91 protein-coding genes, 5 tRNA genes and 4 pseudogenes (1 of these 100 cut by a window edge) are annotated in these 107,570 nt (G+C 68.9%); 59 read left to right on the forward strand and 41 right to left on the reverse strand.

The window, feature by feature from the left end:
• Together ctaD and coxB are read right to left on the reverse strand one after the other, a co-directional pair.
• Positions 1–23, reverse strand: the beginning of a protein-coding gene (gene ctaD, locus B5D37_RS09145) for a cytochrome c oxidase subunit I (protein WP_078758516.1). It extends 2,470 nt beyond the left edge of the window; 23 of the gene's 2,493 nt are visible here — the first part of the coding sequence; the start codon lies at positions 21–23; its stop codon lies off the left edge, out of view.
• Positions 24–34: 11 nt separating this feature from the next.
• Positions 35–760, reverse strand: coding sequence for a cytochrome c oxidase subunit II (gene coxB, locus B5D37_RS09150; RefSeq protein WP_078758431.1), 726 nt, complete (start codon positions 758–760; stop codon positions 35–37).
• A gap of 217 nt (positions 761–977) precedes the next feature.
• On the opposite strand from coxB, the gene B5D37_RS09155 reads away from it, so the two are divergent.
• A tRNA-Lys gene (locus B5D37_RS09155) sits at positions 978–1,053 on the forward strand.
• Between the two features lie 166 nt (positions 1,054–1,219).
• Positions 1,220–3,331, forward strand: coding sequence for a TonB-dependent receptor family protein (locus B5D37_RS09160; RefSeq protein ID WP_159447374.1), 2,112 nt, complete (start codon positions 1,220–1,222; stop codon positions 3,329–3,331).
• A gap of 15 nt (positions 3,332–3,346) precedes the next feature.
• On the opposite strand, the gene recQ is transcribed toward B5D37_RS09160, so the two are convergent.
• On the reverse strand, positions 3,347–5,161 hold the full coding sequence (gene recQ / locus B5D37_RS09165; RefSeq protein WP_078758433.1) for a DNA helicase RecQ: 1,815 nt from the start codon (positions 5,159–5,161) through the stop codon (positions 3,347–3,349).
• Positions 5,162–5,224: 63 nt separating this feature from the next.
• The gene (locus tag B5D37_RS09170; protein WP_078758434.1) at positions 5,225–5,806 is read right to left on the reverse strand and encodes a Dps family protein; all 582 of its coding nucleotides are present in this window, start codon (positions 5,804–5,806) and stop codon (positions 5,225–5,227) included.
• 94 nt (positions 5,807–5,900) lie between these two features.
• Here B5D37_RS09170 and hrpA point away from each other — a divergent pair, with 94 nt between their 5' ends.
• The gene (hrpA, locus tag B5D37_RS09175; RefSeq protein ID WP_078758435.1) at positions 5,901–9,899 is read left to right on the forward strand and encodes an ATP-dependent RNA helicase HrpA; all 3,999 of its coding nucleotides are present in this window, start codon (positions 5,901–5,903) and stop codon (positions 9,897–9,899) included.
• A gap of 39 nt (positions 9,900–9,938) precedes the next feature.
• On the opposite strand, the gene B5D37_RS09180 is transcribed toward hrpA, so the two are convergent.
• Positions 9,939–10,445, reverse strand: a complete 507-nt coding sequence (locus B5D37_RS09180) for a hypothetical protein (protein WP_078758436.1) — start codon at positions 10,443–10,445, stop codon at positions 9,939–9,941.
• Positions 10,446–10,515: 70 nt separating this feature from the next.
• On the opposite strand from B5D37_RS09180, the gene B5D37_RS09185 reads away from it, so the two are divergent.
• Positions 10,516–12,675 carry a RelA/SpoT family protein gene (locus B5D37_RS09185; protein WP_078758437.1) on the forward strand — a complete coding sequence of 720 codons (2,160 nt, stop codon included), beginning with the start codon at positions 10,516–10,518 and terminating at the stop codon, positions 12,673–12,675.
• Positions 12,675–14,138 carry a hypothetical protein gene (locus B5D37_RS09190; RefSeq protein ID WP_143814240.1) on the forward strand — a complete coding sequence of 488 codons (1,464 nt, stop codon included), beginning with the start codon at positions 12,675–12,677 and terminating at the stop codon, positions 14,136–14,138. Before B5D37_RS09185 ends, B5D37_RS09190 begins: the two co-directional genes overlap by 1 nt.
• Here the strand turns inward: B5D37_RS09190 and B5D37_RS09195 are convergent.
• On the reverse strand, positions 14,135–16,243 hold the full coding sequence (locus tag B5D37_RS09195) for a glycosyltransferase (protein ID WP_078758439.1): 2,109 nt from the start codon (positions 16,241–16,243) through the stop codon (positions 14,135–14,137). The genes B5D37_RS09190 and B5D37_RS09195 overlap by 4 nt on opposite strands.
• 134 nt (positions 16,244–16,377) lie before the next feature.
• Here B5D37_RS09195 and mrcB point away from each other — a divergent pair, with 134 nt between their 5' ends.
• The 4 genes from mrcB to tsaB are packed head-to-tail and all read left to right on the forward strand — an operon-like array spanning position 16,378 to position 22,135.
• Positions 16,378–18,780 (forward strand): penicillin-binding protein 1B, encoded by a 2,403-nt coding sequence (gene mrcB / locus B5D37_RS09200; protein WP_200809220.1) that lies wholly within the window; start codon positions 16,378–16,380, stop codon positions 18,778–18,780.
• Positions 18,777–19,328 (forward strand): tetratricopeptide repeat protein, encoded by a 552-nt coding sequence (locus B5D37_RS09205; RefSeq protein ID WP_078758441.1) that lies wholly within the window; start codon positions 18,777–18,779, stop codon positions 19,326–19,328. Before mrcB ends, B5D37_RS09205 begins: the two co-directional genes overlap by 4 nt.
• Position 19,329: 1 nt before the next feature.
• Positions 19,330–21,405, forward strand: coding sequence for a DNA repair helicase YoaA (yoaA, locus tag B5D37_RS09210; protein WP_078758442.1), 2,076 nt, complete (start codon positions 19,330–19,332; stop codon positions 21,403–21,405).
• Positions 21,406–21,439: 34 nt separating this feature from the next.
• The gene (gene tsaB / locus B5D37_RS09215) at positions 21,440–22,135 is read left to right on the forward strand and encodes a tRNA (adenosine(37)-N6)-threonylcarbamoyltransferase complex dimerization subunit type 1 TsaB (protein ID WP_078758517.1); all 696 of its coding nucleotides are present in this window, start codon (positions 21,440–21,442) and stop codon (positions 22,133–22,135) included.
• A gap of 3 nt (positions 22,136–22,138) precedes the next feature.
• On the opposite strand, the gene B5D37_RS09220 is transcribed toward tsaB, so the two are convergent.
• The gene (locus B5D37_RS09220) at positions 22,139–23,014 is read right to left on the reverse strand and encodes an energy transducer TonB (RefSeq protein WP_078758443.1); all 876 of its coding nucleotides are present in this window, start codon (positions 23,012–23,014) and stop codon (positions 22,139–22,141) included.
• Positions 23,011–23,967 (reverse strand): glutathione synthase, encoded by a 957-nt coding sequence (gene gshB, locus B5D37_RS09225; RefSeq protein ID WP_078758444.1) that lies wholly within the window; start codon positions 23,965–23,967, stop codon positions 23,011–23,013. Before gshB ends, B5D37_RS09220 begins: the two co-directional genes overlap by 4 nt.
• 194 nt (positions 23,968–24,161) lie before the next feature.
• Here gshB and pilG point away from each other — a divergent pair, with 194 nt between their 5' ends.
• The 7 genes and pseudogenes from pilG (at position 24,162) to B5D37_RS09260 (ending at position 36,321) form a co-directional block, all read left to right on the forward strand.
• Positions 24,162–24,560 carry a twitching motility response regulator PilG gene (gene pilG, locus B5D37_RS09230; protein WP_078758518.1) on the forward strand — a complete coding sequence of 133 codons (399 nt, stop codon included), beginning with the start codon at positions 24,162–24,164 and terminating at the stop codon, positions 24,558–24,560.
• A gap of 18 nt (positions 24,561–24,578) precedes the next feature.
• Entirely contained in the window at positions 24,579–24,944 is a 366-nt protein-coding gene (locus B5D37_RS09235; protein ID WP_078758445.1) for a response regulator transcription factor, read from the forward strand.
• 14 nt (positions 24,945–24,958) lie between these two features.
• A pseudogene (locus tag B5D37_RS09240) lies at positions 24,959–25,501 on the forward strand (chemotaxis protein CheW); the annotation flags it as partial.
• Positions 25,502–25,580: 79 nt separating this feature from the next.
• Entirely contained in the window at positions 25,581–27,602 is a 2,022-nt protein-coding gene (locus B5D37_RS09245) for a methyl-accepting chemotaxis protein (RefSeq protein ID WP_078758446.1), read from the forward strand.
• Between the two features lie 85 nt (positions 27,603–27,687).
• The gene (locus B5D37_RS09250; RefSeq protein ID WP_078758447.1) at positions 27,688–34,164 is read left to right on the forward strand and encodes an Hpt domain-containing protein; all 6,477 of its coding nucleotides are present in this window, start codon (positions 27,688–27,690) and stop codon (positions 34,162–34,164) included.
• Positions 34,154–35,779 carry a chemotaxis protein CheB gene (locus B5D37_RS09255; protein WP_078758448.1) on the forward strand — a complete coding sequence of 542 codons (1,626 nt, stop codon included), beginning with the start codon at positions 34,154–34,156 and terminating at the stop codon, positions 35,777–35,779. The genes B5D37_RS09250 and B5D37_RS09255 overlap by 11 nt, the downstream gene beginning before the upstream one ends.
• Positions 35,780–35,796: 17 nt before the next feature.
• Complete coding sequence (locus B5D37_RS09260; RefSeq protein ID WP_234987788.1) at positions 35,797–36,321, forward strand: chemotaxis protein CheW; 525 nt, start codon at positions 35,797–35,799, stop codon at positions 36,319–36,321.
• Between the two features lie 57 nt (positions 36,322–36,378).
• Here B5D37_RS09260 and B5D37_RS09265 read toward each other — a convergent pair whose 3' ends face one another.
• Both B5D37_RS09265 and bioA read right to left on the reverse strand, forming a co-directional pair.
• A complete protein-coding gene (locus B5D37_RS09265) occupies positions 36,379–37,110 on the reverse strand; it encodes a 16S rRNA (uracil(1498)-N(3))-methyltransferase (protein ID WP_078758449.1) in 732 nt (243 codons plus the stop codon).
• Positions 37,101–38,531 carry an adenosylmethionine--8-amino-7-oxononanoate transaminase gene (bioA, locus tag B5D37_RS09270; protein ID WP_078758450.1) on the reverse strand — a complete coding sequence of 477 codons (1,431 nt, stop codon included), beginning with the start codon at positions 38,529–38,531 and terminating at the stop codon, positions 37,101–37,103. The genes B5D37_RS09265 and bioA overlap by 10 nt, the downstream gene beginning before the upstream one ends.
• 59 nt (positions 38,532–38,590) lie before the next feature.
• On the opposite strand from bioA, the gene nudE reads away from it, so the two are divergent.
• The 9 genes from nudE to B5D37_RS09315 all read left to right on the forward strand — a co-directional run bounded on the left by nudE (position 38,591) and on the right by B5D37_RS09315 (position 47,424).
• A complete protein-coding gene (gene nudE, locus B5D37_RS09275) occupies positions 38,591–39,142 on the forward strand; it encodes an ADP compounds hydrolase NudE (RefSeq protein WP_078758451.1) in 552 nt (183 codons plus the stop codon).
• The gene (gene cysQ / locus B5D37_RS09280) at positions 39,139–39,942 is read left to right on the forward strand and encodes a 3'(2'),5'-bisphosphate nucleotidase CysQ (RefSeq protein ID WP_078758452.1); all 804 of its coding nucleotides are present in this window, start codon (positions 39,139–39,141) and stop codon (positions 39,940–39,942) included. Before nudE ends, cysQ begins: the two co-directional genes overlap by 4 nt.
• Positions 39,939–40,742, forward strand: coding sequence for a nucleoside triphosphate pyrophosphohydrolase (gene mazG / locus B5D37_RS09285; RefSeq protein WP_078758453.1), 804 nt, complete (start codon positions 39,939–39,941; stop codon positions 40,740–40,742). The genes cysQ and mazG overlap by 4 nt, the downstream gene beginning before the upstream one ends.
• Before the next feature lie 81 nt (positions 40,743–40,823).
• A complete protein-coding gene (locus B5D37_RS09290) occupies positions 40,824–41,534 on the forward strand; it encodes a response regulator transcription factor (RefSeq protein WP_078758454.1) in 711 nt (236 codons plus the stop codon).
• A 4-nt stretch (positions 41,535–41,538) separates the two neighbouring features.
• Positions 41,539–42,828, forward strand: a complete 1,290-nt coding sequence (locus B5D37_RS09295) for a sensor histidine kinase (protein ID WP_078758455.1) — start codon at positions 41,539–41,541, stop codon at positions 42,826–42,828.
• A 61-nt stretch (positions 42,829–42,889) separates the two neighbouring features.
• The gene (locus B5D37_RS09300; protein ID WP_078758456.1) at positions 42,890–44,398 is read left to right on the forward strand and encodes an efflux RND transporter periplasmic adaptor subunit; all 1,509 of its coding nucleotides are present in this window, start codon (positions 42,890–42,892) and stop codon (positions 44,396–44,398) included.
• A complete protein-coding gene (locus B5D37_RS09305; protein ID WP_078758457.1) occupies positions 44,395–45,105 on the forward strand; it encodes an ABC transporter ATP-binding protein in 711 nt (236 codons plus the stop codon). Before B5D37_RS09300 ends, B5D37_RS09305 begins: the two co-directional genes overlap by 4 nt.
• Positions 45,102–46,337: an ABC transporter permease gene (locus B5D37_RS09310; protein WP_078758458.1), complete on the forward strand. Its 1,236-nt coding sequence runs from the start codon at positions 45,102–45,104 to the stop codon at positions 46,335–46,337. Before B5D37_RS09305 ends, B5D37_RS09310 begins: the two co-directional genes overlap by 4 nt.
• A gap of 58 nt (positions 46,338–46,395) precedes the next feature.
• Entirely contained in the window at positions 46,396–47,424 is a 1,029-nt protein-coding gene (locus B5D37_RS09315; RefSeq protein WP_078758459.1) for an isoaspartyl peptidase/L-asparaginase family protein, read from the forward strand.
• Between the two features lie 12 nt (positions 47,425–47,436).
• Here B5D37_RS09315 and B5D37_RS09320 read toward each other — a convergent pair whose 3' ends face one another.
• Complete coding sequence (locus tag B5D37_RS09320) at positions 47,437–47,922, reverse strand: VOC family protein (protein ID WP_078758460.1); 486 nt, start codon at positions 47,920–47,922, stop codon at positions 47,437–47,439.
• 251 nt (positions 47,923–48,173) lie between these two features.
• Here B5D37_RS09320 and B5D37_RS09325 point away from each other — a divergent pair, with 251 nt between their 5' ends.
• The 5 genes from B5D37_RS09325 to B5D37_RS09345 all read left to right on the forward strand — a co-directional run bounded on the left by B5D37_RS09325 (position 48,174) and on the right by B5D37_RS09345 (position 51,640).
• Positions 48,174–48,554: a diacylglycerol kinase gene (locus B5D37_RS09325; protein WP_078758461.1), complete on the forward strand. Its 381-nt coding sequence runs from the start codon at positions 48,174–48,176 to the stop codon at positions 48,552–48,554.
• A 57-nt stretch (positions 48,555–48,611) separates the two neighbouring features.
• Positions 48,612–49,343: a TerC family protein gene (locus B5D37_RS09330; protein WP_078758462.1), complete on the forward strand. Its 732-nt coding sequence runs from the start codon at positions 48,612–48,614 to the stop codon at positions 49,341–49,343.
• 126 nt (positions 49,344–49,469) lie between these two features.
• Positions 49,470–50,348: a prolipoprotein diacylglyceryl transferase gene (gene lgt, locus B5D37_RS09335; protein WP_078758463.1), complete on the forward strand. Its 879-nt coding sequence runs from the start codon at positions 49,470–49,472 to the stop codon at positions 50,346–50,348.
• A 3-nt stretch (positions 50,349–50,351) separates the two neighbouring features.
• Positions 50,352–51,146 carry a thymidylate synthase gene (locus B5D37_RS09340; RefSeq protein WP_078758464.1) on the forward strand — a complete coding sequence of 265 codons (795 nt, stop codon included), beginning with the start codon at positions 50,352–50,354 and terminating at the stop codon, positions 51,144–51,146.
• Positions 51,147–51,151: 5 nt separating this feature from the next.
• Complete coding sequence (locus tag B5D37_RS09345; protein ID WP_078758521.1) at positions 51,152–51,640, forward strand: dihydrofolate reductase; 489 nt, start codon at positions 51,152–51,154, stop codon at positions 51,638–51,640.
• Here the strand turns inward: B5D37_RS09345 and B5D37_RS09350 are convergent.
• From B5D37_RS09350 to B5D37_RS09390, 9 genes and pseudogenes are all read right to left on the reverse strand, one after another.
• Positions 51,534–52,514 (reverse strand): annotated as a pseudogene (locus B5D37_RS09350) (symmetrical bis(5'-nucleosyl)-tetraphosphatase); the annotation flags it as partial. The gene B5D37_RS09345 and the pseudogene B5D37_RS09350 overlap by 107 nt on opposite strands.
• Positions 52,515–52,523: 9 nt before the next feature.
• Positions 52,524–52,907 (reverse strand): Co2+/Mg2+ efflux protein ApaG, encoded by a 384-nt coding sequence (gene apaG, locus B5D37_RS09355; protein ID WP_078758466.1) that lies wholly within the window; start codon positions 52,905–52,907, stop codon positions 52,524–52,526.
• Positions 52,908–52,983: 76 nt separating this feature from the next.
• Positions 52,984–53,805 (reverse strand): 16S rRNA (adenine(1518)-N(6)/adenine(1519)-N(6))-dimethyltransferase RsmA, encoded by an 822-nt coding sequence (gene rsmA, locus B5D37_RS09360; protein ID WP_078758467.1) that lies wholly within the window; start codon positions 53,803–53,805, stop codon positions 52,984–52,986.
• Positions 53,802–54,794, reverse strand: a complete 993-nt coding sequence (pdxA, locus tag B5D37_RS09365) for a 4-hydroxythreonine-4-phosphate dehydrogenase PdxA (RefSeq protein ID WP_078758468.1) — start codon at positions 54,792–54,794, stop codon at positions 53,802–53,804. The genes rsmA and pdxA overlap by 4 nt, the downstream gene beginning before the upstream one ends.
• A gap of 1 nt (position 54,795) precedes the next feature.
• The gene (locus tag B5D37_RS09370; RefSeq protein ID WP_078758469.1) at positions 54,796–56,130 is read right to left on the reverse strand and encodes a peptidylprolyl isomerase; all 1,335 of its coding nucleotides are present in this window, start codon (positions 56,128–56,130) and stop codon (positions 54,796–54,798) included.
• Entirely contained in the window at positions 56,127–58,463 is a 2,337-nt protein-coding gene (lptD, locus tag B5D37_RS09375; RefSeq protein ID WP_425478045.1) for an LPS assembly protein LptD, read from the reverse strand. The genes B5D37_RS09370 and lptD overlap by 4 nt, the downstream gene beginning before the upstream one ends.
• Before the next feature lie 88 nt (positions 58,464–58,551).
• Positions 58,552–59,514 (reverse strand): histone deacetylase family protein, encoded by a 963-nt coding sequence (locus B5D37_RS09380; RefSeq protein WP_078758471.1) that lies wholly within the window; start codon positions 59,512–59,514, stop codon positions 58,552–58,554.
• A gap of 18 nt (positions 59,515–59,532) precedes the next feature.
• Positions 59,533–60,087 (reverse strand): cob(I)yrinic acid a,c-diamide adenosyltransferase, encoded by a 555-nt coding sequence (locus tag B5D37_RS09385; protein ID WP_078758472.1) that lies wholly within the window; start codon positions 60,085–60,087, stop codon positions 59,533–59,535.
• Positions 60,088–60,096: 9 nt separating this feature from the next.
• The gene (locus B5D37_RS09390; RefSeq protein WP_078758473.1) at positions 60,097–60,672 is read right to left on the reverse strand and encodes a DUF6580 family putative transport protein; all 576 of its coding nucleotides are present in this window, start codon (positions 60,670–60,672) and stop codon (positions 60,097–60,099) included.
• A gap of 41 nt (positions 60,673–60,713) precedes the next feature.
• Here B5D37_RS09390 and ubiH point away from each other — a divergent pair, with 41 nt between their 5' ends.
• Both ubiH and B5D37_RS09400 read left to right on the forward strand, forming a co-directional pair.
• On the forward strand, positions 60,714–61,970 hold the full coding sequence (gene ubiH, locus B5D37_RS09395) for a 2-octaprenyl-6-methoxyphenyl hydroxylase (protein ID WP_078758474.1): 1,257 nt from the start codon (positions 60,714–60,716) through the stop codon (positions 61,968–61,970).
• 11 nt (positions 61,971–61,981) lie between these two features.
• Positions 61,982–63,172: an FAD-dependent oxidoreductase gene (locus B5D37_RS09400; RefSeq protein WP_078758475.1), complete on the forward strand. Its 1,191-nt coding sequence runs from the start codon at positions 61,982–61,984 to the stop codon at positions 63,170–63,172.
• A gap of 15 nt (positions 63,173–63,187) precedes the next feature.
• Here B5D37_RS09400 and rlmM read toward each other — a convergent pair whose 3' ends face one another.
• Genes rlmM through B5D37_RS09420 form a run of 4 tightly spaced genes read right to left on the reverse strand, consistent with a single transcriptional unit; the run spans position 63,188 to position 67,059 of the window.
• Positions 63,188–64,261, reverse strand: a complete 1,074-nt coding sequence (gene rlmM / locus B5D37_RS09405; RefSeq protein ID WP_143814242.1) for a 23S rRNA (cytidine(2498)-2'-O)-methyltransferase RlmM — start codon at positions 64,259–64,261, stop codon at positions 63,188–63,190.
• A 1-nt stretch (position 64,262) separates the two neighbouring features.
• The gene (locus tag B5D37_RS09410) at positions 64,263–64,838 is read right to left on the reverse strand and encodes a nucleoside deaminase (protein WP_078758477.1); all 576 of its coding nucleotides are present in this window, start codon (positions 64,836–64,838) and stop codon (positions 64,263–64,265) included.
• Positions 64,838–65,275 (reverse strand): hypothetical protein, encoded by a 438-nt coding sequence (locus B5D37_RS09415; protein ID WP_078758478.1) that lies wholly within the window; start codon positions 65,273–65,275, stop codon positions 64,838–64,840. Before B5D37_RS09415 ends, B5D37_RS09410 begins: the two co-directional genes overlap by 1 nt.
• Positions 65,276–65,304: 29 nt before the next feature.
• Positions 65,305–67,059 (reverse strand): glutamine--tRNA ligase/YqeY domain fusion protein, encoded by a 1,755-nt coding sequence (locus B5D37_RS09420; RefSeq protein ID WP_078758522.1) that lies wholly within the window; start codon positions 67,057–67,059, stop codon positions 65,305–65,307.
• 177 nt (positions 67,060–67,236) lie between these two features.
• Here B5D37_RS09420 and B5D37_RS09425 point away from each other — a divergent pair, with 177 nt between their 5' ends.
• Positions 67,237–67,515: a putative signal transducing protein gene (locus B5D37_RS09425; protein WP_078758479.1), complete on the forward strand. Its 279-nt coding sequence runs from the start codon at positions 67,237–67,239 to the stop codon at positions 67,513–67,515.
• 131 nt (positions 67,516–67,646) lie between these two features.
• Here B5D37_RS09425 and B5D37_RS09430 read toward each other — a convergent pair whose 3' ends face one another.
• From B5D37_RS09430 to ahpC, 3 genes are all read right to left on the reverse strand, one after another.
• Positions 67,647–68,564 (reverse strand): LysR substrate-binding domain-containing protein, encoded by a 918-nt coding sequence (locus tag B5D37_RS09430; RefSeq protein ID WP_078758480.1) that lies wholly within the window; start codon positions 68,562–68,564, stop codon positions 67,647–67,649.
• A gap of 76 nt (positions 68,565–68,640) precedes the next feature.
• Positions 68,641–70,224 carry an alkyl hydroperoxide reductase subunit F gene (ahpF, locus tag B5D37_RS09435; RefSeq protein WP_078758481.1) on the reverse strand — a complete coding sequence of 528 codons (1,584 nt, stop codon included), beginning with the start codon at positions 70,222–70,224 and terminating at the stop codon, positions 68,641–68,643.
• Positions 70,225–70,435: 211 nt separating this feature from the next.
• Complete coding sequence (ahpC, locus tag B5D37_RS09440) at positions 70,436–70,999, reverse strand: alkyl hydroperoxide reductase subunit C (RefSeq protein WP_078758482.1); 564 nt, start codon at positions 70,997–70,999, stop codon at positions 70,436–70,438.
• A 220-nt stretch (positions 71,000–71,219) separates the two neighbouring features.
• Here ahpC and B5D37_RS09445 point away from each other — a divergent pair, with 220 nt between their 5' ends.
• The 3 genes from B5D37_RS09445 (at position 71,220) to pip (ending at position 75,893) form a co-directional block, all read left to right on the forward strand.
• Positions 71,220–74,003, forward strand: coding sequence for a M1 family metallopeptidase (locus B5D37_RS09445; RefSeq protein WP_078758483.1), 2,784 nt, complete (start codon positions 71,220–71,222; stop codon positions 74,001–74,003).
• A 55-nt stretch (positions 74,004–74,058) separates the two neighbouring features.
• Positions 74,059–74,883 (forward strand): peptide chain release factor N(5)-glutamine methyltransferase, encoded by an 825-nt coding sequence (prmC, locus tag B5D37_RS09450; protein WP_078758523.1) that lies wholly within the window; start codon positions 74,059–74,061, stop codon positions 74,881–74,883.
• A gap of 68 nt (positions 74,884–74,951) precedes the next feature.
• Complete coding sequence (gene pip / locus B5D37_RS09455; RefSeq protein WP_078758484.1) at positions 74,952–75,893, forward strand: prolyl aminopeptidase; 942 nt, start codon at positions 74,952–74,954, stop codon at positions 75,891–75,893.
• A gap of 32 nt (positions 75,894–75,925) precedes the next feature.
• Here the strand turns inward: pip and B5D37_RS09460 are convergent, their stop codons facing one another.
• The 3 genes from B5D37_RS09460 to B5D37_RS09470 are packed head-to-tail and all read right to left on the reverse strand — an operon-like array spanning position 75,926 to position 78,056.
• Positions 75,926–76,486 (reverse strand): NUDIX hydrolase, encoded by a 561-nt coding sequence (locus B5D37_RS09460; RefSeq protein ID WP_078758485.1) that lies wholly within the window; start codon positions 76,484–76,486, stop codon positions 75,926–75,928.
• Positions 76,487–76,518: 32 nt separating this feature from the next.
• Positions 76,519–77,472 carry a 5'-3' exonuclease gene (locus tag B5D37_RS09465; RefSeq protein WP_078758486.1) on the reverse strand — a complete coding sequence of 318 codons (954 nt, stop codon included), beginning with the start codon at positions 77,470–77,472 and terminating at the stop codon, positions 76,519–76,521.
• Complete coding sequence (locus tag B5D37_RS09470) at positions 77,460–78,056, reverse strand: nitroreductase family protein (RefSeq protein WP_078758487.1); 597 nt, start codon at positions 78,054–78,056, stop codon at positions 77,460–77,462. The genes B5D37_RS09465 and B5D37_RS09470 overlap by 13 nt, the downstream gene beginning before the upstream one ends.
• A 108-nt stretch (positions 78,057–78,164) precedes the next feature.
• Between B5D37_RS09470 and B5D37_RS09475 the strand changes: the two genes are divergently transcribed.
• Together B5D37_RS09475 and B5D37_RS09480 are read left to right on the forward strand one after the other, a co-directional pair.
• On the forward strand, positions 78,165–80,579 hold the full coding sequence (locus B5D37_RS09475; protein WP_078758488.1) for a DUF1631 family protein: 2,415 nt from the start codon (positions 78,165–78,167) through the stop codon (positions 80,577–80,579).
• A gap of 64 nt (positions 80,580–80,643) precedes the next feature.
• Positions 80,644–81,738 (forward strand): NAD(P) transhydrogenase subunit alpha, encoded by a 1,095-nt coding sequence (locus B5D37_RS09480; RefSeq protein ID WP_078758489.1) that lies wholly within the window; start codon positions 80,644–80,646, stop codon positions 81,736–81,738.
• Here B5D37_RS09480 and B5D37_RS09485 read toward each other — a convergent pair.
• The 3 genes from B5D37_RS09485 to B5D37_RS09495 are packed head-to-tail and all read right to left on the reverse strand — an operon-like array spanning position 81,735 to position 83,184.
• Entirely contained in the window at positions 81,735–82,178 is a 444-nt protein-coding gene (locus B5D37_RS09485) for a DUF3106 domain-containing protein (protein WP_078758524.1), read from the reverse strand. The two genes, B5D37_RS09480 and B5D37_RS09485, sit on opposite strands and share 4 nt — an antisense overlap.
• The gene (locus tag B5D37_RS09490; RefSeq protein WP_078758490.1) at positions 82,178–82,588 is read right to left on the reverse strand and encodes a hypothetical protein; all 411 of its coding nucleotides are present in this window, start codon (positions 82,586–82,588) and stop codon (positions 82,178–82,180) included. The genes B5D37_RS09485 and B5D37_RS09490 overlap by 1 nt, the downstream gene beginning before the upstream one ends.
• Positions 82,585–83,184: an RNA polymerase sigma factor gene (locus B5D37_RS09495; RefSeq protein ID WP_078758491.1), complete on the reverse strand. Its 600-nt coding sequence runs from the start codon at positions 83,182–83,184 to the stop codon at positions 82,585–82,587. Before B5D37_RS09495 ends, B5D37_RS09490 begins: the two co-directional genes overlap by 4 nt.
• 153 nt (positions 83,185–83,337) lie before the next feature.
• On the opposite strand from B5D37_RS09495, the gene B5D37_RS09500 reads away from it, so the two are divergent.
• Together B5D37_RS09500 and B5D37_RS09505 are read left to right on the forward strand one after the other, a co-directional pair.
• The gene (locus B5D37_RS09500; protein WP_078758492.1) at positions 83,338–83,637 is read left to right on the forward strand and encodes an NAD(P) transhydrogenase subunit alpha part 2; all 300 of its coding nucleotides are present in this window, start codon (positions 83,338–83,340) and stop codon (positions 83,635–83,637) included.
• Positions 83,634–85,064, forward strand: coding sequence for an NAD(P)(+) transhydrogenase (Re/Si-specific) subunit beta (locus B5D37_RS09505; RefSeq protein ID WP_078758493.1), 1,431 nt, complete (start codon positions 83,634–83,636; stop codon positions 85,062–85,064). Before B5D37_RS09500 ends, B5D37_RS09505 begins: the two co-directional genes overlap by 4 nt.
• Before the next feature lie 2 nt (positions 85,065–85,066).
• Here the strand turns inward: B5D37_RS09505 and B5D37_RS09510 are convergent, their stop codons facing one another.
• The gene (locus tag B5D37_RS09510) at positions 85,067–85,489 is read right to left on the reverse strand and encodes a hypothetical protein (RefSeq protein WP_143814246.1); all 423 of its coding nucleotides are present in this window, start codon (positions 85,487–85,489) and stop codon (positions 85,067–85,069) included.
• Between the two features lie 113 nt (positions 85,490–85,602).
• Between B5D37_RS09510 and sufT the strand changes: the two genes are divergently transcribed.
• From sufT to B5D37_RS09525, 4 genes and pseudogenes are all read left to right on the forward strand, one after another.
• Positions 85,603–86,160 carry a putative Fe-S cluster assembly protein SufT gene (gene sufT / locus B5D37_RS09515; protein ID WP_078758495.1) on the forward strand — a complete coding sequence of 186 codons (558 nt, stop codon included), beginning with the start codon at positions 85,603–85,605 and terminating at the stop codon, positions 86,158–86,160.
• Between the two features lie 306 nt (positions 86,161–86,466).
• Positions 86,467–88,221 (forward strand): annotated as a pseudogene (locus B5D37_RS09520) (S8 family peptidase); the annotation flags it as partial.
• Positions 88,222–88,374: 153 nt separating this feature from the next.
• Positions 88,375–88,596: pseudogene (locus B5D37_RS15070) on the forward strand (proprotein convertase P-domain-containing protein); the annotation flags it as partial.
• Positions 88,597–88,755: 159 nt separating this feature from the next.
• Positions 88,756–90,738, forward strand: a complete 1,983-nt coding sequence (locus B5D37_RS09525) for a M20/M25/M40 family metallo-hydrolase (RefSeq protein ID WP_078758497.1) — start codon at positions 88,756–88,758, stop codon at positions 90,736–90,738.
• Between the two features lie 66 nt (positions 90,739–90,804).
• Here B5D37_RS09525 and B5D37_RS09530 read toward each other — a convergent pair whose 3' ends face one another.
• From B5D37_RS09530 to wrbA, 3 genes are all read right to left on the reverse strand, one after another.
• Positions 90,805–91,290: an asparaginase domain-containing protein gene (locus B5D37_RS09530; RefSeq protein ID WP_078758498.1), complete on the reverse strand. Its 486-nt coding sequence runs from the start codon at positions 91,288–91,290 to the stop codon at positions 90,805–90,807.
• A gap of 64 nt (positions 91,291–91,354) precedes the next feature.
• Positions 91,355–91,702, reverse strand: coding sequence for a DUF2069 domain-containing protein (locus B5D37_RS09535; RefSeq protein WP_078758499.1), 348 nt, complete (start codon positions 91,700–91,702; stop codon positions 91,355–91,357).
• Complete coding sequence (wrbA, locus tag B5D37_RS09540) at positions 91,699–92,289, reverse strand: NAD(P)H:quinone oxidoreductase (protein WP_078758500.1); 591 nt, start codon at positions 92,287–92,289, stop codon at positions 91,699–91,701. The genes B5D37_RS09535 and wrbA overlap by 4 nt, the downstream gene beginning before the upstream one ends.
• A gap of 103 nt (positions 92,290–92,392) precedes the next feature.
• On the opposite strand from wrbA, the gene B5D37_RS09545 reads away from it, so the two are divergent.
• From B5D37_RS09545 to B5D37_RS09555, 3 genes are read left to right on the forward strand one after another with little or no spacing between them, the layout of a single operon-like run.
• Complete coding sequence (locus B5D37_RS09545) at positions 92,393–93,658, forward strand: YihY family inner membrane protein (RefSeq protein ID WP_078758501.1); 1,266 nt, start codon at positions 92,393–92,395, stop codon at positions 93,656–93,658.
• Positions 93,659–94,297, forward strand: coding sequence for a TlpA family protein disulfide reductase (locus tag B5D37_RS09550; RefSeq protein WP_078758502.1), 639 nt, complete (start codon positions 93,659–93,661; stop codon positions 94,295–94,297).
• Positions 94,294–94,560, forward strand: a complete 267-nt coding sequence (locus B5D37_RS09555; protein ID WP_078758503.1) for an acylphosphatase — start codon at positions 94,294–94,296, stop codon at positions 94,558–94,560. Before B5D37_RS09550 ends, B5D37_RS09555 begins: the two co-directional genes overlap by 4 nt.
• A 12-nt stretch (positions 94,561–94,572) precedes the next feature.
• Here B5D37_RS09555 and ppk2 read toward each other — a convergent pair whose 3' ends face one another.
• From ppk2 to hemA, 4 genes are all read right to left on the reverse strand, one after another.
• Positions 94,573–95,352, reverse strand: coding sequence for a polyphosphate kinase 2 (ppk2, locus tag B5D37_RS09560; protein ID WP_078758504.1), 780 nt, complete (start codon positions 95,350–95,352; stop codon positions 94,573–94,575).
• The gene (locus tag B5D37_RS09565; protein ID WP_078758505.1) at positions 95,352–96,980 is read right to left on the reverse strand and encodes an O-linked N-acetylglucosamine transferase, SPINDLY family protein; all 1,629 of its coding nucleotides are present in this window, start codon (positions 96,978–96,980) and stop codon (positions 95,352–95,354) included. Before B5D37_RS09565 ends, ppk2 begins: the two co-directional genes overlap by 1 nt.
• 118 nt (positions 96,981–97,098) lie before the next feature.
• The gene (gene prfA, locus B5D37_RS09570) at positions 97,099–98,184 is read right to left on the reverse strand and encodes a peptide chain release factor 1 (RefSeq protein ID WP_078758506.1); all 1,086 of its coding nucleotides are present in this window, start codon (positions 98,182–98,184) and stop codon (positions 97,099–97,101) included.
• Complete coding sequence (gene hemA, locus B5D37_RS09575) at positions 98,162–99,481, reverse strand: glutamyl-tRNA reductase (protein WP_078758507.1); 1,320 nt, start codon at positions 99,479–99,481, stop codon at positions 98,162–98,164. The genes prfA and hemA overlap by 23 nt, the downstream gene beginning before the upstream one ends.
• A 99-nt stretch (positions 99,482–99,580) precedes the next feature.
• Between hemA and B5D37_RS09580 the strand changes: the two genes are divergently transcribed.
• The 12 genes from B5D37_RS09580 to B5D37_RS09635 all read left to right on the forward strand — a co-directional run.
• Positions 99,581–101,257, forward strand: coding sequence for a tetratricopeptide repeat protein (locus B5D37_RS09580; protein ID WP_078758508.1), 1,677 nt, complete (start codon positions 99,581–99,583; stop codon positions 101,255–101,257).
• Entirely contained in the window at positions 101,254–101,886 is a 633-nt protein-coding gene (gene lolB, locus B5D37_RS09585) for a lipoprotein insertase outer membrane protein LolB (RefSeq protein WP_078758509.1), read from the forward strand. The genes B5D37_RS09580 and lolB overlap by 4 nt, the downstream gene beginning before the upstream one ends.
• The gene (gene ispE / locus B5D37_RS09590; protein ID WP_078758510.1) at positions 101,877–102,773 is read left to right on the forward strand and encodes a 4-(cytidine 5'-diphospho)-2-C-methyl-D-erythritol kinase; all 897 of its coding nucleotides are present in this window, start codon (positions 101,877–101,879) and stop codon (positions 102,771–102,773) included. Before lolB ends, ispE begins: the two co-directional genes overlap by 10 nt.
• A tRNA-Gln gene (locus B5D37_RS09595) sits at positions 102,751–102,827 on the forward strand. The genes ispE and B5D37_RS09595 overlap by 23 nt, the downstream gene beginning before the upstream one ends.
• A 51-nt stretch (positions 102,828–102,878) precedes the next feature.
• Entirely contained in the window at positions 102,879–103,838 is a 960-nt protein-coding gene (locus tag B5D37_RS09600) for a ribose-phosphate diphosphokinase (RefSeq protein ID WP_078758511.1), read from the forward strand.
• 88 nt (positions 103,839–103,926) lie between these two features.
• Positions 103,927–104,574, forward strand: coding sequence for a 50S ribosomal protein L25/general stress protein Ctc (locus B5D37_RS09605; RefSeq protein ID WP_078758512.1), 648 nt, complete (start codon positions 103,927–103,929; stop codon positions 104,572–104,574).
• A gap of 62 nt (positions 104,575–104,636) precedes the next feature.
• On the forward strand, positions 104,637–105,218 hold the full coding sequence (gene pth, locus B5D37_RS09610) for an aminoacyl-tRNA hydrolase (RefSeq protein WP_078758525.1): 582 nt from the start codon (positions 104,637–104,639) through the stop codon (positions 105,216–105,218).
• A gap of 27 nt (positions 105,219–105,245) precedes the next feature.
• Complete coding sequence (ychF, locus tag B5D37_RS09615) at positions 105,246–106,337, forward strand: redox-regulated ATPase YchF (protein WP_078758513.1); 1,092 nt, start codon at positions 105,246–105,248, stop codon at positions 106,335–106,337.
• Between the two features lie 60 nt (positions 106,338–106,397).
• Positions 106,398–106,483: transfer RNA gene (locus B5D37_RS09620), tRNA-Tyr, on the forward strand.
• 91 nt (positions 106,484–106,574) lie between these two features.
• Positions 106,575–106,648: transfer RNA gene (locus tag B5D37_RS09625), tRNA-Gly, on the forward strand.
• Between the two features lie 35 nt (positions 106,649–106,683).
• Positions 106,684–106,759 (forward strand) — tRNA-Thr (locus tag B5D37_RS09630).
• A 65-nt stretch (positions 106,760–106,824) separates the two neighbouring features.
• On the forward strand, positions 106,825–107,570 hold a 746-nt coding region (locus tag B5D37_RS09635; protein ID WP_143814247.1), incomplete at its 3' end, for an elongation factor Tu.

Below are 107,570 nucleotides of genomic sequence, written 5' to 3' on the forward strand. Positions count from 1 at the left end.
GCCAGCGGCGTCGAATTGTCCATGCCGGTCGCGCTCATTGCGTGGGGCCAACCATTGCCGTCGGATCACCGCCTTCCTGCAACCACTGCTCGAACCTCGATGGCGGCAGGACCACGACGTCGAAGCTCATGTGGGTGTGTTCCAGGCCGCAGAATTCCGCGCACTGTCCCCGGATGGGACTCGTGGAGTCGGCGCGCAGGCGGATGTGGTTGGTTCGTCCCGGGATGGCGTCGATCTTGCCGCCCAGTCGTGGGATCCAGAAGCTGTGGATGACATCGGCGCTGGTGACCTGGAATTCGACTGTCTCGCCGAGGGGCAGCACCAGCAGGTCACGGGTACTGATCCGGGCGGCGCCGTCGTCGTCGAGGTAGTCGAAGGTCCAGAACCACTGGCGCCCCTCCACCGCGACCACCTGGCCCACCTGTTCGTCGAGCGCCATGACGTTGCGTCCGGTTGCCGTCCCGTGGATGAGTAGCGCGATCAGCACAGTCACCGGCAGCACCAGGCCGCCGAGGATGATCAGCCGGGTGCCGTGCACGAAGGGCGGCCGGTCCGGACGACGGCTCAGCACCCGCCACAACAGGCCCATGACCAGTGCCAGCACCAGCGTTGCGCCGATCGCCATCAGCCACCAGGTGCGTGCAATGGCATCGGCTGCCGGGCCCGCCGGGTCCAGCATGGATTGCACGCCGCTGCAGCCGCCGCACGCGGTTGCCGCCAGCAGGGCCGCCGCGTACTTCGCGGAGCGGATACCCGGCATCGAGTGGATCGGATGAACCCTCACGGGATGTCTGTACTCCCCTGCTTCCCTGGCCGTGGCGGCAGTCATGGATGCCACGCGAATGCGCATTCATCCACACAGGGCGGTAAAGCCCGGTGAACGTACCTGCTGGTTGCCAGCGTTGCGGTGATGGGCGCAGGCCGGCAACCGTGGCACAATTGCGGCCCCGTCGGCCCAGCCGGCGGCGTCGAAGACCGGGTCGTTAGCTCAGTTGGTAGAGCATCGGACTTTTAATCCGCTGGTCGATGGTTCGAATCCATCACGACCCACCATTCCGGCAGTCCCACCCGCGGGTTCGTGCCGGTCCTGGCGCGCCCAGGCTGTCCCGCCCCCCGCATCGATCACCTGTCGTCTCGATCGGCTCACCGCCGGGCTGTTAACGTGCGCGCCCCCGCCTGGCGTCCGCTCCGGATGCAGGCTGATTGGAGCCCCGATTCAATGACCCCAGCCCTCGTCCGACTCCTCCCCGCCACGTTGCTGCTGACAGCAGCGCCTCTGGCCGCACCGGCGCAGGTGCCTCCACCGGATGCGGAAACCCTGGATGCCGTGGAGGTCGTCGGCCAGCGGGTGCCGCTGTCCCGGTTCCCGGGTGCGGTGGACGTGGTGGAAGGGCAGGACCTGCGCCGCGGGCAACGCCAGGTCGGGCTGTCCGAGACGCTGGCGCGGGTCCCGGGTGTCACCGTGCTGGAGCGCGGCAACTTCGCCCAGGACCTGCAGATCCAGAGCCGCGGTTTCGGTGCGCGTTCGACCTTCGGCATCCGCGGCATCCGGCTGGTGGTCGATGGCATCCCGTCTTCCGCGCTGGACGGGCAGGGCCAGGCGGCGAACTTCCCGCTGGGTGCGCTGGACCGGATCGAGGTCCTGCGCGGTCCACTGGCGCTGCAGTACGGCAACGCCGCCGGTGGCGCGATCGTCGGCCACACCGATCTCGGCGCCCCCGACGGTGCATCGATCGAGGCCTGGGCCGGCAGCTTCGGCAGCCACCGGGCGGCTGTGCGCTGGGATAGCAGCACGGCGCCGGGCGACTGGCAGTGGCGCGTGCTTGGCAGCCATTTCGCCACCGATGGCGAGCGGCCGCACAGCGCTGCGGAGCGCAGCCAGTTGTCGGCGGTGGCGGAGTGGAAAGCCGGCGATTCAGGCCGGCTGAGGCTGGCCATGAACAGCCTGGTGCAGCCCTTCACCCAGGATCCGCTTGGTCTCACGCGTGGCCAGTGGGAAGCGCAGCCCCACGGCACCGCCGCCGAAGCGCTGGAGTTCAACACGCGCAAGCGCATCGACAACCACCAGTTCGGCCTGCGCTGGGACTCCAGCTATGCGCCAGGCCGGGAGTACTGGCTGGGCGCGCACGGGATCGAGCGCGAGATCGTGCAGTTCCTGTCCATCCCGGTGGGCGCTCAGATGCCGCCGAGCAGTTCCGGTGGCGTGATCGACTCCGGCCGGCGTTCCGCGGGTCTGGAGGCGGGCCATCGCTGGTCCTGGGCGCGCGGCTCGCTGGCGGCCGGCGTGGAGCTGGGCCGGCTGGAGGAGGCCCGGCGCGGCTTTGAGAACTTCATGGGCGACGAAGTGGGAGTGCGCGGACGCTTGCGCCGTGACGAGGACAACGCCATCGACGCGCGCGAAGGGTTCCTGCTGGGCGAATACCACCTCACGCCGGAGTGGACGGCGCTCGGCGGCGTGCGCCATTCCTGGCTGGATTTCTCATCCGACGACCACTACCAGGCGCCCGGCAATGGCGATGACAGCGGCAGCATCGACTACAGCGAGACCGCGGCATCGGTGGGCATCGCGCGTGCCTTCGGCAACGGCGAGGTTTTCGCCAGCGCCGGCAGGGGCTTCGAAACTCCGACGGTCACCGAACTGGCGTACCGGCCCGACGGCGTGGCGGGGCTCAACTTCGACCTGCGGCCGGCACGGACGGACTCCATTGAACTCGGTGCGCGCTGGCGCCTGCAGGACGCGCAACTCGGAGTGACCGCGTGGCGGGTGGATGGCGACGGTGAAATCGTCTCGGCCACCAGCAGTGGCGGGCGGTCGAGCTACGCGAATGCCGGCAGCACGCGGCGCGAGGGCCTGGAGGCCAGCGTCGACGGTCGCCTTGGTGACCGGTGGCATTACACCGTGGCGGCGAACCTGATCCGTGCCCGCTTCACCGAGAGCTTCAGCTACAGCGTGACCCGCAGTGGCGAGACCGACATCCGGACCATCGAAGCCGGCAACCGCATGCCGGGGATCCCCAGCGCCAATGCCTTCGCCGAGCTCGGCTGGCGCACGGACTCGCGGAGGTCGGGGCTGGCCCTGGAGGCACGGCTGAGTGATCGCATCCCGGTCAATGATGCCAACAGCGACTACGCACCGGGCCACGCGGTCTTCGCCCTGCGTGCGGACTGGCGGGCACAAAGCGGCGGGTGGCACGGTTTCGCCCGCGTCGACAACCTGTTCGACCGTGAATACGCCGGGTCGGTGATCGTCAACGATGGCAACGGGCGCTTCTTCGAGCCCGGGGCCGGTCGCAGCTTTACGCTCGGCCTCGGCTGGAACGCCCGCCGCTGAGGGGCCGCCGGCCCGTCAGGCGGCGCAGTCCAGCAACTGTTGCAGCACCGCCTCTCCGTAGCGTTCCAGCTTGCTTGCGCCAATGCCCGGGATCCGGGCGAGCTCGTCGAGGTCGTCGGGTGCCGCCTCGGCAATCGTGCGCAGCGTCGCGTCGTGGAAGATCACGTAGGCCGGCACGTTCTGCTCGCGCGCCGTGGTCGCGCGCCACTCGCGCAGGGCATTGAACCGTGCCAGCGGCTCCGGTCCCAGGTCCAGCATCGGTCCCGCCCCCGGGCTCCTGCTGCCGCGACGGGCGGTGGAGCGGGGCGCCTCCTTGCGGAACATGAGGGACCGCTCTCCACGCAGCACCGGGCCGGACAGCGCCGTGAGCTGCAAGGCGCCGTGGCGTTCATGGTCCGCCTCCAGCAGGCCCAGCGCGACCAGCTGGCGGAACACGCCGCTCCACTGGCGGGCATCGAGGTCTTCGCCGATGCCCCAGGTGCTGAGCTGGTCATGGCCGAAACGCTGGACCTTGTCGCTCTGCACGCCTCGCAACACGTCGATCACATGGCCCGCGCCGAAGCGCTGTCCGGTGCGGTACACGCATGACAGCGCCTTGCGCGCGGCATCGGTGCCATCCCATGTCTGCGGTGGTTCCAGGCAATTGTCGCAGTTGCCGCAGGCGCCGTCGTGCGCTTCGCCGAACCAGCCCAGCAGCGCCTGCCGTCGGCACTCGGTGGATTCGCAATACCCGAGCAGCGCATCGAGCTTGCGCAGCTCGACCTGCTTGCGCTCCTCGCCGGCCTCCGACTGGTTGATCAGCATGCGCAGGTTGACCACGTCGCCCAGGCCGTAGCTGAGCCACGCTTCGGCAGGCGCACCGTCGCGGCCGGCGCGACCGGTCTCCTGGTAGTAACCCTCCACCGACTTGGGCAGGTCGACATGGGCGACGAAGCGCACGTCCGGTTTGTCGATGCCCATGCCGAAGGCGATCGTCGCCACCATCACCACGCCGTCGGTCTGCAGGAAACGCCGCTGGTTGGCGGCGCGTATGCCCGCGTCGATGCCGGCGTGGTAGGGCAGCGCATTGATGCCCGCGGCCTGCAACTGCTCGGCGATCTTCTCCACGCGCTTGCGGGAGAAGGCATAGACGATCCCGCTCTCGCCGCGGTGCGCATGCAGGAAGTCGAGCAGGGCCCGTTGGCCGCTGCCGTCCTTTTGCACCACCCGGTAGCGGATATTGGGGCGATCGAAGGAACTCACGAACCGGCGCGCCTGCTCCAGCCCCAACCGCTCGGCGATCTCGCGCCGGGTCGGCTCGTCGGCGGTGGCGGTCAATGCGATGCGCGGCACCTCCGGCCAGCGTTCGTGGAGCACGGTCAGTTCCCGATACTCGCGCCGGAAGTCATGGCCCCACTGCGAGACGCAATGCGCCTCGTCGATGGCGAACAGGGAGATGGATGCGCGATCCAGCAGGTTGAGGCAGCGCGGCGTCAGCAAGCGCTCGGGCGCCACGTAGAGCAGGTCGAGGTTTCCATCGAGCAGGTCGCGCTCGACCGTCGCAGCTTCCGCGGCATCGAGCGTGGAGTTCAGGTAGGCCGCGCGTACCCCGACCTGGCGCAAGGCTTCGACCTGGTCCTGCATCAGGGCGATCAGGGGCGAGATGACAATGCCGCAGCCGTCGCGCAGCAGGGCCGGGAGCTGGTAACACAGCGACTTGCCGCCGCCGGTCGGCATCAGGACGAGCGCATCGTTGCCGCTGGCGACGCACTCGACGATCTCCGCCTGTTCCCCCCGGAACCCGGCGTGGCCGAAGGTGGTCTGGAGGAGCTCCTGCGCGGCATCTTTCATGCCGCGCAGGATATCAAGCGGGGCTCGTTGCCGTATCGGACAACTCCCGCTGGAGGGGCAGGATTACTGCAGCAGCGAGCGCAGCATCCAGGCGTATTTCTCGTGGGTCTGCAGGCGCTGGGTCAGCAGGTCCACGCTGGGGTCATCACCGGCATCGTCGGCGGTCCGCAGCACCTTGCGGGCCGAGCGGCACACCGCTTCGTTGCCGACTACCAACTGGCGCACCATCTCGCGCCAGTCGGGAGCTTCCGAGAGTCCGGGCTCTTCGGCGATGGACGACAGCCGGATGAACTCGGCATAGGAGCCCGGCGCGTTGAAGCCCAGTGCGCGGATGCGCTCCGCGATGTCGTCCAGCGCCGTCCACTGCTCGGTGTACTGCTCCTCGAACATCACGTGAAGGGCGTTGAACATCGAGCCGGTCACGTTCCAGTGGAAGTTGTGGGTCTTGAGGTACAGCGTGTAGGCGTCCGCCAGGAAAACCGACAGGCCGTCGGCGATCGTCTTGCGATCCTTGCCACCGATCCCGATATCGATCTGCGGCGCGCTGGAACCGGGGCCCGGCGACGCCGCGGCATGTACCTTTCCGGTGCTGCCCTTGGTGCTCTTTCCGGTCTTGGGTTTCACTGCCTTGCTGGTCTTCGCCATCTGGTCGCTCCCTTCATGGTCGATGCGGCGACAATAGTCGCGCGGGGTTTCAGTTTGAAATCGTTCTTTTCTTTCCACCTGATCAACGGATCCTATGGCTGCCAGCGCTAAGAAGGCGTCACGACGCCGCGCCGCGGTCCCTGCACCGCTGCAGGAGGCACGGCGGTCGATCGATGGCGGACTGAGCCGGGATCGCGGCCGCCTGCAGGGGTTGTGGGCACGCTGGCGCGACAAGCCCGATGACCAGGCACTGCAGCACAAGTTCGAGCAGGCAGTGGCGACATCGGTCGCGCGCCGCACCGAACGCGCCGGCCGCCTGCCAGCCGCCCCGGTCGACCCGTCGCTGCCTATCGCCGCCGAGGCCGAGACGATCGTCGAGCTCATCCGCAAGCACCCGGTGGTGGTGATCGCCGGCGAGACCGGCTCGGGCAAGACCACCCAGATCCCCAAGCTGTGCCTGGCGGCGGGACGCGGCGCGGCCGGCATGATCGGCTGCACCCAGCCCCGGCGCATCGCCGCCCGCGCGGTGGCCAAGCGCGTGGCCGAGGAGCTGCAGGTGCCGCTGGGTGGCGCGGTCGGCTACCAGGTGCGCTTCAGCGAAAGTACCGGGGAAGACACCGCGATCAAGTTCATGACCGACGGCATCCTGCTGGCGGAGATCCAGTCCGACCGCTGGCTGTCGCGGTACGACACGATCCTGATCGACGAGGCGCACGAGCGCAGCCTCAACATCGACTTCCTGCTGGGCTATCTGAAACAGCTGCTGACGCGCCGCCGCGACCTCAAGGTCATCGTCACCTCGGCCACCATCGATACCGCCCGCTTCGCCGAGCACTTCTCCGATGCGCCGGTGGTCCAGGTCGAGGGGCGCAGCTTCCCGGTCGAGGTGCGCTACCGGCCGCTTGAAGGCGAGGGCGAGCGCGAGGGAGAGCGCACGGTCAACGACGGCATCGTCGCCGCCTGCGATGAAATCACCCGTGAGGATCCACGTGGCGACGTGCTGGTGTTCCTGCCGGGCGAGCGCGAGATCCGCGACGCCCACCAGGCGCTGGAGCGCCGCAAGTACCGCCATACCGAGGTGCTGCCGCTGTACGCGCGCCTGTCGGTGCGCGACCAGGACCGCGTATTCAACCCGGGGCCGCAGCGGCGCATCGTGCTGGCCACCAATGTCGCCGAAACCTCGCTGACGGTGCCGCGGATCCGCTACGTGGTGGATCCCGGGCTGGCGCGGGTGAAGCGCTACAGCCCGCGCGGCAAGCTCGACCGCCTGCACATCGAACCCATCCGCCAGGCCAGCGCCAACCAGCGCAAGGGCCGCTGCGGGCGCGTGTCCGAGGGCACCTGCTACCGCCTCTACAGCGAGCAGGATTTCGAGTCGCGGCCGGAGTACACCGATCCGGAGATCCGTCGGGCGGCGCTGGCCGGCGTGATCCTGCGCATGCTCTCGCTCGGGCTGGGCGACATCGAACGCTTTCCGTTCCTGGAGCCGCCCGATCCCCGTGCCATCGCCGATGGCTGGCAACACCTGGCCGAGCTGGGCGCGATCGAGGGGGCAGGCGGGGATGCGCGGAGCCTCACCGCTACCGGCAAGTTGATGGCGCGCATGCCGATCGACGTCAAGCTGGCCCGCATGCTGGTGGCCGCCAACGCCCGCGGTTGCCTGCGCGAGATGCTGGCGATCGCCGCCTTCCTCGGCATCCAGGATCCGCGCGAGCGTCCACCGGACCAGCGCGCCGCGGCCGACAATGCCCACGCCCAGTTCGTCGACTACACCTCCGAGTTCGTCGGCATCCTGAAGTTGTGGGCGGCCTACCAGCAGGCACACGAGGATTCGACGCAGTCGCAACTGCGGCGCTGGTGCGAGAAGAACTTCCTGGGCTTCCTGCGCATGCGCGAATGGCGCGAGCTGCACCGCCAGCTCAAGCTGATGGCCGACGAGCTGGGCTGGCAGCAGGGGCCGGTACTGGACGAGCTCGATGCGGGTGCCTACGCCAACCTGCACCGGGCGCTGATCACCGGCCTGCCGGCACAGATCGGGCACCGGATCCCGCCGGCGGACGGCAAGGCGGGCAAGACCGGCAAGAAGCCGGGCGAGCGCAGGCCGCCGGCGGTCTACGACGGTCCGCGCGGGCGCAAATTCGGGCTGTTCCCCGGTTCCTGGCTGATCCGCAAGCCGCCGCCGTGGGTGCTGTCGGCCACCCTGCTCGACACCGAGAAGGTCTGGGCGATGACCAACGCATCGATCGAGCCGCAGTGGGCGATCGACGAGCTCGGACATCTGCTGGCGCGTCGCCACTTCGACCCGCGCTGGTCACGCTCGCAGGGGCGGGTGCTGGGCAGCGAGCAGGTCAGCCTGTTCGGCCTGGTGCTGGCGCCCAAGCGGCCGGTGCACTACGGCGGCCTGTATCCGGAGGAGAGCCGGGCGATCTTCGTGCGCGACGCGCTGGTCACCGGCGAGATCGACACCCGCAGCGTGTTCCTCAAGCGCAATCTCGCCACGCTGGAAAAAGCCCGCGAGGAGGAGGCCAAGCAGCGCCGCGCCGGCATCGTCGTGGACGAGGACTGGATGGCGCGCTGGTACCTGGACCGGCTGCCGCCGGAGGTCCACAACACGCAGGCGCTGGATGCATGGTTCGGCAAGCTGCCACCACCGGCAAAGGCGTCGCTGGAGTGGTCGCTGGAGGACCTGCTGGTCGGTGACGAGACCGACGCCGATCGCTTCCCGCCGGTGATCGAGCTGGGAGAGGCCAGGCTCGCAGTGAAGTATCGGTTCGATCCCGGTGCCCCGGACGATGGCATGACGGTCGCGGTGCCGTTGCACCTGCTCAACGCGCTCGACCCGGCCCGGCTCAGCTGGCTCGCCCCGGGTTTCGTGGCCGACAAGGCGGCCGCGCTGATCAAGTCGTTACCCAAGGCCCTGCGGCGGAACTTCGTCCCGGCGCCGGATTTCGCCAGGGCCTTCCAGGAGGCGTACCCCGGGCCGGAGGCGGATGCCTTCACCGGCACGCTCGCGCGCTTCCTGCACAAGGTCACCGGGACAGCCGTGGCACCCGCCGATTTCGACGAGGCCGCGCTGGAGCCTCATCTGCGTGCCAACCTTCGCCTGCACGACCGCGACGGCCGCACCATCCTGGCCGAATCCAGGGACCTGGACGATTTGCGCGAACGATTCGGCGAACGGGCCGCGCGCGCCTTTGCTTCGCGCGCGGCTGAAGGCATGGGACGCAGCGGACTGACCGAATTCCCTGAGCAGCCGGTCCCCGAGCAGGTGCCCGGCGCGGCCGGGGTGCCGGCCTACCCGGCATTGCACGACGATGGCGATAGCGTATCGCTGCAGGTCCATGCGGAACGCGATGCGGCCGCCCACCACCACCCGCGCGGCGTGCGCAGGCTGCTGTGGCTGGCGCTGGCCGACAAGCGGAAGCAGGCTCGCAAGCAGTTGCCGGTCTCGCCGAAGACGGCGCTGCTCTATGCGGCGATCGAAGCCGCCGCGCCGCGACAGGGCGAACGCGAAGGCGACCGGCTGCGTGCCGACATCGTCGATGGCGCGTTCTCGGCGCTGGTGCGCGACGGGCTCGGGGACATTCGTGATCGGCCCGCCTTCGATCATCGTCGCGACGAGGTGTCGCGCCGACTCTTCCCGGAGGCGATGGAGCGCCTGCAGCAGGCCGAGGCGATCCTGCAGGCGGTGTCGGAGGCACGTTCGCGGCTGGAGTCGCCGCTGATGGGCTGGGCCACCGCGAACCTGGACGACATGCGGGCACAACTGGCGGCGCTGACGCCGCCCGGTTTCCTGCGCGACGTGCCGGCGGCAGCGCTGCGCGAATATCCGCGCTACCTGAAGGCGCTGGCATTGCGGGGTGAGCGCGCGCTGCGCGACCCGGTGCGCGACCAGGCCCGCATGCTGGAGATCAAGCCATTCTCCGATGCCCTGGACGCGGCAGCAGCGCGCGGGGACGCGGACACGCCGGAATGGGCCGCCTTCCGCTGGGAGCTCGAGGAGCTGCGGGTCTCGATGTTCGCCCAGGAACTTGGCAGCAAGGGCGTGTCGCCGAAGAAGCTGGCGACGCGCCTGGCGCGCCTGCAGGGTTGAGCAGGGGCGGGGTGGGCTGGACCCGCCCTCGCCGTGTTGTTACTTGACGCGCTCGACCTTGGCGCGGGTGTTGTAGCCCTCGACCTTCAGGTACCAGGCGCTGCCGATCAGGCTGGGCGTGATGCGGACCTGCGGGCTCTCCATGCTCGCGCCCGGAAGTGTCGCGCCATCCACCTGGCGCCAGACCTGTCCGTTGTCCAGCGTATAGCGGCGGCCCTGCGCGAAGCCTTCGAACGAGCCCTGCAGCCGCGCGGAGATCGGTTCGTCCGAGCCGGAGCCAAACAGTCCGCGGCTCTCGGTGCGGACCTTGTCCTCGGCCTGCCGCGCCGCCTTGTCGGTCTCCGTCACCAGCGTGCGGTTGAGCCAGGCATTCAGGATTTCCAGTTCGCCCGCTTCCAGCTTGTCCAGCCCGGCGGCGCGGAACTGTTCGGCCGTCATCTGCTGTTCGATGCGGTTGCCGTCCTGCGCCATCGCCAGCGGAGCGAGCAGCAGCGTCGCAGCCAGGACAAGGGGGCGAAGCCGGAGTACACGGGAGCTGGAGTTCATGCGCTGTTCCTCGGGTCGGTTGCTCGCTAGTGTAGACACTCCCCATGTCACCGAAGTACCCACCGTCGCCATGAGTGCGCCGCAGCCTATCGATCCGGGCACCCTGCTGGGCCAGGCGCCGGCGACCTCGATCGCCGCACCGCTGCTGGCCCGCCTGCGGGAGGCTGCCACTACAGGTGACGTGGCCGCGGACGCGCGTGATGCACCCGGAGTGGTCCAGGCGATGTTGCGGGCGCTGGAACGGTTGGGGGCCGACGGCGACACCATTGCCGCCGCCGTACTGCACAGCTGGCCACGGTTGCATGCGGCGGTGGCGCAGGATCTCCAGGCGAGCCATCGCGGCATCATCGCGCTGGTCGACGGCCAGCAGGCGGCAGGACAGGTCTGGGCCCTGCACGAGGAGCAGGGCGGCAGCGGAGGCAGCGAAGGCCTGCGCAGGCTGCTGCTGGCGATCGTCCGCGACATGCGCGTGGTGCCGATCCTGCTGGCGCGCCAACTCGCGCGGATGCAGCAGGCGGCGGTACTGCCTGAAGACCAGCGTCGCCGGCTGGCCGCGCTCACCCGGGACATCCACGCGCCCCTGGCCAACCGGCTCGGCATCTGGCAACTCAAGTGGGAGCTGGAGGACCTCGCCTTCCGCTACCTGCAACCCGACACCTATCGCCAGATCGCGCGCCTGCTGGACGAGAAGCGCGCGGACCGCGAACGCTACATCGAGCAGGTCAAACAGGTGCTGCGCGAGGCGATGGCCGCGCAGGGCATCGATGCCGACATCGCGGGGCGACCCAAGCACATCTACAGCATCTGGAAGAAGATGCAGCGCAAGGGCGTGCCGATCGGGGAGCTCTACGATCTCCGCGCGGTGCGGTTGCTGGTCGACGACGTCGCCGCCTGCTATGGCGCGCTCGGCGTGGTGCATGCGGCTTGGGCGCCCATCCCCAGCGAATTCGACGACTACATCGCCCGCCCCAAGCGCAACGACTACCGCTCGCTGCACACGGCCGTGGTCGGCCCCGAGGGCAAGACGCTGGAGGTGCAGATCCGGACGGTGGAGATGCACCGGCAGGCCGAGCTCGGTGTGGCGGCACACTGGAAGTACAAGGAAGGCGGCAGCGGCGGCGATGCAGCGTTCGATCGAAAGATCGCCTGGATGCGCAAGCTGCTGGAGCCGGCCGGTGACGGCGCGGACGCCGACGACGCGGCACTGGCGGGCGAGCTCGATACCGAGCTGGTGGAGGACCGGGTCTACGTCCTGACCCCGAAGGGCGAAGTCATCGACCTGCCTGCCGGATCCACGCCGCTCGACTTCGCCTACCGCGTCCACACCGAGGTCGGCCACCGATGCCGCGGCGCCAAGGTCGACGGGCGCATCGTGCCGCTCGACCACCGCCTGTCGAGCGGGGACCGGGTCGAGATCATGACCGCCAAGACCGGCGAGCCTAGACGAGACTGGCTGGTGCAATCGAATGGCTTCCTCGCCAGCAGCCGCTCCCGGGAGAAGGTGCGCAACTGGTTCCACAAGCTCGACCGCGGCCGGAACGAAGCGGCCGGCAAGGACCTGCTCGACCGCGAGCTGCGGCGGCTCGGCCTGCTGGGTGCGGACCTGGCGCCGGCACGCGAGCGTTTCAGCCTGGCCACCGATGGCGACCTGCACGTGCTGGTGGGCCTCGGCGACCTGGGTCCGCACCAGGTTGGGCGGGTGCTGCTGGAGCACGAGCGGGCGGAGCGCGCACCGGCGGCGGTGGAGGCGCCGCGCGCGGCACCGCGGTCGAAACCACCGCGCAAGCAGGGCGACTTCACCGTCGAGGGCGTCGGCAACCTGCTGGTGCAACTGGCGCGCTGCTGCCAACCGGTTCCCGGCGAAGCGATCACCGGCTACCTCACCCGCGGCCGCGGCGTGACCGTGCACCGCGACGGCTGCAGGACCTTCCAGCGCCTGGCGGCGGCCCAGCCGCAGCGCGCACTGCCGGTCGAGTGGGGCCGGCCGGCGAAGGGTTACGAAGTAGACGTGGAGCTGATCGCCGTCGACCGCAAATGGCTGTTGAAAGAGATCACCAATGTCATTGCCCAGGCCAACGTGCAAACCACCGGCATCCATGGCGAAAGCGGGCAGGAGGGCGGTCGGGTCCGGCTGCGAATGCGGCTGCGGGTCTCGGATTTCGGGGAGCTGTCACAACTGCTGGGCAAGCTGGCGGCCCAGCCGGGTGTCGAGCGGGTGAGGCGCGCCTGATGCCGGTGGCGCTGCCTCGATGGCGCGTCGCGCTCGCGATCGCGCTGGGCGCGGGTGGGTTGGTGGGCCTGCTGCTCGCCCGGGAGCCGCTGTCGCACTGGCTGTGGCCCGACACCCGCCTGGAGCGATTGCAGTCGGAGGCCGAACAGGCGCTGCGGCGCGGGGAGCTCACCCGCGAGGATGGCCGTGGCGCGCGTGAACTGTATGCGGCCGCGCTGGCCCTCGATCCCGACCGGGCGGGTGCCCGGGAGGGGCTGGCTTCGGTCGGTCGGGCCGCGCTGGAGCAGGCACGCGTGGCCCTCGCGAACGGACGTGACGACGATGCCCGGAAGGCGCTGGCCCTCGCCCGCGAGCTGGCGGTGCCGCGCGCGGACGTCCAGGCGCTGGAGCGGGAACTGCGGCGGGGGCGGCCGGACAGCGCCCGCCTGGAAGCCTTGCTGGCGGGCGCGCACCGCGCGCGTATCGAAGGCCGGCTGGACGGCGCCCCGGATGCCGCTTTGCCACTCTATCTGCGGGTGCTGGAGGCCTATCCGAACCACACTCCTGCATTGGAAGGGCGCGAAGACACACTGTCGGACCTCCTGCAGAGCGCTTCGGGTCATCTGGAAGCCGGTCGCCTGGCCGAGGCCGAGGCACTGGTGCGGCGGGTCCGGGAAGTGGACGGTGGCCATGTCGACCTGCCACGCCTGTTGGCCGTGCTGGCCGATGCCACCGAGGACCGGCTGGGCCGTGCCGATGCGGACCTGTCCGAAGGACAATTGTCGCGGGCGCTGGAGGGGTACCAGGTGGTCGAGCGGGTCGACCCGCTCGACCTGCATGCCGCCCGAGGCCGGATCGAAGTGGCGAACGCCTACGCGGCGCGAAGCGAACGCTACGCCACCGACATGCGTTTCGTCCCGGCCAGGGCGGACCTGCTGGAGGCACAGGCGATCGCCCCGGATGCTCCGGCGGTGGTGGCGGCGCGCAGGCATCTCGCGGGGGCGCGCCTCGCCCAGGCGACCGGACAGCCCCGGGGGGCGCTGCGACTGGAGGGCATCATGGAGGCGGCGACCGCGGCCGAAGCCCGCGGAAACATCTTTGCTCCACCCGGCGCCAGCGCCTACGACCACTGGCGGCAGGCACGTGCGCTGGCGCCGGATGCATCGCCGGTCCGCACGTTCGCGGCCAGACTGCTGCCGCAGGCGCGGCAGTGCTTCGAAGACGCATTGCGCGACAACCGGCTGGCCAGTGCCGGCGAATGCCTGGATGCATATGGGCAACTTGAGGTCGATCCGAACACCGTGCGGGCGGCGCGGCGGCGCCTGGCGCAGCGCTGGATCGCCGTGGGTGACGAGCGGCTGGGTGCGGGCGAGCTGGCGGTCGCGCGGCGGGCGCTCGATACGGCCCGCGCGCTGGACCCGGCCGCCCCCGGACTCGACGCATTCGGCGAGCGCGTGGGCACCGCATCCCGGGCGGTCCGCTAGCTCCCGTCGAGCCCCATCAATACGCGCCGCACCACGTGGCGTCCCGCATCCAGCGAGAAGTGGCGGGCGACGTTCTCGCGGCCGTGTTCCGCCAGGCGTCGCCACAGGTCGTCGTCCGCGTGCAGCCGCAGGACCGCATCGGCGAAGTCGGTCGGATCGTCGGCCACCAGCACGTCGCGATCGTGCTGCAGGTGCATGCCTTCCACCGCGCAGGAGGTAGCCACGACCGGCTGGCCGTGGGCCATGCTCTGGTTCACCTTGCCCTTGACCCCTGCCCCGTAGCGCAAGGGTGCGACTGCGAGCCGGGTGCTGCGGAACAAGGTGGCGAGGTCGGGTACGTGCCCGTGCACCACCACGCCGTGGTGCTTCGACAACGCAAGGATTTCGGCGGGCGCATCCCCGCCGACGCAGTGGAAGCGCATCTCCGGCGCTTGCGCGACCACCAGCGGCCAGACGTGCTCCACGAACCACTGCACGGCATCGACATTCGGTGGATGGCGGAAGCCGCCGACGAACATTACGTCACGGCGGCCCTCGGGGCCGGGGCCGCTATCCGGGACGCGGTGGAGGTTGGACAGCACCTCGACCCGGGCGGCGGGGGCGTCGGTGGCGAGCAACTCGCGCTCGGTCGCGCTGACCACCAGGGTGGCGTCGCTGCGGCGGATGACATCCAGCTCCAGTTCCCGGGTCCGTGCCGCCGCCTTCGCCATGGCGGCATCGCCGGACACCCGGGCACCCCGTGCCTCGCGCAGGTAGTGCAGGTCGACGGTGTCGAACACCAGTCGTGCCCGGGGCGCGTGGCGCCGCAGCAGCGGCAGCATCTCGCGCATCACATAGTGCCGGCACACCACCACGCTGTCGAAGCGGTGGCCGTGCACCCGCAGCCAGGCCGGCATCGCGGGCATGTAGGGCGCGTGCCAGACCTCCACGCCGAGGTGCTGCAGCGCTTCGGTATGGGCGCCGTCGTGACGGCGATCGGCCGGTACGAACACCACGTGCGCGCCTTCTTCGATCAGCAGGCGCATCAGGTTGACCAGCCGCAGCGAGCCGGAGTCGCGGTCGGGCCTGGGCGTCAGCGCATCGACCAGCAGCACCGTCTTCGCATAGAGCCTGTCGGTCAATGAGGCCGCCGGTGCTGAATGCCCCGGATGGCCGGCCAGTGCCTGCGCCCATCGCGACTGGAAGTGCGCCTGGTTGCGGACCTGGTAGGCCTTCACGCCGCGCCGGGTGTCGGTGCCCGCGGTTGCACCTTCGACATGCACCACCCGCGAAGCCGGCTGGCACAGCACCTCCAGCCCGCGTGCGCGCACCCGCATTGCCAGGTCCGTGTCTTCGTAGAACGCGGGCGAATAGCTTTCGTCGAAGCCGCCCAGATCGACCAGCAGTGCGCGTGGCGCCGCCAGCGCCGCCCCCGAGCAGTAATCCACGCGTCGCACGAAACCGAAGGCCGGGTGCGCGGCAGCCTGCAAGCGCCCGAGCTTCTCCGCCGAACCGTCGCTGCGCACCACGCCGCCGGCTTCCTGCAGCCGTCCGTCCGGGTACAGCAGTTGTGCGCCCGCCAACCCGGTGCCGGGATGGTCGCCGAACGTGTCCAGCAGCGCCTCCAGCCACCCGGGTTGCGGCACGGTGTCGTTGTTGAGGAACACCACGTATTCGCCGTGGGCCAGCGCGAGGCCGTCGTTGCAGGCGGCGATGAACCCGCCGTTGGTATCGCGGCGGTGGTAGCGCAGGCCTTGCAGTGCCGGCAAGGCCTCGCCGGTTTCGTCGCCGCTGCCGTCATCTACGACGATCACCTCCACCGGCACCGCCGGCGGGTGCTCCGCGAGCGCGCGCAGGCAGGACAAGGTGTGGGCGAACTGGCCGTAGACCGGGATGACGATGCTGGCCTGCGGTGCCCTGGACGAAGGCAGTGCGAAGGGCTCGAACGGCGCCTGCGCCGGCATGTAGAGCGTCGTACGGTCGGTGCCGGGGACGCGCGCGAGGTGGCGCGACAACCGCTCCCAGCTCCCGCGCCAGCCGCGCGTGCGTAGGCTGCTCAACGCGCGACGCAGCAGGCCGGCGCCACGGTCGAGCAGGAACCGCAGGTCTGCCGGGGATATCGGCATGCTTCGATAGCTCCGGTGGGGGTGCCGGGTGGCACCGCTGAACTTGAACTGCCGCCCAATCCGACCGAAGGAGCGGACGCGGACGGCCTCTGCTGCTGCGTTAGACTCGGGTCCACGAGGGCCGAGCCCTGTCATTGTCCCATGCCGTGCCCCGAATCGACCACGACGACAACTTCAACGCCACCGAGGAAGGCAGTCCCCGCTGGCGTCGCCGCCTCGTCACCTGGACCTTGGCGCTCATCGGCCTCGCACTGGGTTTCCTGGTGCCGTACTCGCTCTACCTCAACCATGAGGTCGGCGCACGGTTCGACCAGTTGCGCTGGCAACTGCCGACCCGGGTCTACGGACGGCCGCTCGAGCTGGTACCGGGCCTGGCGATCGATGCCGACACGCTGAAGACCGAGCTCGACGCGGCCGGCTACCACGAGGGCAACGGCACCCGCTCCGGGACCTATGCCAGGGACGGGCGCAACTGGCTGATTTCCAGCCGGGGCTTCAACGACGTCGACGGCGCGGTGGCGCCGCGCCGGCTGGAGGTGGCGCTGTCTGGCGGGCGGGTCGGGCGTCTTCGCGACGCCGCCGCCGGCGAGGACATCCCGGCCGCGCGCCTGGACCCGGCCCGCATCGCCACCCTCTACGGCCAGAAGCAGGAAGAGCGCCGGCTGGTGCAGCTGGACGAGGTCCCGGAGTTGCTGGTGACCGGCCTGCAGGCGGTGGAGGATCGCGATTTCGCGCACCACCACGGCATCGACCTGTCCGGCATCATGCGCGCCGCCTGGGTGAACCTGCGCTCCGGCGAAAAACGCCAGGGCGCGAGTACCCTCACCCAGCAGCTGGCCCGAAGCGGCCTGCTCGGCATCGGGCGTGAACAGACCTATACCCGCAAATTCAACGAAGCCATCTATGCGCTGCTGATCGAAGCGCGCTACGACAAGCAGGTGATCCTGGAGGCCTATTTCAACCAGGTGTACCTCGGCCAGCGCGGGGCGCAGGCGATCCATGGCGTCGCCGCCGCATCGGAATTCTGGTTCGGCCGGGACCTCGCGGACCTCAGCACGGAGCAGATCGCGCTGCTGGTCGGCATCGTCCGCGGGCCTTCGGCGTACGACCCGCGCCGCCACCCGGAGCGGGCCACGGAGCGGCGGAACTTCGTGCTGGGCGAGATGCACGAGACCGGGCTGATCGACGATGCCGAGTACAAGCGTGCAGTCGCGGCACCGCTGGGGGTGACCAGCACGCCCGGCAGCGTCGCCGCCAACCGGTTCCCCGCCTATGTCGACCTGGTGCGTCGGCAGCTCGCCGCGGACTACCCGGCCGACGCGCTCGCCGGTGCCGGCCTGAGCGTCATGACCGGCATGGCGCCCTCGGCCCAGGCCTATGCCGAAAGCGCCGTCACCGGCACCCTTGGCGACCTCGCCTCGGATAAGCGCCCGGCGCTGGAAGCGGGCCTGGTCCTGACCGACGTTCACCGCGGCGAAGTCCTGGCGGTGGTGGGCAGCGGCACGCCCGATACCCCAGGCTTCAACCGGGCGATCGAGGCCCAGCGGCCGGTGGGCTCGCTGCTGAAGCCGTTCGTCTACCTGCTCGCGCTGGCCCAGCCGGGTGAGTGGTCGCTGGCGAGCTGGGTCGACGACTCGCCGGTGGAGATCGCCCTGCCCAATGGCAAGCGCTGGGCACCGGGGAACTCGGACGGACGCAGCCACGGCACGGTGCGGCTGATCGACGCGCTCGCCCGCTCGTACAACCAGGCCACGGTGCGGGTCGGCATGCAGGTGGATCCGCGCAGGATTGCCGACCTGCTGCGCACGCTGGCGGGCATCGAGGCACCCGCCAATCCTTCGCTGATCCTGGGCTCCCTTGACCAGAGCCCCTATGCGATGGCCCAGCTTTACCAGTTCCTGGCGTCCGGAGGCGAGATCCAGCCATTGCGTGCGGTCCGCGGCGTGCTGGACGTGGAGGGCCGGGCGCTGAACCGCTACGACACCCAGCCGGCGCCGGCGCAGGAAGGCGACGCGATCGCCGCCCGGCTGGTGACGATCGCCCTGCAGCAGGCGGTGACCGGCGGTACCGGACGCCAGCTCATTGCGGACGGCCTGGCTTCGCTGAACCCGGCGGGCAAGACCGGCACCAGCAACGACAGCCGCGACAGCTGGTTCGCCGGATACACCGGCGACCATCTCGCGGTGGTCTGGGTCGGCAACGACCAGAACGAACCCACCGGCCTGTACGGCTCCACCGGCGGCATGCGGGTATGGTCGCGGCTGTTCAAGCGGATGCCCTCGGCGCCGCTGGAAGTCGGGAGCGAAGGGCTGGACTGGCAGTGGGTGGTCGGCTCCAATTCGAGTGATGCGGGTTGCGCCGGTGCGCGCAGGTTCGCCTTCGTTTCAGGTTTCGCTCCGCCCTACGCCAGTTGCCAGCCGCCCGAGCCGGAGGTGGATCCCGCCGATGAAGGGCGCAGCTGGCTGGACTGGTTCCGTCGCGGTGGAGGCGATCAGCCGACGGAGCAACCCAGATCTACCGATGGAGGTGCCCAATGAACCCGCGCGTTCCGGCCATGCTGCTGCCGGCCGTGCTGCTCGCGGCTTGCGCATCGGCGCCGCAGACCACCACATCCATGGCGCCGGGTTTCGACCCTGTCGGCGCGGTGACGGCCATTCGCGCGGCTGGCCGGCCCAGCGGTTCGGAACTGGTGGTGACGCCGGTGGCGGACCCGGGGGTCGCCGACCTGCGGGAAGACGCGCGCACGCTCGAGCAGCAAGGCCGCTACGAAGAGGCTGCGCAGGCGCTGGATGCGGCGCTGGCCCTGCGTCCCGACGACGCCGGGCTGTTGCAGGAGCGCGCGGAAGCGGCCCTGCTGCTGGGCGATCTGGAGGCTGCAGAACAACTTGCACGCCGGCTGACGGTGTCCGGCACCGGTGCCGGCCCGCAATGCCGCCGCCACTGGGAGACGCTGGCCCAGGTGATGGAGGCGACGCGGCCGGCCGTCGTCGACCCGGTCGCGGGCACGGCGGCGACACCCGCCGAGGCCGTCGATGCGCGTGCCCGGCGCGATGCGTGCACCGTCTCCGCCCCCGTACGTTACTGAGATGGGCGAGGCGGGTACCCGGCTGGGCAATGCCAGCCGTGCGGCATTGGACGAGGGCGGGGACCTGGCGCGCAACATCGCCGCCTTCGCCCCGCGCGTGGCCCAGCAGGACCTGGCCGCGGCCGTGGCCGCCGCATTCGACAGCCGTGGCGTGCTGCTGGCCGAGGCCGGTACCGGCACCGGCAAGACCTTCGCCTACCTGGTTCCCGCGATCCTCTCGGGGCTCAAGACGATCGTCTCCACAGGCACGCGAGCGCTCCAGGACCAGCTCTACCACCGCGACCTGCCACGCGTGCGCGATGCGCTCGGCATCGGCCTGAAGACGGCCCTGCTCAAGGGGCGGGCGAACTACCTCTGCCACTACCGGCTGCAGCAGGCCAAGGGCGAGCCGCGCTTCCACAGCCGTGACATGGCCGCGCAGTTCCAGCGGATCGTGGCGTGGGCGGGGCGCACCCGCATGGGCGACCTGGCAGAGCTGGAGACGCTGCCGGACGATTCACCGCTGGTACCGATGGTCACATCGACCGCCGACAACTGCCTGGGCAGCGAGTGCCCGTTCTTCTCGGAGTGTTTCGTGGTGCAGGCGCGCCAACGGGCGCAGTCGGCGGACTTGGTGGTGGTCAACCACCACCTGTTGCTGGCCGACCTGGCGCTGAAGCAGGAAGGGTTCGGCGAGATCCTGCCTGGCGCGCAGGCCTTCGTGGTCGACGAGGCCCATCAGTTGCCGGAGCTGGCGGCCCAGTTCTTCGGCGAGGCGCTGAGTGCGCGGCCGCTGGTCGAGCTGGCGCGGGATGCCCTGGCGGAATGCCGCCAGGCGCCCGGTGCGCTGGCGGTGTTGCAGGAACCCTGTCGCCAGCTGGAGCAGGCGGTGCGCGGGCTGCGTGCCGCCATGGACGAACTGCCGGTGCGCGGCACCCGTCGCCGGGCGGCCGAGGATGACAATGCCGAGCAGGCGCTCGACGTATTGCTGGAGGCCCTGCGCCAGCTGCACGCGGCCCTGTTGCCGCTGCGCGAGGCCGCACCGGGATTCGATGGCTGTACCGCACGTGCGCGCGAGTTCGAGATGCGCCTGCTGCGCTGGCGCGACGAGGGCGCGGACGATGAGGCGGCCGGGGACGGCGCTGCCAGCCACGATGCCGATCTCGATGGGGATGCGGAGCCGGTAGAGGACGACGATCGGGGGCCGCTGGGTGACGACGATGCACCGAGCGTGCTCTGGTACGAACTGACCGCGCGTGGCTTCCGCCTCAGCCGGACACCGCTGGATGTCGCCGGACCGCTCGCCCGGCACCGCGCCCGATCGCAGGCGGCGTGGGTATTCACCTCCGCGACCCTGGCCATCGGGGGGCGATTCGAGCACTACGCGATCAAGCTCGGGCTGGCCGAACCGACCACGCTGCTGGCGCCCAGCCCCTTCGACTGGCCGCGCCAGGCGCTGTGCTACCAGCCGCCCGGACTGCCCGAGCCGGCGTCGCGCGACTACACCGCTTCGATCGTCGCTGCCATCGAGCCGGTACTGCGCGCTTCGGGTGGCCGCGCATTCGTGCTGTTCGCCTCGCATCGCGCGTTGCGCGAGGCCGCCGTCCTGCTGCGCGATGGCCCGTGGCCCCTGTTCGTACAGGGCGAGGCGCCACGTTCATTGTTGCTGGAACGCTTCCGAGCGTCCGGCAACGGGGTGTTGCTGGGGGCGGCCAGCTTTCGCGAGGGGGTTGACGTGGCAGGCAGTGCGCTGAGCGTGGTGGTCATCGACAAGCTGCCGTTCGCGGCCCCCGACGATCCGGTCTTCGAGGCCAGGCTCGAGGCGATCCGTCGCGGCGGCGGGAATCCCTTCCGAGACGAGCAGTTGCCGCAGGCGGTGATTGCGCTCAAACAGGGCGCCGGCCGGCTGATCCGCAGCGAGACCGATACCGGCGTGCTGGTGCTGTGCGACCCGCGCCTGACCTCCAAGAGCTACGGCAGGGTGTTCATCGACTCGCTCCCGCCACTGCCGCGCACGCGCAGCATCGAGGACGTCCAGGCCTTTTTCGAGCGAGAATCGGCGTCCTTGGTTCCGCAGGAAAGCAGCGTCCATGGATAGCCCGGGAGAGCGGCCGGTCGGGAATGGCGACAAGCTGAGGCTGCTGGCCTTCGAGCTGGCGACCGAAGCCTGTTCGGTGGCGTTGTGGGTCGACGGCGAGGTGATCGAGCGTTTCGAGGTGGCCCCGCGCAGGCATGCGGAGCTGGCCCTGCCGTGGGCCGGGGAACTGCTGGCCGAAGCCGGCATCGCGCGCGGCCAACTGGATGCCATCGCCGTCGGTCGCGGCCCCGGCGCCTTCACCGGGGTCAGGCTGGCGATCGCCATCGGGCAGGGCATTGCGCTGGCACTGGGCCGGCCGATCGTGCCGGTATCGACGCTGGCGGTACTGGCGATGCGCGCATCGGCGGGTGGGCGGGTCCTCGCGGCCATCGATGCCCGGATGGGAGAGGTTTACGCGGGAACTTTCGAACTCACCGGCACGGGCGCGCATGCACTGGGCGAGGAGACGGTGGGTGCCCCGGATGGACTGCAAATCCCCGAAGGGCAATGGAACGGGGTAGGGACCGGCTTTGCCGCCGTGGACGGCGCGTTGTGCAAGCGGCTCGCCGGGCAACTGTCGACGGTGGACGAGCAGGCCCTGCCACGTGCCGGTGACCTCGCGCGCCTGGCGGCCGCGGCTTATCGACAGGGTGCGGCGGTCGCCCCCGAAGCGGTGGAACCTGCCTACCTGCGCAACAACGTCGCCCTGACTTCGCGACAACAGCAGGAACTCCGCGACGCGCGTCGCTAGGCCTCAGCGGTCCAGCATGCTGCCGCCGGCCAGGAACGCCCAGGTCCGCGTCACGTGCAGGATGTCCGGGTCCTCTTCGGTCTGCGGCAGCGGCGGGTAAGGCTCGGCCAGTTGCGCGATGCGCAACGCCGAGGCATCCAGCAGCGGGATGCCGCTGGACTCGACGATCCGGGCATCCTCGACGCTGCCATCGCGGCGGATGGCGACGCTGATGACCACTTGCCCGGCCAGCTTCCGGCGCCGGGCTTCATCGGGGTAGTTGAGGTTGCCGACCCGCTCGGCACGGTCCACCCATTCGCGCAGGTAGCCGGCCCAGGCGTATTCGGTGGTGCTGGCCGAGACGAACTTCCGGCTGGGGCGCTTGGCATAGGCTTCCGAGCGCAGGTGGATCTCGGCGGCGAGCCGCGCCATCTCCATGTCATGGTCGATTTTTTCGCGCCCCGGTGGCAGCGGCCGCTCGGAGCGTTGCGGTGTCGCCAGGGCGGTCGGCGTGGCCGTCTCGCCACGCAGGCTGGTCACCACGCGCTCGCGCGGGGGAGGCTGGGGTGCCGGCGACTGCGCGCGCAGTTCCCTTGGCGCCATGCCGCGTGCGGCCTGCGGCAGTGGTCCGGACTGGCTCTCGCGAGGGCGCGTGGTGGCCTCCTGCTCGCCACCGCCCTGGTTGTTGGCCTGGGCCAGGAAGTCCGCCTGCTCCGGCGTCAGTGTGCTGGTGGTCTGGGTCAGGATCACATCCAGCGTCGGCATCACCGGGGCGGCGCGTTCCAGCGCAAATCCGAACCCGAGCAGCAGCACCCCATGCACCAGCAGCGAGAGCGTCATCGTCGCGCCCAGCCGCTGGCCCTCGCCGATCTCGACCGGCTGCCTCGCGATGGCGCTCATGCCGCGGTCGCCGCGCGCGCCTCGATCGCGTCGAACAGGCCCGAACTGATGTTGAGGCCGAACTGCGCATCGATCTCGCGGATGCAGGTCGGGCTGGTGACGTTGACCTCGGTGAGGTAGTCGCCGATCACGTCCAGGCCCACCAGCACCATGCCCCGGCGCTTCATCTCCGGCCCGACCCGGGCGGCGATCCAGCGATCGCGTTCGCTGAGCGGCCTTGCCTCGCCGCGCCCCCCGACGGCGAGGTTGCCGCGGAATTCGTCGCCCTGCGGGATCCGGGCCAGACAGTAGTCCACCGGCTCGCCATCGACCAGCAGGATGCGCTTGTCGCCCTCGCTGATCTCCGGCAGGAACCGCTGCGCCATCGCCAGGCTGGTGCCGCCCTGGGTCAGGGTCTCCAGGATGACGTTGCTGTTGGCCTCGCCGTGGTCGACCAGGAAGATGGAGCGCCCGCCCATGCCGTCCAGCGGCTTGAGCACGGTGCGCCGGTGCTCGGCGACGAACGCCTTCAGGCTCGCCGGGTCCCGGGTCACCAGGGTGGGCGGACAGCATTCCGGGAACAACAGGGCCGCCAGCTTCTCGTTGTAGTCGCGCAGGCCCTGCGGGTCGTTCACCACCAGTGCGCCCGCGCGCTGCGCCAGCCCGAGGATCTGGGTGTCGTGGATGTACTCGGCATCCACCGGCGGGTCCTTGCGCATCAGCACCACGTGGCCGCGCCCCAGTGCCATCGGCGCCACCTCCCCGAGCTCGAACCAGCCGGCCGGGTCGTCCCGCACCGACAGCGGCGCCATGCGCGCGACCGCCTCGCCGCCGCGCAAAAACAGCCCGCCGGGCACCACGTACCACAACCTGTGGCCGCGCCGTTGCGCTTCCAGCAGCATCGCGAAGGTGCTGTCCTTGGCGATCCGGATCGATGCGATCGGATCCATCACGACGACGATATCGAGCGGCATGGCGGGCTGCAGGCGGGGGATACGCCGCGATGTTAGCAGGCGGACCAGCGTCGGCCGCGCGAACCCTGTCGCATTCATGTTCGCAGCTGCGACATGCGTGCTTGACAGTGCGCGCCGGGCTTGGAATAAAGGACGCCTACGCGACGCGCCGGGGGATTCCGCGTCGGCGCTTCGCAACAGGGGATATGGAAAAAATGCAGGACGAGGGTCGCAATGGCAGCCTGGACGGCTTGCGGGTCATGGTCATCGATGACTCCAAGACCATCCGCCGCACCGCTGAAACGCTGCTCAAACGCGAAGGCTGCGCCGTGGTCACGGCCACCGACGGCTTCGAGGCGTTGGCCAAGATCGCCGACCAGCAGCCACAGATCATCTTCGTGGATATCATGATGCCGCGCCTGGACGGCTACCAGACCTGCGCGCTGATCAAGAACAACCAGTTGTTCAAGAGCACGCCAGTGATCATGCTGTCATCCAAGGACGGCCTCTTCGACAAGGCCCGCGGACGGATCGTGGGTTCCGAGCAGTACCTGACCAAACCATTCACGCGCGAGGAACTCCTCGACGCGATACGCACGCACGTCAACGCCTGACCGGGGGGTAGGGCACCAATGGCACGTATTCTTCTGATCGAGGATTCGCCGACAGACACGGCGGTCCTGACCCAGTTGCTGGAGCGCAACGGGCACGATGTACTGGCATCCGGCAGCGCCGAGGACGGCATCGACATGTGCCGCCGGGAACAGCCGGACCTGGTCCTGATGGACGTGATCCTGCCGGGCATGAACGGCTTCCAGGCCACGCGGGCCCTCTCGCGCGGCGAGGACACCAAGGCCATCCCGGTGCTGATCGTCAGCACCAAGGGCATGGAGACGGACAAGGCCTGGGGGCTGCGCCAGGGTGCCAAGGACTACATCGTCAAGCCGCCGCGCGAAGCCGAGCTGATCGATCGCATCAACGCGCTGCTGGGGCCGTGAACGAGCGCCCGGAAATGGCACTTTCGCCCTTTGACGCGCTGGTCGACTACGAGCGTCGCAGCCTGGCCCATGTCACCGGCCTGCCCGAAGAGCTTGAGGCGCCGGGCTTGTGGCGCGGCGTCGGCTATCGCATCGGCAACCGCTGGCTGGCCTCGGAATTCGACCAGGTCATCGAGATCCTGCCGTTGCCACAGGTCACGCCCGTGCCCGGTGCGCAGGGCTGGATGCTCGGCCTGGCGAACGTGCGCGGCAACCTGCTGCCGATCGTCGACCTCAAGCAGTTCCTCGATGGCGAGCGCACCGTGCTGCATGACGGCCAGCGCATCCTGCTGATGCGCCAGCCCGGCGGCGACGTCGCCGTGCTGATCGACGAACTGTTCGGCCAGCGCAGCTTCACCGAGCAGGACCAGGCGGATGCCGCCGAGGTCGCCGGTGGGCTCGCCGAAGGCCGCTATGCCAACTTCGTCGACCGGGTGTATCTGCTCGACGGCCAGCCCTGGGTGGTGTTCAGCCTGGAGCGGCTGGCCCGCACCCCTGAATTCAGACAAGCCGCATCCGATACCGTGCGCCCCGAAGCGCGCGCCACCGAACGTCCTGCCGGCAGCACCGGCACCAGCTACGCACCCGAGGTTGAACATGAGCACTGAAATCAATTCCGTCGCAGGCAAGGCCCGCAACGTCGGGGTCAACACCTGGCTGGTCGTGCTTGGCCTGGCGGTGCTGGTCCTCGGCCTGAACATCGGTTACGCCACGTGGAAGGCGGGCCGCCTGAGCGGCGCCGGCGGCGCCGCATCGGACCTGCAGGTGCTGTCGCAGAAACTGGCCGTCCAGGGGCGCGAGGCGGTGGGTGGTGACGCAGAGGCCTTCGGCGAGTTCCGCGAGATCAAGACCGAGATCGACCAGAACGTGGCCGACCTCAACGCCGATTTCGGCACGACCCCGGGCGTCGCCGATCCGATCGCCGATGTCACCGCGATCTGGGCGCCGTTGGACAAGAGCGCCGAACAGGTGCTGGCGAGCCAGGAGGCGGTGCTGGGCCTGGCCGGCAACGCCGAGAGCTTCACCAACCGCGTGCCCGACCTGCAGGCGCAGCTCGACGAGGTGGTTCGCGCGATGTCCGCCGGCGGCGCACCGTCGTCGCAGGTTTACTACGCGCTGCGCCAGGTGGTGCTGTCGGGAACGATGGCGCGCCGGGTGACCGAGATCCAGGCCGGCGGCCCGGGTGCCGAGGCCGCCGGTGAAGGCCTGGCCCGCGACGCGGCGGTGTTCGGCAACGTCCTTGCCGGCCTGCGCGAAGGCGACGAGGCGGCCGGTATCAACCAGATCACCAATGCCGGCGCGCTCGCTGCCCTGAACCAGGCCGATGCGCTCTGGCAGGAGATGCGGGCCGACCTGGACCAGATCCTCGCGACCTCCCAGAACCTGTTCCGCGCGCAGGCCGCGGCCGATGCGATCACCGCCGGTTCGGATGAACTGGAGTCCGCCGGGCAGACGCTGTTCAACGCGTTCAACGCTTTCGGTTCGCTGAGCGACCGCAGCATCCTGGGCAACCTGTGGATCTCGATCATCTCCGGTGCCATCGCGCTGCTGGCCATCGTCGGCCTGCTGTTCTCCCTCAACAAGCAGCAGCAGGTGCGTTACGAGACCACCAAGGAACTCAACGACCGCAACCAGGAGGCGATCATGCGCCTGCTGGACGAAATGGGATCGCTCGCGGAAGGCGATCTGACCGTGAAGGCGACCGTGACCGAGGACATGACCGGTGCGATCGCGGACTCCATCAACTTCGCCGTCGAGCAGCTGCGCAGCCTGGTGCAGACCATTACCGACACCTCGGTGCAGGTCGCCTCCAGCGCGCAGGAGACCCAGGCCACCGCCATGCACCTGGCTGAAGCGGCCGAACACCAGGCCCAGGAGATCACCTCGGCCTCCAACCGCATCAGCGAGATCGCGGCCAGCATCGACCAGGTGTCGAAGAACTCCGCCGAGTCCGCCGACGTGGCGCAGCGCTCGGTGCAGATCGCAACCGCCGGTGCCGGCGTGGTGCGCCAGACGATCCAGGGCATGGACAACATCCGTGACCAGATCCAGGAGACCTCCAAGCGCATCAAGCGGCTGGGTGAAAGCTCCCAGGAAATCGGCTCGATCGTTGAACTGATCAACGACATCTCCGAGCAGACCAACATCCTGGCGCTGAACGCGGCCATCCAGGCGGCCTCGGCCGGTGAGGCCGGCCGCGGGTTCGCAGTGGTGGCCGACGAAGTGCAGCGCCTCGCGGAACGTTCCTCGAACGCGACCAAGCGGATCGAGTCGCTGGTGCAGACCATTCAGTCCGATACCAACGAGGCGGTCAGCTCGATGGAGCAGACGACCTCGGAAGTGGTCGCCGGTGCACGGTTGGCCGAGGACGCGGGTACCGCGCTGGGCGAGATCGAAAAGGTGTCGTCTGACCTGTCCGGCCTCATCCAGGGCATCTCGTCGGCCGCGCAGCAGCAGTCCGGCGCTGCGGCCAACATCACCCAGACGATGAACACCATCCAGCAGATCACCTCGCAGACTACCCAGGGCGCCAACCAGACCGCGCAGTCGATTGGAAACCTGGCGCAGCTGGCCGCGGACCTGCGCCGTTCGGTCGCCGACTTCAAGCTGCCGGCCTGACCCCTGTATTTGGACTCGTGATGAACAGCCCCACCCCCGGTCGAGCCTGCCTGACGCGCGCGCCCGCTGACCTGCGGAGCAAGCGATGACAGTCATGCGTGACGCGATCGACACCACCACGCTCGGCTGGATCAAGCCCGAGCTGGACGAGACCCTGACCCGGGCACGGCAGGACATCGAGGCGTTCGTCGATTCGCCCGGGGATGCCGGCCCGATGCGCAGCTGCGCCAGCCACCTGCACCAGGTGCACGGCACGCTGCGGATGATCGAGCTGTACGCCCCGGCGATGGTGGCCGAGGAGATGGAACGGCTGGCGCTGGCGCTGGTGCACGGCGAGATCGCCGACCGCGACGATGCGTGCGCAATGCTGATGCGCGGCGTGGTGCAGTTGCCGGACTACCTCGAGCGCCTGCAGGGCGGCCACCGCGACATCCCCATCGTCCTGCTGCCGCTGCTCAACGAGCTGCGCGCGACGCGCGGCGAGACCGGGCTGAACGAGAGTGTGCTGTTCGCGCCCAACCTCGACCGCCCATTGCCTGGCGACCTGCCGGCGCCTCCCGAGGCAGCCGCCGCCACCATCCGCACCGGCGTCCAGCCGGCCAGCCCCGGCCTGGCGGCACTGCGCGATGCGCTCGCCCAGTGGCCTGAAAACGGTGCGCCGGCCGACGCCGCGCAGCTGGCGCGCGTGGTCGACGGCCTGCTTGCCGAGGTATCGGTCGAGCCCCTGCGGCGCATGTTGTGGGTGGCTTCGTCGGTGGCCGGCGCGCTGCGCGACGGTGCCCTGCCACCCACGCGCGCACTGCGCCTGGCGTTCGGCGGCGTGGAGCGCGAAGCCCGCCAGATGCTGGACGACAACGGCTTCAGTGCGCCGAGCGGTGAGCCCAATGCGGAGCCCACCCGGCAGTTGCTTTACCACGTCGCCCACAGCCAGGGCGGCCATCCGGCGCTGGACAACCTGCGCCGGACCTTCGAGCTGGACACTCAGTTGCCCAGCGAGTCGGAGATCGAACACGCGCGCGGCAGCCTGAGCGGGCGCAACCGTGCGCTGCTGGACACCGTCTCGGCAGCGATCAAGGAAGACCTGTTGCGGGTAAAGGACTCGCTCGACCTGCACCTGCGTACCGGCAAGACCGACATCGATGACCTGCGTCCGCAGGTCGAGGCCCTCGGCCGGGTCAGCGACACCCTGGGCATGATGGGCCTGGGCATTGCCCGCGGCGTGGTGATGCAGCAGCGAGATGCGATGCACGAGATCGTCACCGGACAACGGCCCGCGGACGAATCGGCCCTGCTCGACGTTGCCGGCGCGCTGCTGTACGTGGACGCATCGCTCGACGAACAGGTGGCACGCCTGGGCCTGCCCGACGACCGCGCGGACGAGGACGTCCTGGCAAGCGAATCGCGCAAGGTGCTCGAAGTGGTGGTGCGCGAGGCGATCGCCAACTTCGGCGACGCACGCCAGTCGTTCGTCGCTTTCGTGGAAACCAACTGGGACCACGCCGAACTGGTGGAAGTCCCGCGCCTGCTGGACGAGGTGAGCGGCGCGCTGCGCATCCTCGACCTGCACCTGCCGGCCGACTACCTGCACGGCGTGAAGCGCTATACCGAGGTCGAACTGATCGGCCGCAAGCGCGTCCCCAACAGCAAGCAACTCGACACGATGGCCGACGCACTGGCCAGCGTGGAGTACTACCTCGAAGCCCTGCGCGAGCAGCGCCCCAACCGCGAGCGCATCCTCGAGATCGCGCGCCACAGCCTTGAAAGCCTGGGCTACTGGCCGCTTCCGGACGAAAGCACGGTCACTGCGACCGCGCCATCGCCGGTGTCGTTCGAAGACCAGGACAATGCCGCCGCCGCACTTGGCATGGGTCCGGCAAGCACCCCGGAGGCGAAGCGCGAAGAAGAAGCCGCGACGGCCCCGTCGGAACAGCCGACCACCGGGGTATCCACGCCCGGCGGGGAGTCGGACCGGAGCGAAGCGCCCGCGCCGGAAACCGCACCGACGCCCGCTCCAGCTCCCGCCCCGGCGCCGACCGGCGGCGCGGATGGTTTCGAGCACAGTGATGACATCGACGACGAGATCCGCGAGGTGTTCCTCGAGGAGCTCGAGGAGGAAATCACCAACCTCGGCAACCTCCTGGGTGCGTGGAAGCACGCGCCCGAGAGCATGGAGCAACTGCGCTCGATCCGCCGCGTCTTCCACACGCTGAAGGGCAGTGGCCGGCTGGTAGGTGCCAGGACCCTGGGCGAGTTCAGCTGGAAGATCGAGAACATGCTCAACCGGGTCCTGGACGGGACCCGTCCCGCCAGCCCGGCAGTGGTGTCGCTGGTGGAGCACGCGTACGGCGTGTTGCCGCAGTTGCACGCCGCCCTGCAGGGCTCGGGTGCGGTGCGCGCCGACCTCGCGGGCATCGAGGCCATCGCCGACCGCCTGGCGGCCGGCGAGGAAGCCAATTACGTTCCGCCTGCCGCCCTGGTCGAAGAGACGGTCGAGGAGCCGGAGACTGTCGACACCGCGCAGCCGCCAGAGGGCGATACGGAGCTCGACGCCGCCACCAGCGTCGACAGCGCCCCGGCCGAACCAGGCGCGCCGCAGGTGCTCGACGAGCCCGGCATCCCGGCGTCGGTCGATCCGGTGCTGCTGGAAATCCTCGGAACCGAAGTCACCGGCCATCTGGCCACCATCGAGACCTGGCTGCAGGCCAGCCGGGCCGAGCCAAGGCCGGCCGATGACCGCCTGCAGCGCGCCATCCATACCCTCAACGGCGCATTCGCGATGACCGAGGTCCCGGTCATCACCGACATCACCACGCCGGCCGAAGCGTACGTGAAGCGCCTGCTCGCCGCGGGCGAAACCCCGACGTCCGAAGGCGTGGATGCGCTCTCGGAGGTCTCCTCCGCCGTGTCCGCGACCCTGGCCGCGCTGCAGTCGGCGTCGCCACGCATCCCGGCCTTCAGCGGGCTGGCCGAGCGCATGAGCGCCCTGCGCGACACGCTGCCCGTCGCTCGCATGCCGCTGCCGAGCGAGGACGACATCGCACTGCCGTCGGTGCCGACGCGCGGTATTTCCGTGGTCGACCTCAGCGCCTATTCGGGTGATGAGAGCCTGGCCGCAGAAGTCGAAGAGACGGAACCGGTCGGGATCGACCCGTCGGAGGCGGAATCCGCGGAGAACGAGCGTCTGGAAGCCGAGCGGCTCGAGGCCGAGCGCCTCGAAGCAGAGCGCGTCGAGGCCGAACGTGCCGAAGCGGAGCGTCTCGAGGCCGAGCGTCTCGAAGCCGAACGTGTCGAGGCCGAGCGCCTGGAAGCAGAGCGCGTCGAGGCCGAACGTGCCGAAGCGGAGCGTCTCGAGGCCGAGCGTCTCGAAGCCGAACGTGTCGAGGCCGAACGTGTCGAGGCCGAGCGCCTTGAAGCAGAGCGCCTTGAAGCAGAGCGCCTCGAAGCAGAGCGCGCCGAAATGGAGCGTCTGGAAGCCGACCGGCTCGAAGCCGATCGTGTCGAAGCCGAGCGTGTCGAGGCCGAACGACTCGAAGCGGAACGCATCGAAACCGAACGACTCGAAGCAGAGCGTAAGGAAGCCGCACGTATCGAGGCGGAGCGCCACCAGGCCGAGCAGGAGGCGCTGGCCGCGGAGGCTGCCACCAGTGACGCCCGGGTGCCGGACGAAGAGGATTCTGCGGCCGAAATCGAGGCTGCGACCGCCGAAGCTGCGATCCTGGAGTCGGAGCGGCTGGAGGCCGAGCGCCTCGAAGCCGATCTCGCAGTTGCCGAGGCTGCAGACGCGGAGGCCAAGCATGCCGAAGCCGAGCGCGCGGAAGCCGAGCGTCTCGAAGCCGAGGCCATCGAGACGGCGCGCGCAGAGGCCGAACGGCTGGAAGCCGAACGCCTGGCCGAGGAGGAACGGGAGTACGCAAAGCTCGAAGCGGAATATGCGGAAGCCGACCGCATCGCGCGCGAACGTGCCGAAGCCGAAGCCGAAGCCGAAGCCGAAGCCGAAGCCGAAGCCGAAGCCGAAGCGCCCGTCGAGGCGGACGACGACGAGGTCCAGCCCGAGCCGGCCGACGCCGCACGCGATGAGGAAGACGCTACGGCCGAGCCGGTGGTGGAAACACTGCTGGCACTCGGCAACCTCGACGTGGAGGACCCGGACGAGGCGCTCGATCTCACCGATCTGGATCCGGAGCTCGTCGACATTTTCGTGGAAGAGGGTGGCGACCTGCTCGACCACTCCGATGGCCTGCTGGCGCAACTGCGTGAATCGCCGTCCGAGCGCGAGCCGCTGGTCGGCCTGCAGCGCGACCTGCACACCCTGAAGGGTGGTGCACGCATGGCCGGCATCATGGCCGTGGGCGAGCTGGGCCACGTCATGGAGTCGCTGCTGGAGGCCGTGGTCGAGCAGCACGTGGAGCTGGGCCGCGATGGCGTGCCGTTGCTGGAGCGAGGGTTCGATCGATTGCACGCGATGATCACCCGCGTTGGTGACCGTCGTGCCATCGCCATGCCCGAAGCCTTGGTCGCCGAGTTCGAAGCACGCTCGCGTGGCCGCACCACCGCCCGTGTCGAGACGCCGGCGGACGTGCCGGTCGAAGCAGCGCAGACGGCGCTCCCACCGGCTGCGAAGTCCGTGGAAGCGCCTGCACCTGCGTCCGCACCGGCCGCGCTCAAGCCGCTCTCGGCACCGATCGACGACACGGTGCCGGGCGATGACGAAGAAATCAGCGTCCGTGCACCTCAGGAACAGGTGCGTATCCGCGCCGACCTGCTCGACCGGCTGGTCAACTATGCCGGTGAGGTCGCGATCTACCGCGCCCGCCTCGAACAGCAGCTGGGTGCCTTCCGCGGCGCGATCGCGGAAATGGCCGCGACCAATACCCGAATGCGCGACCAGCTGCGCCGGCTGGAGATCGAGACCGAGGCCCAGATCGTCGCCCGCTATCAGCGCGAGACGGAAGAGGGCGAGCAGGTATTCGATCCGCTGGAGCTGGATCGCTTCTCGAACCTGCAGCAGCTGTCGCGCGCGCTGTCGGAGTCGGCGGCCGACCAGAACAGCCTGCAGGTCACGCTGGACGACCTGACGCGCCAGTACGAAACCCTGCTGCTGCAGCAGTCGCGCGTGAGCTCGGACCTGCAGGAAGGCCTGATGCGCACCCGCATGGTGCCGTTCGATGCGCTGTTGCCGCGCCTGCGCCGGGTCGTGCGCCAGGCCTCGGGCGAGCTGGGCAAGCAGGTCACGCTGAAGCTCGACGGTTCCCAGGGCGAACTCGACCGCAACGTGCTCGAGCGCATGACCGCCCCGCTGGAGCACATGCTCCGTAACGCAATCGCCCATGGCCTGGAAAGGCCGGAGGATCGCGATGCGGCAGGCAAGCCGGAAGAGGGCACGGTCCGCATCGCGATCCGTCGCGAGGGTTCGGAAGTGGTGCTGGAGGTCGGCGACGACGGTCGCGGCCTGGACCGCAACGCCATCCGCCGGCGCGGCGTCGAGCGCGGCCTTGTCCGCGAGGACGCGGTACTGGCCGATGCCGACCTGGACATGCTCATCCTCGAGCCGGGCTTCTCCACCGCCAGCGAAGTGAGCCGGCTCGCCGGCCGCGGCGTCGGCATGGACGTGGTCGCCAGCGAGGTCCGCCAGCTCGGCGGCACGCTGGACATCCACTCCCGGCCCGGACAGGGCACCACCTTCACCCTGCGCCTGCCGCAGACGCTGGCCGTCACCCAGGCGGTGTTCGTCAAGATCGGCGAGACCACCTACGCGGTTCCGATCGCATCGGTCCGCGGCGTGGGCCGGGTCGCGCGCGAAGAGCTGGTCGATGCCGATGGCCAGTCACGCGATGCGGTCTACAGCTACGGCGGCGATGATTACGCCATCCACGACCTGGGCCATCTGGTCGGCCTCGCACCCGCGAAGGCCGAAGGCCAGCTGCAGATGCCGGTGCTGCTGGTGCGATCGGGTGACCTGCATGCCGCGGTGACCGTCGACCAGGTCCTCGGCAACCGAGAGATCGTGGTCAAGCCGGTGGGCCCGCAGGTGGCATCGGTGCCGGGCATCTTCGGCGCGACCATCATGGGTGACGGGCGGGTCGTGGTGATCCTGGACGTTGCCCCGCTGGTGCGCCGCCAGGCCGCGCTGCCGCGCGACCACGTGCATGCACTGGCGCCGGTGGCCGAGAGCCGCCCGGTTCCACTGGTGATGGTGGTCGACGATTCGGTGACGATGCGCAAGGTCACCGGCCGCGTGCTGGAACGCCACAACTTCGAGGTGGCCACCGCGAAGGACGGCGTCGATGCGCTTGAGCGCATGGTGGACGTGGTCCCGGACCTGATGCTGCTCGACATCGAGATGCCGCGCATGGACGGTTACGAGCTGGCGACACAGATGAAGGCGGATCCGCGCCTGAAGGACGTGCCGATCGTGATGATCACCTCTCGTACCGGCGAGAAGCACCGCCAGCGCGCCATGGACATCGGCGTGGACCGGTACCTGGGCAAGCCGTACCAGGAGCCGGAGCTGATGCGGAACGTGCACGAGCTGCTCGGCACCGGGCGTCGCCATGACGGATGAGGCCCTGCGCGTAGCCCTGCTTGCGCGTCCGGGCCCGGCCCGTGACCGCCTGCTGGGCGTGATCGGGGAGTCCGGGGCGCAGCAGGTACTGGAAGCCGATCCGACCTCGCTGGAGCCGGCCGCGCTTGCCGGCGCGGCGCCGCAACTGGTACTGGTCGTGCTCGACACGGCCACCGAGGATGCGCTGGACCGCTTCGATGACGTCCTGTTCGACAGTGGCGTGGACGTCATCTACGAGGAGGCCGAACTGATCGCCGCCCGCGAAGGCTGGGAAGTGGCGCGCTGGCAGCGCCACCTGCTGGCCAAGCTGCAGCGGCACGGCGACGTGCTGCCGCCGGGTCGCGAGCCCGACGACGACGAGGAGGCTCCGTCGCCGGCTTCGGAGGACGCGGAAACCGGGGTGGCCGCGGATGCGGAACTGGCCCTGGACCTTATGGTCGACGACCCTGCAGACGCACCTCCTTCGCCCGATACGGTCGCCGCGCCGAGCGAAGAGGAAACCGTCTACGCCGGTCCAGCAGATCCCGGAATGGTTCCGGACGAACTTGATGTCGAGTGGGCGACCGACACGGGCAGCTCCGCGGAAAGCGGGGAGTCGGTCGAGCTGGTGCCGCCGGCGACGTTCGAGTCGACGCCTGCGCAGGCCAATCCTTTCGACCCGGTGATGGCGGAAGGCGGCGACGCCGAGCCTTTCGAAACCCTCGATGTCGATTTCAGTTTCAGCGAAGGTCCCGGCGAAACAGGACTGGATGCCAGCGACACCGACCCGGCTTTCGAGGTCCATGTCGAACAGTCCGAAGGGCTGTCATTCGATGACGGCGAGGCTGATTTCGGGGGCGACGCCGCTGGCGGCTTCGAAGAGTCCGCCGGGGCCGACGAGCCGGACACACGGGCCAGCGACGAGCCCGTGGCCGAGCGCCGGACGAGCAGCTTCGGCGAACTCAGCCTGCACGACCCGGAGACGGAAGCCGATGCCCCGGCGTTCTCCGCCGATGCCGGCGACGCGAAGAACCGTTTCCAGCGCGACCTGATGGAGCTCGAAAGCCGGATCTCCGGTCTCGAGCTGGTGGATGACAGCCCTGCCCGTGGCCCCGAGAAGGCCCGCGGCGCGGTGTTGGTGGTCGCTGGCATCGGCGGACCCGATGCGGTGCGGCAGCTGCTGGGAGCCATTCCAAACGATTTCCCGCGTCCGATCCTCATCCAGCAGCGGCTTGACGGTGGACGCCACGACAAGCTGGTCGCCCAGATGCAGCGGGCCACCAGCCTGCCGGTTCGGCTTGCGCAGGACGGGCAGCCGCTGGAAGCCGGCTGCGTGTACATCCTGCCGGCCTCGGTGGGAGTACGGGAGGAAGGCGGCGACCTGTTGTTCCGTGACGGTGCCGACGCGACCGAAGCGCTGCCCGCCGCCGACAGCGCGGTACTGCTGCTCAGCGGGAGTGATCCGGCACTGGTCGACATCGTCATGAAACAGGGCTGGGCCGGTGCGCTGGTCGCAGGACAGGCTGCCGATGGCTGCTACGACCCCGCCGCACCGAATGCGCTGGCCGCCCGTGGCGGTGATACGGCGCCGCCGGTCGAACTGGCACGACGCCTGGCCGAGCGCTGGGCCACCTGAGCTTCCCGGAGAGACCGATGTCCGACAACAACATGCGCCAGGCCAGCCAGAATGGTGGAAGTGGCGCCTCCGGCACCGCCGAAGGGCAGGACGTCCGGGGCGTGCTGATCCAGCTGTCGGGCGTGCGCCTGCTGCTGCCCAACGCCACCATCGCCGAGGTGCTGTCCTATGCCCCGCCCGAACCCGTAACGGACGCACCGGACTGGCTGCTCGGCCGGATCCGCTGGCGCGGCTGGCAGGTGCCACTGGTGGGGTTCTCGCAGCTGGCCGGGCTGTCGCCCGACGTCGGCGGGTTGGGTACCAAGATGCTGGTGCTGAAGGCACTCGGCGGGCGGGCCCGCACCCCCTTCTTCGCTATCCTCAGCCAGGGCTTCCCCCGGCTGGTGACGGTCACCCGGACCGGTCTGGTGGTCGAGGATGGCCAGGGCGATCTGCCGGACGTGCTGCAGGCGCGGGTGCGCCTGAACGAGGATGACGCGTTCGTCCCGAACCTCGAGGCGCTGGAACAGATGGTGGCGGAAGCCACTGCCGAAGCCGCCTGATTCCGTCGCCGGCTCCAGCTGTTCCCGAGGGCCGGTCAGTCCGGCACGACGCGCCGCTCAGCCCAGGTCGCCGTGCAGCGCCTGCAATGCCGCGATGGCCGCCAATCCGGCGGTCTCGGTGCGCAGGATGCGCGGGCCGAGCCTGAGGCCGCGGAAGCCTGCCGCCATCAGCTGGTCCCGGTCGAGCGGTGACCACCCCCCTTCCGGACCCACCGCCAGCACCACCATTCCGTCGATCTCCAGCGTCGGCAGGGCACAGTCGCCCATCGGGTCGAGGATCAGCCGGGTGCCGCCATCGGGCAGTCCGCCCAGCACCGCTGAAAGTGGCGCTGGGGGCGATACGTCCGGTACCCCCGCGCGGCCACATTGCCCGCAGGCCGATGCGACCACGTTTCGCCAGTGCGCCAAACGCTTCAGAGCGCGGGCTTCATCGAGCCGCACCTCGCTACGCTGGGACTCCAGCGGCCTCACCTCCGAGACGCCCAGCTCGGTCGCCTTCTGCAGGATCAGGTCCATCTTCTCGCCGCGGGCAATACCCTGCAGCAGCACGATGCGTAGCTCGGATTCCCGACGGACCTCGGTAGCGGCCCCGACACGAACCCTCGCCTCCCTCTTGGAGACGCTGCTCACCGTCCCGCTGTAGTCGTGGCCGTCGCCGTTGAACAGCACGCATGAATCGCCAACGCCGAGCCTGAGCACCCGGACCAGGTGACCCGCCGCGGCCTCCGGGAGCGTGATCTCGGCACCGGGTGCCAGTGGCGCTTCGACGTACAGCCGGGTCAGGCGCATCCGGCTTCCGCCAGCGCGATGTCGATGACCGCCGCAGTGGTCTCCGCCATCAGCACCAGGGCCTCTTCGTCGACGCAATACGGCGGCATCCAGTACAGGGTGTCGCCCAGCGGTCGCAGCAGGACACCACGATCCAGCGCGGCGCGGTAGGCATGCAATCCGACACGGGCCGCGGGATCGAACGGTGTGTCGCGCTGCCCGTGCCGGGTGAGCTCGAAGGCCACGATCATGCCGCGCTGGCGCACATCCGCCACGTGCGGGTGCCCGGACAGCGGTGCGGCCAGCTCCGCCATGCGTGCCGCGGTCGCCCGGTTGCGCACCAGGATGTCGTCCTCCTCGAAGATCCGCAGCGTCGCCAGCGCCGCCGCGCAGGCCAGCGGATTGCCGGTATAGCTGTGCGAGTGCAGGAAGGCGCGCTCGCGCGAGTCGTCCAGGAAGCCGTCGTAGAGCTCCTGCGTCGCCAGCACCGCCGAAAGTGGCAGCGTGCCCCCGGTCAGGCCTTTCGACAGGCACAACAGGTCCGGCGCGATGCCGGCCTGCTCGCAGGCGAACAGGGTGCCGGTCCGGCCGAACCCGACCGCGATTTCATCGGCGATGAGGAAGATGCCGTGCACGTCGCACAGTTCGCGCACGCGCTTGAGGTAGACCGGGTCGTGCATGCGCATGCCGCCGGCGCACTGCACCAGCGGCTCCAGGATCAGTGCGCAGACTTCGCCGGCATGGTGGTCGAGCAGTCGGGCCAGCGCATCCGCCGCTTCCTCGGCGCGACTGGCGGCGTCCTGGCCGGGGCGGGCCAGATAGGCATCCGGCGAGGGTGCGAACAGCGCCTCGGTGAGCAGCGGCGCATAGACACGGCGGTACAGCGGGATATCCCCGACCGCCAGCGCGCCCAGGGTTTCGCCGTGGTAGCCGCCCTCGAGCGCGACGAACTTGGTGCGGCGCTCCTCGCCCCGGTTGCGGAACCAGTGGAACGCCATCTTCAGCGCGACCTCGACGCCGGCCGAACCGTTGTCGGCATAGAAGACCTTCGTCAACGGCGCCCGTCCCGGCTCGCGCGGGGCCAGGGCCAGCAGTTGCTCGGCCAGCTCCACCGCCGGGGCGTGCGAACACCCTGCCAGGATGACGTGCTCCAGCGTCGAGGCCTGCGCCGAGATGGCCGCCGCCAGCCGCGGCTCGGCATGGCCGAAGAGGTTGGTCCACCAGCTGCTGACCGCATCGAGGTACCGGCGACCGTCGCGGCCGATCAGCCACGGGCCTTCGCCGCGCTCGATCGGCAACAGCGGCAAGGTGTGGGGGTGCTCGCGCATCTGCGTGCAGGGATGCCACAGCACCTCCAGGTCACGCTTGCGCCAGGCATCCATGGAGGCGGCGCCGACATCGGGCTCTGCTAGCATCGCTGCATCGTGAGTGTTCTTCTGCATCCCGCCATTATCCCCGCTTCGCCGCCGGACCCAAGCGCAGTCGTGCGCGGGTGGCTGCGATGAGCCGCACGCTGCCCGTCATCCACCGCATCGAGGAAGACGACAGTGGCATGTACCGGGTCGAGTACCTGGACCTGGAGTTCGGCAACGGCGAGCGCCGGAGGTTCCAGCGCCTGCATGGCCGCGGCCACGGCGCGGTGGTGGTGGTGCCGATGATCGACGAGGACACCGTGTTGCTGGTGCGCGAATACGCCGCCGGCGTCCACCGCTACGAGCTGGGCCTGGTGAAGGGGCGCATCGACGCTGGCGAATCACCGCTGGAGGCGGCCGGCCGGGAGCTGAAGGAGGAGGCCGGATATGGCGCCCGTTCGCTGGTCGAGTTGCGCGAGCTGACGCTGGCGCCGACCTACATGAGCCACTCGGCGCACCTGGTGCTGGCGCGTGAACTGTACCCGGAGCGCCTTCCGGGCGACGAGCCGGAGGAACTCGAGGTGGTGCCGTGGAAACTGGACGCGCTGCACGAACTGATCCTTCGGGAGGATTTTTCCGAAGGCCGCAGCATCGCCGCACTCTTCATTGCAAGGGAATGGCTCCGCAAGGAACAACGATGATCGACCAAACCCTGCGCGAAGGTGTCCTGGCCATCGCGCGTGCCGCCGCCGCGGAGATCCTGAAGGTCTACGACGGTGAATTCGCGGTGCACCACAAGCAGGACGAATCCCCGCTCACCGCCGCCGACATGGCTGCACACCATTGCATCGTCAATGGCCTGGCACGGCTGACGCCGGATATCCCGGTGCTCTCGGAGGAGTCCGCCGCCATACCGGTGGAGGAACGCCGCGGCTGGACACGCTCGTGGATGGTCGACCCGCTCGATGGCACCCGCGAGTTCGTCAAGCGCAACGGCGAATTCAGCGTGAACATCGCGCTGATCGAGGACGGCGTCGCGACCTATGGCGTGGTGCTGGCCCCCGTCACCGGTACCGCCTGGTACGGGGGGGCGGGCCTGGGTGCGTTCCGGTGCGAGTCCAATGGCAGCGAGCAGGCGATACGCGTGCGCACGCCCGCAGCATCGCCGTTGAGGATTGCCGCGAGTCGTTCCCACCGCAACGAGCGCACCAACGTGTTCATCGAGCGCATGGGCGCCGTGGAGCCAGTGGCGCTGGGCTCCTCGTTGAAGTTCTGTGCGATCGCCGACGGGCGCATCGATCTGTATCCGCGCTTCGGCCCCACCAGCGAGTGGGATACCGCGGCCGCGCAGGCGGTCCTGGAAGGCGCGGGTGGCTGCATCCTCGACTTAGACGGCCGGCCGTTCCGTTACAACCGCCGCGACACCGTCCTCAACGGCGAGTTCATCGCCCTGGGCGACACCACTTTGCCTTGGCGGGAGTGGGCCGCGCAGGCGGTATGAAGGGCTCGCCAGTGCAGCGGCTGCTGGAGATCATGGCGCGGCTGCGCGATCCCCGCGAAGGTTGTCCGTGGGACGTGCAGCAGACGTTCGCGACCATCGCGCCCTACACCATCGAAGAAGCCTACGAAGTCGCCGACGCGATCGAACGCGGCGACATGGACGGGTTGAAGGACGAACTGGGCGACCTGCTGCTCCAGGTCGTGTTCCATTCGCGCATGGCCGAGGAGCAGGGTGCCTTCGCCTTCCCCGATGTGGTGGAGGCGATCAGCGACAAGATGGAGCGGCGCCACCCGCACGTGTTCGGCGATGCCGCGCCTGCCGGGGAGGGCGGGCAAGCGACAGCGTGGGACGAGCACAAGCGGCGCGAGCGCGAGGCCGCGGGCGACCATGACCCCTCGGCACTGGCAGGCATCTCCAGGGGGCTGCCGGAGTGGCAGCGCGCGGTGAAGTTGCAGAAGCGGGCTGCACGGACTGGCTTCGACTGGCCAAGTCCCTTGCCCGTGCTCGCCAAGCTGCACGAGGAAGCCGGCGAAGTGGCGGCCGAGTTTGACGCGGTGGCGAGTGGCTCAGGCGATCCGGCACGCCTGGAAGAGGAGATCGGCGACCTGCTGTTCGTGGCCGCCAACCTGGCGCGGCACGCCAAGGTAGACGTCGGCAGTGCCCTGCGCCGCGCCAACAGCAAGTTCGAGCGCCGCTTCCGGGCGATGGAGGCGATGGCCCGGCAGCGCGGGGAGCGGTTCGACGAGCTCGACCTGGCTGCGCAGGAGCACCTCTGGCGCGAGGTCAAGCAGCAAGAATAGACCTGCCTGCCGGTGACGCCTTCACGGCGCGTCTACCTGGTTCCCGGCAGCCTTCACAAAACTGAAGGTGGAGAACATTTTATGCAGGGCACGCGTGACGGTGGTCTCGTTCTGATTGTTGAAGACAACCGCAATATTTCCGAGATGGTGGGCGAGTACCTGGAAAGCCGCGGCTTCGAGGTCGACTTCGCCGCCGATGGTCTGGACGGCTACCGGTTGGCTGCCGAGAACAGCTACGACGTGATCGTGCTGGACCTGATGCTGCCGCGCCTCGACGGTGTCGAGGTGTGCAAGCGCCTGCGCGAGGAAGCGCGCAAGTCGACCCCGGTGCTGATGCTGACCGCGCGCGACACGCTGGATGAGAAGCTCAACGGCCTCTCGGCGGGCGCGGATGATTACCTGACCAAGCCGTTCGCCATCCAGGAGCTCGAGGCGCGACTGCGGGCGCTGATCCGCCGCGAGCGCCGCCAAGTCGGCGGCGAGGTGTTGAAGGTGGCCGACCTGGTGCTCGATCCGGCCAGCCTGCGCGTCACCCGCGGCGGTACCGAGCTCCAGTTGTCACCGATCGGCCTGCGGCTGCTGACCATCCTGATGCGCGAATCGCCGCGCGTGGTCAGCCGGCAGGAGATCGAACGCGAGATCTGGGGCAACGGCCTGCCGGACTCGGACACGCTGCGCAGCCATCTGTACAACCTGCGCAAGACCATCGACAAACCTTTCGACAAGCAGTTGCTGCACACCGTGCAGTCGGCCGGCTATCGCGTCGCGGACATCTCGCAGCCGCCGGAATGAGGGCATGAGTCAGGGCCTGCCCCGCCGGATCAAGCTCGCCTTCATCCTCCAGGCCGTGCTTGGCAGCATCGTCATCACTGCCGGCATTGCGCTGGCGGGACTGGCAGTGCGCCATGTCATCATCCAGGAGCGCATGGAACGCGAGGCCGGCATCTTCTGGAGCGGTCGTGCTGCGAGCCCGACCTATGCGTTGCCGCGGACATCGACGATGGTCGGATACCTCGAGCCGGCGGCTCCGGGCGACCGGCGGCCGCCCGGGTACCTGAGGGAACTGGGGCCCGGCTACCACCGCATCGATTCACCATCGGTGGAAGGCGCGCGTGACAACGTCCTCGTCGATGAGACGCCTGATGGCACGTTCTACCTGACCTTCGACGCCCGGCTCATCGACAGGGCGATCCTGCTGATGGGCATCGTCTCGCTGGTGCTTTCGCTGCTGGCGACCTATCTGCTGTCCTGGCTGACCTACCGCACCTCGAAGAGGCTGGTGGGACCGGTGAGCTGGCTGGCCGGAGTGGTGTCCAACTGGGACCCGCGCGACCCCGACGCCTCCTCGATCAAGCCGCGCAACCTGCCGGTCGATGCCGGCAGCGAAGTCCGTCACCTGTCGCGCGCGCTGGTCGGGCTGGCCGAACGGGTGGCCGACTTCGTGGAGCGCGAGCGCGACTTCACCCGCGACGCCAGCCATGAGCTGCGTACTCCGCTGACGGTGATCCGGGTGGCCACCGACATGATGCTGGCCGATGCCGACACCAGTGAACGCTCGATGCGCTCCCTGGCCCGTGTACAGCGGGCGGGCCGCGACATGGAAGCGGTGATCGACGCCTTCCTCATCCTGGCGCGCGAAGCCGACATCGCGCCGCAAAGCGCCGAGTTCGAAGCGCGCGACATCGCCCACGAGCAGGTCGAGCGGGTGCGCCCGTTGTTGCTGAACAAGCCGGTGTCGATCGAAGTCGTCGATAACGGCGCCCCACGCCTGTTCGGTCCGCCCCACGTCCTGTCGGTGATGTTGGCGAACCTGCTCAGCAATGCCGCCCAGTTCACCGACCACGGCAGCATCGAGGTGCGGCTGGAGCCCGACCGGATCGAAGTCAGGGATACCGGGATCGGCATGGACGAGCAGACGCTGGCCAAGGCATTCGAGCCGTTCTACCGCGCCGACATCGCCCGCGAGGAAGCCAAGGGCATGGGCCTGTCGATCGCCCGCCGGCTCGGGGAACGCATGGGATGGCCGGTCAGCCTGCAAAGCCGGCGCGGCGAAGGTACGGTGGCGACCATCCGCTTCATCGGTTAGTGCGTCAACCGGTCGGCGCGGGAAACGTTTGCCTCTCCATCACCTTCCGCAATGACCACCGATGACACCAGCCGCCCGTTCCGCCCGCCCCTCCCGCAAGCCTGGTCGACGCAACGCCATCGTCGCGGTCGTGGTCATCGCGGTCGTGCTGGTCGTCGCGGGATACGTCTGGATCTCCCGGGGAGGCGAGGGTGTCGCCGGCTATCGCACCACGACCGTTGAACGTCGCGACCTGCGCGAGACGATTTCCGCCACCGGTACGCTGGCCGCGATATCCACCGTCGAGGTCGGCAGCCAGATCTCCGGCCAGGTGACCGAGGTCCTGGCCGACTTCAACGATCAGGTGACCAAGGGGCAGGTGATCGCCCGCATCGACCCCAGCACCTACGACGCCCAGATCGCCCAGGGCAACGCGGCGGTGGCGTCGGCGCGCGCGGGCTTGGCGACCGCACGCGCCGCATTGCGCAATGCCGAAGCCGATTACGCGCGCAAGGCCGAGCTTGGCCAGCGCCAGCTGGTCGCCGCCAGTGACGTCGATCTCGCGCGTGCCGCGCTCGACCAGGCCCGCGCCCAGGTCCAGTCGGCCAACGCCCAGATCGAGCAGCAGAGCGCTTCCACCCGTACTTCCCGCCTGAACCTTGACCGCACCGTGATCAGGTCGCCGGTGGACGGTGTCGTCCTAACGCGCACGGTGGAGCCCGGCCAGACGGTGGCGGCCAGCCTGCAGGCACCGGTGCTGTTCGAGATCGCCGAGGACCTGTCCCAGATGGAGATCGTGCTGGCGATCGACGAGGCGGATATTGGCCAGGTCCAGGCCGGGCAGGGCGTGGCCTTCACGGTCGACGCGTTCCCCGACCGCCGGTTCCGGGGCGAGGTGCAGCAGGTGCGGCTGTCGGCGACCAACACCAACAACGTCATCACCTATCCGGTGGTGGTGGCCGTGGACAACAGCGACCAGGTCCTGCTGCCGGGCATGACCGCCAACGCCGAGATCGAGGTGAGCCGCCGGGATGACGTCTTGCGGGTGTCCAACGCCGCCTTGCGCTACAAGCCGGCGGATGGTGAAGCGGCACCCGCGTCCGCCGCGGCCCCGCCTCCGGGAGGCGGCGTCGCCGATGAGCTGGAGAGAGTTGCAGGTTCGCTTGATCTGGATGCGGACCAGCAGGCGATCTTCGACGCGTCGGTGGACGCGATACGCACCCGCGCCGCCGCCCGGGCCGCGCCGGCAGCGGCGGCGAACGGAGGCGCCAGTCTGTTCGGTGGCACCCGCGGCCCGCGGCCCAGCGGCGGTGGGTCGGATGGTGCTTCCCGCCAGCGGATGCAGGAGCGGATGAAGCAACAGTTCTCCGGCTTCCGCGAAAGCCTGTCGGCGCAACAGCAACAGCAATGGGACCAGGCCCTGTCGGAGTTGGCCAGTGCCCGGCGGGCGACTCTCTACAGGCTCGAGGACGGCCGGCCGCAGCCGGTGGCGGTCAGGCTCGGCGCCAGCGATGGCAGCTGGACCCAGGTGTCTGGCGGGGTCTCGGAGGGCGATGAAGTGGTGGTCGGCAGCGAGCGCCAGGCCGAATGAGCGGCCCCGTCACGCAGCGGCCGCCCGTCGTGGAGACACACGGGCTCGGCAAGGTGTACTCGGCGGGCACCCAGGCGGAGGTCGTGGCGCTTCGGGGCGTGGACCTGCGGATTGAGCGGGGCGCGTTCGTCGCCATCATGGGACCTTCCGGTTCCGGCAAGTCGACGCTGATGAACCTGCTCGGCTGCCTGGACACGCCGGACACCGGTACATACTGGTGCGACGGCGTGGATGTCGCGACGCTAGATGCCGAGGAACGCGCCGCGTTGCGGCTCGACAAGATCGGTTTCGTGTTCCAGGGCTTTAACCTGTTGCCGCGGATGAGTGCGCTGGAGAACGTCGCCATGCCGCTTGGTTACGCCAACGTACCCACTGCGGAACGGTTGCAGCGGGCCGCCGATGCGCTGGCCGCCGTGGGGCTGGACACGCGCGGGCACCACCGGCCCAGCGAGCTGTCCGGCGGCCAGCAGCAGCGTGTCGCGATCGCCCGTGCGTTGATCAACCAGCCGCCCATCCTGCTCGCGGACGAGCCCACTGGCGCGCTGGACAGCCGGACCGGCGAAGAGATCCTGGCGCTGTTCAAGCGCTTGCGCGACGACGACCACACCGTCGTGCTGATCACCCACGACGCCGAAGTCGCCGCACACGCGGACCGCACCTACGTCATGCATGACGGCGAGCTGCAACCGCAGGAGGGCACGCCATGAATTTCATGGAGGTGCTGCGGACGGCTGTGTTCGCCCTGCGCGGCAACTGGATGCGCAGCGCGCTGACCTCGCTGGGCGTGATCATCGGCATTGCCGCGGTCATCGTCATGGTCTCGGTCGGCCAGGGCACCCAGGCCGAGATCGACAAGCTGGTATCCGGGCTGGGCTCCAATCGGCTGGACATCAGCCCCAACGCCGGCCGGGGTGCGGGCGGCGTGCGCATGAGCGCCAGCAGCTTCTTCACCCTGGACGAAGACGATGCCGAGGCGATCCGGGACGAAATCCCCGAGGTGCAGTACGTGGCAGCGACGCTTCGCGGCAACACCCAGGTCGTCTATGCCGAGAACAACTGGTCGGCCTCCTGGTACGGCATCCAGCCGGATTACTTCGCTTTGGAGGACTGGCAACTCGCGGAGGGTACCGAGTTCGAGCCGCGCGACTATGGTGGCGCCACCAAGCCGGTGATCCTCGGCGAAACCGTGCGCCGCGAACTGTTCGGACAGGATGACCCGATCGGCCAGAGCGTGCGCATCGGGCGGGTGCCCTTCACCGTGGCCGGCGTGCTGGCGCCGAAGGGGCAGGGCGGCTTCGGGCAGGACCAGGACGACGTGTTGCTGGTGCCGCTGGAGACGGGACGCCGGCGGCTGATGGGCTCGATGGGGCTGCCACCCGGTGCGGTCCAACAGATCGCGGTCGGGGTGGCGCGCCCGGAGGACCTGTCCTACGTGCAGGAGCAGATCGAATCCCTGCTGCGCCAGCGCCACGATATCCAGCCGGGGGCGGAGGACGACTTCCGGGTCCGCAACATCGCCGAGATCGTGGCGACCCGCACCCAGGCCACCCGGCTGATGTCGTTGTTGCTCGGTGCGGTGGCCACCATTTCGCTGGTGGTCGGCGGCATCGGCATCATGAACATCATGCTGGTGTCGGTCACCGAACGGATCCGTGAGATCGGCCTGCGCATGGCGGTGGGGGCGGGACCGTCGGACATCCGGCGGCAGTTCCTGGCCGAGGCCATGCTGATCTCGTTGATCGGCGGCGCGCTGGGGATCGTGATCGGCATCGGCGGCGCCCTGCTGGTGGGCAGGTTCGGCTCGCTGCCTGTCGCGCTGGACGGACAGGTGGTGGCGCTGGCGGCGGGATTTTCCATCGCCACGGGCCTGTTCTTCGGTTACTACCCGGCGCGGAAGGCTTCGCAGCTGGATCCCATCGAGGCGCTCAGGCAGCAATAGGGTGGGCTGGTGGATGCGTCGGTTATCCTCGCCCGACACCTGACAGCGAGAGCCCGCCATGCGCCCGATCGTGTTTCTGCTCGCCCTTTCCGCCGCAGTTGCCGGGCCCGCTGGGGCCATCCCCGAAGACCCTGCGCTGGCGGAGACCAAGTCTCACGATGAGGCTGCGCGGACAGCGCTGGTGATCCATGGTGGGGCCGGCCATGTGCCGCGCGAGTCGCTGAGTGCCGAAGCCGAACGCGCCGCGCGTGCCGATCTGGAGCGCGCCCTGGATGCCGGACACGCGGTGCTGGCCAAGGGCGGCGCGGCCCTGGATGCGGTGCACGCGGCGATCGTGGTGCTGGAGGATTCGCCCCGCTTCAACGCCGGCAAGGGCGCGGTGTTCAACGCCGAGGGCGGTCACGAGCTGGACGCGTCGATCATGGAAGGCCACACCCGTCGGGCCGGTGCGGTCGCCGGCGTGACCACCGTGCGCAGTCCGGTGACGCTGGCACGTGCGGTGATGGAACACTCCCCGCACGTCATGCTGGCCGGGGACGGTGCCGAGGCGTTCGCCGACGAGCGTAGCGATATCGAGCGCGTGCCCAACGACTGGTTCGACACCGACAACCGGCGGCGGGCCCTCGAGGCCGCGCAGCGGCAGGCCAGCCTCGGGGTTCCCGCGCCCGGTGCCTATTTCGGCACCGTCGGTGCGGTCGCGCTGGACCGGAACGGCCACATCGCCGCGGCCACCAGCACCGGCGGCATGACCAACAAGAAGTGGGGCCGGATAGGCGATGCACCGGTGATCGGCGCCGGCACATGGGCGGACGATCGCTGCGGCGTCTCCGGCACCGGCTGGGGCGAGTACTACATCACCAACGCCGTGGCCCACGACATCTGCGCACGCGTCGCCTATCGCGGCGATTCGCTGGAGGCGGCCGCCGAAGAGGTCGTCAACCGGATCGTCCCGGAGGCCGGCGGCGATGGTGGCGCGATCGCACTGGACCGCGACGGCAACATCGCCATGCCGTTCAACACCGGGACCATGTACCGGGCCTGGATCAGGCCCGATGGCAGTCGCGGCGTGGCCATCTTCGAAGAGTGAAGATGCCGGGCTTCAGCCCGATTGCTGGGCCGACCACGCGTCCATCCGCCGCTTGAGCTCCTCCGGTGGTACGTCCTCCACGTGGGTCGCCAGCGTCCACTTGTGTCCGAACGGATCGACCACCGTACCCATGCGATCGCCCCAGAACTGGTCCTCGACCGGCTTGTCCGCCGTGGCGCCGGCATCCAGGGCCTGCTGGAACGCGTGGTCGGCGTTGTCGCAATAGATCATGAAGGTGGAGGTTGCGCCGCCACGCGCCTTCGGTCCGAGCGCCTGCATGTCGGGCCACTCGTCGGACAGCATGATGGTGCTGTCGCCGATGCGGATCTCGGCGTGGCCGACCACGTCGCGGCCGTTGGCGTCCTTCATCGGCAGCCGGTACAGCTCAGTGGCGCCCAGTGCGCGCTGGTAGAAATCGATCGCGGCCGCGGCGTCGTCGACGATCAGATAGGGCGTGACGGTGTGGTAGCCCTCCGGAATGGCTGCGGGGTTGGCCATGGCGACATCTCCTGTGGATGAACGGGGTGGGTTGGAACTCCAGATGTTACGGCTTGGCGGGGCCGGCGCGGCCATGGCCTCCTTGTGGCAAAATCGCGGGCTTCACGCGGTCGGACGCGTGCTCCGCCACTGCCGAGGCCCGCACCTCATGTCCCCGCATTTGAAGTCCCCGCACTCCATGCCCTGGACCCGGCCCGGGCGACCCGGCGAAGACGTGGCCCGCCCCGTGGCAACCACCGGTGCCCGCCGGGATGGCTGACGAGGTCGGACACCTGCCCCGGCGCCCCGGCCGCATGCTGAAGGCGGCGCGATGGTCGATCCAGGGCCTGGTCGCGGCTTGGCTGCACGAGTCGTCGTTCCGCCTGGAGGTGTACCTCTTCGTGTTGCTCGCCCCGCTTGCCGTGTGGTTGGGCGACACGCCGGTGGAGCGGGTACTGCTGCTGGGATCGATGATCCTGGTCCTGTCCGTGGAGCTGCTCAATTCATCCATCGAGGCGGTGATCGAGCGCTATGGCCCCGAGTTCCACGAGCTGGCCGGCCGTGCCAAGGACATGGGCTCGGCGGCGGTGTTCGTGCTGATGATCAACGTGCTGGCCACCTGGGGGCTGATCCTGATCCCCCGCCTGCTCTAGCGACCCTTCGATACATCCTTCCCGTAGTACCGCGACCTGGAATTGCCCGTGATTGAAATGCTGATGGATCCGGAAGTCTGGATCACCCTGGCCACGCTGAGTGCGATCGAGATCGTGCTGGGCATCGACAACCTGGTGTTCATCTCCATCGCGGTGAGCCGCCTGCCGGCCCAGACCCGCGAGAGGGCACGCAAGTTCGGCATTGCAGTGGCCTGCCTGAGCCGGATCGCCTTGCTGCTCACGCTGGCCTGGCTGGCCGGCCTCACCCACGATCTGTTCACGCTGTTCGGCGAAGGCATTTCGGTGCGCGACCTCGTGCTGATCCTGGGCGGCGCGTTCCTGCTGGTGAAGGGCTCGATGGAGATCCGCGACAGCATCATGGGCGAGGAGGATGCCGAAGACATCCACACCCGGCCGGCGGCTTCCTTCGGCATGGTGATCGCGCAGATCGCCGTGATCGACATCGTCTTTTCGCTGGACTCGGTGATCGCGGCCGTCGGCATGGCCGACCGCACGTGGATCATGGTCTGCGCGATCCTGCTGGCCGTGGCCGTGATGCTGTTGGCGGCGCGGCCACTGGGGCAGTTCATCGACCGCAACCCGACCGTGAAGATGCTGGCGCTGGCCTTCATCGTGTTGATCGGCGCCTTCCTGGTCGCCGATGGCTTCTCCGCCCACATCCCCAAGGGCTACATCTACGGGGCAATGGGCTTTGCCGCAATGGTGGAGGCGCTGAACCTGGCTGCCCGTCGTCGCGAAGCCCGCGCACGGGTGCCCGGCGACGGCTGAGCGGCTCGACCCGATCAATCGCATGCGTGGCGCCGGACGGGGGGGGCAGGCGCGCGCTGAAGGCGGGCGACGTGCGCGTCGCTCTGCCACAATGACGATTGCTCCGCAGCGGACTCCGCGAACCCGATGATCATCCTGCACCAGATCGACCCGATTGCCCTGGCCCTCGGGCCGCTGCAGATCCACTGGTACGGGATCATGTACCTGCTCGGTTTCGGAGTCGCGTGGTGGCTGGGCCGACGCCGGATCCGCCAGGGCCGGTTGCCGGGGGTGGACGAGCAGGCATTCGGGGACCTGTTGTTCTACGGGATGCTCGGCGTCGTCCTCGGCGGGCGGCTCGGCTACGTGTTCTTCTATGCCTTCGATGAGCTGCTGGGCGACCCCTTGATGCTGGTCCGCATCTGGGAAGGCGGGATGAGTTTCCATGGCGGCCTCCTCGGCGTGGTGGCCGCCGCCATATGGTGGGCCCGCAGGCATCAGTTGCACTTCTTCGACGTGGCCGATTTCATCGCGCCCCTCGTGCCGGCCGGCCTGGGTTTCGGACGGATCGGCAACTACATCGGTGGAGAGTTGTGGGGCAAGTTCACCGGGGCCGGATGGGGGGTGGTGTTCCCCGGTGCACCCGAGCTGTCGCGGATGTCGGCCGAACAGGTGAGCCAGCAGTTCGCCGCGGGCGCGCTCGACGGCTTCGCCCGCCACCCCTCGCAGCTGTACCAGGCGGCGCTGGAAGGGCTGGTCATGTTCGTGGTGCTGTGGTGGTTCTCCCGCCAGCCCCGGCCGCGCTATGCGGTGGCCGGGCTGTTCGCGCTGATGTATGGCGGCTTCCGGTTCCTGGTGGAGTTCGTGCGGGTGCCGGATGCGCAGCTGGGTTACCTGGCCTTCGGTTGGCTCACCATGGGCCAGTTGCTGAGCCTGCCCCTGATCGCGATCGGCCTGTACTGGCTGTGGCGGTCGCGGCGATCACCCGTCCTCCAACCCGCGCCTGCCGCGACGCCGGGAGCCTGAGACATGCGCCAGTACCTCGACCTCTTGCGACACGTGCTCGAAAACGGCACCGAGAAATCCGACCGGACAGGTACCGGTACCCGCAGCGTCTTCGGCTGGCAGATGCGCTTCGACCTGGCCGAAGGCTTCCCGCTGGTCACCACCAAGAAGCTGCACCTGCGCTCGATCATCCACGAGCTGCTGTGGTTCCTTCGCGGCGAAACCAACATCGGTTACCTGAAGGACCACAAGGTCGGCATCTGGGACGAGTGGGCCGATGCCGAGGGCGAGCTGGGGCCGGTCTATGGCAAGCAGTGGCGCCGCTGGTCGGGTGCCGACGGGGCCGAGATCGACCAGATCCGCTGGGTGGTGGAGGAGATCAGGCGCAACCCGGATTCCCGCCGCCTGGTGGTGTCGGCGTGGAACGTCGCCGACCTGCCCGACATGGCGCTGATGCCGTGCCACACGATGTTCCAGTTCTACGTGGTCGACGGCAAGCTCAGCTGCCAGCTTTACCAGCGCAGCGGCGACATCTTCCTGGGCGTGCCGTTCAACATCGCCAGCTATGCGCTGCTCACGCACATGGTGGCGCAGGTGTGCGGCCTGGGCGTGGGCGATTTCGTGCATACGCTCGGCGACGCCCACCTGTACACCAACCACTACGAGCAGGCCCGCGAGCAGCTCGCGCGTGAGCCCAGGCCTTTGCCAACGCTGAGGCTCAACCCGGAAGTGGATGACATCTTCGGCTTCCGCTTCGAAGACATCTCGATCGAAGGCTACGACCCGTGGCCGGCGATCAAGGCACCGGTGGCGGTGTGAGCGATCTGGTGCTGCTGGCGGCGCTGGGGCGCGACCGGGCGATTGGCCGCGATGGTGACCTGCCGTGGCGGCTGCCGGACGACTTGAAGCGGTTCAAGGCGCAGACCCTGGGCAAGCCGCTGTTGATGGGGCGCCGCACCGCCGAGTCCTTGGGCCGGGCGCTACCCGGCCGTCGCAACCTGGTGCTGACCCGGTCGGGGCGGGTGCCGTTCGAGCAGATGGAGGCCGTGGCCACGCTGGACCGGGCCGTGGAGCTGGCGACCGCCGATGGCGCCGACGAGCTGTGCGTGATCGGCGGTGGCGAGGTCTACGCCGTCTGCCTGCCGCAGGCCCGTCGCATGTACCTGACCCACGTGGATACCGTGGTCGAAGGGGCCGATGCATTCTTCCCGGCCTTCGATCCTGCCGACTGGCGCGTCGTGGCCCGGGAGTCGCATCCGGCGGACGCGCGGCACCGCCACGCCTTCGAGTTCGTCGAATACCAACGCGCCTGACCGGGCGCGCCCCGGCGGTTCAGCGGCGCTGCCTCGGCTTGGGCGGCGTGGCCGGCACGTCCCGGCCCGGCACCTGGACCACCCGCAGCTCGTCGGTATCCAATTGCAAGGCCGTCAACTTGCCTCCCCAGACCGCGCCGGTGTCGAGCGCATGCACGCCATGGCCAATGAACAGGCCCAGCGCCGACCAGTGGCCGCACGCGATCTTCAGGTCGCGCTCGGCGCGGCCGGGCACCGCGTACCACGGATAGAGCCCGGGGGGCTGGGTGCCGGGGACGCCCTTGTCTTCGTAGGAGATCCGCCCGCGCGGCGAGCAATAGCGCAGCCGGGTGACGATGTTGATGATCGCCCGGTGCCGGTCCAGGCCCGCCAGCCGCGGATTCCATGTCGGCCCGTCCCCGTACATGTTCTTCAGCAGCCGCCGGTACTGGTCGCCCTGCAACCGGTCCTCGATCTCCTTGCCGTGCTTCTCGGCCATCTGGGTGGTCCACTTGGGCGCGAGGCCCGCGTGCACCATCATCCAACCCAGCTCCCGGTCCACGTGCACGATCTTCTGCATGCGCAGCCAATCGAGCAGGGTGCGGGCATCTTCGGCCAGCACCACCCGTTGCAGGTCCGGGTTGACCTTGCGCTGCTCTTCCTCCCGGCGCTCACCAATGGCGAGCAGCGACAGGTCGTGGTTGCCGAGCACCACGGTGGCGTTGGCGCGTAGGGAGTGCACCAGCCGCAACGTCTCCAGCGACTGGCCGCCACGGTTGACCAGGTCGCCACAGAACCACAGCCGGTCGGTGGCCGGGTCGAAGCGGATCTTCTCCAGCAGCCGCTGGGTGACGTCGTAGCAACCCTGCAGGTCGCCGATGGCCCAAACGCTCATCTCCCGGCCTCAGTGCAGCGTGCGCGGCACGGTGAGGGTGAAGGCGGGGATCGGCGCCTGGAACAACGTGCCGTCGTCCGCTTCCAGGTCGTAGCTGCCTTCCATGGTGCCCAGGTCGGTGGCCAGCACCGCGCCCGACGTGTACTGGAAGCCCTCGCCCGGCCGCAGCCAGGGCTGCTCGCCCACGACCCCCTCGCCCTCGACTTCCTCCACGTTGCCGTGGGCGTCGGTGATGCGCCAGTGGCGGGACAGCAGCCGCGCCGGGACGTTGCCGCTGTTGCGGATGTGGATGGTGTAGGCGAAGACGTAGCGCTGCTGGTCCGGCTCGGACTGTTCGTCCAGATAGCGGGTGGCGACTTCGATGTCGAAGGTGTAATCGGTACTGCGTTCCATGGCGACAGTGTAAGTCGTGCACGGGTGAAGCGCGCATGCGGACCGCGGCCGGTCTGGCCACTGGACCGCCGGATGGTCAGGCGTCGGCCAGCGCGTTCGAAAGCCGGACGAAGTCGCCGACGGGAATCCGTTCGGCACGGGCACCCGGTGGAATGCCCGCGGATTCCAGGGCGGCTGCGTCGCACACCTTGGAAAGTGCATTGCGCAGGGTCTTGCGGCGCTGCCCGAACGCGTCGCGCACCACCCGCGCGAACATGCCGCGGTCCACCACCTCGATCTCGGATGCCGGACGGGGCACCAGGCGCACCACCGCCGAATCCACTTTCGGGGCCGGCCGGAATGCGCCGGGGGGAACGGTGAACAGCGGAATCACCGAGCAGTACGCCTGCAGCATCACGCTCAGGCGCCCGTACACCTTGCTGCCCGGGCCGGCGGCCATGCGCTCCACCACCTCCTTCTGCAGCATGAAGGTCATGTCGCTGATCGCTGGAGCGTGGTCGAGTGCGTGGAACAAAATCGGCGAGGACAGGTTGTAGGGCAGGTTGCCGACCAGGCGCAGACGGTGCGGGCCATCCGCGCTTTCGCGGGCATCTTCCGCAGCCAGGGTGGTGAAGTCGACCTGCAGTACGTCCCGGTGGATCAGCTTCAGGATTCCATGGGCGCGCGCGGCCTCGGCCAACGGGGCCACCAGGTCGCGGTCGAACTCGATCACCGTCATCTCGCCATGGCGCTCGAGCAGCGGGAACGTGATGGCACCCTGTCCCGGGCCTATCTCCACCAGGTGGTCGCCCGGCTTGGGATTGACCGCCTGGACGATCTTGTCGATGACGGAGCGGTCGTGCAGGAAGTTCTGCCCGAGGTGCTTCTTGGCGGGCTCGGTGAAGGAGTGCGAAGTCATCGAGACAGGGCCCCGGTTCGTGCCGTCGCCATCGCCGAGCAGGTCCGGACGGCGGCGAACAGGCTGGAGGGATCCGCCGTGCCCTTGCCCGCGATTTCCAGCGCGGTGCCGTGGTCGACGGCGACGCGGGGGTAGGGCAGGCCGAGGGTGATGTTGACCGCGTGTTCGAACCCGCTGTACTTGAGCACCGGCAATCCCTGGTCGTGGTACATCGCCAGCAACGCGTCGAAGCCAGCCAGCCGGGAGGGCAGGAATGCCGTATCGGCGGGCAGGGGGCCGACCAGGCGCATGCCTTCCTCGCGCAGCGTGTCCAGCACCGGTTCGATCACGTCGATCTCCTCCCGCCCGAGGTGACCCTCTTCCCCCGCGTGCGGGTTCAATCCCAGCACCGCGATGACAGGATCTGCGAGGCCGAAATCGTGGCGCAGTGAAGCGTGCAGGATCCGCAGCGTCTTCGTCAGACTTTCGCGGGTCAGTGCGATCGGCACTTCACGCAGCGGCAGGTGGGTGGTGGCGAGCGCGACCCTCATCGTCGGATTGGCCAGCATCATCACCACGTCGCGGCCGGCGTGCCGGGCGAGCAGTTCGGTGGTGCCGCTGTACTCGATGCCGCCATTGTTGATCACCGCCTTGTTGACCGGGCCGGTGACCAAGCCCGAACACGCGCCGGCCAGACACCGCGAGGCCGCGTCCCGCAGCGCGGCGATGACGGCGTGCGCATTGGCAGGGTCGGGCCGCCCGAACTGGGCACGCCGGGCGGATGGATGCTCGACCAGCGCGAGGCTGCCAGGCGCGTCGGCGTCGTCGGTGCCCGGGGCGCAGGTGCGAAGCGGCAAACGCAGTGCTTCGGCTGCACGATGCAGGCTCTCGGCATCGCCGAATGCGACCAGGGTGTGGTCGCCACGCGGCTGCTGGGCGAGCCGCACGCATAGCTCCGGCCCGACGCCGGCCGGCTCTCCCGGGACCAGCGCGAGCCGGGGCGTGTGCACTTCAGTCGTTGTCGGCCGGGGTTTCGGTGGCAGCACCGGGCTGCTCGCCTTCGCCGCGGAAATCGACGAACGCCTCACCGCGCATTTCCCGCAGGAAGCGATCCCATTCGTCTTCGAGCTTGCGCTGTCCGATCGATTCGCGCGCCTGCGCACGCAGGTTGTCGGTGCCGGCGTCGGACTGCCGTGTCCCCGTCCTGCGGACGATATGCCAGCCGGCCTGGGTGCGGAAGGGCGCGGACACCTCGCCGTCGGAAAGCGCGGCAACCTGGCCGCCGAAATCGGGGCCGAACTGGTCACGCGTGAACCAGCCGAGGTCGCCGCCGCGGGCGCTCGAGCTCGGGTCCTGCGAATGTTCCGCGGCCAGCGCGGCGAACTCCGCCCCACCCTGGAGGCGCGCGTGCAGCGTGTCGGCCCGGGCCTTGGCCTCGTCGGCGGAGGTCGTGTCGTCCACCCGGATCAGGATATGGCTGGCCTGGTACTGGGTCACCATGCCGCCCTCGGTGGCTTCGGCCGGGTCACGGACGTCGACCACCTGCAGGAGCTGGAACCCGCTCGGCCCGCGGATGGGATCGGAGATCTCGCCGGGCTGCATGTTGCGCACCAGCTGTGCGAACGCGGACGGAATTTCACCGGCCGAACGCCAGCCCAGGTCACCGCCGTCGAGGGCGTTCGGGCTGTCGGAGTAGCGCGCCGCGGCCGCCGCGAAGTCCATTTCACCGCGATCGATCAGCGACTTCACGCCCTCGATCTTGGATTGCGCCGTCTGGATCTGCTCGGGGGTCGCGGCCTCCGGCACGCCGACGAGGATGTGCGCGAGGCGGTATTGCCCGCCTGCGGCCTGCTGCGACTCGAGCGCTGCATCGACCTCGGCCTCCGTCACCGACACCTGGGTCTGCGCGAAGCGCTGGCGCAACCTCTGGACCAGCAATTCGTCGCGGATGGAATCGCGGAACTCGGAGAGCGAAGTGCCCTGGGATGCCAGCTGCCCGCTCAGTTGCTCAACGGTGGCGCCATTCTGCGCGGCGATCGCGGCCACGGTCTGGTCCACTTCCTGGTCGGAGACGCGGACGCCGGTGTCCCGGGCGCGCGCGACCTGCAGCTTGAGCAGGACCAGGCGCTCGGCGACCTGGCGCTCGAGCACGTTCTCAGGGGGCAGTTGCTGGCTGCTCTGCGCGTACTGGGCGCGGATGTTGGCCACGGCGCGATCGAGCTCGCTCTGCAGGATGACGTCCTCGTCGACCACCACGGCGATGCCGTCGATGGGCTGCACCTGCTGTGCCTGCACGGATACGGTCATCAGTGCGCCCGCGAGCACACACGCTAGTAGTTTCTTCATGGGATCGGATCGAGGGAGTTGTCGTAATCGCCGCCGTCGAACGTGGAGGGCGGCACAAGATAGAGATCTTCACGATCGTAGCCGACAATAGCACGGCTCAGGATCTCCTCGGATTTCTGCCCGGCCGAGCCCAGGCCCTTGAGTTCGAATTCCACGCGCAGGGAGTCATCCAGGTCGCCGTTGCGCTCGCGGATGTAGCGCCGCGCCACCAGCCGGACCGCCATGCAGCAGCTTTCCCACTGCACGCCACCGATCGACTCGATCAGCTTGTCGTCTTCCAGCGAGTAGTAGTAGCGGCCGACGACGCTCCAGTTGCGGTTGACCGGATACAGGAACGAGAAGTCCACCTGCTCGGTGAGGTCGCGCCGGAAGCGATAGCCGAGGTTGACCACGCCGGTGTCGCCAACGAGGTAGCGCGCGCGGATGCTCGCCAGGTCCTCTCGCCGGTACTTCGGATCCCATTGGTAGGCCGCGTTGATGGTCCAGCGATCCGATGGCGACAACGAGACATCGGCGATCCAGGCCGACTTCCCCTGTTCCAGCGGAGTTTCGCCAGGCACGGTGACCAGGCTGTCCTCGAAATAGCGGATCTGGCCGACGCTGGCCGACAGGCGCTCGCGGCCGTCCTCCCGGCTGATCAGGCGGGTGGTGAGGGCGGTGGTGAGCTGGTTGGCGTCGACCTGCCGGTCCGGGCCGGTGTAGCGGTTGTCGCGGAACAGCTGGCCCCAGCTGAACGTCATCGGCCGGGTATCGAAGCGGGGGAGCCCGTCCTGTTCCCGGTACGGCACGTTGAGGTAGTAGATACGCGGTTCCAGCGTCTGCAGGTACGCCTCGTCGCGGAACCGGAACTCGCGGTCGAAGAAGAGCCCCGCGTCCAGCGAAGTGATCGGAAGGCTGCGGGTGGGCGCGTCGTCGCCGCCGTTGGCCGCCGCCAGCCCGTCATCGAGCTGGTACGCCGTGTATCGCCACGCCACCCGGGGGGTCGCATACCAGCCTGCGCCTTCCAGCGGCATCGCGACGAACGGCTTCAGGTCGAGCCGGCTGCCCTCGTCGCGGACGTCGTGCTGGAACTTGACCGCCTCGGCGGTGATGCCGGCTTCGAACCAGTCCCCGACCGGCTGCGACCAGTTGAGGAAGGCGCGGGGCATGCGGTTGTACTGCAGGTTCCGCTCGCTGAGCGTGTAGTCGGCGAGCTGGTGGTGGTCGGCCATCAACCCCGCGTCCCAGTGGAGGCCACGCCCGTAGACACCCGCGGTGCTGGTGAGGTTCCACCTGGAGACGCCGTACTGGCTGTTGCTGAAATCCTCGAGGTAATGGGTGTCGCTGACCCAGCCTATGTTGGCGGTGGCGCGCCAGTTGCCGCCCAGCCGGTGCATGCCGGTGAACCGGAACTGGCCGCGGTTGTCCGGGTCGAAGTCGGGATCGTCGGCGTACCGGTCCGGCTCATCCTCGGGCAGCTTGTCTTCCGGCATCCACTCGCCCCACACCTCGCCCTGTCCGCGTTCGTAGAGCCAGCGGAACTCGCCCCCCAACTGGATGCCGCGCTCGGTCATGATGCGCGGGGTGATGGTGGCGTCGTAGTTCGGTGCCAGGTTGAGGTAGACCGGCTGACGGTAGTCAAAGCCGTTGCGGCTGGACATGCGCACCGCGGGCCAGAGCAGGCCAGTGCGGCGGCGGTCGTCGATCGGGAACATCAGCCACGGCACGTACAGCACCGGCACCCGGCCAATCCGGACCGTGGCGTTGCGGGCGACGCCCATGCCCTCGGCGGTATCGATGTCGATGCGGCGCGCCTGCAACTCCCACGAGCGCTCCGTCGGCGGGCAGGTGGAGTAGGTGGACCCGAGCAGGGCGCCATGGTCCCCTTCCAGCTCGATCGCTTCGGCACCGCCGTTGCCGCGCCGCTGGATCAGCTGGTAGCGCAGGTCCTCGATGGTGTGCCTGTCCGCTTCCTGGTCGCCGTGGGCGCGCTCGGCAACGATGCGCATGCCAGCATCCTGGTAGCGGACACTGCCCTCGGCCAGGTAGGTGCCGTTCTCGCTGTCGTAGGTGAGCTTGTCGGTTCCCAGGAACTGGTCGCCGCGGTTGAGCTCGACGTTGCCCTGGAAGATCGTGCTGTCGGACTCGCTGGCGTTCAGCGCGTCGCCGGCGATGTCCGTCGGCTGCCGCGTACGGTCGCCTTCCAGCGGGGCAGGTTCCGGTGCGTCCTCGAACGCGGGCACCGCGTCATCGATCGGGCACAGGCTCCAGTCTTCGGACTCGTCGGCGGCATAAGCCGGCAATGCCAGCGCGATGCACAACGAAAGGGGGAGCAGGCGGAAGCTTTTGCGCACGCGGCCATCCGGTGGGCGGAAACGGTCGCTAGCTTGCCCCATCCCCGGAAGCGCGGCAACGCGCGTGGCGTCGTCCCCGCGTGAAGGTTCATGTTGCCGCAATCGCGGAATCGGCCGTCCTGGAGCCACGCAAGGCATCGACATGGGCGACGCACGCTTCGGCGAGTGCCTCGAGGTTGTAGCCCCCTTCCAGCATGGAGACCAGTCGCCCCTCGGCATGGCGGTCCGCGATCGCCATCAGTTCCCGGGTGATCCAGCCGAAGTCGGCGGCCTCCAGTTCCATCTGCGCGAGGGGGTCGCGCCGGTGGCCGTCGAAACCGGCGGACACCAGCACAAGTTGTGGCCGGAACGCAGCCAGGGCCGGCAGCAGGTGGTCGCGCCAGGCACTTCTGAACGCGTCGCTACCGCTCCCTGGCGGCAGCGGGCGGTTGAGGATGTTGCCGACGCCACGCTCGCTGCTGTCGCCGGTGTCGGGGTAGAGCGGTGACTGGTGGGTCGACAGGTACATGACCTTCGGATCGGCCCGGAAGATGTCCTGGGTGCCGTTGCCGTGGTGGACGTCGAAATCGATGATCGCGACCCGCGCCAGCCCATGGGCCTGGCAGGCATGCCCGGCCGCCACGGCGATGTTGTTCAGCAGGCAGAAGCCCATTGGAATCGCCCGCGTCGCGTGATGGCCGGGAGGGCGGACGGCACAGAACGCCCGGTTGGCTCCGCCTTGGAGGGCTGCGTCAACCGCTGTGACCCCGGCGCCTGCCGCATGCACGGCCGCCACGGCGGATCCCGGGCCCAGGAAGGTGTCGGGATCGATCGCATGTGCCGGCGTGCCCGGGGGCACCGGCGTGTCCAGCACCAGTGCGACCAGTTCGGGCTCGTGGACGCGCAACAGTTGCTCGCGGGTGGCGGCGGGCGCCTCCAGCCAGTCGATGTCGGGCCACTCGCGCTCCAGCGCGGCATAGATCGATGCCAGGCGGGCGGGGCGTTCGGGATGATGGGCCCCGGGTTCGTGTCCGAGGCAGGCCGGGTGGCGGTAAAGGGCGAGGCCTTCCATCCGCTTCGCCCTGCCCGGTCAGGCCTTGCGGCGCTCGTGGTTCCAGACCACCTCGCCGTGCCCGCTGGCGCGCGCCAGGACCCGGCACAACACGAACAGCAGGTCGGAGAGCCGGTTGAGGTAGCGCACCGCCTGCGGGCGCACCTGTTCCTGCCGTGACAGTGCGACGGCTTCGCGCTCGGCGCGGCGCACTACGGTGCGTGCCACGTGGCAGCGTGCGCTGGCCTCTCCACCGCCGGGAAGGATGAATTCCTTCAGCGGCGGAAGGTCGGCATTGAAGGCGTCGAGCTGCTGCTCGAGGCGATCGATGTCTTCGTCGTTGATCGCGGCATGGCCGGGAATGCACAGCTCGCCGCCCAGGTCGAACAACTGGTGCTGGACCGCCGTCAGCAGGCGACGTACGTCTTCCGGTACGTCCACCGCCAGCACCATGCCGATCGCGCAGTTCGCCTCGTCGACCGTGCCGTAGGCGCCCACCCTTGCCGAGTCCTTCGCGACCCGGCTGCCGTCGCCGAGGCCGGTGGAGCCGTCGTCACCGGTGCGGGTGTAGATCTTCGAAAGGCGGTTGCCCACGGCCGCGGGTCAGGCCGTGTGGGCGCGCAGGGCCGGGACCTGGGCCCTCAACAGCGCGAAGCCGCCGAACAACGCGGCCGAATACACCAGCGTGCCCAGTACCGACCAGCGGAAGAAGGGAATGCCTGCGACATAGGAGGCCATCAGGCCGGCGCCGGTCTGCGGGTACATCGGGTTGCCCAGCCAGGCCACGAAGTTGGTGACCAGATAGAACAGCACCGCGCCCAGCAGTGAATAGCCGAGGACGGAGGCGCCGCCGACCTTGCCGCGCATGCGGAAGCCGATCACCGTCGTCAGCACGATGCAACCGTACACCGCCAGCATGTCGCGGCCACCGAACCAGCTCGCGTACAGCCCGCCATTGATGGAGGCCAGTACCAGGTCGGAGATGAGGAGCCCGACCAGCGGCACTGCCACCGCCCACCCGCGACTGGCGAACCAGGCGCCACCGAACAGCGCGATCGAAGCGACCGGCGAGAAGTTCGGCGGATGCGGCAACACCCGCGTCAGGGCGGCGAGCACGATCAGGCCCATGAGCACCAGCGGGCCGGCATTGAGGATGGAGGAAGCAGCGGAACGGTTCATCAGGAGAAGTGCTTGCCGACGGGAGCCGGTAGCATAGCGCAATGCATTCCGACGCCTCCCCTGTCTCCGCGCCCGTCCACGACGTATTGGTCGTGGGCGGTGGCCTGGTCGGTGCCAGCCTGGCGATTGCGCTGGACCGGATCGGTGTCGACGTCGGGCTGGTGGAAGCCACGCCGTCGGGTTCGCCACCGCCCGTGTTCGACCAGCGCAACCTCAGCTTTGCGGAGGCGACCGTCAATGCGTTGCATGCGTTGGGGGTGATGCAGAAGCTGGAGGCGCCTGTCGGCGTGATCAGGCGCATCCATGTCAGCCGTCGGGGAGATTTCGGTCGCGTATTGCTGCAAGCGCCGGCACATGGCCGGACCGAATTCGGTCGCGTCGTGGTGGCGCGCGATTTCGGGCGGGCCCTCGAAGCCCGGCTTGCGGAGCTGCCCGGGGTGGCGCGGTACCGCCCGATGCGGTTCCTGGGCGTCGGGCAGGCCGAGGCGGGGGCTCGATCGATTCGCGTGGCCGGGGAAGATGGCGAACGCCTGTTGCATGCGCGCCTGCTGGTGGGTGCCGACGGCACCCGCAGCGCGGTCCGGGAGGCGCTCGGCATTGCGAGCCAGGCACACGATTACGGCCAGACACTGTTCGTCGCCCGGATCCGGAGCGAACGCATGCCCGACGGCACGGCCTACGAGCGGTTCGGCGAAGACGGTCCGACGGCGCTGCTGCCGCGCGGCGACCGGCACTACGGGCTGGTCCACGGCGTCTCGCGCGCCGAGGCCGAAGAAGTCGAAGGACTGGATGAAGCCGGCTTCATCGCGCGGGTGCAGGAGGTCTTCGGCTGGCGGGCGGGACGCTTCACGGCATGCGGAGAACGAAGTGCGTACCCGATGACGCGGGTGCTGGCCGAGCGGACCACCGCGCCGCGGGCGGTGCTGGTCGGCAACGCGGCGCAGACGGTGCATCCGGTCGGCGCCCAGGGATTCAATCTCGGCTTGCGCGATGCGCTCACGCTGGCGGAACTGATCGAGCAGGCACGGCAAGCGGATCCGTCAGGGGACAGCGGCGCGCCAGAGCTGCTGGCCCGCCATGTGGAGCGGCGCGAACCGGATCGACGGCGGACGCTGGCGTTCTCCGATGGGCTTGCCCGCTTCACGGCCAACCCCGCGCCGCTGGCGACGCCGCTGCGGAGCCTCGGCCTCGCCGCAGTCGCCCGGGTGCCTTCGTTGCAGGCTTCGCTGGTCGCCGGGGCCATGGGCTATCGCGGCGATGTGCCCGCCCTGTGCCGTTCGACCCGGAGCGATGCATGAACCGTAGGAGTGTGAGCCGTACAACCAGCTTCGATGTCGCGGTGGTGGGGGCCGGCGTGGTCGGCGCGGCCACTGCACTTGCACTCGCCAGGGAAGGGCTGCGCGTGGTGCTGGTGGAAGGCCGCGAGCCGCCTTCCTGGGATGCAGCCACGCCGGACCTGCGTGTCTACGCCTTCGCCCCCGACAACGCCGCCTTGCTGGACCGGCTGGGCGTCTGGAGCGCCATCGAGTCCGCGCGCAGCCAGCCCTACAGGTGTATGCGGGTATGGGATGCCGCCGGTGGCGGTGAGCTGGCATTCGATGCCGACCGCCTGGGACGGCTCGAGCTGGGTTGGATTGTCGAGAACGCGCTGCTGGTCGACCGGTTGTGGAAGGCACTCCCGGCAGCCGGCGTGACCATCCTGTGTCCCGACCGCGTGCAGGAGTTCAGCCAGGACGACAGTGGCGCCAGTGTCGGCCTCGAATCCGGCACCCGCTTGCGCGCGCGCCTGGTCGTCGCGGCCGATGGTGCAGAATCGCAACTGCGGCAGCTCGCCAGGATAGACGCGCCCACCCGTGACTACGGACAGCGCGGCCTGGTCGCGTTCGTCGAACACGAGCGCCCGCACCAGTCCACCTGCTGGCAGCGCTTCCTGCCGACGGGGCCGCTGGCATTCCTGCCGTTCACGCCTGCCGCAGAAGGAAGGCACCGGAGTTCGATCGTCTGGACCCTGCCCGAGACGGAGGCGGAGCGCATGGCGGCGCTCGACGACAGCGCTTTCCTCGGCGAGCTGGACCGCGCGTTCGACGGGCCATTGGGGCCGCTGCTGGCGGTGTCGAGGCGGGCCGCGTTTCCGTTGCGCCGGCAACTCGCCTCCACGCAGCGGCAAGGCCGGCTGGTGCTGGTCGGGGATGCGGCCCACGTGGTGCACCCATTGGCCGGCCAGGGCGTCAACCTGGGCCTGCGTGACGTGGCCGCACTCCAGCAGGCGCTGGGCGCGGACGGAGGCGTGGGCGACCCGGGTGCGCCTGCGCGCCTACAACGCTGGGCCCGCGCCCGCAAGAGCGAAAGCGCGGTGGCTGCAGGGACCTTCGAGGCATTGAACGCCGCGTTCTCCAACGACCTGCTCGCGCCGACGTTGCTGCGCGGACACCTGCTCGGGCTGGCGGGACGCATGTCGATGCTGACCCGTGCGCTGTGGCGTCGCGCCGCCGGGCTGTAGGCACGGACTTCCCCGCTAGTTCCTGTCGCCCTTGGCTTTCGGGCGCGCGAACACGGTGATCTCCTCGCGGTCATGGAACAACTGGCGCGCCCGGATCTCGAGCGGCCGGTGCGCCTGCTGCTCGAATCCCTCAAGGCAGATGCGCGTTTCTTCCCAGCGCTTCTTCATCGGCAGCTTCAGGTTGAAGACCGCGTAGCGGCACCAGTCCTCGCGGAACCACGTCGCCATGCGTTCGGCGACACGGCGGGGTTGTTCGACCATGTCGCAGACCATCCAGTCGAGCCGGCGTCGCGGTTGCCACTGGAACCCGTCGGCGCGCAGGTGGTCGACGCGGCCGCCATCCAGCAACTGCTGGCGCATCGGGCCGTTGTCGACCGCGGTGACCTTCATGCCGTGCCGCACCAGCACCCAGGTCCAGCCGCCCGGCGCTGCGCCCAGGTCCGCGGCCTGCATGTTGTCGCGCAGCAGTTGTGATCGCTCTTCCTCGTCCAGCAGCGTGAGCAGCGCCTCTTCGAGCTTCAGCGCCGAGCGGCTGGGGGCATCGGGGTGGGCCTTCAGCCGCGGGATCCCGAGGGGCCAGGGCGAGCTGTCGCGCGGATCGCTGCTGGCGAGCACGACGTGGTGCCCGCCGAGGAAAGCCACGTGGAGGCGGGGCAGGCGTGTGTCTTCCTTCGAAGACAGGTATCCCGCCTTGCGCAGCACCGGGCGCAGGGCGTTGCCGAAGCTGCGGGCCAGACCCGCCAGCGGTTTGCCGGTGTCGGAATCCGGATGCTCCACCCACAAGTCGCCGTAGGGGCCGGTTGCGGCGTGCGACTCCAGTGCCTGCATGATCGGCGTGATGCGGTCGGTCGCATCGAGCCCCCGCAGGTCGGCGATGCGCAGCAGCTTCTGGCGGGCGAATACCAGCCGCTCGAGCGGCAGCGCCCGTGACAGTGCAACCGCGTCCTCGGCGATGAATTCGACGAAGCCTGAGCCGCGCTCGGCACGTGCATAGCCGGAGTGGCCGGCAAGCGCGGCCCGCTCGGTGAGTTCGGCGGCGAGTTCCGGTTCGAAGCCCGCCCGGCACCAGCAGAACAGTGCATCGGCCATGTCAGTAGGCACTCCCGCCATGCATGCCGTAGTCCTGCAGTACCGCCCGCGCCTGGTCCCGCTGGATGTCCCGCACCACCTCGATGCCGCGGTTGCGCAGCTCGCCGATCCAGTCCGCGGGCAGGGGGCCTTCGTCGAATTCGGTCAAGGATTCGACATCCTCGCTGCGGGCACCGATCAGCATGCGGTCGATGCCGGCCCAGAAGCTGGCGCCGTAACACTGGCAGCAGGGTTGCGCCGACGTGGCCAGGGTGACCGGCCCGGCCGATACCCCCGGCTCCAGCTCGTTGAGCCGTGGGCGCTGGGTGCGCTGCTGCGCAAGCATGAAGGCCATGGTCTCGGCATGGGCCACCGAACACGACTGCGGCAGCACCCGGTTCACGCCCACGGCGATGACGCGGTCGTCGGGTCCGAACACCACGGCCCCGAAAGGTCCGCCGCTGCGGGCTTCGACGTTGCGCCGCGCCAGGTCGATGGCCAGCGACATCTTCGCTTCGTCACCGGGCCAGGTGCGCGAGGTATCCACCGCCTCGTGTACCCACGCCGGCAGCGTCAGGTGGACCTGAGCATACAGCATTACGGGAGCAAGGCCTGGTTGCTGCCCTTGCACTCACCCTGCACGCACTGGCAGCTGGTGATCGCGGGGAAACCACAGGTCGACATGCGGCCGGTGCGCTCGCACTCGGCCTGCACCGCGGCCGGATCGGTCGGGCTGTCGACGTTGACGCAGGCGGGGTACTCGCCACAACAGTTGCCGACGTTCTTGACGGTGCAGTCGGCATCGCTGCCGCAGGACAGGTCGAGCTTCACCGGTGCGCCGGCGGGCTGCGGATCCGGCTGGGCGGGGGCAGTGTCTGATCCACCGGGCGCGGCAGGTTGGGCGACCGCGTCAGGCGCCGACTGGCCGTTGGTGGCCGACGGCGCGGCGCAGGCCGCCAGCGCCAGCAGCAGGCTCGTCGAGAGCATCAGGGCGAGCTGTCGGAGCGTGCGGGTGCGGGAGGTGTGGATGGGCATGGCCGGTCTCCGGGTAGTGGGCGGGTCGATCAAGTCTTGCTGGCCCAGGTGTCACGCAGGGTGACGCTGCGGTTGAACACCGGTGTGCCCGGTGCATGGTCGTGTCGGTCGGCGACGAAATAACCGAGGCGCTCGAACTGGTACGACGCCTCCGGTCGCGCCTCACGCAGCGACGGCTCCAGCCTGGCGGTGACGGTGCGCCGGGAATCGGGGTTCAGGTAGTCCTGGTAGGTCTTGCCCTCGTCCTCGCCACGGTCCGGATCGGGCACCGAGAACAGGCGGTCGTACAGCCGGACTTCGGCGGTGATGGCGTCGCGGGCGCTGACCCAGTGGATGGTGCCCTTGATCTTGCGGTTGGCGCCTTCCATGCCGGGACGGGATTCCGGATCGAGCGTGCCGCGCAGTTCGACGATGTTGCCGGCGTCGTCCTTGACCACCTCGTCGCAGCGCACAATGCCGGCACCGCGCAGCCGCACCTCACCGCCCGGCACCAGCCGCTTGAAGCCCTTCGGCGGCACTTCTGCGAAGTCGTCGCGTTCGATCCACAGCTGGTTGGAAAACGGCACCTCGCGCGTGCCCTGGTGCTCGTCCTTCGGGTGGTTCGGGAAGGTGAGCGACTCGGAGTGGTCGTCGGGCAGGTTGGTGATCACCAGCTTCAGCGGCTCGACCACGGCCATGCGCCGCGGGGCAACGGCGTCCAGATCTTCGCGCAGGCAGCCCTCCAGCACCGAGAAGTCGATCAGCGAGTTCTGCTTGCTCACGCCCAGCCGCTCGGCGAACAGCCGCAGCGACGCCGGCGTATAGCCGCGGCGGCGGATGCCCTGCAGGGTCGGCATGCGTGGGTCGTTCCAGCCATCCACCAGCCCGGCCTGCACCAGCGCCATCAGCTTGCGCTTGCTCATCACCGTGTAGTTGAGGTTGGCCCGCGAAAACTCGATCTGCCGCGGCTTGCTGGCCTCGAACGGCAGGCCCTTGCTGGTCAGCGGTTCCAGCAGCTCGGGAGAGTGCGCCAGATCCACCTTGTCCACGCACCAGTCGTACAGCGGGCGGTGGTCCTCGAACTCCAGCGTGCACAGCGAATGGGTGATGCCCTCGATCGCGTCGCTCAGCGAATGGGCGAAGTCGTACATCGGGTAGATCGGCCAGGCATCGCCGGTGTTCTGGTGCGGCACCTTCTTGACCCGGTACAGGGCGGGGTCGCGCAGGTTGATGTTGCCGCTCGCCATGTCGATCTTCGCGCGCAGCGTATGGCTGCCGTCGGCGAACTCGCCGGCACGCATGCGGCGGAACAGGTCGAGGTTCTCCTCGACGCTGCGGTCGCGGAACGGCGACGGGCGCCCGGGCTCGGTCAGCGTGCCGCGGTACTCGCGCACCTGCTCGGCGCTGAGGTCGCAGACGAAGGCATCGCCCTGCCGGATCAGCTTCTCGGCCGCCAGGTAGAACACCTCGAAGTAGTCCGATGCGTGGCGCAGCTCGTTCCACTCGAAGCCGAGCCAGCGCACGTCCTCCTGGATCGCCGCGACATACTCCGGGTCCTCCTTGGCCGGGTTGGTGTCGTCCAGCCGCAGGTTGCACACGCCGCCGAACTCGCGGGCGATGCCGAAGTCCAGGCAGATCGCCTTGGCGTGGCCGATGTGCAGGTAGCCGTTGGGCTCGGGCGGGAACCGGGTCTTGATCGCCCGGTGCCGGCCGCCGGCCAGGTCGTCGCGGACGATCTGGCGGATGAAATCCTGCCTGGCGGGTGCATCGGCCGGGGTTGCGACGGGGGCGGTCGGATCGGACATGCTGTGCGGCATCGCTGCGAATGGGGGAAAGGCGGCAGTTTAGCGGGTGTGGCGCGTTCTGCCCCGTTCGCGCGGCGTGCAGCAGCCGAGGGCTAAGCTGCACCCGTTTCCGGCATCGATCCCCTGCCGCCGCCGACCCGCTGCACCGTCGCCTGCAGCGCCAATAGTGGAGCGCCAATGAAAGTCGTCTACGAAGCCGCCAACATCATGGATGCGCACCTGATCCGGCATGCCCTGGAGGCCGCCGAAATACCGGTCTACCTGAAGGGCGAGGCCCTGGTGGGCGGGATGGGCGAGCTGCCGCTGTTCGGCGTGGTCCAGGTGTGCGTGCCGGAAATCGTCTGGCCGCAGGCGCGCGAGGTGGTGGAGTCGGTCGGGCTCGGGCCGGCGAGCGGAGCTGCGCCCGAAGAGGGCGCCGAAGGGGACGGTGAAGCGGGGATGGTGTTCGGCGCCTGATCCGGAGGGCCGCGATACACCGCTCGCGTCGAACCCGCACTGTAGGAGCGGCTTCAGCCGCGACCCGTGGAAATGTCGTGCGGTTGCGGGTCTGGATCGCGGCTGAAGCCGCTCCTACAAGAGCTGTGGCTTCAGGGAGCGGGGTGCGGAGGCTGCAGCAGGTCGGTCGGCAGCTTGCGGAACTCGGCGGCCAGCTGCTGCAGGAACGCATCCATCGCCGAGGTCTTGCGCCAGACCATCGCGATGCGGCGGTGCGGCGGGTCGCCCTGGAACGAAAGCAGTGACACGTCCTTGGAGGGCGGTACGGGTGGCTGCACCGACAGCACCGGCAACAGGGTGATGCCCACCCCGGCGGCGACCATCTGGCGCAACGTCTCCAGGCTGGTGGCACGGAAGCCGTCGCGCTCGTCGGCGCCGGCCAGCCGGCACACATCCAGCGCCTGGTCGCGCAGGCAATGGCCTTCTTCCAGCAGGAGGAGGTGCTGGTCGTCGAGCTGGTCCAGGCCGAGGCTCTCCTGTCCCGCCAATGCGTGGCCGGACGGCACCGCGAGCATGAACGGCTCGTCGAACAGCGGCTCGACGTGCAACTGGTCGTCATGCAGAGGCAGGGCGAGGATCCCGGCGTCCAGCCGTCCTTCCCGCAGCCGCGACAGGATGGCGTCCGTCTTCTCCTCGACCAGCAGCAGCTCGAGCCGCGGAAAGCGCTGCCGGACACCCGGGAGGACGTGCGGCAGCAGGTAGGGTGCGAGCGTGGGAAACACGCCGAGCCGCACGCTGCCGGCTTCGGGGTCCTGGCTGCGCCGCGCGATCTCCGCCATCTGCTCGACTTCCGCGATCACCCGGCGTGCGCGCTCGGCGATGTCCAGGCCGATCGGTGTCAGCATCACCCGGCGCGGGGCCCGCTCCACCAGCGAAACGCCCAGCTCTTCCTCGAGCTTCTTCACCTGCGTGGACAGCGTCGGCTGGCTGACGAAGCTTGCCTCCGCCGCCCGGCCGAAATGCTTGTGGTCGGCGAGGGCCACGAGGTACTTGAGATCGCGCAGGTTCAAGCGTCGCTCCTCCCCGTCGGGCACGATGCCCGGAAAACACCGGCATCCGTGAGGATGCCGGTGCCCTGGGCACTGGTCAGGCCGCGGCCTTCTCGGCCGGAGCCGAGCTGCGGATCAGGTGGTCGAAGGCGCTGAGGGCCGCGGTCGAGCCGGCACCCATCGCCACCACGATCTGCTTGTACGGCACCGTGGTGGCGTCGCCGGCGGCGAAAACCCCCGGCAGCGACGTCTGGCCACGGTCGTCGATCACGATCTCGCCGCGGTCGGAAAGCTCGATCGTTCCCTTCAGCCATTCGGTGTTGGGCAGCAGGCCGATCTGCACGAACACGCCTTCCAGCTCGACCGTGTGGCTGTCGCCGCTGTTGCGGTCCTTGTAGACCAGACCGTTGACGCGCTGGCCATCGCCGAGGATCTCGGTGGTCTGGGCGCTCACCACCACGGTGGCGTTGGGCAGGCTGCGCAGCTTGCGCTGCAGGACCTCGTCCGCACGCAGCTTCGAATCGAACTCCACCAGGGTGACGTGCTCGACGATGCCGGCCAGGTCGATGGCCGCCTCCACGCCGGAGTTGCCGCCGCCGATCACGGCCACGCGCTTGCCCTTGTAGAGCGGGCCGTCGCAGTGCGGGCAGTAGGCCACGCCCCGGTTGCGGTACTTGTCCTCACCCGGGACGTTGACCTGGCGCCAGCGGGCCCCGGTGGACAGCACCACCGTCCGCGAGCGCAGGGTCGCGCCGTTGGCCAGCTGCACCTCGACCAGCCCGCCGGTGGCGTCGCTCGCAGGCACCAGCTTCTGCGCGGTCTGCAGGTTCATGATGTCGACGTCGTAGTTGCGCACGTGCTGCTCGAGCGCCGCGGCCAACTTCGGGCCTTCGGTGTATTCCACCGAGATGAAATTCTCGATCGCCATGGTGTCGAGGACCTGGCCGCCGAAGCGCTCCGCGGCCACCCCGGTGCGAATGCCCTTGCGCGCGGCATAGATCGCCGCCGCGGCGCCGGCCGGGCCACCGCCGACCACCAACACGTCGAAGGCTTCCTTGGACTTGATCTGTTCGGCCTGGCGCGCCTCGGCGCCGGTGTCGAGCTTGGCGACCACCTGCTCGATGGTCATCCGGCCGGTGTCGAACATCTCGCCGTTGAGGAACACGGTGGGCACCGACATCACCTCGCGCGCCTCGACCTCGTCCTGGAACAGGGCGCCGTCGATCGCGACGTGGCTGATGTTGGAGTTCAGCACGCTCATCAGGTTCAGGGCCTGCACCGTGTCGGGGCAGCTCTGGCACGACAGCGACATGAACGTCTCGAAGCGGTAGTCACCCTCGAGGTTGCGGACCTGGTCGGCCAGCTCCTCGGTGATCTTTGCTGGGTGGCCGCCGACCTGCAGCAGTGCGAGCACCAGCGAGGTGAACTCGTGGCCCATCGGGATGCCGGCAAACGCGACGCTGATGTCGGTGCCCGGGCGGTTGATGGCGAAGGAAGGCCTGCGCGCATCTTCGCCGTCGTGGCGCAGGGTGATGCGCTCGGAGAGGGCGTCGATGTCGCGCAGCAGGCCGTCGAGCTCCCGCGACTTTTCACTGTCGTCGAGCGAGGCGACGAGCTCGATCGGCTGGGTGAGCTTCTCGAGATAGGCCGTCAGCTGGGTCTTGAGGTTGTCGTCGAGCATGTCGATGGCTCCGGACTGAAGGAATGGGGGAGGGGAGGAAGAAGGAAGGGCGCTTGCAGGAGCGGCCTGGGCCGGGGGAGAGGGAGCCGGGGTGGGAGGGGAGCCCGGAGAAACCGGCAACGGCGCAGGCCGCTGGTGCAAGCACCCGGCGGGGCCGGGATGCCCGGGCGGGCGATGCCGCCCGGGCGATGGCACAACGATCAGGGGGTGATCAGATCTTGCCGACCAGGTCGAGCGAAGGTGCGAGGGTCTTCTCGCCTTCCTTCCACTTGGCCGGGCAGACCTCGTTCGGGTGGGCGGCGACGTACTGGGCCGCCTTGACCTTGCGCAGCAGCTCGGAGGCATCGCGGCCGACGCCGCCGGCGTTGATCTCGACGATCTGGATCTTGCCGTCCGGGTCGATCACGAAAGTACCGCGGTCGGCCAGGCCCACGTCCTCGATCATCACCTCGAAGTTGCGGGTGATGGCGCCGGTGGGGTCGCCGATCATCGTGTACTTGATCTTCTTGATGGCTTCGGAGGTGTCGTGCCAGGCCTTGTGCGCGAAGTGGGTGTCGGTGGACACGCTGTAGATCTCCACGCCCAGCTTCTGGAATTCGTCGTACTTGTCGGCCAGGTCTTCCAGCTCGGTCGGGCAGACGAAGGTGAAGTCGGCCGGGTAGAAGAACACGACGGACCACTTGCCCTTCAGGTCGGCTTCCGAGACTTCCTTGAATTCGCCATTCTTGAAGGCCTGGGCCTTGAACGGCTTGATTTCGGTATTGATCAGAGACATGCAGTCGTCCTCTTGGGTTGGAGGGAGGGAAGAAAGTGAATACATCGTAGGACGGCCTATCGAATCATTCAAATCGATTGATGGAATGGATTTGATAGGCCTTGCCTATAACGGGTCGCTCTGGCCGCCGGCTGAGCGGCGGTCGCGACTGATCTGTGGTGGAACGCCGCTATATCAAGCCGGGGAGTCGCGAGGCGGAGAGTGGAGTCGCGGCATCGCCATGACCATCGTCATGGGTCCGTTGCGCCAGTGGGGCGCTAAGGTCGACGGGTTGCCCATCAAGGAAGTGCCCATGCTCCCGATTCGCCACCTGGCCTGCGCCGTTGCCTTCGTCCTGGCCACGGCATCCTGCCCCACGACCGCCGTCGCCCAGGACGCCGCAGGCGTCACGGCCTCCGCAGAGGTGCCGACCGGGCCACTGCCCCGGACGGTGGTCCCCAGCCTGGTGGAGCTGGAGCTGAAGCTCGATCCGGGCCAGCCGCGTTTCTCCGGATCCACGACGATCCACGCCGACATCGCCCGTCCGACCGATGTGGTCTGGATGCACGGCCGCGACCTCGACGTCTCCCGCGCCGAGGCGGTATTGCCCGCTGGCCGCCGGGTGCCCCTGGAGGCGAAGCAGGTGCATGTCTCCGGCGTGCTCAGGCTGACAGCCGCGGAGGCGCTGCCGGCCGGTCCTGCCACCATCGAGATCGACTTCGAGGCCCCCTACGGCAACCTGATGGGCGCCTACCGGGTCAACCCGGACGGCGAGGACTACGTGGTGACGCAGATGGAGCCGCTGGGTGCCCGCAGTACCTTCCCGGGGTTCGACGAACCCAGCTTCAAGCAGCCATGGGACGTCACCCTGATCGTTCCGGAGGATGACGTCGCCCTTGCCAACGCGCCGGAGACATCCAGCGAGTCGCTGGGCGATGGCTGGAAGAAGGTCGCTTTCAGGCGCACCGAAGCGTTGCCGAGCTACCTGCTGGCCTTCGTGGTCGGCCCCTGGGACGTGCCCGTCGCACCGGACATCGCGCCCCACGGCCCGCGCAACACGCCGATTCCGCTGCGTGGAGTGGCCGCCAAGGGCCAGGGCGAGCGGATGCGCTATTCGCTCGAACACACCCCGGCGATCGTGCACGCACTGGAGGATTACTTCGGGGCGGCGTACCCGTTCGCCAAGCTGGACAACGTCGCCGCGCCCGATTTTGGTGCCGGCGCGATGGAGAACGCAGGGCTGGTCATTTACCGCGACACGCTGATGCTGCTCGACGAGGCGTCGCCCGTCGGCCAGCGGCAGGGATTCTGGGGCGTCAGTGCCCATGAACTCGCCCACCAGTGGTTCGGCAACCTGGTGACGATGGCCTGGTGGGACGATCTCTGGCTCAACGAGGCGTTCGCCACCTGGATGGGCAACAAAATCACCGGCCGGCTGCAGCCCGACTTCCACACCGACCGCAACATCCTGGAGGGGGGGCTGCGGGCGATGCGCGCGGACAGTCTCGCCTCCACGCGGCGCATCCACCAGCCGATCAACGACTTCACCGAAATTTCGTCGGCGTTCGATGGCATCACCTACCAGAAGGGCGGGGCGGTCCTGTCGATGTTCGAAAACTACGTCGGCGAAGAGCGCTTCCGCGACGGCGTGCGCCAGTACCTGCGCGCCAACGAGCGCGGCAACGCGACCAGCACCGACCTGATCGACGCCATCGCCGCGCAGAGCAACGAGCCGGAACGGGTCAAGGACGCCTTCCTCGATTTCATCGACCAGCCCGGGGTGCCGATGGTCAAGGTCGATGTCGATTGCGATGAGGGCGACAGCCCGGCGCTGGTGCTGCAACAGCAGCGATACCTGCCGATCGGCTCCTCGGCGGACGCCGCGCAGACGTGGGGTATCCCGATGTGCGTGCGCTATGCGGCCGATGGCGATGTTCAAGAGCAGTGCGGGCTGGTCGCGGGTGACCGGGCGAGGTTCGCGTTGGAGCAGGCGCAGTCGTGCCCGGCATGGGTGATGCCCAACGCCCACGGAGCCGGGTACTACCGCTTCGCACTGGCACCACAGTGGCAGGAGGCGGTCTCGGCCGCCTTTGAGCAACTCGACGAACGGGAGCAGCGCGTCTATGCCGACTCGGTCACCGCCGCCTATGGCTCGGGTGAACTGACCGTTTCGCAGATGCTCGCGGCACTGCCCCGTTTCGCCACCGCCGATGCACGCCAGACCGCCACCGCCGGCATGGGCGAGGTCGAGTGGATCGAAGAACACCTGCTGGCCGACGAAAGCGGACGTGCCGCCCTGCGGGCCCACGTTGCCGACGTCTACCGCCCGCGCCTGCAGGCGCTGGGCATGGTGCCGCGGCAAGGCGAGAGCGATGACGACCGCCTGTTGCGAAGCGGCCTGATCGGTTATTTCGCGGATACGCTGGGGGATGCGGCGGTGCGGTCGGTCCTGAAGGAACGCGGGGACGCGGTCCTGGGGCTGGGGACCGGCGGGGCACTGGATCCCGACGCGACCTCCCGGGACCAGCGTGGAACGGCGTTGTCGGTGGCGGTGCAAGAGGGCGGCCAGGCTGCCTTCGACCTTGCCGAGGAGCACCTGCGCGCCAGCCAGGACGCCGTGCTGCGGCGCGAGTTGCTCTCCGCGATGGGCAGCGTGACCGATCCGGCGCTTGCCGAGCGAGCGCGCGGTTTTGTTCTGGAGCCGGGCCTGCTGAGGCTCAACGAGATCTACTACGTGGTCTTCAGCCAGGCCGGGGAGTCGGGCAACCGGCCCGCCCTGCGCGACTGGCTGGAAACCAACTACGACGCGTTGCAGGCGAAGCTCGCACCCGGGGGGTCGGCCATCGCCAGTGCGTATGCCGCCGGCATGTGCAGCGTCGGGGAAGCCGAGGCGCTGCAGCAGCGGTTCGGCGAACGGATGTCGACCATCGAGGGCGGCCCGCTCGACCTGAAGCAGACCGCTGAAGCGATTGCGCTGTGCGCGGCAGCCAAGGATGCACGGCAGGGGCAACCGATCAGCTACTGACCGCCCTCCGGCATCACGGCGTAGGATGGCCGCCCCCGACTACCCATGCGATCCGATGCCGCGCCTGGATGCCCTTCTCCGTGATGCCCGCACCGGCCTCGATCCCGGCGAGGCGGAGCTGTTGCTGGCGCACGTGCTCGGTCGCCCGCGTAGTTGGCTGTACGCGCACGGCGACGACGAGATTGGCGAGGCGGTGGTAGCACGCTTCGCCCAGCTGCTGGCGCGCCGGAAGGCAGGCGAGCCGGTCGCCTACCTCACCGGCCGGCGCGGGTTCTGGCGCTTCGACCTGCAGGTGGAACCGGCGACGCTGATCCCGAGGCCCGAGACTGAATTGCTGGTCGAGCTGGCGCTTGGGCGACTTCCAGTCAGTGTCCCGTGCCGGGTGGCGGATCTCGGTACCGGCAGTGGCGCGATCGCCCTGGCGTTGGCCCACGAGCGTCCCGATGCCCACGTGGTCGCCACCGATGCCAGTGCAGGCGCTCTGGAGGTGGCGTCCGCCAATGCCCGGGCACTCGGGCTGGACAACGTCACCTTCCGCCTCGGCGACTGGCTCGCACCGCTTGCCGGAGAGCGATACGAGCTCATCGCCAGCAACCCGCCCTACATCCGGGACGACGACCCGCACCTTGGCCGGGGCGACCTTCGCTTCGAGCCCTCGAGCGCATTGGTTTCCGGCTGCGACGGTCTGGACGCGATCCGGGTGATCGCCCGCGAAGCGCCTGCGCATCTGTCGCCGCGTGGCTGGCTGCTGGTCGAACACGGATGGGACCAGGGCGAAGCCGTACGCGCGCTGTTCGAGGACGCAGGGCTGCATGAGGTGGAGACAGTGCGGGACCTCGAAGCCCGCGATCGCGTCACCCTCGGCCGGAACGGCGGCTGACCGCCGGCGGAGGCTGCGGGTTAACGGGTCGCTCGTTAGAATTTGCTGCTTTCCATCCGAGAGCCGCCATGCGCACCCTCTATCCCGAGATCGAGCCGTACGACACCGGCAGCATCGACGTCGACGAGCGCCACACGCTGTACTACGAGCAGTGCGGCAACCCCGACGGCAAGCCGGTGGTCCTGTTGCACGGCGGCCCCGGCGGCGGTTGCAGCAGCAAGATGCGTCGCTTCCACGACCCGGAGAAGTACCGCATCGTGCTGTTCGACCAGCGCGGCAGCGGCCGCTCCACGCCGCATGCCGACCTGGTCGACAACACCACCTGGCACCTGGTCGAGGACATCGAGAAGCTGCGCGTGAAGCTCGATATCGAGCAGTGGCAGGTATTCGGCGGCAGCTGGGGCTCCACGCTCGCGCTCGCCTACGCCGAATCGCACCCCCGGCGCGTGACGGAGCTGGTGCTGCGCGGCATCTTCATGCTGCGCCGATGGGAGCTGGAATGGTTCTACCAGGAGGGCGCCAACCGCCTGTTCCCGGAAGCCTGGGAGCACTACCTGAAGCCGATCCCGGTGACCGAGCGGCACGACCTCATCAGCGCCTTCCACCGCCGCCTCACCAGCGACGACGAAAACGAGCGCCTGGCGGCCGCCAAGGCCTGGAGCGTATGGGAAGGCGCGACCAGCTTCCTGCACATCGACGAGGACTTCGCCAGCAGCCACGAGGATCCCCGGTTCGCCCTGGCGTTCGCGCGTATCGAGAACCACTACTTCGTCAACAGCGGCTTCTTCGAGGTCGATGACCAGCTGTTGCGCGATGCCGAGCGCATCGCATCGATCCCGGGCGTGATCGTGCACGGGCGCTACGACGTGGTGTGTCCGGTGCAGAACGCGTGGGACCTGCACAAGGCCTGGCCGAAGGCCGAGCTGGCCATCACGCCGACGTCCGGCCACTCCGCGTTCGAGGCGGAGAACGTGGATGCGCTGGTGAGCGCGACCGATCGCTTCGCCTGAAGCCCTTCCTGCCGGGGCGCGTCGCCCGCGCCTCAGTAGCCCGGCGCGGGGGAGCCGTCCGGGTCGTGGTCGACCATCCACAGCCCCGCCCACAGCTTCAGGTCCATCTCGAAGCCCTCGCGCTGCTTCTGCATCAGCCAGGCAGGCGCCTGCTTGCGCGGCACGGTGTGGACCACGATCTCCTCGTTGTCCACGCCGCCGCCGTCGCCGACCTTGACCAGGTCCCGGGCCCGCACGAAGGCGATGCGCTCGCTGCTCATCCCCGAAGACGTCGGCCCGATCAGCAGTACGTCCACCCGCCCCGGTTTCCAGCCGGTCTCCTCAACCAGCTCTCGCCGGGCGGCGATCTCGAAGGTGTCCTCGGCGAGGTCGTCGCCGACCAGGCCGGCCGGCATTTCGATGGTGCGTGCCCCCAGCGGAACCCTGTACTGCTCGACGAACAGCACTTCGTCATCGGGCGTGACCGCGATGATGATCACGGCCATGCCATTGCCATGGGTGCGCTCGGCGTATTCCCATTGGCCGCGCCGGACCATGCGCAGCCAGTCGCCGTCGTAGAGGATCTCAGGGGTGTCGTCGTTCATGCGTGCCATCGTAACCGTGGGGCGTTGCAGGAGGCGGCAGGTCAAGCGGCCGGTGCGAACTCGAGACCGGCGGCGTTGAACAGCCGCCGGCGCGTCATCGGGCCGAAGCGCAGGCTGTCGCACAACCCTGCCAGTGCACCGCCATCCGCCGTGGAGCGGACGAAGTGGGTGTCGGCGCCGAGGAGCGGCACGTCGCAGGCGATCGTCGCGAGTTGCCGGCACAGCAGGGCCTGCTCGCGGTGCGCACGCAGCCTGGCCGCACACGCAGCCGCACCCCGCAGGCGCAGGTAGGGCACCTCTTCGACCCGTTCCAGTAGCGCGTCCAGGCTGCCGAAGTACGCCAGCAACGCAGCGGCCGTCTTGGCCCCGATACCAGGCACGCCGGGGATGTTGTCCACCGCGTCCCCGGTCAGCGCCAGGTAGTCGGCGATCTGTGTCGCCGCGACGCCGTGGCGGGCGGGTACGCCGGCGGCGCCCCAGCGCTGCCCACGGGCGAAATCCCATTGTTCATCGTGCTCGCCGAGCAACTGCGAGAGGTCCTTGTCGGCCGAGACGATGACCGCCTTGAAGCCGTGGCCGCGTGCGCCGATGCAGGCGCTGCCGATCAGGTCGTCGGCCTCGTATTCGCGATGCCCCAGCACGCACAGCCCGAGTGCGACGCACAAGGCACGGCAGTGCGCGAACTGGCGGCGCAGCTCATCGGGTGCAGGCTCGCGATTGGCCTTGTAGGCGGGATACAGCGCATTGCGGAAGCAGGAGTCGAGCGCTTCATCGAAGGCGATGGCGATGTGCTGGGGGCGGGTGCGGTCAAGCAGTTCCAGCAGGAACCGGGCGAAGCCATGCACCGCGTTGGTCGGCCACCCCTCGGCGTCGCGGAATTCGTCGGGCATCGAGTGCCATGCGCGGAACACGTAGAGGCTGGCATCGACCAGGTACAGCGTGCGGCGCGGGGCGTCGGGGTGGATGCCAGCCGGCGCCGGCATCATGGCGCCCATTCCGAGAGCAGGTTCGCCGGGTCCGGACGCTCACGTTCGGGCACCTCGATGCAGGGGGTCCCGAGATGGATGAAGCCGATGATGCGTTCGTCCTGCGCCAGCCCGAGCATCGATGCGACACCCGCATCGTATGCCGCCCAGCCGGTCAGCCAGCAGCCACCGTAGCCCAGCGCCTGGGCCGCCTGCAGCAAAGCGAAGCAGGTGCAGCCGGCCGTGAGCAGGCGCTCGGTTTCCGGAATCTTCGGATCGGCTCCCAAGCGGGCGATCGCCACGACCACCAGGGGCGCGTGGCGATAGCGGTCGCGATCTTTTTCGAGTGCCGAAGCCGAGGCATCGGGATCCGCCGCCTGGTGCAGGTTCGCAAGGCGCTCCCCGAACGCGCGCAGGGCGTCGCCACGGATGGCGATGAAGCGGAATGGTTCGCGGCGACCATGGTCAGGGACGCGGGTGGCGGAGCGGAGCAGCCGGGCCAGGGTCGGCTGGTCGGGAGCCGGCGCCTTCAGTTGCGTGTACGGCACCGAACGGCGCGTGTCGAGGCTGGAAAGGCCCGCGTTCGCGCGCGCAACGGAATCAATGGGAGACATCGGTCACAAGATGGAGAGCCTGCAGGAATGCTGACCCATCTTGCCACTATGCTGCGCTATGCGTCCCCTCGAGGGCGACATCACGTGACACCTGCCAGGTAGACAGACGTGCCCATCCAACCGCTCGGCACCGCCCAAGCCACACGCAAGGATCCCACCCGGGTCCTGGAGGAGATCAAGCGCCTCGCGCTCGAGCAACTCGGCGGGTTGCCGGGCAGCCTGTACCCGGCGGTTGAGCGGGCGCTGGAGGCCGCGGCCAACAGCAACATGGATCCGCGGGCTTCGCAGGTCCTGTACCAGAACCAGGCCGCGCTGTGGGTGCTGAAGCAGCATCACGCCGCCCACGTCATGCGCTTCCGCCAGAACGTCGGGTCCGGCTTCGACAGTTTCCGGCCACAAGGCGGCCGCGCCCGGCGTGAGCTGCCGCTCGGACTGGTGGACGAGGGACAACTGGACCTGCACCTGGCCGGGCAGACGCTGGTCCAGGTTTTCGAGAAGATCCACGCCGAGCCGCTGGAGGCCATGGCGGGCCGGTTGAAGGTGCTGTCGGCCGTGCTCGGGCTGGAGCCGCCGGAGAACCCGGTGGGCCCGGAGCGGCTGGTCTCGTCCTTCGTGGACACGCTCAGCGGCGAGCAGGTGCCGGAGGCCCTCCGCGGGCAGTTGTTCCGGCAATACGAGCAGGAACTGGCGAAGGTTCTCGGCAACCTCTACGAACAGGTGAACACGCTGCTGGCAAGCAGCGGATACGGCACCGCCGTGCCGGGTACGCAGGCACCCGCGCCGCGGCCGGAAGTGCCGCCGGTGTCCCATCACGAGCTGGTCGAGCCGCGCTTTCCGTCTGCCCCCGCGGACACCACGGGCCCGGCGGGTCCGGGCTGGAGCGGCGCGGACGCGGCCGGCGGCCATGGCCCTGCGGGTGGTGCCGGCGTTGGCCCGGGTGCGAGTGGCGCCGTGGCACCTGGCCACGGAAATGCCGCGGGTGATCAGCGTGGAGCTTCGGCGGCTGGAGCACCGGGCGGTGGTGATGCCGCCGCTCCGCAACAACCGGGCTTTGACTCCGCTCCCGGGGCTTCGGCTCCGACGCCTGCCGAACTGGTGGAGCTGCGCAACATGCTCCACGCGTGGCGGGAGGGCGTGTTGCGTGGTGCCGCCGGCCCGATGCCTGCTCCCGGCCAGGTCCCGCAACCTGTGTCCGCTGACCGACGCGAGATGCGCGTGGACGAGGTCGTCAGCGTCGCCTCGCTGCTGCAGGCGGAACCCTCCGACGTATTCGCACGGGCCCTGGCAGGCAGCGGCCGCCTGGCCGGGGTGATCCGCGAACAGCTCAGCGACGGCTCCCGCCGGCTCGGGCTCGATCCGGAAGGCATCCGCTTCAGCCTGGACGAGGAGGATGCGATCGACCTGGTCGCATTGCTGTTCGATTCCCTGTTCCAGAGCCACCAGCTGCAGGATCGGGCGCGACGCCTGTATGCGCGCCTGGTGCTGCCGATCGTCAAGGTGGCACTGACCGACCAGGACATGTTCGTCCGGCCGGCCCATCCGGCCCGGCGCCTGATCGATGCGATCACAGAGGCCTGCGCCGGCAACCGCGGCGAGACTTCGCAGGAGCGGGAACTGCTCGACCGCGCGGCCGCGGTCTCGCAACGGGTCGTGGCCGAGTACAACGAGGACCTTGCGATCTTCGAGACCGCGCATGCGGAGCTCGACGCGTTGCTGCAACAGCAGCGCCGGCGCATCGAGCTGCAGGCCGAGCGTGCCGCCAAGGCGACCTACGGGCGCGAACGCCTGAACCTCGCTCGCGACCAGGCCGACACGATGCTTGCCACGCGGCTGGCGGCACCGCCCCTGAGCCATGCGGTCGCCGATTTCCTGATGACCTCCTGGCGCCACCACCTGGTGCAGGTACTGCTGCGCGAAGGCGCCGACAGTCCCCGCCTGACCGAAGCCAAGGCGCTGGGCGACGCGATCGTCGCGGCGGACCGGGTCGCGGCCGAGGCCCGTGGTGGCGAGCTGGCGCGTCGTTTGCTGGCGCTCGAGCCGGCCATCGTCGCCTGCCTCGCCAGCTCGGGGCTGGACCACACCGCCGCAGAACATGGGCTGGCCGTGCTGGTGAAGGGGCTCGTTTATCCCGATGCGCCCCGCAAGCTATACGAGGCGCCGACTTCCGACACCTCCGATGAGGAGGAGGACGAGAAGGGCCTGTGGCTTGCCGGTGGTACCGACACGCTGCGCTTCGATCCGGCCGTGGCCGACCGCATGCGCGACCTGGAGGTCGGCGAGTGGTTGCAGCTCACGGATCTCGACGGTGAGACTTCCGCGGTGAAGGTGGCCTGGGCCAGTCCGCTGACTTCCCGCCGCTTGCTGGTCAACCGTCGCGGCGTGCGCGTGCTGGTTGCGTCGGCGGAGGAACTGGCCGTGCTCTCGGCGGCAGGACGCCTGCAGCTGGGCTGCGAGCCCACCCCGTTCGAGCAGGCGATGCAGCATGTGCGCGGGCAACTGGACCGTGCAGTGGGCCACCACTGAGCATCGCGTCGCATCCCGTGCGGTCATTCGCTAGGATGCATCCAACCCGGATCGGAGCGAGCGCATGGCGGCAACCATCATCGGTACTGCGCGCGAGACCGTGCCTGGCGAACGCCGGGTTGCACTGACGCCGGAGACGGCGCGCAAGTTCATCGCCGCCGGGGCCAGCGTCCGTGTCGAGCAGGGCGCAGGGCTGTCCGCCGGATTCACCGACGAGGCCTATGCCACGGCCGGTGCCGAAGTGGTCGATGCGGACGCGGTGTTGCAGTCGGACGTCATCCTGTGCGTACAGCCTCCCGTGCCCGAACGCCTGATGCAGTTGCGGCAGGGCACGGTGCTGGTCGGCCTGCTGTCCCCGCAGGCCGAGCCTGCCCGGGCCGCCGCGATCGAGTCACGGCAACTGGTGGCATTTCCGCTGGAGCGCCTGCCCCGGACCACGCGCGCCCAGGCGATGGACGTGCTGAGTTCGCAGGCGGGCATGGCCGGCTACAAGGCGGTGCTGCTGGCCGCGGGGCTTGCTCCGCGGTTCTTCCCGATGCTGACGACGGCAGCCGGCACCATTCGCCCGTCCCGGGTGCTGGTGGTCGGGGCGGGCGTCGCCGGCCTGCAGGCCATCGCCACCGCCAAGCGCCTGGGGGCCCAGGTCGAAGGTTTCGACGTGCGGCCCGAAACGCGCGAGCAGATCGAATCGCTGGGCGGGAAGTTCCTGGACCTGGGGGTAAGTGCGGCCGGCGAGGGCGGCTACGCGCGCCAGCTCAGCGATGAGGAGCGCGCCGAGCAGCAGCGGCGCCTGGCCGAGCACCTGAAGCAGGTGGACGTGGTGGTCTGCACGGCGGCAGTGCCCGGACGGCCCGCACCCAGGATCATCAGCGCCGACATGGTGGCCGGCATGAAGCCTTCCAGCGTGGTCGTGGACCTCGCGGCGGAGACGGGAGGCAACTGCGAGCTGACCCGTCCCGGCGAGACCTTCGAAAGCGGCGGCGTGACCGTGGCCGGGCCCTTGAACCTCGCCAGCAGCGGCGCGGTCCATGCCAGCGAGATGTATGCACGCAACCTGCTCAACTTCACCAGCCTGCTGTTGAAGGATGGTGCGCTCTCACTGGACTGGGATGACGAGTTGCTGGCGCGGACGGTCTGGCCTGAACGACAGCCGGGCTAGTCTCCGCGCTCCCGGGACCTGTGGGGTGCCGGATGCGCCTCTACCCAGGCCTCTCGCTCGGCGGCATCCATTCCGCGCCACTTCGCCTTCATCGCTTCGCGCGCGTCCGGCTCCAGTGTTCGCATGTGGTGGTAGAGCGCCCGCGCCTCTTCCCGCTGCTCGTCGGACATGTGGCTCCAGCGCTTCACGCCACGGCGGGCGTGTTGCCGCTCATCAGGCGTCATCTGCTGCCAGCGGCGGGCACGTTCAAGCATGGCTTCGCGCTGGCCGGGCTCCGCGTTCCAGCGCTCACGCACGGGCGCGATCAGGGTGGCACGCTGCGCTTCGGACAATTGCTCCCATTGCGGCAGGCCGGTCTCGCTCGCATGCAATGCAGGGCACCCGGCAGCGGTGCCGGACAGCAGGGCCGCGGCAAGGGCGACCTGGGTCAAACGGGACATCATCGTGAGAACTCCGCGGGGGGCAAGGCCTCGTCGTTAGCGGCGAGCCAGAGGTAGAAGTCGGGATTTTCGTCGAGTGTCGCCAGCATGGCGGCGACCTCCTCGTCGGCGATCTCCCGTGCCGAAGCCTCCGCCGGCATGGAGGCCATTTGCGGCTGCGAAAGGGCCGGTTCCGGGTCGATGGCGGGCTGCAACTGCAGCGTGGCCACCAGCGCCAGCGCCAGCGCGGCCGCGCTACCGGCCACCAGCCAGCCGAAGCCACGTCCACGGCGGGGCTCGGTCGCTGCACTGCGTGCGCGGCGCAACCGGGCCAGCACCGCGGGCGACAGGTGCTCTACCGATCGCGCATGGCTCGCGCGGGCCATCCGGTCGAACTGTCCGGAGGTCATGTCTTCGCGGTCCGGTGTCATCGCCAGTCCTCCAGTTGTTGCTGAAGCGCCTCGCGGGCCCGCGAAAGGTGCGTCTTCACCGACCCCTCGCTGCAACCCATGACCCGCGCGGTGGTTGCCACGTCGAGTTCTTCCAGGATCCGCAGGCTGAATGCCTCGCGCTGGCGCCGGGGCAGCCGGGCGACCGCATCGGACAGCCGGGCGTAGCCTTCCTTGCCGTCGTGGGTGCGGGACGGGTCCGGCCCGTCGTCGCTCCAGTCCGGCATGCTGCCGTCGTCGCGCTCCTGCGGCGACACCAGCCAGCGCAGCCGGAACGTGCGCCGACGCTGGATGTCGATGATGCGGCTGCGCAGGATGCTCCAGAACAGCGGCGTCCATTCCGCGGCTGGGCGATCACGATAGTTGATCATCTTCATCATCGCGTCCTGCACCGCGTCCAGTGCGTCATCGCGGTGTCGCAATCCAATCTCCGAGAAGCGATAGGCCCGTGGCCCGATGCCCGCCAGGAACTCGTCCAGCGATGCCGGCGCGCGCGGCGCGGCAGCCACGGCTTCGCCGGTGTCGGGCGCTGGTATGTCGGAATTGGGTTCGGCATGGCTCGTCACGGGTAGCAGCATAGGCGGTCGGCTTCGCTGGGGCGCGTAGCGTCCGCCCTCACAGGGGAGCAAACGCCCGCACGCTTTAGCGGTTGACACCCCGCGCCGACGCCGGGGCGGCATACGGTTCAGGCCGTGGTTATGATGCAGGCGACATCGCAGGGAGACGGAACGATGGGCGAGGGCTTCATGGCGCTGTACATCTTCATGCTGGCGGCGATCGCCGGGCACGTCATCATCTCGAGGGTGCCGGTGATCCTGCACACGCCGCTGATGTCGGGGTCCAACTTCATCCACGGCATCGTCCTGATCGGGGCCATGGTGGTGCTGGGCCACGCCGACACCACGCTGGAGAAGGCGATCGGGTTCGTGGCGGTGCTGTTGGGGGCCGGCAACGCCGCCGGCGGCTACGTGGTCACCGAGCGGATGCTGGAGATGTTCAAGTCCAGCAAGCCGCCTGGCGGGCGCGCATGAGCGGCTATGCGCAGGCGGCCTCCTGGGTCGCCGCGGTCAGTTACCTCGTCGCGGCGACGCTGTTCCTGCTCGGGCTGCAGCGCATGGCATCGCCCCGCACCGCGCGCAGCGGTATCCGCTGGGCGGGCGCGGGCATGCTCATCGCCACCGCCGCCACCTTCCTGCTGCCGGACCTGCACAACCTCGGGCTGATCGTGCTGGCGTTGCTGCTGGGGACAGTGCTGGCCTGGGTATCGGGCAAGAAGGTCGCGATTACCGACATGCCGCAGATGGTCGCGCTCTACAACGGCATGGGCGGCGGCTCGGCGGCCGCGATCGGCGCGGTGGAGCTGTTGAGGTTCTCGGCCCTTGCCGCCGGCGGAGTGGCGCTGGCGGGCGGGGCGGATCGGCCATCGTTGCTGGTCCTGGTGCTCGCGACGTTGGGTGCCGCGATCGGAGCGGTCTCCCTGTCGGGTTCGGTGGTCGCCTGGGCCAAGCTCGACGGCCGGCTCGACCGCCGCGTGGTGTTCCCGGCACAGCAGGTCCTCAACGCACTGGTGGCCATCGCCATGGTGGCCGCCGGTGCCTGGGCCGTGGCGACGCTGGAAGTGCCGGCGATCATCATCTTCTTCAGCCTCGCGCTGGCGCTGGGCGTATTGATGACCCTGCCCATCGGCGGAGCGGACATGCCGGTGGTGATCTCGCTCTACAACGCGCTCACCGGTCTTGCGGTCGCGTTCGAGGGCTACGTGCTGGGCAACCAGGCGCTGATCATCGCCGGCACCATGGTCGGCGCGGCGGGCATGTTGCTGACCCGCCTGATGGCCAGGGCAATGAACCGGCCGATCAGTGGCGTGCTGTTTTCCAACTTCGGCGGTGGCGGCGCAGCGCAGGAGATCGCCGGCAGCCAGAAACCGATCGAGGCCGGGGACGTCGCGGCGATGATGGCCTATGCCGAACGCGTGGTCATCGTGCCCGGTTACGGCATGGCGGTGGCCCAGGCGCAGCACAAGATCTGGGAGCTGGCGCAGAAACTGGGGGAGCGGGGCGTCAAGGTGCGGTTCGCCATCCACCCGGTTGCCGGCCGCATGCCGGGCCACATGAACGTGCTGCTGGCCGAGGCGGGGGTCCCCTACGACCTGATCGTAGACATGGACGACATCAATCCCGAGTTCCCGCAGACCGACGTGGCGCTGGTGATCGGTGCCAACGACGTGGTCAATCCCGTGGCACGGACCGACCCTTCCAGCCCGATCTTCGGGATGCCGATCCTCGACGTGGTGCAGGCGAAGAATGCGGTGGTGATCAAGCGCGGCAAGGGCACCGGCTTTGCGGGAATCGAGAACGCCCTGTTCTATGCCGACAACACCCGGATGCTCTACGGCGACGGTGCGGAGATGGCGAGCGCGCTGGTCAGCGAGTTGAAGGCGCTGGACGGGGGGCACTGACCTCAGCGGGCGGCCACCGCGGCCACCGGCAGCGAAAGGGCCAGCAGCGCCCAGTCCCAGCCGCCATTGGCCAGCTTCGCCAGTGTCCATGCATGCTCCGCGCCCAAGCGCGTCGATGATTCCCACGGAGACAGGCCCAGCATCAGGCCCAGTTGTCCCGCGATCAGGCCCCAATAGGCGAGGACGATGATGACGGCGGTGGCCAGCATCGCCAGCGTGGCCCGCCAGGGGCCCGGTCGCCAGCGGCCCAGCCTGAGCATCAGGGCCACGTCGAGAGCCGCAAGGACTGCCATCCAGCTGTTCTCGCGGCCGTTGAAGAAGCCCAGCGACAGCCACGCGGCCAGGAATCCGCAGGTGCCAAGTACCAGCAGTGCCCAGGGCATCCAGGTCTTTGCGGCGGCGGGACGCATCGGGCGGCGTGTCACGTGGCGGATCCGTGGGGGAGGGCAGGGGCGCGGCAGCATAGCCCGCGTGGGGTTCGGCGCATATTGGACTAGAATGGTCCTACTTCCCCGGACCCTGGTTGGCCGACAGCGATATGTACTCCCGCAGCAGTGAACCCGTACGCTTCGAGCGCGACTGTGCCGCCGTCCTGGTGCCGCAGGGCGATGCCGTCACCCTTCCGGCCGGCAGCGCCGGATACATCACCCAGGCGCTGGGCGGCAGCTACACCGTATTCGTGGACGGCAACCTGTTCCGGATCGCCGGCCCCGATGCCGACGCGATCGGCAAGGAGCCCCCGGAGCCGCTGGAACTCGCGGAAGGCGCCGACGACGACGCGGTAGAGCAACTGGTGTGGAAACAGTTGCGCACCTGTTTCGACCCCGAGATCCCGATCAACGTGGTGGACTTGGGGCTGGTGTACGAAGCGAGCATCAAGCCCCACCCGGTCGAGCCGGGCCTGCGCGTGGTGCGGGTCGAGATGACGCTGACCGCGCCGGGCTGCGGCATGGGCGACATCCTGGTCGAGGACGTCCGCAGCAAGCTGGAGATCATCCCGACCGTGTCCGAGGCCGATGTCGAGCTGGTGTTCGACCCGCCGTGGAACCGGAACATGATGTCCGAGGCCGCCCGGCTGGAAACCGGCATGTTGTAGCCGGTTGTCGAAGCGTGCGCTTAACGTCCAAAGGTGACGCAACAGGACACAACTTCGCGCGGGAATGTGTTGCGCTGCAGCAGTGACGATGGTCGCGGCATCTTCCTTCGCGACTCTTGGACCCCCGTGGTTGAAGGCCCGTGGCGGTTTTGGTTAAGCGTCCTTAACAGAGTTGCGTGACGGTTTGCACCGCGGGTTTGCCGTTGGTGCAGGAGGCCCCCTAGGTTCGTTGTCGGTCCGTTCAGAAGTGGATCGTTGAAGAACCAGTTTGCCGCGACTGCGGCTTATCCTTTCCGGGGGTTACACATGTCTCACCGCTTCCCGCGTGGAATCCGTCCCCACGCTCTTGCCGCAGCCACCGCGGCCGTCCTTTCCGCTTCCGTGCTGGCCGCGCCGGCCATGGCCGCCGGGCAGGGCACCGTCAACATCTCCAGCCTGCAATCGGCTGACACGCACGACCGGTTCATCGTGAAGTACAAGGAAGGCAGCGCCGAGCGGAGCAATCCGGCCGCGCTGAAGCGCTCGTTGAATGCCGCCGCCACCGCGACCCTGCACGGCAAGGCGCTGGGCCTGCAGAAGCTGCGCAGCACCGCGATCGGCGCCGAAGTGATCAGGACCGAGCGCAAGCTGGACCGTCGCGATGCCGAAGCGCTGATGCGCAGCCTCGCCGCCGACCCGAACGTCGAGTACGTCGAGGTCGACCAGCTGATGAAGCCGATCGCCTCGGCCAACGACACCTACTACACCAGCCACCAGTGGCACTACTGGGAAGCGGCCGGCGGCATCAAGGCCGACCAGGCGTGGGACACAACCACCGGCAGTGGCGTGGTGGTGGCGGTGATCGACACCGGCATCACCAACCACAGCGACCTGAACGGCAATGTGCTGCCGGGTTACGACTTCATCTCCGATGCCGGCATGGCGCGTGACGGAAACGGGCGTGACAGCAACGCCCAGGACGAGGGCGACTGGTATGCCGCCAACGAGTGCGCGGCCGGTTATCCCGCTTCCAACTCCAGCTGGCACGGTACCCACGTGGCGGGCACCGTCGCGGCAGTGACCAACAACAACTCCGGCGTGGCCGGCGTCGCCCACGGCGCCAAGGTGGTTCCGGTCCGCGTGCTCGGCAAGTGTGGTGGCTACACCTCCGACATCGTTGACGGCATCGTCTGGGCGTCGGGCGGCAGCGTGAGTGGCGTGCCGGCCAACGCGAACCCGGCCGAGGTCATCAACATGAGCCTGGGCGGCGGTGGTTCCTGCTCGTCGAGCTACCAGAACGCCATCAACAGCGCCGTCAGCCGCGGTTCCACGGTGGTGGTCGCCGCGGGCAACAGCAACGCCGACACCTCCGGCTTCACGCCGGCCAGCTGCAACAACGTCATCGCCGTGGCCTCGACGACCCGCACCGGCGCGCGCTCGAGCTTCTCCAACTACGGCAGCCTGATCGACGTGGCGGCACCGGGCAGCGACATCGCCTCGACCGTCAACAGCGGCACCACCACGCCGAGCAGCGAAGGCTACAGCCTGATGTCGGGCACCTCGATGGCCGCCCCGCACGTGGCCGGCGTTGCCGCCCTGATGCAGGCCGCGGCGGGTGGCAGCCTGACCCCGGCGCAGGTGGAGTCGACCCTGAAGTCCACGGTGCGTTCCTTCCCGTCGAGCCCGGACCGCAACATCGGCAACGGCATCATGAATGCCAAGGCCGCGGTCGATGCGGTCTCCGGAGGCGGTGGCGGTGGCGGTGGTGGCGGTGGCGACGGCGAACTGACCAAAGGCGTGCCTGAGACGGGCCTGTCTGCCGGCAGCGGCAGCTCGCTGTCCTACACCATCGAAGTGCCGGCCGGTGCCAGCAACCTGAGCATCGCCATCTCCGGTGGATCAGGCGATGCCGACCTGTACGTGCGCCGTGGCAGCGCCCCGACCGACAGCAGCTACGACTGCCGTCCGTACCGTTCGGGCAACGCCGAGACCTGCACCTTCGCCAGCCCGGCGGCCGGGACCTACCACGTCCGCGTCAAGGCCTATTCGAGCTTCAGCGGCGTCACCCTGCTCGGCGACTACAGCGCGGGCAGCGGCGGCGGTGGTGGCGGCACCAGCCAGACGTACAGCAACACTGGTGACTACACCATCCGTGACCGCGCAACCGTCGAGAGCCCCATCAGCGTGTCCGGACGCAGCGGCAACGCACCGTCGGCCACGCCGGTCGCCATCGACATCCGCCACACTTACAAAGGCGACCTGAAGGTCGACCTGGTGGCGCCCGATGGCAGTGCCTACACGCTGCACAACCGCTCCGGTGGCAGCGCCGACAACATCATCGGCACCGCAACGGTCGACCTGTCCAGCGAAGCCATCAATGGCACCTGGAAGCTGCGGGTGAACGATGCCTACTCCGGCGATACCGGGTACATCAACAGCTGGAGCATCACGTTCTGATCGGGCTTTCCCGATAGCGGTACGCAACAGCGGGATCCGGGCGAGTGCCCGGATCCCGTTTTCCGGGGCCGGACAGGGGCGGCCACGGGCGGGGCACGACGCCCGCCAGGACACGAGTGCTTCCGGCGCAGCCGCAGGCACCCAACAAGGAGAGTCCCCATGAAGAAGATTCCATTGCTTGCGGCATTGGCTTGCTGCACCACGTTTTCCGTTCTCGCTCCAGGCACGGTCCAGGCCCAGGACGAGCACGTGCAACCCCGGCCGCACACCACGGCTGCCACACCGGACCCGTTCGCTCCGGTCTACATCGTCAGCTCCCGCGAGAGCTTCCAGTCCGGCCTGTCGGCGATCGCCGATGCCCCGCGCGCTGCGCGCGACAGCACGGGTGCGGCGCTGGTCGTTTCGCGGGTGGAAGCACACGAGCTGCCGCTCGTCAGCCACCACATCCACGCCGGCGAACACCGCTGCGGCGGGTACTTCGCCTTCACCAGCGAAGAGGAGGCGCGCCGGTTCATCCAGGGTGAGCAGAGCGCGAGGGCGCTGACCGCCACCTTCGCCGACTATTCGGTCGACAACCAGGCGACGGTGGATTCCTGGCTGCCCCAGGTACAGGAAGCGGGCATCCGTTCGACGATCGAGCACCTCTCCACCGCGTGGCCCAACCGCTACTACGCCAGCAGCTCCGGACAGGCGGCCGCCGAGTGGATCCGCGATCGCTGGACCGGCCTGGCACAGGGCCGTGGGGATGTCGACGTCGAGCTGTTCGACTGCGCCAATTGCTCCACCCAGCCATCGGTGATCCTCACCGTCCAGGGTACCGACCTCGCCGACGAGGTCGTGGTGCTCGGCGGCCACCTGGACTCCATTTCCAACGCCGGTAGCGGGGACGGCATGGACGCCCCGGGGGCCGACGACGACGCCTCGGGCATCGCCACCCTCACCGAAGTGATCCGGATCGCGCTGGCCGACGGCTGGAAGCCGCGGCGCACGGTGAAGTTCATGGGATATGCGGCCGAGGAAGTCGGCCTGCGTGGCTCCAACGCCATCGCGCAGTCGTTCCAGCAGCAGGGCGTGGACGTGGTCGGTGTGCTGCAACTGGACATGACCAACTATGCGGCCGGCGCCAGCGTCGACATGCGCCTGTTGACCGACTACAGCAACGCCGGCCTGCAGCAGTTCCTGCGTGATGTATTCGATGAGTACCTCGCCCCGCTCGGCCTCACCCGCGGCACCTACACCTGCGGCTATGGCTGCTCCGACCATGCATCCTGGACCAGCGCCGGCTACCCCGCGGCAATGATGTTCGAAGCCACCTTCAACAACCGGCTCCACACCGTGGAGGACACGCTGCCGAGGATGGGTGGCAGTGCCGAAGCCAGCGTCAACTTCGCCAAGCTCGGGCTGGCGTTCCTTGGCGAACTGGCGAAGACCGAGGGCGGCGGCGACGGTGGTGATCCGCCGGATGGCGACACGCTGCAGAACGGCGTGCCGGTGACCGGGCTTTCCGCTGCCACCGGCGGCGAGTTGCACTACACGATGGAGGTGCCGGCCGGCGCTTCGGACCTGGAGTTCATCACCTCCGGCGGCAGCGGCGATGCCGACCTCTACGTGCGCCACGGCAGCGCGCCGACCGACGCGACCTACGACTGCCGGCCGTACCGGAGCGGCAACGGCGAGACCTGTTCCTTCTCCAATCCGCAACCGGGTACCTGGCACGTGAGGCTCAAGGCCTATTCCGCATTCAGCGCAGTCAGCCTGGTCGGAAGCTTCGCCACGGGTGACGGCGATGGTGGTGGCGGGGTGCAGACGTACGAGAACACGGACGACGTACAGATCCGCGACAACGCTACGGTGGAAAGCGTCATCACCGTGGCCGGCCGCAGCGGGAACGCACCGTCGAACGCATCCCTATCGGTGGATATCCGCCACAGCTATCGCGGCGATCTGCGGGTGGACCTGGTCGCCCCGGATGGCACCGCCTACAACCTCTCGAACCGGAGTGGCGGCAGCGCCGACGATATCGTCGGCACGTTCGAGCTCGACCTTTCCCCGGAGTCGCTCAACGGCGCCTGGAAGCTGCGCGTCAACGACAACTACACCTACGACACCGGCTACATCAATGGCTGGGGCATCACGTTCTAGCAGCCGCGTCGGAACCCTTTGCCATCTCTCCCGCCCCGGTTCGCCGGGGCAATTTTTTATGGGCCGTCAGACCGCTTCGAAGCGGTTGGCCTCGACGTTCTTGCGGACCTTGAGCGGGTCCCAGATGCGGCCGTTCATGGCGATGTACACACCGGGCGGCAACGACTGCACCGCACCCACGGCGGTGCCGATGTTGAACTCGGCATCCGAACCCCTGAAACGCGCGGGGTTGAGCGCGCCAGTCAAGACAATGGTCTTGCCCTCGATGCTCGATAGCACCCGCGCGGTCTCGACCATGGAGTCGGTGCCGTGGGTGACCAGCACGTGCCGGGCCTGCTGGGCGGCGATGGTCGCGCGCAGCAGGTCGCGGTCGCCATCGGTGATGTGCAGCGAGTCCTTGCGCAGGATCGGGATCACGTTGTAGCGGAACGCCACCCCCAGCTCCTCCAGGATCCGGCCGATCTGCGGCTCGCCGATCTGGAAATCCGACTTGTCGTCGAAGTAGATCTTGTCGATCGTGCCGCCGGTGGTGACGATGCAGAGCTGTTCCATTGACCGGTCGCGATTGCGGGGGAGCGCGGATTATACGTGGCGGGCAAGGACGGCCACGCCGGCTTCAGCCGCGCTTGCGCGAGAACCGCGCCTTCAGGCCCGCCATGCTGGCGCTGAACACGACGATCACTGCCAATGCGGTTTCCAGCAGCGCCTGCAGGCGATCGTCCGGCCGCTCCCAGGCGACCATCACGCCATGGCTGAACCATGCCAGTGCGATGACGGCGCTCCAGAAGCCCGCGGTGCGGGATCGACGCAGGACCGCAACGGCAAGCAGCGTCGGCGGCAGGGCGAACACGACCAGCGCCACCCACGGGTCGGGCTGGGTCCCGAACCAGGCCGCATACAGCACCGCCAGCGCGACGAGTGCCGCGACCAGCACCCGCTTGGAGGTCGGCAGCGGCACGCTCATGCCAGCCTCGCCGCCATGCTCGCCACGCGCCTGCCGAGGGCGCGCGCGAGGCGCGCCTCCTCCTCGCTCGGTTGCGGGTCGTTGTCCGGGCCTGCGACATGGCTGGCGCCATAGGGCGTGCCACCGGTCTTCGTGCTGCTCAGCAGCGGTTCCGTGTAGGGGATGCCGGCCAGCAGGCAGCCGTGGTGGAGCAGGGGGATCATCATCGTCAGAAGTGTCGCCTCCTGGCCGCCGTGCATCGAGGCGGTGGAGGTGAACACGCCTGCTGGCTTGTCGACCAGGGTGCCGCTGGCCCACTGCGCGCCCAGCCCGTCGAGCCAGTGCTTCAGCGGCGCGGCCATGTTGCCGAACCGGGTCGGGCTGCCGATCAGCAGGCCCGCGCACTCGTCCAGGTCACGCGGTTCCACGTAGGGCGCGCCTTCGTCGGGTACCGGCGGCTCGGCGATCGTGGTGACCGCCGCCACCGGCGGGACCGAGCGCAGCCGCGCCGACATGCCTTCGACTTCGCCGACGCCGCGCGCCACCTGGCGGGCAAGCCGTGCGACCGAGCCGCCGCGGCTGTAATAGAGGACGAGGATCTCGGCCATGTGGGTTTCCCGGGGAACAGATGTGCGGGAAGGATAGTGGAAGCGGGGTGGCCACAGGTCCGTCGACGCTCCGCCACGGCCTGCATCGGGTAACCTCCGGCCAATGGAGCCACTCGATACGCTGTACCAGTGGAGCGAACGCATGCGCGACCGGGCGCGCGCGGCAAGCTTCGGACGCTTCATCGGCCGCCGCGTGCTGGAGGACAACCTGTTCCAGGCCGCCGGTGCGTTGTCGTTCACCACGGTCTTCGCCCTGGTGCCGCTTTCGATGGTGGTATTCGGCGTGCTCTCCGCCTTTCCCGTGTTCTCGGAATGGAGCGAGCGCCTCAGCGACTACATCTTCTCCAACTTCGTGCCCTCCGCGGCGCGCTCGGTCGAGGATTACCTGCTGCAGTTCTCCACCAACGCGGGACAACTGACCAGCGCGGGCGTGGTGGCCCTCGTCGTGTCGCTGCTGATCACGCTCAACGGCGTGGAGGCGACCTTCAACCGGATCTGGCGGGTCAAGTCGCACCGGCCGAAGTTCGGCCGCTTCCTGGTGTACTGGACGGTCCTGACGCTGGGCGCGCTGCTTGCGGCGGCGAGCTTGGCGCTGTCGGCTCAGATCTTCGCGATGGCAATGTTCAGCACCCAGGCCGGGCACCTGTTGGAGGGCGCGATGATGCGAATCGCGCCCATGGCCGTGGAGCTGCTGGCGATCACGACGATCTACCGGGTGGTCCCGCATCGTACGGTGCAGTGGCGCCATGCACTGCTGGGCGGGCTGCTGGCGATGTTGTTGTTCGAACTGGTGAAGTGGGGCATCGGGGTCTACCTGGGCAACTTCGGCAACTACTCGCGGATCTACGGCACGTTGGCGTTCCTGCCGATCTTCCTGCTGTGGATATTCCTGAGCTGGGTGGCGGTGTTGCTTGGTGCCTCGCTCGCCGCTTCGGTCTCGGCATTCCGCTACCAGCCCGTCGCGATGCGGCTACCGGACGGCTACGAGCTGTACGGCCTGCTACGCCTGTTGGCGCGTTTCAACGAGGCCCGGGAGCGGGGAGAGGGGCTGCACAGCGACGACATCCAGCGACTCGAGCCGATCCTGACCGACAGCCTGGTACAGGAGATGCTTGCCCAGCTGGAGGAAATCAGGGTCGTCAAGCGGGCCGAGGGAGGGGAGTGGCTGCTGTCGCGTGACCTGGACGACCTTTCCATGGCCGAGCTCTACGAGGCCTGCGAACTCCGCATCCCCATCACCGAGGTGCACCTACCCTGCCGTGACGATGCGCTCGGCCCGTCGGCCGCCGGCGCACTGGACGAACTGAGACTGCCGCTCCGCGACCTGCTCAAGCGCAAGGTCTCGAGCATCCATGCCGAGGAGAAGTGAATGAGGTGTTCGAGCGCATTGCTGTTGCTGCCCTGCCTGTTGGCCCTGGTGGTGGGTGCGGGATGCGACCGCGCGGAGCTGCCGGAAGACGCGGCGGCCACGCCCGACGCCCCGCTTGTGCCCGATGGTGGCGAAGGTGCCGACGTTGCCGCGCCGGGTGCCACGGCTGATGCCGGTCCGGAAGACGAGGGCGCTTCGCAAAGCGTGCCCACGCTCCGCATCGCCACACTCGATGGCGGGACCTATGACCTGGCCGACCACCGCGGCAAATGGGTGGTGGTGAACTTCTGGGCCACCTGGTGCGCGCCCTGCCTCAAGGAGATGCCCGAGCTGTCCGCGCTGGACGCGATGCACGAGCACATCGAGGTGGTGGGTCTGGCCTACGAGGACATCGAGCCGGACGCGATGCGCGAGTTCCTGGCAGATCATCCGGTGGTGTATCCGATTGCGATCGTCGACACCTACGACCCACCTACCGATTTCGATACGCCGCGCGGATTGCCGATGACCTACCTGATCGCGCCCGACGGCACGGTCGCCAAGAAGGTGCTCGGTCCAGTGACCGCGAAGGACATCGAGGACGCGATTTCCGCCGGCGGCGGCCCGGCGCCCGTGGAAGGCGGGAGCGCCCCGGCATGAGCACCTTGCGCTTCATCGTCAGCGGGAGGGTGCAAGGCGTCAGTTTCCGCGCCGGTACCCGGGACAAGGCGCAGGAGCTTGGTGTGTGCGGGTATGCGCGCAATCTCACCGACGGCCGTGTGGAGGTGCTGGCGAGCGGTAGTGATGCCGCCCTGGAGGAGCTTGCGCTCTGGCTCCACCGTGGCCCACCGATGGCACGGGTCGACGGCCTGGAGCGGCTGGCGGCGGACGAAGAGAGCGGTCGCGACTTCGCCATCCGCTGAGCCGGCGCCGTACTAGTCGGTCGGGAAATCCGGGATCGGCTCGATCACGGTGAAACGCTCCTTCTTCGGCGCCTCTTCCAGCGGCGGCAGCCCGGCCACCGGCCCCGGCAAACGCGTGTCCGGCAAGCGATCGAGCAGGTTGCGGATGAGTGACAGCCGCCCGAGCTTCTGGTCGTTGAAGTCGACCAGGGTCCACGGCGCGTGGGCGGTGTGGGTCGCGCGCAACATCGCTTCGCGAGCGCGCGTGTAGTCCTCGTAACACTCGCGCGCCTTGAGGTCGATCGGCGACAGCTTCCAGCGCTTGAGCGGGTCCTCGCGGCGTTCGGCGAAGCGCTCTTCCTGCTTCTCCTGGTCGCAGCACAGCCAGTACTTGAACAGCAGGATGCCGTCGTCGACCAGTTGCTTCTCGAATACCGGTGCCTGGGCGAGGAACTGCTCGACCTCGTCCTCGCTGGCGTAGCCCATGACCTTCTCGACGCCGGCCCGGTTGTACCAGCTGCGATCGAACAGGACGATCTCGCCGGCGGCGGGCAGGTGGCACGCGTAGCGCTGGAAATACCACTGGCCGGACTCGCGATCGTTGGGCTTGGGCAGCGCGACCACCCGGCACTGGCGCGGATTGAGCCGCTTGCGCACCGCATCGATCGCGCCGCCCTTGCCCGCGGTGTCGCGGCCCTCGAACACCACGACCACCCGGGCGCCGGTCTCGCGCAGCCACCGCGCCATGGACACCAGCTCCAGCTCCATCGGCTTCAGCAGCGCCTTGTATGTCTTTTTCGAGAGCTGTCCCATCAACGACTTTCCCGGCTGGCAGCCATCGCACGTATGGCAGAGGCGAAGTCGGCGGCGAAACCCGCCATGTCGAACACATCGCTCCGGGCGCGGCGATCGGCCAACGCCCCGCGCACCTCGGCCAGTGCCTTCGGATCAAGGGCGAGGTGTACCGCCCGGGCGATGAACTCGTCGTCATTGCGGACGTTCATCGCCTGCATGCCGAGGTGGTGGTTGAGGCTACCGGCCACCCGGCCGGCAAAGGTCTCGCCTGGGCATGTCAGGACGGGGCAGCCGGCCCAGAGCGCATCCGAGGCGGTGGTGTGGGCGTTGTAGGGGTGGGTGTCGAGGAACAGATCGGCCAACTGCAGGCGCGACATGTACACGGCGTGCGGTTGCTTGGCCATGAAGACCAGGCGCCCCGGGTCGACGCCCCGGTCGCTGGCGAAGGCCCGCAGCCGCTCGTCCGCACGGCCCGGGCCGGACAACAGCCAGAGCACGCTGCCGGGTACCTGCCCGAGGATGTCCAGGGCGCGTCCCATGCTGCGCGGGTTGAGCTTGTAGCTGTTGTTGAAGCAGCAGAACACCACGCCTTCGTCGGGCAGTCCGACCGTTGCACGTGGTGGCGGCGGCTCGATCCCGCGGGTGGTGTCGGAGGGCTGGAAGCAGCGCGGCAGCCGCACCACCTCTTCACTGAAGTGCGGTGCCAGCCGCTCGGGGAGGACGAAGTCGTCGGCGAGCACGAAGTCGATCCACGGTGCTCCGGAGGTGCCCGGGTAGGCCAGCCAGTTCACCTGCACCGGCGCCGGCCGTCTCGCCAGTGCCTCCGGGACGCCGCCACCGCCCCAGCCGCGCAGGTCGAACAGCACGTCGATACCGGCGGCACGGATCGCGGTGGCGACCTGCACGTGGTCATGCGCGGCCAGGTCGTGCAGCCGGCCGGCCTGGCCAAGCCGCTGCCGGATCGCGCTGCCGTCGTCGCGATTGAGCGCAAACAGGTGGATCTCGAGATCCTGTTGCAGCGCCAGGTATTCGAGCATCGCTACGGTCAGCAGGCCGGTGGGGTGCGCCCCGAAGCCGTTCGACAGGAACCCGACCCGGGTCCCCGGGATACCCGGTGGCGACGATGGGGGTAGCGGCCGGGCAGGTGGCGCCACCTGCGCCGCCCGGAGCCGGGCGCACTGCAGTTGCTCGGCGGCACCGGCATCCTCACCGAGGAAGGCGAACGGCTCCACGGCGGCCTGCCGGCGGCGTACGGCCTGTCGCACCTGCAGCGACAGGGTGTCGAGGTCGCGCCAGTCGCACAGCTTTCGGCGCCAGGCGAGCAGGTACGCCGCCAATTGCGGTTCCGCCGGTGCCAGCGAATAGGCGTGTGCATATGCCTGGGATGCCGCCTCGGCCTCGCCGGTGTCCTCGAGCGCGTGCCCCAGCCAGACCGCGATGCCCGGGTGCCGGGGTGCGTTGCGGGCGGCCGCCTTCAGGCTTTCGACCGCCTCGTGCCGGTTACCCTGCATCCATTGCGCCCGACCAAGGCGTGCCAGTGCTTCCGGGTGCCCCACCCGCAATGCGAGCGCACGCCGGCACGCGGCCTCGCCCGCGGCGGCATCGCCGGCATCCAGTTCGGCTTCGGCCAGGACGATCCACGCCATTGCATCCTGCGGGCGATGGGCGGCTGCCTGACGAGCCTGTTGTCGCGGATCCACCGTCACGACGCAGGGGCGGCAGGGACGCCGCGCGTGCTCGCCTGGCGAGGGCCCGTCGCCGCCATCAGGTACCCCGCGTCAGCCGCGCGAGTTCGTCCGCCTGGTGTTCCTGCTGCAGGCGTTCCACCAGTGCGTCCATGTCGCCGGTCAGCACGTTGGGCAGGTCGTACAGGGTGAGGCCTTCCACCCGGTGGTCGGTGATGCGCCCCTGCGGATAGTTGTAGGTGCGGATGCGCTGGCTGCGGTCGCCACTGCCGACCTGCAGCTTGCGGTCCTCGGCCATCGCCGCGGCGGCCTTGGCGGCCTGCGCCTCGGCGAGTGTCGCGACCAGCCGCTTCATCGCCTTGTCGCGGTTGGCGTGCTGGCTGCGCTCGGTCTGGCTTTCCACCACCACGCCGCTGGGCAGGTGGGTGATGCGGATCGCCGAATCGGTCTTGTTGACGTGTTGCCCGCCAGCGCCGGAGGAGCGGAAGGTATCCACGCGCAGGTCGGCGGGGTTGATCTCGATCGGCTCGCCCTCCGGCTCCACGGCGATGATCGCCACGGTCGCGGCGGAGGTGTGGATGCGGCCTTGGGATTCGGTCTCCGGCACCCGCTGGACCCGGTGCGTGCCCGACTCGAACTTCAGCCGGGAGTACGCCCCGCGCCCTTCGACCCGGGCGATGACCTCCTTGAACCCGCCGTGCTCACCCGGGCTCGCCGACTCCACTTCCACCCGCCAGCCCTGGCGCTCCGCGTAACGCGTGTACATCCGGAACAGGTCCCCGGCGAAGATGGCCGCTTCGTCGCCGCCGGTGCCGGCGCGCACTTCCAGGTAGATGTCCCCCTCGTCGCGGGGATCCTTGGGGACCAGGTGTGCCAGCAGCTCGGCGTCGAGCTGCTCCAGCCGCTTGTTGGCGGCGTCGATCTCTTCTTCGGCCAGCTCCCCCAGCTCGGGATCGTTGCGCATGGCGAGCGCGGTGGCGAGGTCGGCCTTTGCGGCGGCCTCGTCGGCCAGTGCATTGGCCACCGGCTCGAGCTGGGCGAACTCGCGGGACAGCTGGCGGAACCGGCCGGCATCGGCTGCCGCCTCCGGATCGGCCAGGAGACGTTCGAGTTCCTCGCGCCGTTCGGCGAGTGCTTCCAGCTTACGGCGCAGGCTTGGGGTCATCGGTCGGGGTGTCGGCGGTGGGATCGGGAGTCTGCGGGAAAAGCTTCTCGGTCGCCCGGGCGAGGTCGGTGTTGCCGGTCAGCGCAGCCTCGCGCAGGGCGATGGTCGGCGCGTGCAGCAGCCGGTTGGTCAGGGTGTGGGCGAGGAAGTCCAGCACTGCCGCCGGGTCGGCGCCCGATGCCAGTTGCAGGCGCGCCTTGGCAAGGGCCTCCTCACGCGCCGCCTCACCGTGCGCCCGCAAGCGCTTGAGCGGTGCGGTGCGGGTGCGCGCGATGAAACCCTCCATGAACCGCGCCACCTGCAACTCGATGATGGCCTCCGCCTCGGCAGCGGCCTCCCGGCGGCTGCGACGGTTGTCCTCGATCGCGCGCTGGAGGTCATCGACGGTATAGAGGTAGACATCATCGATATCGGTCACGTCCGGAGCGATGTCGCGCGGCACCGCCAGGTCCAGCAGCAGCATCGGGCGGTGTTTGCGGGTGGCGAGCGCGGCGGCTACCTGTGCCCGGACCAGGACCGGCTCGCGCGACGCGGTTGCCGACAGCACGATGTCGGCCTCGCCCAGGTGCTTGTGCAGGTCCTCCAGCGGGAGGGCGAACCCACCGTGGCGGCTCGCCAACTCCTGGGCGTGCACCAGGGTGCGGTTGGCTACCAGCAGGCGCTTGGCCTTCGCCTGGACCAGGTGCCGGGCGGCGAGCTCCATGGTCTCGCCAGCGCCGATCAGCAGCACGGTGGAATCCTCCAGGCGCGCGAACGACTCCTGTGCCAGGCGCACCGCGGTGGAGGCGACCGACACCGGGTTGGCCCCGATGCGGGTATCGGTGCGGGCGCGCTTGGCGGTGGTGAAGGTGTGCTGGAACAATCCGTCGAGCTGGCTGCCCAGCGTGCCCGCGGCCCGCGCCGCCGCCCACGCCTGCTTCACCTGCCCCAGGATCTGCGGCTCGCCCAGCACCAGCGAATCCAGCCCGGTGGCCACGCGGAACAGGTGGCGCACCGCGTCGGCATCGGCGTGCCGGTACAGGTACGCGTGCAGGTCCCCGGTGTCAGCCGGATGCGTGGCCAGCCAGTCCGCCAGCGCAGCACCTTCATCGTCGGCGACGGCATAGACCTCGGTGCGGTTGCAGGTGGAGAGCAGGGCCGCCTCGCGCACCTGTGGCAACCCCCTCAATGCCGCCAGCGCGACCGGTACTGCGTCCGCGGCGAACGCCACCCGCTCGCGCAGGCTAACCGGCGCGGTCTGGTGGTTGATGCCGAGCACGAACAGGCGTGCCGGCGGACTGGAGGGGGCCGAACTCATGTGGCTTGGGAACTACCGGTTCAGGTGCTTGCGATAAGCTGCTGGCTGCCGAAGCCCGCCATTCTACCGGCCCCGCCGAACCCTTGGATCCGACAGCCGATGCCCGCAGCCGCGCGTTCATTCACCTTCGCCGCCCTCGTCGCGCTCACGTTCGCCCTGGCCACCCCGGCCGCGGGCGCCCGCGGTGGTGGCGACGTGGTGGTGGATTCGCTGGAGCCGCTGCTGGCTGCCGAGTTTTCGCTCCAGGCGGGCCGGCTGGATGATGCCGCGAAGTGGTCGCTGGAAGCGGCCCGGGCCGCCGGCGATGCCGGGCTCGCCGAACGTGCCACCCGGATCGCGCTGCTCGCCAAGGATGATGAGCGCGCCGCAGAGGCACTCGCGCTGTGGAAGCGGGAAGGAGGCGCGGGCACCAGCCTCTTGGCAGCCGAGGCCACGCTCGCCTTGCGCCGCGATGATCCCCGTGCCGCCCGCGACCATCTGGCGGAGCTGTTGCAGGTGCCTGGCACCGAGGGCTGGGGACAGGCGCTCAGCGTGCTGGCCTCCGGGTCGAGCGACCCCGAGCAGGCGGCCGATGTGCTGGATGCACTGGTCCGTGGCGGCCACGTGCCCGACCAGCTGCAGCCGTGGCTGGCGTTCGGCGGGCTGGCGCAGCGCCTGGGACGGCCGGACCTGGCCGAACAGATCGTGGCGGAAGTGGTGCGGCGGTTCCCGGGGGAGCCGCGCGTGGCCCTGCTGCATGCGAGCCAGCTGCGCGGGGCGGACAAGCAGGACCAGGCGCGTGATGTGCTGGCGTCGCTGGTCGACGGGGCTGCGGGCGATGCAGACCTTCGGCTCGCGATCGCCTATGAGTACGACGCCCTCGGAGATCTCGCCGAGGCCGCCGCGGTGCTCGGTCGCGGCCCCCAGGATGACCAGACCTACGCATTGCGTGCGTCGCTGCTGGCGCGCGCGGAAGACAAGGGCGAACTCGTCCGGCTTTACGAGGAGCTGGGCAGGGAGGGCAACCGGCCCGACCCCCAGAGGCGGCTGCTGCTGGGGCAGATGGCGGAGTTCCTGGAGCGCCACGAAGAGGCACTGGACTGGTACCGCGGCGTGCCAGGCGGGCAGCAGCGGTGGATCGCCCGCCTTCGCGCGGCCCACGTGCTGCATGAACTTGGCCGTGCCGCCGAGGCCCACGCTTCGCTCCACGAGCTGCAGGCCGACGCGTCCGCGCCCGACGGCGTCCGCCGCGACGCCTACCTGCTGGAGGCGGAGCTGCTCGCGCGTGGAGACGACCCCAAGGCCGAAATGGATGCCTATGCGCGTGGACTCGCGGCGTTTCCGGACGATCTCGAGATCCTCTACGCGCGCGCGCTGAGCTGGGAGCGCCAGGACGACATCGCCCGGGCCGAAGCCGACCTGCGCAGGTTGCTGGTAATCGAGCCGGAATCGGTCGCGGCGCTCAATGCACTGGGCTACACGCTCGCCGACCGCACCGACCGCTATCAGGAGGCACTGGAGCTGATCAACCGCGCCCGCGCCGCCGAACCCGACAACGCCGCCATCATCGACAGCTATGGCTGGGTGCTCTATCGCCTGGGCCGCCACGAGGAAGCCCTGGCGGAGTTGCGGCGGGCGCATGCGCTGCAGGAGGACGCCGAGATCGCCGCGCACGTGGCCGAGGTGCTCTGGGTCATGGGGCGGCGGGACGAAGCCCGGGAGTACTTCGAAGAGGCCCGTGAGCTGGACCCCGACAACCGCGCGCTGCAACGCGCGCTGGAAGAGACAGGCGCATGAACCTGCGCATGGCGGCCGCGACGGTGGTGGCGGGTGTGTTGTTGACGGCCTGCGGTGCCGCGCCTGTCCGGCCCGACCTCGGCCCTGCCGAGCGGGCGGCTGCCGAGGCTGCACAGGCCGAGCGGGAGCAGCGGCTGCGGGCGCAGGGCGAGTGGGGCCTGGTGGGCCGCATGGCGGTGTCGACCGACGGGCGCGGGGGGAGCGGCCGCCTGACCTGGCAACAACGGGCGCCTCATGAATTCGAGGTGGAGTTGAGTGCGCCGGTCACGCGCCAGAGCTGGCGCCTGTCCAACTCCCCGCGGGGGGCGCTGCTCGAAGGCCTGGAAGGCGGGCCCCGTAGCGGGATCGCCCCCGCGTTGTTGTTGCAGGAAGCCACCGGCTGGATGATTCCGGTGGATGCGCTGTCCGACTGGGTGCGCGGCGCGCGGGCCCCAGGCATGGGTCCCGCACGGGTCGAGTTCAATCACGAAGGCCGGCCGCTGCGGATCGAGCAGGGTGGTTGGGAAATCGACTATCGATGGCCCGATGCCGACGCGGCACAGACTGCCGCTGGCGTTGTGTTGCCGGAGCGTCTGGACGCCCGTAGTGGCGGTGCGCGGGTCAAGCTGGTGGTGGACGAATGGTTGTGACACCGGGCGAGGATGGCTGGAGCCACTGGCCGGCGCCGGCGAAGCTGAACCTGTTCCTGCGCATCCCCGGCCGCCGCGAGGACGGATACCACCTGCTGCAGACGGTCTTTCGCCTGCTGGAGTGGGGCGACACCGTCTCCCTGCGCGCCAGGGATGACGGGCAGGTGCTTCGGCACGGATCGCTGACCGGCGATATCGCCGCTGACCTCGCTGTCCGCGCCGCGATCCTGCTGAAAAAAGAGGCCAATGTCGGTGAAGGTGTCGACATCAGTGTCGAAAAGCGCATTCCCGTGGGGGGCGGGTTCGGCGGTGGATCATCCGACGCCGCCACCACGCTGGTGGCGCTGGATGCCTTGTGGGGGACCCGTCTCGGGCTGGAGCGCCTGGCGGAGCTCGGTCTGAGACTGGGCGCCGACGTGCCGGTCTTCGTCCTGGGTACCAATGCGTGGGGCGAAGGTGTCGGAGAGCAACTGACACCGCTCGACCTGCCTCCGGCCTGGTACCTGGTGGTCGACCCCCGCGTTCACGTGCCGACCACCGCACTGTTCGCCACGCCTGAATTGACGCGGGATGCGCCGGCCGTGACAATATCCGACTTCGTTTCGGGCGTACCGCTCGGGAACGCGTTCGAGCCGGTGCTGCGCGCCCGCGAACCTGCCGTAGAGGCTGTGTTTGCTGCGCTGTCGCGTGTCGGCACGCCGCACCTGACCGGTTCCGGCAGTGGTTGCTTCGTCGAATTCGCCAGTCGCGAATCCGCCGAGGCGGCGCTGGCGGGCTTGCCGCCGGGGTTGGATGCCCGGGTGGTGGCGGGTGCCGCGGTGTCCCCGCTGCATGTCGCCCTGCAGGACCGACAACCAGTTCCACAGGGGCGTCGCCAAGAGGCCTAAGGCACCAGGTTTTGATCCTGGCATTCGTAGGTTCGAATCCTACCGCCCCTGCCATATCCACCGATCACGGCTCCCCACGGTCAGAGCGAAGCGGAGAAGACCCACGTGCAAAACGATCGCAGCCTGCTGGTGTTCAGCGGCAATGCCAACCGTCCCCTCGCGCAGGCGGTCTGCAAGGAACTCGGCATCCGTCCGGGCAAGGCCCTGATCGGCCGTTTCTCCGATGGTGAGGTGCAGGTCGAGATCGAGGAGAACGTGCGGCGCCAGGAAGCGTTCGTGATCCAGCCGACCTGCGCGCCCAGCGCGGAGAACCTGGTGGAGCTGCTGGTGCTGATCGACGCGCTGAAGCGTGCCTCCGTCAGCAGCGTGACCGCGGTGGTGCCGTACTTCGGCTACGCCCGCCAGGATCGCCGTCCGCGCTCGTCGCGGGTTCCGATCACGGCCAAGGTCGCCGCCAAGATGTTCAGCGCCGCCGGCTGCGACCGGGTGCTGACGGTCGACCTGCATGCCGACCAGATCCAGGGCTTCTTCGATATCCCGGTCGACAACGTCTACGCGTCGCCGTTGCTGCTGGCCGACATCTGGCGCGCGCACGGCACCGACAACATGGTGGTGGTCAGCCCCGACGTCGGCGGCGTGGTCCGCGCCCGGGCGATTGCCAAGCGCCTCGACGACGCCGACCTGGCCATCATCGACAAGCGCCGGCCGCGCGCCAACGTCGCCACGGTGATGAACATCATCGGCGACGTGCGTGGCAAGACCTGCGTGCTGGTCGATGACATCGTCGACACCGCCGGCACGCTGTGTGCCGCCGCGGGCGCGCTGAAGGAGCACGGGGCGATCAAGGTCGTTGCCTACTGCACCCATCCGGTGCTGTCGGGCGCGGCGATCAGCAACATCAGCAAGTCCGGGCTGGACGAGCTGGTGGTGACCGATACCATCCCGCTGACCGACGCGGCGCGCGAGTGCGGCAAGGTCCGCCAGCTCAGCGTCGCCGAGCTCCTGGCCGAAACGATTCGCCGGATCGCGTTCGGCGAGTCGGTCAGTTCGCTCTACGTGGACTGACCCCGATTTCCCGGCTCACCTGGTCGCGGGTGAGCCACCCATGCCGTCGCGAGGCGGTTTTCAAGCAGCAATAGCGAGTAAACAAGCAATGTCCGAACACACCATCAAGGCCACTGGCCGCAGCGTCGAAGGGAAGGGTGCGAGCCGCCGCCTGCGTCGCGCCGCCAGCATCCCGGCCATCATCTACGGCGGAAAGTCCGAGCCGAAGGCGATCCAGCTCGACCACGAAGAAATCTGGTTGGCGAACAAGCACGAGTGGTTCTATTCGTCGATCCTGAACCTGGACGTCGACGGCAAGGTCGAGCAGGTGCTCCTGCGCGACATGCAGCGCCATCCGTACAAGCAGCTGATCATGCACTTGGATTTCCAGCGCGTTGATGCCAAGCAGGCCCTCAAGGCCGCCGTGCCGCTGCACTTCCTCAACGAGGACCAGTCCCCGGCCGGCAAGGCCGCCGACGTGGTGGTCACCCACGAGCTCAACGAGGTCCAGGTCAGCTGCCTGCCGAAGGACCTGCCGGAGTTCATCGAGGTCGACCTGGCCGAGCTGACCCTGGGGCAGACCATCCACCTGTCGGAGCTGAAGCTGCCCAAGGGCGTCGAGATCCCCGAGCTGCGCCTGGGCAAGGAGCATGACGTCGCGGTGGTCGTGGCCCGCCAGGGCCGCGTTGAAGTCTCCGACAGCGCCGAAGGCGACGCCGAGGGTGACGTTCCGGCAACCAACGTCGACAGCGAATAAGCAGGCCTGTTCCCGATGCGGCCATTCCGATGGCCGTATCGGGGCGTGCATGTTTCATCGAAATGGCTGGTTTGCGACTCATCGTCGGGCTGGGGAATCCCGGTCCCGAACATCTCCGGACCCGGCACAATGCCGGGTTCTGGTTTGTGGATGCCCTGGCCGAACGCCTGGGCGGCCGCTTCGCCGTGGATGCCAAGCTGTTCGGGCAGACATGCAAGGTCGACATCGGCGGCGAGCCGGTGTGGCTGCTGAAGCCGGCCACTTTCATGAACCTGTCCGGCAAGTCGGTCACCGCCGCGCTCAGGTACTGGAAGATCGAGCCGTCCGAGGCGCTGCTGGCGCATGACGAACTCGACCTCGCGCCCGGCACCGCGCGCCTCAAGTTCGACGGCGGCCATGGCGGGCAGAACGGCCTGCGGGACACGATGCGCCTGCTCGGCCATGGTGGCTTCCATCGGCTGCGCATCGGCATCGGCCACCCCGGGCACAAGGACCTGGTCACCCCGTGGGTGCTGGGACGTCCGCGTGGCGAAGACGAAACCCTCATCCTGCGCGCGATCGATGATGCCATCGACGTGCTGCCGCTCGCAGTCGCGGGCGACTTCAACGAGGCCATGAAGCGGCTGCACACGCCGCGGGCCTGACCCCTTTTCTACAGCGAGTAACGCGCCATGGGCATCAAATGCGGCATCGTCGGCCTGCCCAACGTCGGCAAGTCGACCCTCTTCAATGCCCTGACCAAGGCGGGAATCGCCGCGGCCAACTTCCCCTTCTGCACCATCGAGCCGAACGTCGGCGTGGTGCCGGTGCCGGATCCCCGGCTCAACGCGCTGGCCGAGATCGTCAAGCCGCAGAAGGTGCTGCCGACGGCGGTCGAGTTCGTCGACATCGCCGGGCTGGTCGCCGGTGCGGCGAGCGGCGAGGGCCTGGGCAACAAGTTCCTCGCGCACATCCGCGAAGTGGACGCGATCACCCACGTGGTGCGCTGCTTCGAGAACAGCGACGTCATCCACGTCAACAACAAGGTGGACCCGATCGCCGACATCGAAACCATCGATACCGAGCTGGCATTGGCCGACCTGGATTCGGTGGAAAAGGCGCTCCAGCGTGCCGAACGCAACGCCAAGACCGGCGACAAGGATGCCAAGGCCCGGGTCGAAGTGCTGGCGCGCGTGCGTGACGGCCTGGATGCCGGCAAGCCGGCGCGCGCGCTGGATCTGTCCGATGACGACCGGCTGGCGGTGCGCGATCTTTTCCTGCTCACGCTCAAGCCGGTGATGTACGTGGCCAACGTGCTCGAGGACGGATTCGAGGACAACCCGCACCTCGACGCCGTGCGTGCGCGGGCGGCAGGCGAGGGCGCCGAGGTGGTGCCGGTATCGGCCGCCATCGAGGAGGAGCTCAGCCAGCTGGAAGACGAGGACCGCGACGCGTTCCTGGCCGATCTCGGCCTCGACGAGCCAGGGCTCAACCGCGTGATCCGCGCCGCCTACAAGCTGCTGGGCCTGCAGACCTACTTCACTGCGGGCGTCAAGGAAGTGCGGGCCTGGACGGTCAAGGCGGGCTCGACCGCCCCCCAGGCCGCCGCGGTCATCCATACCGATTTCGAGAAAGGCTTCATCCGCGCCGAGACGATCGGCTACGACGACTTCATCAAGTACAGGGGCGAGTCGGGCGCGCGCGATGCGGGTCGGCTGCGCCTGGAAGGCAAGGAATACCGGGTGCAGGAGGGCGACGTTCTGCATTTCCGCTTCAACGTGTGAGTTTTTTCTGCACAATGCGTTGACTTCCTCGCCGACGCGCTCCAGAATTGCGGGCTCTTTGGAGGGATACCCAAGCGGCCAACGGGGGCAGACTGTAAATCTGCTGGCTTACGCCTTCGGTGGTTCGAATCCACCTCCCTCCACCAGATACAGTCGGCCCCGGTCGGCAAGTGGTAGAAAGTGCGACACCCGGCGGCCTTACCAGCCACCGGCGCAGTACCCAAGCAGGTTTCCGGCGCGGGAGTAGTTCAATGGTAGAACCTCAGCCTTCCAAGCTGATGGTGCGGGTTCGATCCCCGTCTCCCGCTCCATTGATGTCGCGACGCCTTGCCTGCTTGAACAACCTGCTCACGTAGCTCAGTCGGTAGAGCACCTCCTTGGTAAGGAGGAGGTCGCTGGTTCGATTCCAGTCGTGAGCACCAGATTCGAAAGTCGATTCGAAAGTCCGTTTCCTTCCAACGCAACCGCAAACCACCGAGATACAGCCATGGCCAAGGGTAAGTTCGAGCGCACCAAGCCGCACGTGAACGTCGGCACGATCGGTCACGTCGACCACGGCAAGACCACGTTGACCGCAGCGCTGACCAAGGTGGGCGCGGAGCGTTTCGGTGGCGAGTTCAGCGCGTACGACGCGATCGACCGCGCACCGGAAGAGAAGGCGCGTGGCATCACGATCTCGACCTCGCACGTGGAGTACGAATCCCCGACGCGCCACTACGCGCACGTGGATTGCCCGGGCCACGCCGACTACGTGAAGAACATGATCACGGGTGCGGCGCAGATGGACGGCGCGATCCTGGTGTGCTCGGCCGCTGACGGCCCGATGCCGCAGACCCGCGAGCACATCCTGCTGGCCCGCCAGGTGGGCGTGCCGTACATCGTGGTCTACCTGAACAAGGCGGACATGGTGGACGACGCCGAGCTGCTGGAGCTGGTGGAGATGGAAGTCCGCGAGCTGCTGAGCAAGTACGAGTTCCCGGGCGACGACACCCCGATCATCCACGGTTCGGCGCTGAAGGCGCTGGAAGGCGACGACAGCGAGATCGGCATTCCGTCGATCATCAAGCTGGTCGAGGCGCTGGACAGCTGGATCCCGGAGCCGGAGCGTGCGATCGACAAGCCGTTCCTGATGCCGGTGGAAGACGTGTTCTCGATCTCGGGCCGCGGCACCGTGGTGACCGGCCGCATCGAGCGCGGCATCATCAAGGTGGGCGACGAAATCGAGATCGTCGG

This window comes from Lysobacter spongiicola DSM 21749 (assembly GCF_900167055.1).
Taxonomy (GTDB): Bacteria; Pseudomonadota; Gammaproteobacteria; order Xanthomonadales; family Xanthomonadaceae; genus Novilysobacter; species Novilysobacter spongiicola.

Excerpts from the sequence above, each read along its gene's own strand:
- B5D37_RS09250 (WP_078758447.1), top strand. The coding sequence starts at position 27,688 with ATGACAGTCATGCGTGACGCGATCGACACCACCACGCTCGGCTGGATC.
- B5D37_RS09580 (WP_078758508.1), top strand. The coding sequence starts at position 99,581 with ATGCCCGCAGCCGCGCGTTCATTCACCTTCGCCGCCCTCGTCGCGCTC.
- B5D37_RS09370 (WP_078758469.1), bottom strand. The coding sequence starts at position 56,130 with ATGAAGAAACTACTAGCGTGTGTGCTCGCGGGCGCACTGATGACCGTA.
- ubiH (WP_078758474.1), top strand. The coding sequence starts at position 60,714 with ATGCATTCCGACGCCTCCCCTGTCTCCGCGCCCGTCCACGACGTATTG.
- B5D37_RS09290 (WP_078758454.1), top strand. The coding sequence starts at position 40,824 with ATGCAGGGCACGCGTGACGGTGGTCTCGTTCTGATTGTTGAAGACAAC.
- B5D37_RS09265 (WP_078758449.1), bottom strand. The coding sequence starts at position 37,110 with ATGCGCCTGACCCGGCTGTACGTCGAAGCGCCACTGGCACCCGGTGCC.
- B5D37_RS09320 (WP_078758460.1), bottom strand. The coding sequence starts at position 47,922 with ATGGCCAACCCCGCAGCCATTCCGGAGGGCTACCACACCGTCACGCCC.
- B5D37_RS09605 (WP_078758512.1), top strand. The coding sequence starts at position 103,927 with ATGTCCGAACACACCATCAAGGCCACTGGCCGCAGCGTCGAAGGGAAG.
- lgt (WP_078758463.1), top strand. The coding sequence starts at position 49,470 with ATGATCATCCTGCACCAGATCGACCCGATTGCCCTGGCCCTCGGGCCG.
- B5D37_RS09425 (WP_078758479.1), top strand. The coding sequence starts at position 67,237 with ATGAAAGTCGTCTACGAAGCCGCCAACATCATGGATGCGCACCTGATC.
- B5D37_RS09205 (WP_078758441.1), top strand. The coding sequence starts at position 18,777 with ATGAACCCGCGCGTTCCGGCCATGCTGCTGCCGGCCGTGCTGCTCGCG.
- B5D37_RS09235 (WP_078758445.1), top strand. The coding sequence starts at position 24,579 with ATGGCACGTATTCTTCTGATCGAGGATTCGCCGACAGACACGGCGGTC.
- B5D37_RS09245 (WP_078758446.1), top strand. The coding sequence starts at position 25,581 with ATGAGCACTGAAATCAATTCCGTCGCAGGCAAGGCCCGCAACGTCGGG.
- rlmM (WP_143814242.1), bottom strand. The coding sequence starts at position 64,261 with ATGGCCGATGCACTGTTCTGCTGGTGCCGGGCGGGCTTCGAACCGGAA.
- B5D37_RS09550 (WP_078758502.1), top strand. The coding sequence starts at position 93,659 with ATGAGGTGTTCGAGCGCATTGCTGTTGCTGCCCTGCCTGTTGGCCCTG.
- gshB (WP_078758444.1), bottom strand. The coding sequence starts at position 23,967 with ATGCCGCTCGATATCGTCGTCGTGATGGATCCGATCGCATCGATCCGG.
- rsmA (WP_078758467.1), bottom strand. The coding sequence starts at position 53,805 with ATGACTTCGCACTCCTTCACCGAGCCCGCCAAGAAGCACCTCGGGCAG.
- lolB (WP_078758509.1), top strand. The coding sequence starts at position 101,254 with ATGAACCTGCGCATGGCGGCCGCGACGGTGGTGGCGGGTGTGTTGTTG.
- B5D37_RS09160 (WP_159447374.1), top strand. The coding sequence starts at position 1,220 with ATGACCCCAGCCCTCGTCCGACTCCTCCCCGCCACGTTGCTGCTGACA.
- apaG (WP_078758466.1), bottom strand. The coding sequence starts at position 52,907 with ATGGAACGCAGTACCGATTACACCTTCGACATCGAAGTCGCCACCCGC.
- B5D37_RS09170 (WP_078758434.1), bottom strand. The coding sequence starts at position 5,806 with ATGGCGAAGACCAGCAAGGCAGTGAAACCCAAGACCGGAAAGAGCACC.
- ahpF (WP_078758481.1), bottom strand. The coding sequence starts at position 70,224 with ATGCTCGACGACAACCTCAAGACCCAGCTGACGGCCTATCTCGAGAAG.
- B5D37_RS09545 (WP_078758501.1), top strand. The coding sequence starts at position 92,393 with ATGGAGCCACTCGATACGCTGTACCAGTGGAGCGAACGCATGCGCGAC.
- B5D37_RS09300 (WP_078758456.1), top strand. The coding sequence starts at position 42,890 with ATGACACCAGCCGCCCGTTCCGCCCGCCCCTCCCGCAAGCCTGGTCGA.
- B5D37_RS09340 (WP_078758464.1), top strand. The coding sequence starts at position 50,352 with ATGCGCCAGTACCTCGACCTCTTGCGACACGTGCTCGAAAACGGCACC.
- yoaA (WP_078758442.1), top strand. The coding sequence starts at position 19,330 with ATGGGCGAGGCGGGTACCCGGCTGGGCAATGCCAGCCGTGCGGCATTG.
- B5D37_RS09220 (WP_078758443.1), bottom strand. The coding sequence starts at position 23,014 with ATGAGCGCCATCGCGAGGCAGCCGGTCGAGATCGGCGAGGGCCAGCGG.
- ahpC (WP_078758482.1), bottom strand. The coding sequence starts at position 70,999 with ATGTCTCTGATCAATACCGAAATCAAGCCGTTCAAGGCCCAGGCCTTC.
- B5D37_RS09410 (WP_078758477.1), bottom strand. The coding sequence starts at position 64,838 with ATGCTGTATGCTCAGGTCCACCTGACGCTGCCGGCGTGGGTACACGAG.
- B5D37_RS09260 (WP_234987788.1), top strand. The coding sequence starts at position 35,797 with ATGTCCGACAACAACATGCGCCAGGCCAGCCAGAATGGTGGAAGTGGC.
- pth (WP_078758525.1), top strand. The coding sequence starts at position 104,637 with ATGGCTGGTTTGCGACTCATCGTCGGGCTGGGGAATCCCGGTCCCGAA.
- B5D37_RS09325 (WP_078758461.1), top strand. The coding sequence starts at position 48,174 with ATGGCTGACGAGGTCGGACACCTGCCCCGGCGCCCCGGCCGCATGCTG.
- prmC (WP_078758523.1), top strand. The coding sequence starts at position 74,059 with ATGCCGCGCCTGGATGCCCTTCTCCGTGATGCCCGCACCGGCCTCGAT.
- coxB (WP_078758431.1), bottom strand. The coding sequence starts at position 760 with ATGCCGGGTATCCGCTCCGCGAAGTACGCGGCGGCCCTGCTGGCGGCA.
- B5D37_RS09535 (WP_078758499.1), bottom strand. The coding sequence starts at position 91,702 with ATGAGCGTGCCGCTGCCGACCTCCAAGCGGGTGCTGGTCGCGGCACTC.
- ispE (WP_078758510.1), top strand. The coding sequence starts at position 101,877 with ATGGTTGTGACACCGGGCGAGGATGGCTGGAGCCACTGGCCGGCGCCG.
- B5D37_RS09185 (WP_078758437.1), top strand. The coding sequence starts at position 10,516 with ATGAGTGCGCCGCAGCCTATCGATCCGGGCACCCTGCTGGGCCAGGCG.
- B5D37_RS09310 (WP_078758458.1), top strand. The coding sequence starts at position 45,102 with ATGAATTTCATGGAGGTGCTGCGGACGGCTGTGTTCGCCCTGCGCGGC.
- cysQ (WP_078758452.1), top strand. The coding sequence starts at position 39,139 with ATGATCGACCAAACCCTGCGCGAAGGTGTCCTGGCCATCGCGCGTGCC.
- B5D37_RS09295 (WP_078758455.1), top strand. The coding sequence starts at position 41,539 with ATGAGTCAGGGCCTGCCCCGCCGGATCAAGCTCGCCTTCATCCTCCAG.
- B5D37_RS09565 (WP_078758505.1), bottom strand. The coding sequence starts at position 96,980 with ATGGCGTGGATCGTCCTGGCCGAAGCCGAACTGGATGCCGGCGATGCC.
- ppk2 (WP_078758504.1), bottom strand. The coding sequence starts at position 95,352 with ATGGGACAGCTCTCGAAAAAGACATACAAGGCGCTGCTGAAGCCGATG.
- ychF (WP_078758513.1), top strand. The coding sequence starts at position 105,246 with ATGGGCATCAAATGCGGCATCGTCGGCCTGCCCAACGTCGGCAAGTCG.
- B5D37_RS09480 (WP_078758489.1), top strand. The coding sequence starts at position 80,644 with ATGGCGGCAACCATCATCGGTACTGCGCGCGAGACCGTGCCTGGCGAA.
- B5D37_RS09525 (WP_078758497.1), top strand. The coding sequence starts at position 88,756 with ATGAAGAAGATTCCATTGCTTGCGGCATTGGCTTGCTGCACCACGTTT.
- B5D37_RS09505 (WP_078758493.1), top strand. The coding sequence starts at position 83,634 with ATGAGCGGCTATGCGCAGGCGGCCTCCTGGGTCGCCGCGGTCAGTTAC.
- mazG (WP_078758453.1), top strand. The coding sequence starts at position 39,939 with ATGAAGGGCTCGCCAGTGCAGCGGCTGCTGGAGATCATGGCGCGGCTG.
- B5D37_RS09555 (WP_078758503.1), top strand. The coding sequence starts at position 94,294 with ATGAGCACCTTGCGCTTCATCGTCAGCGGGAGGGTGCAAGGCGTCAGT.
- B5D37_RS09180 (WP_078758436.1), bottom strand. The coding sequence starts at position 10,445 with ATGAACTCCAGCTCCCGTGTACTCCGGCTTCGCCCCCTTGTCCTGGCT.
- B5D37_RS09500 (WP_078758492.1), top strand. The coding sequence starts at position 83,338 with ATGGGCGAGGGCTTCATGGCGCTGTACATCTTCATGCTGGCGGCGATC.
- B5D37_RS09460 (WP_078758485.1), bottom strand. The coding sequence starts at position 76,486 with ATGGCACGCATGAACGACGACACCCCTGAGATCCTCTACGACGGCGAC.
- B5D37_RS09255 (WP_078758448.1), top strand. The coding sequence starts at position 34,154 with ATGACGGATGAGGCCCTGCGCGTAGCCCTGCTTGCGCGTCCGGGCCCG.
- B5D37_RS09470 (WP_078758487.1), bottom strand. The coding sequence starts at position 78,056 with ATGTCTCCCATTGATTCCGTTGCGCGCGCGAACGCGGGCCTTTCCAGC.
- B5D37_RS09530 (WP_078758498.1), bottom strand. The coding sequence starts at position 91,290 with ATGGAACAGCTCTGCATCGTCACCACCGGCGGCACGATCGACAAGATC.
- recQ (WP_078758433.1), bottom strand. The coding sequence starts at position 5,161 with ATGAAAGATGCCGCGCAGGAGCTCCTCCAGACCACCTTCGGCCACGCC.
- B5D37_RS09415 (WP_078758478.1), bottom strand. The coding sequence starts at position 65,275 with ATGCCCATCCACACCTCCCGCACCCGCACGCTCCGACAGCTCGCCCTG.
- B5D37_RS09190 (WP_143814240.1), top strand. The coding sequence starts at position 12,675 with ATGCCGGTGGCGCTGCCTCGATGGCGCGTCGCGCTCGCGATCGCGCTG.
- sufT (WP_078758495.1), top strand. The coding sequence starts at position 85,603 with ATGTACTCCCGCAGCAGTGAACCCGTACGCTTCGAGCGCGACTGTGCC.
- B5D37_RS09495 (WP_078758491.1), bottom strand. The coding sequence starts at position 83,184 with ATGCTGCTACCCGTGACGAGCCATGCCGAACCCAATTCCGACATACCA.
- prfA (WP_078758506.1), bottom strand. The coding sequence starts at position 98,184 with ATGACCCCAAGCCTGCGCCGTAAGCTGGAAGCACTCGCCGAACGGCGC.
- B5D37_RS09330 (WP_078758462.1), top strand. The coding sequence starts at position 48,612 with ATGCTGATGGATCCGGAAGTCTGGATCACCCTGGCCACGCTGAGTGCG.
- nudE (WP_078758451.1), top strand. The coding sequence starts at position 38,591 with ATGAGCCGCACGCTGCCCGTCATCCACCGCATCGAGGAAGACGACAGT.
- B5D37_RS09490 (WP_078758490.1), bottom strand. The coding sequence starts at position 82,588 with ATGACACCGGACCGCGAAGACATGACCTCCGGACAGTTCGACCGGATG.
- B5D37_RS09195 (WP_078758439.1), bottom strand. The coding sequence starts at position 16,243 with ATGCCGATATCCCCGGCAGACCTGCGGTTCCTGCTCGACCGTGGCGCC.
- pilG (WP_078758518.1), top strand. The coding sequence starts at position 24,162 with ATGCAGGACGAGGGTCGCAATGGCAGCCTGGACGGCTTGCGGGTCATG.
- wrbA (WP_078758500.1), bottom strand. The coding sequence starts at position 92,289 with ATGGCCGAGATCCTCGTCCTCTATTACAGCCGCGGCGGCTCGGTCGCA.
- B5D37_RS09485 (WP_078758524.1), bottom strand. The coding sequence starts at position 82,178 with ATGTCCCGTTTGACCCAGGTCGCCCTTGCCGCGGCCCTGCTGTCCGGC.
- B5D37_RS09420 (WP_078758522.1), bottom strand. The coding sequence starts at position 67,059 with ATGTCCGATCCGACCGCCCCCGTCGCAACCCCGGCCGATGCACCCGCC.
- hrpA (WP_078758435.1), top strand. The coding sequence starts at position 5,901 with ATGGCTGCCAGCGCTAAGAAGGCGTCACGACGCCGCGCCGCGGTCCCT.
- B5D37_RS09380 (WP_078758471.1), bottom strand. The coding sequence starts at position 59,514 with ATGGAAGGCCTCGCCCTTTACCGCCACCCGGCCTGCCTCGGACACGAA.
- B5D37_RS09445 (WP_078758483.1), top strand. The coding sequence starts at position 71,220 with ATGACCATCGTCATGGGTCCGTTGCGCCAGTGGGGCGCTAAGGTCGAC.
- B5D37_RS09305 (WP_078758457.1), top strand. The coding sequence starts at position 44,395 with ATGAGCGGCCCCGTCACGCAGCGGCCGCCCGTCGTGGAGACACACGGG.
- B5D37_RS09390 (WP_078758473.1), bottom strand. The coding sequence starts at position 60,672 with ATGAACCGTTCCGCTGCTTCCTCCATCCTCAATGCCGGCCCGCTGGTG.
- B5D37_RS09465 (WP_078758486.1), bottom strand. The coding sequence starts at position 77,472 with ATGGGCGCCATGATGCCGGCGCCGGCTGGCATCCACCCCGACGCCCCG.
- pip (WP_078758484.1), top strand. The coding sequence starts at position 74,952 with ATGCGCACCCTCTATCCCGAGATCGAGCCGTACGACACCGGCAGCATC.
- bioA (WP_078758450.1), bottom strand. The coding sequence starts at position 38,531 with ATGCAGAAGAACACTCACGATGCAGCGATGCTAGCAGAGCCCGATGTC.
- hemA (WP_078758507.1), bottom strand. The coding sequence starts at position 99,481 with ATGAGTTCGGCCCCCTCCAGTCCGCCGGCACGCCTGTTCGTGCTCGGC.
- B5D37_RS09315 (WP_078758459.1), top strand. The coding sequence starts at position 46,396 with ATGCGCCCGATCGTGTTTCTGCTCGCCCTTTCCGCCGCAGTTGCCGGG.